Raw genomic sequence first — 111,491 nt, 5'->3', positions numbered from 1 at the left:
TTGCGCCTTGAAAGGTGGTCAGCCCCATAAAGTCTTTGCTGCTGTCGGCACGACTGTATATCAGTTCGGCTGCGGTTTGCCGGCTGGCGGCATAGTGCAGTTTGTTTTGAACGGCGGCAAAAAAGGTTTGGCTTTCGCTGCTTTTGGGGTTGTAGTCTTGGCTGGTGGCATATAAATCAAGCACTTGCCGGTATAGGGCTTTTTCGCTGCTGCGGATGTCGCGGATGCGGTTGAGCAGTTCTTTCCAATAGTCGCCGCCGCCTGTGCCTTTCAGGCGTTCGTCGTCTATGGCAAAGCCTTTGGTCAGATATTCGTCCAGCCGTTCGGTTGCCCATTGGCGGAATTGGGTGCCGCGCGCGGAACGGACGCGGTAGCCGACGGCAATAATCATGGGCAGGGAATAATGGGCGATTTTGCGGTTTACCTTGCGCCCGTTTTCATTTTGAACTGTCAACCGGAAGTTGACAGTTGCCTCCTCTTCCAATTCTTGCTCTGCAATAATGGTTTTAATGTGTTTGCTGATATTTTGTTTGGTGGTTTGGTACAGTTCTGCCATGTCCGCCTGCGTCAGCCAAAGCTGTCCGCCAAATTCCTGCAAGGCAAATTGGGCAGTGCCGTCGTTGGCGGTGTATAGGATGATGCTCATGCTTCAATCTCTGTAATCACTTCGTCAATTTCACGCCGCAGCCGTTCGATTTTGGCGACGGTTTCGCTGATTTCGGCGTTGAGCTGTTTGATGTCGACGGCCTCGCGGGTGTCTTCGGCTTCAACATAGCTGCTGACGGCTAGGTTGTAGCCGTTGTCTTTGACGGTTTGCTGGGCAGCGTTTTGGGCGATATGCGGCACATCGGCTTTATCGGCGAAGAGTTTGACGATTTCGGCAATGTGTTCTTCGGTTAAGACGTTGTTGTTGGTTTCTTTCTTAAAGAAGCCGCTTGCATCGATAAATTGGATGTCGGTATTGTCTTTGTGTTTGGACAAAACCAGGATATTGACGGCGATGCTGGTGCCGTAAAAGAGATTGGGCGCAAGGGCAATCACGGTTTCCACGTAGTTGCCCTCCACCAGATATTGGCGGATTTTCTGCTCTGCACCGCCGCGATAGAAAATGCCGGGGAATGAGACGATGGCGGCGCGGCCTCTGCCGGAAAGGTAGTTCAGTGCGTGCAGGATGAAGGCAAAATCGGCTTTGGATTTCGGGGCAAGTACACCTGCTGGGGCAAAGCGGTCGTCGTTGATTAAGGTGGGGTCGTCGCTGCCTATCCAGTTGATGGAATAAGGCGGATTGGAGACGATGGCATCAAAAGGTTTGCTGTCTTTGAGCTTGGGCTTGGTCAGCGTGTCGCCCAATTCGATGTGGAATTGGTTGTAATTGACGTTGTGCAGGAACATGTTCATGCGGGCGAGGTTGTAGGTGGTGTGGTTGATTTCCTGCCCGAAGAAGCCTTCTTCGATGATGTGCTCGTCAAACTGTTTTTTCGCCTGCAAGAGCAGGCTGCCCGAGCCGCAGGCGGGGTCGTAGATTTTGTTGACTTTCTCCTGTCCGTGCACCGCCAGCCGCGCAATCAGTTTGGATACGTTTTGCGGGGTGAAAAATTCGCCGCCGGATTTGCCTGCATTGGCGGCGTAGTTGGAAATCAGGTATTCGTAGGCATCGCCGAAAAGGTCGATGTGGTGGTCTTCAAAACTGCCGAAATCAAGCTCCGCCACCCCTTTGAGGACGGCGGCAAGGCGTTTGTTCTTGTCGGCAACTGTGCTGCCGAGCCGGCTGCTGGTGGTGTCGAAGTCGTCAAACAGGCCTTTGATGTCTTGTTCGGACGGATAGCCAGAGGCGGAGCTTTCAATCGCGGTAAAAATTTCTTTCAGCTTAGTGTTGAGCTCTTCGTTTTGATGGGCTTCGGCGGCAATATTGCAAAAAAGTTGGCTGGGGTAGATGAAATAGCCTTTGACTTTTACGGCATCGTCTTTGATTTCGGGCGTGATGATGCTGTCGGACATGGCAGCGTAATCAATACTGCTGTCGCCTGCCTGCATATAGTCGGTGAAGTTTTCGCTGATAAATCGGTAGAAAAGCGTGCCGAGAACGTATTGTTTAAAGTCCCATCCATCCACCGCGCCGCGTACTTCGTCGGCAATTTTCCAGATTTGACGGTGCAGTTGGGCGCGTTGTTGGGTGGCGGTCATGATACTCTCCTAATTTCCTTTATCCATAAAATTAAAACTTACCAATTAACACTTATAAACAAATACTCAATACGAAGCCGACACCATCTTACCGTTTCTAAAATTCTGCTGATACAGAATATTGCCGTTGATGGCATAAGTGGTGAGCACCCCGTTTTGCGGATGGGCGCGGAAATCATACAGGCTCTCGCGGGTGAGCAGCATGGCGTCGCTGCGCTTCTGCCCGCTCTCGTAAAAATCCTGCACCAAATAACTCCTGCCTTGGCGTCTCAACAGCTGGCGGTAGTAGCCGCCCTTCACTTCGTTTGGCACGGCCTTGCCCTGCGCATCGAAATACGTGACCACCTGCTCCTCGATAATGCGCAAACCGCCCAAATCCTGCACATTGCTGCCGTTATTCCGGCTGCCCACCGGAATACTCAAGCCCGTGCCCAAGCCAAGATGGCGGCCGGCAAAACCCAAGCCCAGCAGCACATTGCTGCCCGAACAGCCGGCCAACAGCGCAACACAGGCGGCAGCCGCAAAATTCCGTTTTTTCATCATCATTCCCCCTTAAACCCAATCAAAATCAATGCCCGATTATAACCCGTTTGAATAAACCGATATAATGCCCCTCTTCCCATTTTTCAGGTAGCCTCATCCCATGATCAGCAAGCTCACCGGCAAACTCATCGAAGCCATCCCCCCGCAAGTCGTTATCGACGTAAACGGCGTCGCCTACGAAGCCGACGTTTCCATGCAAACCTTCTACACCCTGCCCCCTGTGGGCGAAACCGTCTCGCTCTACACACAGCTCATCGTGCGCGAAGACGCCCACCTTCTCTTCGGCTTCGGCAGCCACAGCGAACGCAACACCTTCCGCCAGCTCATCAAAGTGAGCGGCATCGGCGCCAAAACCGCGCTCGGCATCCTCTCCGCCATGAATGCCGACGAGCTCGCCGCCGCCATTGCCGCCGAAGACATCAAACGCCTCTCCTCCGCCCCCGGCATCGGCAAGAAAACCGCCGAACGCATGGTGCTCGAACTGCGCGGCAAACTCACTACCTTTAACGGCGTCCAAACCCAGCTCGCTGCTCAAGCAGGCGACAGCAGCGAAGACATCGTCAGCACCCTGCTCGCCCTCGGCTACAACGAAAAAGAAGCCCGTGCCGCCACCAAAGGCATCCCAGCCGATACCGAAGTGGGCGAAGGCGTGCGCCTAGCCTTGAAAAACCTGCTGAAATAAACAGATAAAGGTTACCTGAAACTGAACCAACCATTTTCAGGTAGCCTCTTAATAGTTAACCAACACAGTCAATACAAAGCGGCAAGCCACAAACAATGCACACATGCAACAAGTGAGCCAACGCCGTAGCAAAAGTTTAACTTATTGCCATACCCACCCAAAGGCTACCTGAAAGCCCCAGCAAAGGAACCCCACCATGCCCCGCATCGGCCTCTTTGGCGGCACCTTCGACCCCATCCACAACGGCCACCTGCACATCGCCCGCAGCTTTGCCGACGAGCTGGATTTAGAAAGCGTCATCCTCCTGCCCGCCGGCGACCCCTACCACAAAATCACCCCCCGCACTCCCGCCCACCACCGCCTCGCCATGGCCGAAATCGCCGCCCAAGCAGACTCCCGCCTTGCAGTGAGCGACTGCGACATCGTCCGCCAAGGCGCCACCTACACCCACGACACTGTGCAAATCTTCCGCCAACACTTCCCTACCGCCGGGCTCTGGCTGCTCATCGGCATGGACAGCCTGTTGCAACTGCACACCTGGCACCGCTGGCAAAACCTCGTGCGCCAATGCCGCATCGCCGCCGCCCCCCGCCCCGGCAACAGCCTCGCCCAAGCCCCCGCCCCACTGCAAACCTGGCTGGCCGAAGCCCTGCCCCAAGGCCGTCTACACATCCTGCGAGCCGAGCCGCTGCCCATCAGCTCCAGCCAAATCCGCCAACAACTCACCACCGAACACACCAGCCCCGACATCCCCCCCGAAGTGCTCGGCTACATCCGGCAACACCAATTATATTGCCACACCGGCGCATAACTCTTCAGGTAGCCTCTTGCCAAAGCAAAGGCTACCTGAACTTTTTAAGTTTCAGGTAGCCTTTGGGGCAGTAGTTTTGGTAGTGGGTATGATGCGGTCAAGCCGCAATTATCATCTCATGCCGGATTGTTTGAGCTGTTCGTAGCCGCCACGGTTTTGTACGTTGGTGTAGCCCATGCTTTCCAACACTTGTTTGGCGGTTTCAGCACGGCGGCCGCTGCGGCAGTAGAGGTTGATGGGGGTGTTTTTATTGGGCACGTGGGCGGCAATCTGCTGGCCGATTTGGTCGTGCGGAATATTTTTGGCGTTTTCCAGATGGCCTGCGGCATATTCTTCGGGCGTGCGCACGTCGATCCAGACGGCTTCTTGGCGGGCGGGGGCCTGGCGCGGCTGGCTTTGCTGCTGGGCAGGCTTGCGGCTATGCTGGCCGTGGGCAGAAGCAGCAACTGGGAGGGCGGCCAAAAGGGCGATGGCGGCTAGAGAGAGGGTTTTCTTCATGGGGATCTTTCTCTTGATGGTGGAAAGGGGAATTTCAGGTAGCCTTTTATTCATTAAAGGCTACCTGAAAATCGGTTTAGGCTTCGCGGGCATCTTCTACGGCTTCGAGGGCACGCAGAGAGTAGGTGTAGGCGGCACCGGCGTTGAGGGAGATGGCGGTGGCGAGCGCACCGGCCACTTCGCTCTCGGTGGCACCGGCTTTCACAGCGGCTTGGGCGTGCACGGCAATGCAGCTTTCGCAGCGGGTGGTAACGGCCACGGCCAGGGCGATGAGTTCGCGGGTTTTGGCATCCAGCGCTTCGGCTGCGGCGGCGCTTTCAAGGGCGGCGTAGCCGGCCAACATTTTGGGGTGGCCTTTGCCGAGCTTGGCAAATGATTGTTTAACGTGGGTGGCGTGTTTTTTCCAATCTAAAAACATGGTGTTCTCCTGGCGAATAAACTCAAATAAAATTTGAACGGACGGCTTTTGCCGAAACCGTTTGATGGGGCGTATGATGGCATAAGTTTTAGTGTAGGGATTGACTGATCGTCTCATTCTTTTGACTGCGATAGCTGAAGCAATTATTTTTCCTGCTCAGCGGCAATACAAGCAACATGGCAAAGAGAGCCAACACCGTATAAAGTAAAGCGTTTTAGCGATATGTTCCCGCCACCGACCAATAAGGAGAAGAGAAATGGATGTGTTAGACAAATTAATTTATCTGGCGCGGCTGCGAGGTCGGATTGATGTGTGCTGCCGGCTGGGCGGCGGGTTTCATTTGGAACACAAAACCGAGCCGGAAACAGCGCGGCTGCATTGGGTGGTGTCGGGTAGCGGCTGGCTACGGGTGGGCAACGGGCAGACGGTGGCGTTGAGCACGGGCGATGCGGTGCTGCTGCCCTACGATACGGCGCACAGCATTGCCGACAGTTTGGAGGGCTTGGAGCAACCGGCGGGCAAGCCGCAGCTTCACGGAAACGGCGTGCTGGCAGTGAAAGACTGCGGCGGCAACCGCTTGCAATTATTGTGCGGGCAATACCGCTACACGCGCCATGCGGCGCTGTGGCTGGGCATGCCAGAATGCCTGCTGCTGCCGCTGCCGGAAATGCGGCAAACGGCATCGATGATGCTGGATGAGGCAGAAAGGCTGCGCTACGGCAGCGGCACGGTGGTGAATGCGCTTTCGCAGGTGATGCTGGTGGCGGTGTTGCGGCGCTACCGGCAGCAGAGCAGCGATCCTTCTTTTTTATCGCAGCTGGAAGACCCGCGCCTCAGCGGGCTGTTGCAGGCAGTGTTGCTCGCGCCGCAGGAGGATTGGTCGATTGCACGGATGGCGGAAATGGCCAAACTCTCGCGGGCACAGCTGATGCGCTTGTTTAAATCGGTAATCGGAGAGAGCCCGCACCGCTTTGTGCTGTCGATCCGCCTGCAACAGGCGGCGGTGCAGCTGGCGGCAAGTGCGGATACGATTTTGCGCATTGCGCTGGAAAACGGCTTTGTGTCGGAATCGCATTTCAACCGTGCGTTTAAGCAGTATTTCGGGCAAACGCCGAAACAATACCGCGTGCAGCAGCTGGAAGAGGCGGAGAAGGCCGTGGCTTGAGCATAGTGTTTTAATGGATGAAGGCTACCTGAAAATATGCGTTGTGTTCGCTATGCTTTCAGGTAGCCTTTTGCTGCCTATGGCGGTCTCTGGTTTTACCCATCCAAGATAGAAGGCTACCTGAAAAACTTAGTTTCGCAGAAACTTCACTGCGCTACGTTTTCAGGTAGCCTTTATTTACTCTCTAAGCTGCTCTTTATATTACTGCTTTTTGAAATCTTTCAACGTGCCATCCACATTAAAATCAGCAGAGTATTTGGCGCGCGGAGTTTCGATGGTGGAAGTAATCCAGCGGCGGGTTTGGTTCGGTACCCACAATTGGAAGCTGGCGAAATCCAGCTGGGTTTCAGTGGCTTCCACTTCCTTGGCTTTCTCGCTCCAAGTTTTGGCGATGGTGGCCACGGTGGCAAACTTGATGTCGTTCAACGGGGTCACGTTGTCTTTCATGTCGCCGCCGCCGGAAATTTGTACCGGTTGCGGTTCGCTCCACTTACCGTCTTCGTAGGTGTAGTGGTCGATATTATCCGGTTTTTCCGGGTCTTGGATGTCGATTTCAATGCGCGGACGGCTGCTGCCATAGAATTGAACGTTTTGGAATACATTCAATTCCTTGCCAGAGAACTGCGGCAAGGCTTTGAGAGAATCTTCTGCCGCCTGCAGAGCTTGGGCGTTGCTCAGGAAGTTGTCCATAGAAGCGGCTTCCTGTTGGCTGCTGCTTTCAGCCGGCTGGCTGGCTTCCTGGCTTTGTGAAGCTTGTTGCTGCGGCGCCGGAGCCTGTTCTTCACCACCTTTGCCGCCACAGGCGGAAAGGCCGAGTACGGCAGATACACACAGCAACCAAAGTGCTTGTTTAGATTTCATAAAGTCATTCCTTCTTTCAATATTGGTTGAATAAGGCAGCATTGCTGCTGGGCGGTATTGTAAAGAAAACTGCTGTGTTTTTCAAAATCGTAGCCGATAAGGCACGTTCTTCGCCCAACTTCTGGTTTCTCCAAACCGTATACAACTATTGATTTGTTGTTTCTCCACATCCTATCTCTAAACTAATACCTTTTTACTATTGAAAATAATTCTCAAATTAAATAATATAAGAACGTTCTTAACGTTTATTTTCATTATAGCTTTAAAAAATAAGGAATAAACCTTATTCGTCGTATATTTTGATTACTAATATTTACAGTATACTAACAAATGAAGCCACAAGTCTTTCGCCCCAGCGCATTGGTGTTGCTGCTGGCCGCCGCTTTTGCCCACATGCAGGCCGCCGCCGATACTTCTGCCGAGCTCGAAACCATCGAAATTAAAGCCCGCAGCCGCGACCAGCGAGGGGCAGACGACGTGTACCGCAAAAACGTTTCCAGCGTTTACGCCGGCCGCGAATACCTTGAACGCTACCGCACGGATGCCGCCGGCGACGTGTTTAAAGGCTTAAACGGCGTGTACAACATGAACACCCGCAACGCCGGTAGCGCGATTACACCCAATATCCGCGGCATCAGCGGCAAAGGCCGTATCCCCGTTACCATCGACGGCACGGAGCAAACCGTAGACGTGTGGATGAACAACTACGGCATCGCCGACCGCAACTACGTCGATCCCGCCCTGTTCCGCAGCATCACGGTGGAAAAAGGCCCGGCCATGACGCGCGGCGTGAAGTCCGGCGTGGGCGGCGCGGTGTCCATCCGCACCATCGAGCCTGCCGACATCATCCCCGAAGGCAAAAGCTGGGGCGTGGAAGTGAAAACCGAGTTTTCCAACAACACCGCCGAGCCGCTGCAAAATTTAAACGACTATTTGGGCAAAGACTACCGCACACTGCCCGGCAACCCCACGGCAGATGGTCCATCCGGCACGATAGGCGGCCAACTGCCTTTCACCGGCCTTACTTTTTACGGTACAGAAGCTGATAAACCACGTACCGGCAGCCGCTTTACCGAATTTAAAAACGATCGCAACCTGCTGTTTTCCGCCGCCTTCAAAACCGATATTACAGACGGACTGATTGCCTACAGTGACCGGCGCAAAGGCACTTATTTCAGCGGTAAACAAGGCTTTGAAGGCTATATGAACAACGCCATTTATGAAGATGATAACCCCCGTTCCGACAAAGTTGAAGCCCTGATTCCAGATATGGCCGAGCTCTACCGCCCGGGCGAACAGGTACCCAACAGCAACGTGGCCAGCCGCAGCCTGCTTGTAAAAAACAACTGGCATCTGCCGCACGGCCAGCAAATCAACCTGCACTACATGGACACTAAAATCCGCTTCGGCGAGGTAAACCCATTTATTAATGCACTGTTGCTCGGTTACAGCAGCCAATACAATATGTTTAGGAAGCATTACGTTATTGCCCCTGTGCAAGGATTAGACTCCAATATCCGAAGCCGCACCTACAAAATCGGCTACCAATGGCAGCCCGAAGGCAGCCGCTGGATAGACCTCAAAGCCGACATCTGGCGCGTGCACACTACCAGCACCCGCCACCAAAGCGGCGGCCCCGATTTGGCCGTGCTTTTCGGCGACGAAAAATACGATGCCTGGGCGCGCTGCTTCCGCCACAACCTCCAGCCCGATCCCGCACGCGGCATCGCCAGCTGCCAAGAGCTGATAGACCAAGGCTACGACCACAACACACCGCCCAACGATCCGCCAATGTTCGAAGGCTCGACCACTGTATTTGCGGGCTCGCAGCAAAACACCACCGCCACCCGTAACGGTTTCAATATCAGCAACCGCATGCGCCTGAACGACCAATTCAGCCTCATCCTTTCCGCCCGCCACCAATACGAAAAACTCGATGAACATAACGAAGTAGCAACCAACGATAAAGACATCTTCGGTATCATAGATGCCGTAACCGCACTAACCAAGCTTACCGGCCCGCGTGCCGGGCGGCGCAAGGAATGGGGGGCACAGCTTGTCTTCGATTGGCAGCCGACTTCGCGCCTGAAAATCGAAGCCGGTATCCGCTACGACCGCTTCTGGGCGTTTGACGATGTGCTCGCACGTGCCCGCACCCGCCGCGATCCGAATTATGCCGTTGCACAGGGTATCGATAATGTGCGCAGCGGGGTAGCCGTGCCATATTTGCAAATCATGACGCAGGAGGAAATCGATGCCTACAACCGCGCCCGCGCCGAAATTGCCAGACGCCCCGACGATGGGGAGGAAATCTACCGCGATTTCTACCGCCGCCACGGCTTCTTCCCCAGTGAATGGGATATTACGCGCCACAACCCCGACGGCAACACCGGTTTTGAAAACAGCAACGGCAACTATCAGGCTTTCGACGAAAGCCAAACCGCCATGTACCGACCGATGCCGGCCAGGATTGCACATTACTACAACCGCAAATTTAACGGCCCGCTCTTCCCCGACGGCTTTTTCGAAGAGCGCGTGGAAAACCCGCAGGGCAGGCAGGGCAGCTTCTATCGCTATTTGAAGCCTAGGGTTGGCGGTTATAGCTACTCTGATGTGCCTATTTTGGGCGTAACCCATGATTCCTATTCTTTTGCCCCCCTTTATATTGAAGGAGGAATGTCTGGTTTAGGCGACGGCGATTATCGCGACCGCAAAAGAAGTTACGAAAGAGCAGAGTTCCCGTTCACCGCCAGCTATATTTATACGCATATCGACCCGAATAGCGATGCCAACTATCCACCTGTCAAGCGCTTGAACGGCTCGGCCTGGTCGCCCATGATCGCCCTCAGCTACGACCTCACCGACAACGGCCGGCTGCACCTGCGCTGGGCGCAGATGACGCGCTTCCCCAGCATCTACGAGGCCACCAATATGTCTTCCGGCGCGGTATACAGATACCCCATGCTGGACACGATCGACCTCAAGCCCGAGCGCAGCACCAACTGGGAAGTCGGCTACACCTACAACTTCGCCCCACTGTGGAGCAGGTTGCGCGAAGGCGACGTGCGCCTCACCTATTTCTCCAACACCATCAAAAATGTGATCGACACCAACGAAAACAAAGATTTGATGCAGTACGACCGAAAAATCACCCAAGGCATCGAGCTGCAAAGCCGCCTCGATTTCGGCCGCTTCTTTATGTCGCTCGGCGGCACATACCGTTTAAAACAAGAAACCTGCGACGAAAACCTCTCTTTCGCCTACGACATGTACCACAACCGCGTACCCGCCTGCATCGAGGGAGGTATCGGCGTCACGCGGTTCTATCAATCCATCCAGCCCAAATACTCCATCAATTTGGATATGGGCGTGCGCCTCCTCGGCGAAAAACTCGAGCTCGGCATCCGCGGTATCCACCATAGCCGGCGCAGCAGCAAACAGCACGATGAGTTGGTGGATAAGGGCTTGAGCTTCCTGTTTAATTCCACCGGCCAAGCCTACCACTGGCGCGCCTCCACTATTTGGGATGCCTACGCCCGCTACCGCATCGGCAACAGGCTCAGCCTCAACCTCGGCGTGAACAACCTCACCAACCGCTACTACCTCGACCCGATGAGCAACGTCCCCACCCCAGGCCCGGGCCGCACCGTAACCCTCGGCATCAAAGCCCGGTTTTAACGCACAAAAGTCTACCTGAAAATAAGTTCCGCACGTTTATACAAAGCTATTGTTTCAGGTAGCCTTATGCTGCTAAGTGGCACACAAGGCAGCCCAATGCTTATCCACGTCCAAAGTGAATAAAGGCTACCTGAAATTGCCTGAACCGCTTAGGCATCACAGCAAATTCCATAGTCTATATGGCTTGCGGCTGGGTGTTGGGCAATTGCGGTATGTGTTACTGATTGACTATCAACAAAACCGCCAGCCTGAAATAATCAGGCTGGCGGTTGCTTTAATAATGTGCGCTATATTACTGCCCGTTTTTGGCTGCCCACTCGGCGGGAGTGGCGGCCACGGAGATGGAAAGGGCGTGCAGTTCGTTGCTGGCCAGCCGGTCGGCGAGGCCGTCTTTGATTAGGCGGTGGCGGGCGAGGCGGGGTTTGCCTTCAAAATCGGCGGAAACGATGGCAGCAAAAAAGTGATGGCCGTCGCCTTCCACTTGGATCATTTCGGCATTGATGACTTCGCCAATCATGGCTTGGACTTGTTCAGGGGTGAGCATGTGGGATTCCTTTTGATTTCTTAAGGGGTTTGTGTGAGGGGCGTATTCTACCGTAAACCGTTGTAGTGCGCTTTGTTTGTGTTGGGTAGTTTCAGGTAGCCTATATCGGGTAATGGGCTACCTGAAACTTTAATACGATTTGAAGAACAGCCTACTCTAGCAGCGATTTGGCTAATGCTGCACTCTATTGCGTTTTCACTTCGTTGAAGTTCAAGCTTCAGGCAGACTCTGCGGCCGGTTGCAAAATATACAGGCTCACGGTTTCCCGGCTACGGGCGGCGACGAGAGGGTTGGTTTGGTCGCGGCTTTTTGGGTGTTGCGGGCGGGTGTCGAGGCGTTGGCTGAAGGTAAGGCCGGCGGCAGCGATACGTTCGGCCAGTTCATTCGGTTGGCGCAGGCCGAGGTGTTCGGCAAGGTCCGACATGATAAGCCAGATTTGCCCGCCGGGATTGAGGTGGGCGGGGGCTTGCTGCAAAAAGGATTGCAACATGGCGCTGCCGGGGTCGTAGAGGGCGGTTTCGATGTCGGCCGCGGGTTTGGCGGGCAACCAAGGGGGATTGCAAACAATAAGGTCGGCGCAGCCTTCGGGGAAAAGATCGGTTTGCAGCAGCCGGATTGGGGGCAGGCCGAGGCGTTGGAAATTGGCGCGGGCGCAGGCAACGGCGCGAGGGCTGTTGTCGGTGGCGGTAACTGGTTGGAGGCCGCGCCGGGCAAGCAGGGCGGCAATCACGCCGCTGCCGGTGCCGATATCGAAGGCGCTCTGGGCGCGGGGCGGCAGGGGTGCGGCGGCGATGAGGCCGAGATACTCGCCGCGCAAAGGGGAGAATACACCGAACGGCACATGAATGCGCGCACCGAGGGCGGGGATTTCTACGCCTTTTTTGTGCCATTGGTGGGCACCGATGGAGCCAAGCAGCAGATTGAGCGGCAACAGGAATGGCTCGCTGTTCGGTTCGCCGAACACGTCGGCCAAGGCGGCAGCCACATCGGGAGCACGTCGCAAATTCAGCCGATAGCCGGCATCGATTTCCACCAACAGCATATTGGCCAAACGGCTGCGTTGCGCCTGCTGCATACGGTGGGTGTGGAAATCGGGCGAGGCGGCGGCGGGAAGCTGGCGTTTCACGGCGGAGAGCAGCTGCACGGCCTGATGATAATCGCCGCGCCAAAGCAGGGCTTGGCCTTGGCGGAAGCTCTTGAGCGCGGCTTTGGCAGAAAGGCCGGCCTCGGCCACGGCGATCGCGGCGGGCGGTTTCTGCTCGGCGGTATTGCGCCACGGGGCTTGGCGGGTTTGACCTTGTTCTTGCCAGGTGAGGGTATGGGGCATGGTGGGGTGTTTGGCTTGGGTTTGCTCTGTTTAAGATTTCAGGTAGCCTGATGGACGGAGGTGAAAAAGTACGGGCGGTTCAATCACAGCCTGCGCGGATGCCGTGCCGGGCGGCGAGGGCGTAGCAGAACAGCACACACAAAAACAGCGGCGGGTACAGGGTGGCGGCAAAACAGGAAAGCAGCAATGCGAGCAGCAGCAGCCGCACCCGGCCGCTGCCGAAACTGCCGCAGTATTCCATCCGTTTGATAAAGGCCACGGCAAATAATGCGGGGAAAAGGGCGTGGAATTTCAGGATAAACGGATAAGTGATGCCGCTGCGCACGAGCCACAAGACGAACAGCAGGTGCAGGCCGGGCAGGATAAGGGCGAGGGCGGTAAAACGGGTTTTGTTCATGGACTGGTTTTACTATTGAAGGCTACCTGAAAAACAGTTTGGCGGTTTCAGGTAGCCTTGGGTTTATGCGGCCTTAAGCAGGTTTATTGCCCAATCCACAAAGAGAGGATTTTACTGTTGGGACGGTAGCGGCTAGTGCTGCGGGGCGGGCTATCATCCGCAGGGCGGTAGCGACCAGCATCTTCTACTTGGATGGTCAACCAAGAGGGCTGGCGCTCAAAGGTGGCAAACTCGCGTGCTTCGATTTCACTTTGCATAATCTGCTTCACGCGGCCAAGTTTGCCGGCTGCAGCTTGCAGGGTCATGCCCGGGCGAACTCCGGAGGCGGTGCTGCAGGTCGGGCTGGAGGTTTGGAGCATGGTAATTTTGGCACGCTGGTTGATAGATGGGCTGCTGTCATCTTCCACACTTGCCTGATGGGCAATAATTTCCGTTCCGTTCGGCAGGGCAATGGCAATATAAGAGACGCCTTCGCCGTCGCTGGTGCGACGCAAGCGGGCGCGGGGGAATTGCTGTTTGACTTGGGCGGGAGTTTGGCCGAGTCGGATGCCGCCGATGCTATTGGCCTGAATCAGACATTCAGCGGCAGCAGGGGCAGACAGGGCTGCGATGAGGAGGACGGTGAGGATTGGTTTCATGGCTGGCTTTCGGTGAACGGTTAATTGATGGTTTGAATTTCAGGTAGCTTTCCCGCAGGGGGGAGGCTACCTGAAATTTTAAACGTAGTTTCAAACTTTTACCAGCCTCACACCTATTCTGCCAAGCCGTCCAGCAGCTTCTGATGAATCCCGCCGAAGCCGCCGTTGCTCATCACGAGGATGTGGTCGCCGCTCTTGGCGTTGCTCAGGATACTTTGCACGAAAGCGTCGAAATCGTTGCCGGTGTGCAGTTTGCTGCCGAGCGGGGCAAGGGCGGCGGCTACGTCCCATTCCACGCCGCCGCCGTAGCAGAACACTTGGTCGGCTTCGGCCAGGCTTTCGGGCAGGGCGGCTTTCATGCTGCCGAGCTTCATGGTGTTGGAGCGCGGTTCGAGCACGGCGATGATGCGCGCGCCGCCCACTTTCTGCCGCAGTCCGGCCACGGTGGTGGCGATGGCGGTGGGGTGGTGGGCGAAGTCGTCATACACGGTGATGCCGCGCACGCAGCCTTTTACTTCCATGCGCCGCTTCACGTTTTGGAATTGCGAAAGCGCTTCGCAGGCTACCTGAATACTCACGCCGGCATGGCGGGCAGCGGCGATTACGGCCAGCGCGTTCAGGCGGTTGTGTTCGCCCAACAGCTGCCAGCCGATGCGGCCGACGGTTTGCCCGTGGTGCAGCACATCGAATGCGCCGTTTCCGTCCGGCTCGCCGGCCTGCCAGCCTTCTGCGCCGCCGAAGTTTTCCACCGGCGTCCAGCAGCCTTGCGCCAACACGGTTTGCAGGCTCTCTTCGCGGCCGTTGCACACAATCAGGCCTTGGCCGGGAATGGTACGCACCAGATGGTGGAACTGGGTTTGGATGGCGGCGAGGTTGGGGAAAATGTCGGCGTGGTCGTATTCGAGGTTGTTCAGAATGGCGGTGCGCGGGCGGTAGTGCACGAACTTGCTGCGCTTGTCGAAGAAGGCGGTGTCGTATTCGTCGGCTTCGATCACGAAAAACGGCGAGCGGCTGGCCGGATCGGCTTTGGGCGCCTGCGGCAGGCGGGCGGAAATGCCGAAGTTTTGCGGGATGCCGCCGATGAGGAAGCCCGGGGCCAGGCCGGCGTATTCCAACACCCAGGCCAGCATGGAGGCAGTGGTGGTTTTGCCGTGCGTGCCAGCCACGCCGAGCACCCAGCGGCCATGCAGCACGTTTTCGGCCAGCCATTGCGGGCCGGACACATAAGGCAGGCCGCGATTCAAAATGGCCTCGATTACCGGCATGCCGCGCTTGGCCACGTTGCCAACCACATACACATCGGCGGGAAATTCGTTCAGCTGTTCGGCATCAAAACCTTCGTGCACGGCAATGCCCAAATCGGCCAGCTGCGTGCTCATCGGAGGATACATTTTGGCATCGCAGCCGCTCACCTTGAAGCCCGCTTCTTGAGCGATGGCGGCCAGCCCGCCCATGAATGTGCCGCCGATGCCGATAATGTGGACGTGTTGCATAGCCGAAAGCCTTATCTGGAAATGGAAAGGCAGAATTATAACGGATTGGTGCGGCGGTGGGCACGGGCTATTCCTGTTATGCCGCAGATTAGGCTTTTAGGTAGCCTTACCGTACAGCAGGCTACCTGAAAACTATGTTCTGGCGGAATCCAAAATGGTTTCAGGTAGCCTATTTCAGCCAAACAGCCGAATAAACCCGTTGATTTGACAATAAAACCACTAAAATTTAGAATCCCGCCGTTTTGAATTGGGAAGCCGGGATGACGATGAACAAACGTGTGTTGGTGGTGTCGTATTCGCAGAGCGGGCAGTTGGCGCGCCTGAAAGAGAGTTTTCTACGCGATATACGCGGCACGGCAGGGATTGAAGTGGACGATGTGGTGCTGCAGCCGGCGCAGCCGTTTGCTTTTCCCTGGCGCTTCCTGCCGTTTTTCGATGCCTTTCCCGAAACTGTACATTTACAACCCGCCCCCATTGAGCCGCCCGTTTTGGCACACGAGCGGTATGACTTGGTGGTGATTGCCTACAGCGTGTGGTTTTTGTCGCCTGCCCAGCCGATTACCGCGTTTCTGCAAAGCGCAGCCGCGCAGCGGGTGTTGCGTGATACGCCGGTGATTACATTAATCGGCTGCCGCAATATGTGGCTGATGGCGCAAGAAAAAATGAAACGCTTGCTAGCCGATGCGGGCGCGCGGCTGGTGGGCAATGTGGTGAAAATCGACCAATGCGGCAGCGCGGCCAGTTTCATCACCACGCCGCTGTGGATGTTTACCGGCAAGCGGCAAGCCGTGCATTGGCTGCCGCCTGCGGGCATCAGCGAAGCGGAAATCGCCGATGCGGCGCGTTTCGGGCAGCGCACCGCCGAAGCTTTGCAGCACGATGAAACATTAGACGAAACGCTGCTGCAACACATGGGTGCGGTGAAGATAAACGAAAAACTGATGGCCAGCGAGCGCGTGGGGCACCGCAGCTTTTTGGTGTGGGGCAAACTGGTGATGGCTGCCGGGCGCGTGTCGCCGCTCTTGAGGCGGCTGGTGTTGTGTGTGTATATCGTGTTTCTGCTGGGGATGATTCTCACCGTGGTACCGATCGGTGCGCTGCTCAAAACCCTGCTCGCTCCGCTGCGTCGCGAACAGATGCAGCGGGAACGGGAATATTATGCCGCACCGTCTGGGGAGTGAGTCGGCTTTGATATAGATATTGGGAAGAAGAAAGGCTACCTGAAAAGCAAAAACTTTTGGGGCTGTACTAGATTAGCAGATATGTTACCCTCGAAATATGAAGATAACACACTGCAAATTAAGGAAGAAAGTACAGAAAGAACTGCTCCGCTTTTTTGTACTCGAAGTTACCGCCCGTTCTGCCGCCGATATTTTGGGTATCCATCCCAATTCGGCAGCCCTGTTCTACCGCAAAATCCGTATGGTCATCAGCCATCATTTGGCCTTGGCTGCCGATGAGGTTTTCGAGGGGCCCGTCGAATTGGACGAAAGCTATTTCGGCGGACGGCGTAAAGGCAGACGTGGTCGCGGTGCTGCAGGAAAAGTGGTTGTCTTTGGCATTCTGAAACGCAACGGACGGGTCTATACTGTTGTGGTGGATAATGCCAAGTCTGAAACGTTACTTCCTGTTATCAAAAAGAAAATCATGCCGGACAGCATTGTTTATACCGATAGTCTGAGCAGCTACGACAAGTTGGACGTGAGCGGTTTCATCCATCACCGCATCAACCATTCCAAGGAATTTGCAGACCGCCAGAACCACATCAACGGCATTGAGAATTTTTGGAATCAGGCAAAACGCGTCTTACGTAAATATAACGGAATCGATCGCAAATCCTTCCCGCTGTTCTTGAAAGAATGCGAATTTCGATTTAACTTCGGCACACCATCCTGGCAGCTTAAAATCTTGCGGGAGTGGTGTGGAATTTAGGGCTAATCTAGTACAGCCCCAAACTTTTTTCAGGTAGCCTTATTTGCTATGTGCGACTCCGCCAAACTTACTCCTGCGGAATCTCCCAATCGCTCACCGCCACAAAATCCGGCTGGTGTAAATCCTGCTCAAACACCGAGCCGGTGGGGCTGTGCAGCAATTTGGCGATCGCCGGCTGGTAATTAGCCATGCGTTGCAGGCTGTAGAGGTGGAAGTTGTCGGCATTGTCTGCGTAGTCATCGTCTTCAAAGCCGGAAAACATCCGCCAGCCGCTGTCGGGAGAAAAGGCGGCATCAGGCTCTTCGCGATACAGAAAACGGATCGGCATGCCTTCTTTGGCAACCTGGTCGGACACGATGGCATAGCCCTGCGGCACGTCTTTTACCGGCAGCTCTTCTTCCGGCAGGCTGAAAATTTTCGGGTTCAACATAAGTATCCTCCTTAAAACGCCTCGCCCACTTTCACCCCGCCGGCCAAATCTTGCGGCGAGGAAAGGGCAGCGGTGAAGGCTTGGGCGGCTTGGAATTCGGGCTGCTGCATTACTGCGGCGTAATCCTCTGGTGTGCCGCGCCCGGCCATGTATTGCCAGCGCTCGGCCAGTTGCGGGTTTTCAGGTAGCCTGAAGCCTTCGAGCAGCTCGTCCACCCAATCGGGGCGGTTACACACCAACACGATATCGCAGCCGGCGGCAAAAGATTGCGCTGCCCGCTCGCGGATACCGCCGGCCATGCTGGCGCCTTCCATGGTGAGGTCGTCGGAAAAAATCACGCCGTTGAAGCCCAAATCCTGGCGCAAAATCTGCTTCAACCAGATGCTCGAAAAACCGGCAGGTTGTTTGTCTACCTGCGGGTACACCACATGCGCGGGCATCACGGCGGCCATGCCCTCGGCGGCCATGGCGCGAAAAGGCCGGATATCCGCCGCCATCAGTTCGGTCAGGCTGCGCCGGTCTTCGGGCAGAACGTGGTGGCTGTCGCCGGAAACAAAGCCGTGGCCGGGGAAGTGTTTGCCGCAGCTTTGCATACCGCCCTGATTGAGTCCGCGTTGCAGCGCCAGCGCCAGCGCGGTAACAGTATCGGCTTGGCAGTGAAAGCTGCGATTGCCGATTACGGCGCACTGCCCCCAATCCAAATCCAACACCGGCGTAAACGACAAATCCACCCCGCAGGCGCGCAATTCTGCCGCCAACACCCAGCCCACCTGCTCGGCCGCTGCTTCTGCCGCTACTTGGCCTTGTTTTTCCCAAATGCCGCCCAGTGTGCTCATGGCCGGCAGGCGGGTGAAGTCTTCGATAAAGCGCTGCACGCGCCCGCCCTCATGATCCACGGCAATCACCAACTCCGGCGTACGCAAAGCCTTGATTTCGGCACACAAAGCCTGAAGCTGGCTACGGTTTTGGTAATTGCGGCGAAACAGAATCACGCCGCCCACGGCTGGGTGTAGCAGGCGTTGTTTTTCTTCCTCGCTCAGGCGGTGGGCGGCAACATCGGCCATAATCGGGCCGCGCGGCAGGCAAACGGATGGCATAGCAAATCTTTCTGTGTGTTCGGTGCAAAGGCGGGATTTCATCACTTCCGCCGCGAAAAAACAAGCCGAGGCCTTTTAATTCAGGTAAAACCGATTGAAACGGCACGGCGGAAATGATGTAATGCCCGCTGTTGTTTCTTTTCATTCATATTAGGGAGTTTTATGCAAACCAACACATTCCGCACCGGCCTGCTGGCTGCCGCCGTGGTATTCGCCCTGGCCGCCTGTAACCAACAGCCCGCTTCCGGCGGCGCCTCTGCTCCGGCCGCATCTTCCCCTGCCGCAGCTTCAACCGCATCCGGCCCCGCTGCCGCTTCAGGCCCTGCCGCCGCCTCCGACGTATTGGCCGGCATGACTGAACAGCAAAAAGCCAGCTACCTCATCGGCTACCTGCAAGGCCAACAGCTGGGCGACGCCAATACTATCTTAGATTTCGACCAAGCCACCCTGATTAAAGGCCTGCAGGCCGGTATGGCCAGCCAGCCGCTGCCCGTGAGTGATGAAGAAGCCAACAACATCCTGCAGCAATACCACACTGCCCAGATGGGCAAACTGGCCACCCGCCAGCTGGAAGAAGGTAAAGCCTTCCTCGAAGCCAATAAAGCCAAAGAAGGCGTGAAAACCACGCCCTCCGGCCTGCAATACAGCGTGAAAACCGAAGGTACCGGCAAACAGCCTACTGCTAAGAGCACTGTAACCGTACACTACGAAGGCAGATTGCTCGACGGCACCGTGTTCGACAGCTCCATCAAACGCGGCGAACCCGCTACCTTCAAGCTCGACGGCGTGATCAAAGGCTGGACCGAAGGCCTGCAACTGATGAAAGAAGGCGGCGAATACACCCTATACATCCCCGCCGAACTCGCCTACGGTGACAAAGGCAACCCCAGCATTCCGCCCAACTCCGTGCTGGTATTCGATGTTAAACTGATTAAAGTTCAGTAATTCCATCAGCTAACTAAAAGGCTACCTGAAAAGCAAAACACTTTTCAGGTAGCCTTTAAACCATGCCATGCTCACACTTGATCCCGATTCCAACCGCCAATTCATCATCATCCGCAATCATCAAGACATTGCCGTCTGCACCACCGAGCTCAACGAACACGGCCAGCTCATCAGCCAAACCACCGCCGAATTCGACACCCAAAACCGCATACGCGGCTTCTTTTGCTACACAGCCGCTGCCGGCTGCATCACAGCCTGCCGGATTTATCACTACCACACCCCGCCCTTCGCACAAGAAGACGGTTTTGCCGACTACCGCGACACCGGCAACGGCCTCCAGCTTCTGTGCTACACCCACTCTTACCGCATCAGCGCACAAACCGCCCGCTGCGACTGGTTTGATGCCCAAGGCGAATTAACCTACTACGATTGGTTCGTACACGACCCCGATATCGACGAACACATCTACGCCGGCACCTATCTGCCGCACGAAACCGAACACCTGCCCGCAAACCGAATCCAGCCCTATTTGCCTGTTTACACCGACTAATTGGTTTTTCAGGTAGCCTTTGACCCATCCCACCAACACACCAAGGCTACCTGAAAAAGAAACCCCAATCCCCTACCCCAACTTTCCAACTAGCCCCTATAATCCCATATCCCATTTCCAGCAAACCATCCCGCCATGCAAAAAATATTCGTCCTCTACACCGGCGGCACCATCGGCATGAAGCCCAGCCCCGACGGCCTCGTTCCCGATGCCCAGCTCGCCGAACAAGCCCTGCAGCCCTATGCCGAACAAGCCGTGTTTCACTGGCACATCTGCCAGCCCCTGATCGACAGCTCCAACATCACCCCCCAACATTGGGCAGAATGGCTCGTCATCCTGCAAGCCGCCCTGCCCGAGCACGACGGCATCCTCGTCTTGCACGGCACCGACACCCTCGCCTACACCGCCAACTTCCTCGCCCTTGCGCTCGACAGCGGCGGTAAACCCATCGTCCTCACCGGCGCGCAAAAGCCCTACCACGCCGCCGATAGCGACGCCCCCGCCAACCTGCAAACCACCATCGCCGCCCTGCAAAACCCCCAACTGCACAGCACCGTTATCGCCTTCGGCGGCCGACTCTACCCCGCCGTCGGCAGCAGCAAATGCAGCACCGAGCTCGACCAAGGCTTCGACAACGCCCACTTCAACACCTGGCAGCCAAACACCCCGCCCCGCCGCCTCAGCGGCCTGCCCACCAGATTCAACCCAGCCGTCCGCGTGTGCAGCCATCTGCTCACCCCCGGCAGCAGCCCCGAGCAAATCGCCCACAGCCTGCGCCACTTCCCCCAAGAAGCCGCCATCCTGCTTTCCTACGGCCAAGGCCACGCCCCCGCCAGCCCCGAATTGCTCGCCGCCGTGCAACACTTCACCCAAAATGGCGGCCTGCTGCTCAACATCAGCCAAGCCCACCACGGCCGCACCGGCACCGCCTACGCCCAAGGCAACGCCCTGCGCCAGGCCGGCGCGGTGGGTGGTGGCAAATGCAATATCGAAACCGCCACCGCCCTCATGACCCTCGCCGCCGGCAACCACTGGACGGCCGACCAGCTGCAACAGGCTTTAGCGCAATTGGATTTACTCTGATACCTTCCTCCGCTACAAAAAGGCTACCTGAAACCGTATCAACCGTTTTCAGGTAGCCTTTATATTTTACAACAAGGATATAAGCAGCCTAACGCACCCAAAACCGCCCCTGCCACACCAAATACAGCGTTCCCGCCAGCAACAGCGCCACCCCGGCCGAGCCGCTTACCGCCAACGCCGCGCCCAGCCATACCATCTTGCCTGCGGCCAAGAGGTGCAGCCCGCAGCCGCACATGGCCGCCAAGCCGAACGAGAAACCCCACCAGCTCATGCTAAACCCGCCCTCGGCAAACCAACCCAGCAGGCGCAGCAAAAGCAGAAACTGCAAACAGCCGTAGCCCATCAAGGCCAGCGCAAACGTGTCGATTGCCCCGCCATTTACCGCAAAATACGCCCCGCAGCCCACAAAGGCCGGCGCAAGTTGGATGCCCACTATCCCGCGCACCTGCGGCGCAACTGCCACCTCCGTGCGCAGCCTGCCCAAAATCGCCGCCTCCAGGCTAAACCAAGACAGCATCCCCGCGCCGAAAAACAACACCGCATAATCATGCAGCCCGAGTACGCCCAGCGCCGTGGCACTCACAAAATTGGTGGCCACCGTAGGCAGATAAATCACCGGCGTGGTGGCGGCCAAGTTGTGCAGCCCGCGCCACAGCCCGGCAGCACGATACATGGCAAACGCCAGCTGCCCGGCAATACCGGCATACACCAACACGCGTGCCGCCCCAGCGGCATAAGGCAGCCCGGCAATGCCTGCCAAGATGGTGGTAATCGGAATGGCGCTGAGAAAGCAGCATTGCACCAAATCGGTTAAGTCGCCCAAAAACTCATCGCGATAAGCCAATATCTTGCACACATAAGCTACCACCAGCACCAGCCACACGGCAAACGCCGCCGCCAGCAACCCTTCGCCCGGCCAAGCCGGCATCAGGCCTGTCGCTGCGCCATAACGCCACGACAAACCCAACGCGAATAGGCCGATGGTGATGCTGAAATAGCTGAGCGGAATCGGAAATTTTCGGCGTGCGCCCATGATGTGTTCCTTTATTGCTGGGATAATTTAAAACAGGCGGCATCATACTGGCACTCTCCTGCTCCAAACTATCCGATTTTGCTCAATCTGCCGCCATTTTGTCTCGTACACTTACGGGATATAGGCTACCTGAAACATTCAACAAGCAGCAGCCTGGGCAAATCTAGCAAGAAAAATTGGCTTTCGATACAAAGCGGTGAGCCGCAGACAGTACAGGAGTACGGCAAGGCGAACCGACACGGTCACGAAAGTTGGTTTGCGATATTCGGTATAAAAAAGGCCACCTGATTGTTCAGGTAGCCTTTACATTCTGCCTTACAGCGAATAATACATTTCAAATTCCAGCGGGTGTGGCGCCATGCGGATGCGGCGCACGTCTTCTTCTTTGAAGGCAATGTAGCTGTTGATCCAGTCTTGGCTGAACACGCCGCCGCGCAGGAGGAATTCGTGGTCGGCTTTGAGGGCGGCCAGGGCTTCTTCCAAAGAGGCGCACACGGTCGGCACGAGTGCATCCTCTTCCGGCGGCAGGTCGTAGAGGTTTTTGTCGGCCGGATCACCGGGGTGGATTTTGTTTTGGATGCCGTCCAGCCCGGCCATCAGCAGCGCGGCAAACATCAAATAGGGGTTCGCGGTGGGGTCTGGGAAACGCACTTCAACGCGGCGGGCCTTCACACTGTGCACGGTGGGAATGCGGATTGAAGCGGAGCGGTTTTTGGCGGAATAGGCCAGTTTGGTGGGCGCTTCAAAATGCGGTACCAGGCGTTTGTAGGAGTTGGTGGAGGGGTTGGCGATGGCATTCAGCGCTTTGGCGTGCTTGATGATACCGCCGATGTAGTAGAGGGCGGTGTCGCTCAAGCCGGCATAGCCGTCGCCGGCAAACAGGTTTTGGCCGTTTTTCCAAATGGATTGGTGCACGTGCATACCGCTGCCGTTGTCGCCCATCAAGGGTTTGGGCATGAAGGTGGCGGTTTTGCCGAAGTTGTGCGCCACGTTGTGGATCACGTATTTCATGTCTTGGGTTTGGTCGGCACGGTGAACCAAGGTGCTGAACTTAGTACCGATTTCCATCTGGCTGCCGGTGCCGACTTCGCCGTGGTGCACTTCCACTTCAATGCCGATTTCCTGCAGGATATTTACCATGGCAGAGCGCAAGTCCTGCCCGGCATCCACCGGCGCAACCGGAGAGTAGCCGCCTTTCACCATCGGGCGGTGGCCGGTGTTTTGACCATCCAGATGCAGGCCGCTCGACCACGCAGCGCTTTCGGAGCTGATTTCGAAGCGGGCTTTGTGCATATGGGTTTCAAACTCAATGCCATCGAACACGAAAAATTCGGGCTCAGGGCCGAAATAGGCAGTGTCGCCCACGCCGCTGGCTTTCAAATAGGCTTCGGCTCGGCGGGCGATGGAGCGCGGGTCGCGGTCGTAGCCCTGGCCGCTGGCCGGGTCGATCACATCACAAGTGAGCACCACGGTGGCATCGTCGTAGAAGGGGTCGATGAAGGCAGTGGCCGGATCGGGGCGCAACAGCATATCGGAGGCCTGAACGCCCTTCCAGCCACCGATAGACGAACCGTCGAACGGATGGCCGTTTTCAAACCATTCTTCCGGGTCGTCCAGCACCACCGCGGCAGGCACGGTGAAATGGTGCTGTTTGCCTTTGGTATCGGTGAATCGCAAATCAACGAAACGGACATCGTTATCTTCAATCATGCGAACTACATTGCTGATGGACATGGTGGCACTCCTTAAATATGCGGAAATAAAATCAAGCGGGCATTTTGCCACAGCCGCCGCCCGAGCGTATATAGCAAAAATCAAAAAAGGCTACCTGAAAATACAGATAAACTGTACCCACTTTTCAGGTAGCCTTTATTGCCTGAAACTACCTGACAATCATATTTCAGCTAGCTTTCTTTCTCAACTTCTGACCCTAATCAACCCACCACATTCCTCTCTTGTGCCGTATATTCAAACAGCTGCCCGCTAAAGGCGAAGGCGGCGCACACCAGCAGCGCCAGTCCTGCCGCCACACTATAAGAAGCAGGATAGCCCCACCGTTCGGCCAGGCGCAGGCCGGCGAAGCCTGCGGCGTAGGTGCCGGCCAGCAGTACGGAGAATTGCAGGCTGCTATCCAGCGCGGCGGTGGCGGGCTCGGATTTGTCCATCATCAGCGCCAGCATCACGGGCAGCAGCAGAGTATAGCTCAGGCTCAGTGCCACGATTTGCAGCGGCGGCAGCCAATGGTGCAGCGCGGCGGCACGGTCTATCCAGGCAAACGAAGCCACCAGCGGCAGTTGCAGCGCGCACAGCGTGGTTACGATGCGCCGCCGCGACTGCTTGCGCGCCAGATAGCCCGCCAGCGGCGTAACCGTCATGCAGGCAAGCGGGATGGCCACGGCCAGAATCGTGCCGGTTTTCGCGGGGCTGAAGCCCAAATCGCCCAGTTTGGGCACGAAGGTGGCGGCAATCCAGGCGTAGGGCGTGGCGGCGGCGGCCAAAAGCAGCAGCCAGCGCAGGCCGCGCCCGGGCAGCCGCCAAAACAGCATCACCGAGGCCAGCGACAACGATAGTGCGCGGGTAGGCACCAATGTGGCCTATGCCGCCATCCACAACTTCGGCGGGCAAACCGCCGCGCACATGATTTACCCGCGCCACAAAAAGGCGCTGGCATGGGCCACCGGGGCGTATCCGGTAAAAAGTGTGAAGCACCCCGGCAGCCGCATCCCGGCACGCCCGTTTATGCAGCTCACACCGCAAGACGAGCACGAGCTGGTGGAGACGGTGAGCGACTATTTGGCCTCCGTCTGCGGCCTACCGAAAGGCAGTTAACGACACCCCGCCCAAAATCGCGCCAAACGGCGTTTAAACGGCTTGGGTATAGTTTGGTATATCCCCGCGCCCGACCCCCGCTAAAAAACGCGCTTTATAGCCTCTTTATAGCCATCACACCGCAGCCGCCCCGTCGGCTGTTTCATCCGCGCCAAAACCAAGTGAGGCGCTTCAAAGATTTTTTCCCTAATTCCGGCTGCACAATGCGGCCATGAACAAGCATACCCCTCCCCCGTTTTTACTGGCTGCCTGTTCCGTCCCGGTGGACGGCGCGGCGCAGCGCATCCAGCTGATTCCCGCCGGCGAGTTCCGCGCCAACGACGGCCGGCCGGCCGATGCGCCGTTTTGGCGTTTGGCCGCCAACCGCTTGGCGGTGATGATGCTCTCCGCTTCCGCCGGGCAGGCCAAGCCGCCGAAAAACAACAAAGGCCAAGGCGGCAAAGGCCGCCGCAGGGGCAGTCGCAAACGCCGCAGCGGCGGAGGGAAAGGCCGTCAGGCACGGGAATTACAGGTTATTTAAGGATGATAAATGGACGCTAAACAAGTGGACGGCCGCATCAAGCGGATGCTGGGCGGTATCCGGCAGGCATTCCGCGGCAAAATCGCCCGCACCGATGCCGGCAGCGGCGTGCAACGCGCACAGATTGAGGGGCTGGAAGGCGAGACGGTGCAGGCGCTGGAACATGCCGAGCAGTTCGGCTTCACGGGGCACCCGCCCGCAGGCAGTGACTGCATCGTAGTGCCGCTGGGTGGCCAGACCAGCCACGGCATCATTGTTAATACCTGCAACGGTGCCTACCGCATCACCAACCTGCAGGAGGGCGAGACTGCGGTGTACAACGCCGACGGTGCCAAAGTTGTGCTCAAAAAAGGCCGCATCATCGATATCGACTGCCAAGTGCTCAACATCAAAGCGCCGGGCGGGGTCAATGTTGAGGCGCCCAATGTCAATTGCAGCGAGCAAATCACCGCCGCCGGGCAAATCAACGGCAACGGCGGCATGGCCATAAAAGGCGGCGACGGCGCCAGCTTCGAGGGCGACGTGCGCCAAACCGGCGGCAGCTACACCACCGACGGCGACGTGGTGGCCTCCGGCAAATCAGTGGTAACGCACACCCACCCCGGCGACAGCGGCGGCACCACCGGCGCACCCCTCTGAAGCCACTCAAGCAGTTCCCCCGGCGTCCATAACCCATAATGCGGTTATGGACGCTTTACTTAACCCCGCCACCGGCGACTACCTGCTCAACCAATCCGCACAGGGCATCGAAAACGAAGTCTATGTGCGGCTGGTTACCCCGCTTGGCAGCTACTGGGCCGAACCTGCACTGGGCAGCCGCCTGCACGAATTGCGCCGACAGAAAGACCTGCCGCGCATCGCCGTGCTGGCCAAACAGTATGCCGAGCAGGCTTTGCAGCCGATTTTAGATGCCAACCGCGCCCGCCGCATCAATGTGGCCGCCTCTTTGGCACGGCGCGGCTGGCTGCGGCTGGATATTGACGGGGAAGACATGAGCGGCCGGAATCTATCCTTAATCCACGAGGTGAGGCTGGCATGAAAACCAAAAACTTTGAGCAACTGCGCAGCGACTACCTGCGCGATTTGAGCAACCAGCAGCCTGCCGCCCACACCCACCCCGGCAGCGACAATTTCGCCCGCGCCACCGCTTTGGCCGCACTGGCCGAGGGGCAATACCAGCATCAAGAGTGGATTTTGCGGCAGGTGTTTGCCGATACGGCGGACACCGCCTATTTGGAGCGCCATTGCGCCATGTACCGCATTTGGCGCAAAGCGGCTGCCGCAGCGGCGGGCAGCATCCGCATCAGCGGCGCGCCCAATACCGTGCTGCCTGCCGGGCTGGTCGCCCAAGTAGGCGACATCGCCTACCAGACTTCTGCCGCCGGCCAAACCGATGGCAGTGGGCAGGCTGTATTGGCTTGCCATTGCCTGAGCACTGGCGCGGCAGGAAACCAGCCTGACAACACCCCGGCCAAACTGCAAAGCCCGCCTGCCGGCATTGAGGCAGATGCCGTGCTCACCAGTATGGTGGGCGGCACCGATATCGAGAGCGATGCTGCGCTGTTGGACAGGCTGCTGTCGCGCCTGCGCCAGCCGCCCGCCGGCGGCAACGCCTACGACTATTACCGCTGGGCAATGGCCGTGCCGGGGGTGGAGGCGGCATTTGTGTATCCGTTGCGGCGCGGCTTGGGCACGGTGGATGTCGCCATCCTTACCGCTTCCGGCCTGCCCTCGCCCGATGTGGTGCGCGCCGTACAACAGTATATCGACGAGCGCCGCCCGGTTACCGCCAGAAACGTGCAGGTGATGGCACCGCAACGCGTACCGCTCAATGTATCGGTGCGCGTATCGCTGGCCGACGGCTACACCCTGCCTGCGGTTAAGGATGCCGCTGCCCGTGCTTTGTCGGCCTATTTCGCTGGTATCAAGCCGGGCGACACCGTCTATAAAAGCCATATCGAGGCGCTGATTAGCGATACCCCAGGCGTGCGCGACCGCGTGCTCGACAGCCCGGCCGCCAACCAAAACGCCACCATCACCCCGCACATTCAATGGCTGGCCTTGGGCACGTTTGAGATGACCCTGTTATGACCTACGCCGACCTGCTCCCCCTCTACTATCCGCCCGTCAGCTACGACGTGCGCGCCACCCGGCAGGCCGCCGAGCGGCAGGCGGAAGCCGCTATATTCGGCGGCGTGCAGACACAGTCGGCACAGGTACTGGCTGCCGCCTACGCCCCCACTGCCGGCGGCGACATCAGCCGTTGGGAGCGCCTGCTCGGCATCAATCCGCCGCAGCCCGACAACTACGCCCGCCGCGTGGCCGACGTGCTGGCCAAACTCAATGAGACCGGCGGCCTGAGCATCCCGTATTTCATCCGGCTGGCCGCCGCCGCAGGCTACACCATTACCATCAGCGAGCCGCAGCCTTTCCGTGCCGGCGTAAACCGCGCCGGCGACCGGCTCGCCCGCGAAGACATCATGTGGGTGTGGTGGGTGGACGTGGCCGCCCAATCACAAACCGTGTGGCGCTTCCGCGCCGGCTCCGGCACCGCCGGCAGCCGCTTGAGCCAATACAGCGACGCCGTGATCGAGAGCCTGTTCAACCGCCTCAAGCCCGCCCACACCGCCATCCGATTTACCTACCGCTAAAGGACGATTTATGCACCCCATCGAAACCCCCGATAAGACCTTCCACGACGGCGACGGCGTGAGCGAACTCGGCACCATCCTGCCCGCGTGGTGGCTCAACCAAGTGCAATCCGAGCTGCTGGCCGTGTTGACTGCGGCCGGTATCCAGCCGGATAAGGCCAAGCCAAACCAAGTGGTCGAGGCTTTGCGCAAAATCATCGACGAGCAGGCCGGCGGCAAAGGACTACCTGTAGGTGCGGTGGTGGGGTTTCCTCGAGCCATCAGCAGCCCAGAAGGCTACCTGAAAGCCGACGGTAGCACCTTTGCCCAGGCCACCTACCCCGACCTGTACCGCGTATTGGGTGGCAACAAGCTGCCCAACCTCACGCGCTCCGACGTAGGTATGACCGCCTATTTCCCGATTGAGGCCATCCCCGACGGCTGGATTAAGTACGATGAGGTTGCTACCAAGGTCACGCAGTCCGCCTACCCGGAGCTCTACCGCCTGTTGGTAGCGCAGTACGGCTCAATCGATGCCGTACCAAAAGCCGAAGACCGATTTATCCGCAACGCATCAGGCAGCCTCGCAGTGGGCACGCAGCAGGGCGATACCATCCGCAACATTACGGGTGGAATCGAAGCCTTATACAGCGGCTATCGGTACACGCTCTACACCAAGGCCGATGGGGCGTTTACTATGGACTTGGACGACGGAGCAAACTCGACATTTAGCAGCTCGAAAGGCGACAGCGACCACAATAACCGCAAAAAACGGGTGGTGTTTGATGCCAGCCGCTCAGTGCCGACCGCCGACGAGGTGCGCCCGAAAGCCTTGGCAATGGTGCTGTGCATCAAGGCGCAAAACAGCCTGGACGACGTGGTGATGTGGATTAAGGCGTTTGGCAAAGTAACCAATGCAGGCACGTTGGATGCAGCCACGCTGGCGGCAGATATACAGCGCAAGGCCAACCGCGATGAGGTAGCTCCAAAAGCCCACACCCACCGCGCCGCTGACATCACCGACTTTGCACAAGCAGTCGGTAACCTGTTTGCTGCTCAAAAAGCCGCAACGGGCTACCAGAAAATGGCGAACGGGCTGATTGTCGAGTGGGGCTCGCTGCAGGTGCCGGACGACGGCTTTTTGCCGGTGGTGTTTCCGGTGGCGTTTCCGAATGCCTGCCTCAATGTGCAAGCCACTGTGATTTTTGAGAGTGCAGTTACCTACTCATACATACTGGCCGCCCATGCCGGCAAAATTACCAAAACCGGCTGCCACGTCGGTATCTCTGAAAACGGTATAGTTGGCAGCAAAACTGTGCATTGGCTGGCTATTGGTTATTAACGGGAGCAAACATGACTATCTATTACTCAAAAACCAATCAGGCGTTTTACGACAGCAGCATCCACAGCAGGCTACCTGAAGACGCAGTAGAGATTAGCCACGAGCAGCACGCCGCACTGCTCGCCGGGCAATCACAAGGGCAAGTGATTATGCCCGGCAAAGACGGCAAGCCGGTGCTGGCTCCCCTTGCCCCCTGCCCATCCAGCACTTGGGACGGGGAGCAATGGCACATCGACCCCGAGTGCGCCGCCCGGCTCAAAGCCGAGCAACAGGATGAGATGTGGGAGCGCATCAAACAAAAACGCTACGACAACTTACGGCACGGGGTTTACATCAAATCCGTGGGCAAGTGGTTTCAAACCGACGACGCCACGCGCCTGCAATATCTGGCGCTGGCACTGGAAAGCGTAACGGGCGGCTTTAAAAAGCCCATCAACTGGAAAACGATGGATAACAGCTTTTTGATGCTCACCCCAGAGCTGCTGCGCAAAATTATGCAGACCATGCACGATGATGAGGAGGCGGATTTTATCAATGCCGAGAAGCATAAAGCAGCTATGCTCCAAGCCGAAAACCCGCTGGAATACGACTACAGCGGCGGCTGGACGGCAAACTTTGATGAGCAGCCCGCTGCCGAGCTTGAGGAGGCGCAATCATGAAACCGAGATACTACCTAGCCCTCTATAAAGGTTATCGCGACGGCTCCGGCTGGCGCGTGTGGTGTGCCCGAGCCACCGACTGGCTGACCCGCATTCTCACCCGCGGCCAGTACAGCCACGCCGAGATTGCCTACGGCCCAGCCGAAGGCGGCGGGTACGACTGCATTTCTTCTTCCGTGCGCGACGGCGGCGTGCGCGCCAAAACCATGCCGCTGTCCGCCGATAAGTGGGATCTCATCCCGCTGCCCGACAGCATCAATGAGCACGGGCAGCTTGACCGCCTATACCGCAATACCGTCAGCCAGCCCTACGACTGGTTTGGCGCCGTCGGCGTGGTATTCAAAACCCGCCAGAGGGGCGACAAGTGGTTTTGCTCCGAGTGGTGTGCCGCCGCATTGGGGCTGCCCGACGGCTGGCGTTGGTCGCCCAACGACCTCGCCGCCATCGTGCCCGCTCTAAAAAGGCAGGCATGAAAAACCCCGCCACACGGGCGGGGAGGAAAGAACCAAGACGGCGACACGGCGGGTGCGGACACACCCGCCGCGACAGCCAAGCAGAACCAGCCTGCATTGACCCAAGGCCGCCACCCTCGAGGGCGCGCGGATTGTATCACGCAATGTAGGAAAAATAATGCAATACCGATGCAAAAGCTGCGGCAAATTACTGGCCGTTGGCAGCGGCACCGTGCAAATCAAGTGCCAACGCTGCAAAACAGTAAACCAATTCAGTTTTTTAACAACCCAGAGCGCCCAGAGTGCCGAAACTGCGAACCCCACGCAGAAAGGCACTTATGTACCGCAAAGCCCCGCTACCGTTTACCGGCCAAAAACGTAACTTTTTAAAGCTGTTTAAACAGGTATTAAATGAGCATATCCCCGGCGATGGGGAGGATTGGACAATCTTAGACGCCTTCGGCGGCAGCGGCCTCTTATCGCATGCCGCCAAACAATGCAAGCCCGCCGCCCGCGTTATTTATAATGATTACGACGGCTACAGCGAGCGCCTGCAACACATTCCCGACATCAACCGCTTGCGCCGCCTGCTTGCCGGTATCTTGGAGCCCGTGCCGCGCAGTAAACTGGTGCCACCGGCAATTAAGGCCGCCATTGTGGCCGCCATCCGCAGCTTCGGCGGCTATGTCGACCTCGACTGCTTGGTTTCATGGTTGCTATTCAGCGGCAACACCGCCGCGAACCTTGACGAGCTCTGCCGTAAAACCATGTACAACTGCATCAGCCTCAGCGACTACCCCGAGGCACAAGACTACCTGCAAGGCGTGGAGATAGTCAGCCAATCCTACCGTGAGCTGCTACCGCAGCATATTAGCAACCCGTGCACGTTATTGGTACTCGACCCGCCCTACGTATGTACCCAGCAGGGCAACTACCGTAAGGCAGCCTACTTCGGCATGGTCGAGTTCCTGCGCCTGATGGCAATGGTAAGGCCGCCCTTCATATTCTTTTCGAGCACGCGTAGCGAGCTGCCCGCCTATCTCGACCTTGTAGCCGAGCTGCGCCTGCCCGGTTGGGAGCGTTTTGCAGGTAGCCAAACCCTGACAGTGAGTAGCACCATCAACCGCAATTCGGGCTACGATGACCACTTGATTTATAAGTTCTGATGGCGAGCACCACGGCTCTTTTAAAGTGCATAAGATAATCCCCGTTTAACAGTCCATTAAACGGGGATAAATTTGTGCAAAAGCTGATACAATTTTCTACGCGGCGGCGGTGCAAAAGCTGCTGCCGATTCGGGCAAAAGCTGCCGCCGCCTTACAGGTGGATGCGGTCGTTGTCGTAACGGGCGTACACCAGCTTGTTTTCGAGCTTGAAGCTGTCGTTAATCTGCCAGGAAACATCCCAAATGCCGGATCGGGAGCCGGTTTCAAACACGGGCTTCTGCGGCAGGAAGCGGGCGCTGGCGGTGTTGCCCATGATTTCGTTTTGTGGGGCGCGCGATTTGATGTAGTTGAAGGTGAGGCGGCTGAGGAAGTTGGGATAGGATTCAGGCGTGAAGAGCAGCTTGAAACGGATATTGGTGTTTTCCACGCGGCGCGGGTTGCCGGCGGGGTCGTAATGCACGAAGGGCTCGTAGCTTTCGCGCTGCTGGCGCTCGGCACTCAGTCGGAAGGCGAGGTTGTTTTTCACAATCGGGCCGGATACCATCAGCGCGCCGTTGCGGGTTTTCTGGTTACCCGCGCCCAAGCGCACCGCGCCTTCCCATTCCTGAGTCGGGTCGTTGGAGCGCATCACGATGGCGCCGGCCACAGCGTTCTGCCCGCGTACCAGGCTCTGCGGCCCGCGCAAGACTTCCACCTGCCGCATATCCCACAGCGATTGCGTGCCGAAGGCGTATTCGTTATAAGTGGCGGAGCGGCCGTCTATCGACAAATTCAAACGCGGCCGCGTGCCGGCAAAGAATGCCACCGCACCCACCGCCGGGCCGGAACCGTCCACGCCGCGCACAGTGGGCAAATCGTTGCCGCTGCCCAAATCCACGGTGTTGACGGTTTGCTTGAGCAGGTCGGTGGCGGAAAGCTTGTGGCCGCTGCGGTCGATATCCGGCGCGGTGAACACATTGTGCGAAGTGCCGGTTTGTAACATGGTACGGCTGCCACGTTCACCTGTAACCACAATATCAGGCAGCTGCGCGGCGGCATCGGTTTCTTCGGCGTGGGCGAAATATGGGGCGGCAGCCAGCAGGGCAAGCAGGCAGGCATTGAGTTTCACTGCGGTTTTCTCCTTTGTTGGTTCGGCTCGGCGAGTACAATAAAGATTTACAGATTTACATTAAACATACATATACTGTAAATTATAGAAAGCAACAAAAGATAATGCAAGCGATTATCGAATGCTTGCCAAAAGAAAGGTATTCCCACATGCCCCACAGCAAAAAACGGCAGGCACTGCGCGAAGCAGCGAAAAACCTGTTTTATACACAAGGCTTTGCCGCCGTTTCCGTAGAAGCCATTTGCTCCGCCGCCCATACCAGCCGCGTAACCTTCTACAAATACTACTCCGGCAAAAACGCGCTGGTGCAGGAGCTGTTTGCCGAACAGAAAGAACAAGTACGCAACCGACTCGAATGCCTGCTGGCACAGCAATGCAGCCTGGAAGAAGCCGCTGCCGCCCTATTCGCCATCCAACGCGAATCCATGACCGAACTCTATTCCGCGCCCGTACTCGACGACATCGCCAACGTGGCCGATTTGGAGCTGGAACGCTTCTTCCGCAGCATGGAAGAAGAGAAATATCAATTTATGCGCAGCTTTTTCCACACCCTGCAACAGCGCAAACTCATCCACCACAGCCTGCCACCCGAACTCATCGACCTCTTCATCCGCCAAATGGACAGCCTCATGCGACAACCCTGTCTCGCCGAACTCTACGCTCCCACCCCGCAACGACTGCCACAGGATATATTGCAACTCCTGCTCTACGGCCTCACCAGCCGGGAAGCAGAATAAGGCAGCCCGGCTAAACAAAAGGCTACCTGAAAGCATCAGCTTCTAACGAAGTTAAAACAAGCTCTGCGAGTTTCTGCGGCGCTGAAATCCCAGGTAGCCTTTTCTCATTCTCACCCCAAGCCCGGCCCGCGTTATAATCCACCCTCATCAATCACATCGAAACCACCGCCATGACCCCTACCCTAGAGCTCGACCTCACCGGCCTTAAATGCCCCCTGCCCATTCTCCGCGCCAAAAAAGCGCTGGCCACCTTAGAAACCGGGCAGATACTTTCCGTGCGCGCCACCGATCCCGGCGCTCCCGACGACTTTGCCGCCTTCTGCCGCCAAACCGGCCACCGGCTGCTCGCTTCTGGCACGGATAACGGCGTGTTCGTTTTGGTGATCCAACACAAATAACCCGGCTTCACCGCAATATCGTTTTAACCAACCTTGCAACACAGTTTCAGGCAGCCTTATCCGCCCGGCATCCAAAGGCTACCTGAAAATATAACGCTCCAAATCACGAAAGCCCCCACCATGCAAACCCTCACCCTCCTCCGCCCCGACGACATGCACCTGCACCTGCGCGACGGCGACACCCTGCGCCACGTTTTGCCGCACACCGCCCGCCAGATGGGCCGTGCCGTAATCATGCCCAACCTCAAGCCCCCGGTGATTAGCGTGGCCGATGCCTTGGCCTACCGCGAACGCATCCTCGCCTCCCTGCCCGCCGGCAGCCGCTTCCAACCGCTGATGACGCTCTATCTCACCGACCACGCCACCCCCGCCCTGGTGCAGGAAGCCAAAGCCGCCGGCATCGTTGCCTTCAAACTCTACCCCGCCGGCGCCACCACCAATTCCGACAGCGGCGTGACCGATCTGTTCAAACTCCTGCCCGTGCTCGAAGAAATCGCCGCCCAAGATATGCGCTTCCTGGTGCACGGCGAAGTAACCGACCCTGCCATCGACATCTTCGACCGCGAAGCCGCATTCATCGAACGCATCCTCCTACCCGTGCTGAATAAAGTGCCCGGCCTCAAAACCGTGTTCGAGCACATCACCACCGCCGAAGCCGCCCGCCTCGTGTGCCAAAGCGGCGAAAACCTCGCCGCCAGCGTTACCCCGCAGCACCTGCTGCTCAACCGCAACGACCTCTTGGTGGGCGGCGTGCACCCGCACCACTACTGCCTGCCCGTGCTCAAACGCGAAAGCCACCGCCAAGCCCTGCTCGAAGCCGTATCCGGTGCGCAAGCGCACAAATTCTTCCTCGGCACCGACTCCGCGCCGCACCCGCAACACGCCAAAGAAAATGCCTGCGGCTGCGCAGGCATGTTCAGTGCCGCCACCGCCATCGAGCTCTACGCTGAAGCCTTCGAGCAAATCGGCGCGCTCGACAAACTCGAAGCCTTCGCCTCGAAAAACGGCGCCCGCTTCTACGGCCTGCCCGAAAACACCGACACCATCACCCTGGTGAAACAAGCGCAAACCGTGCCCAACAGCTTCCCCATCGGCAGCGGCGGCAACCTCGTCCCCATGCGCGCCGGCGGCAGCGTGGCTTGGACGATGCAAGCGTAAGCCCTGCCCACTCTGATTTTGATGCAAAAAGGCTACCTGAAATTTTTCAGGTAGCCTTTTTTATTGCGGCAACGATGTGCTATTCAAACTCCGCCCACACCGGCGCATGGTCGCTGGGGCGTTCCAGCGCGCGCGGGGCGGTGTCTACGCCGGCGGCGGCAAGGCGCGGCAGCAGGGCTTGGCTGGCGAGGATGTGGTCGATGCGCAAGCCGAGTTTGCGGCGGAACATATTCATGCGGTAGTCCCACCAGGTGTAGAGCGGTTCGGCGGGGTGCAGGCGGCGCAGACTGTCGGTGAGGCCGAGGTCGAGCAGGGTTTGAAACCAGGCGCGCTCTTCAGCGGAGCAGAGGATTTTGCCCTGCCATTTTTCGGGGTCGTACACATCCAAATCGGCGGGGGCGATGTTGAAATCACCGAGCAGCACCAATTCCGGGTATTGCGCCAATTCGCTGCGGATAAATTCGGCCAGCGCGGCAAACCATTGCTGCTTATAGGCAAATTTCTCGCTGCCCACGGCTTCGCCGTTCACGCAATATACATCCACCACGCGCACGCCGCCGATGGTGGCGGCAATCACGCGCCGCTGCGGGTCGTTGGGCAGGGCGGGCAGGCCGGTGTGCACGTTTTGCACTTCTTCTTTGCTGAGGATGGCCACGCCGTTGTAGGTTTTCTGCCCGCTCCACACGGCGCGGTAGCCGAGCATTTCGAAGGCGGAAAGCGGGAACTGGTCTTGATCCAGCTTGAGTTCTTGCAGGCAGAGTACGTCGGGCTGATGCTGAATCAGCCAGTCGCTCACGTGCGGCAGGCGCACTTTGAGGGAGTTTACGTTCCAAGTGGCGATTTTCATGGCGTTTGCTTTCGGAATGAATTTTTCAGGTAGCCTGCATCGATAGTGAGGCTACCTGAAAATATGCGCTTCAACGGAATTGAAACATTGGCTGGCGGTTTACTCGGCTTCGTCTATCCAAGCCTGTTGCACGGCTTCGAGAATGCGCTCGCCGCAACGCTGCGGGTCGTCATCAAACTCGGGCAAATCGAGGATGAGCTGGCGCAGCTGGGTGAAGCGGACGGTTTTCGGGTCGATGTCGGGATGGCGGTCGAAGAGTTCTTCGGCAATGCGTTGGGTGTCGGTCCATTTCATGATGAGGCTACCTGAAACTAGATGTGTACGGCCGGCGGCTGGGGAGCGCCAAGCTTAATGATGTTCGCGGGCGTGGTTGATGGTGTATTTGGGAATTTCCACCACGAGGTCTTCGCCGGCCACTTTGGCCTGGCAGCTCAAGCGCGATTCGGCTTCCAAGCCCCAGGCTTGGTCGAGCAGGTCTTCTTCGATTTCGCTGGGTTCTTCCAGGCTGTCGAAGCCTTGGCGCACGATCACGTGGCAGGTAGTGCAGGCGCAGGATTGTTCGCAGGCATGCTCGATTTCGATGCCGTTATCGAGCAGCAGGCTGCAAATGCTTTCGCCTTCGGGTGCGTTTTCGATGATTTTACCTTCGGGGCACAATTCGCTGTGCGGCAAGACGGTTACTTTGGGCATGGTGTGTGCTTTCTTAGCTGAATTTTTGAGTAGCGTATTGTAACGGAAAAGGCTACCTGAAAACAGTTGATTGCTTTTCAGGTAGCCTCTATTGCAACGGGGCTTACAGCTTGCCGCCGCCCACGCCGTTGGCAATTTCGCGCACCGCGCTCACATACAGGCGGCTGTGGTTGTATTGCCAAACGGCGAAGAAATTGTTGAGGCCGATATAGTAATCATACTGGCCTGGCGCGGTTTCCAGGCGGAACAGCACGGCTTTTTCGTGGTCGGCCACTTCCTCCAGCGGCGTTACCCCCATCCGACGCAGCTCGCCCACGGTTTTATTCAGCGCGGTTTTTTCATCAATCAGCGCCAGCAATTCCGGCGTGGGCACCATCGACACCGGCACCATTACCTTGCCGCCGCGCTGCCAGCCGTGCGCTTTCAGATAGTTGGCCACCGAAGCCGCCACATCCGGCACGCTGCCCCAAATGTTGCGCTGGCCGTCGCCATCGTAATCCACCGCCCATTTGCGGTAGCTCGACGGCATAAACTGCGGCATCCCCATCGCCCCGGCATAGCTGCCGGTGAAGCTGAACGGATCGCGTCCTTCTTCTTTGGCCATTAGCAGGAATTCATGCAGCTCCTGCTGGAAAAACTCGCCGCGGCGCGGGTAGCCGAACGCCAGCGTGGGCAGAGAATCGGCCAGGCGGAAGCTGCCCATATTGCTGCCGTAGTTCGTTTCGATGCCCACAATCGCCACCAACACTTCCGCCGGCACGCCGTATTCGCGCGCCACTTGGTCGAGCACTTGGCGGTATTGCTGGTAGAAGCGGCGGCCGCCGTTGATTTTGCCCGCACCGGCATTGCCGCTGCGGAATTCATACCACGGGCGCGATGTGCCTGGGCGGTTCATGATGTTGACAATATTACCCTTATACACCGACTGCGCGAAAAACTGCTGCAACTGGCCTTCGCCCATCACACCCAATCCGGCCTGCTGCCGGATAAAGCGCTGTACCTCGGCATTTTGGCTGAACCCAGTTTCCGATACCGGCAAGGCCGATGCGTCCGGCACCACCTTCTGCGCCTCCGGCACAGGCGGAATCGGCTGTTCGCTACTGCATGCGGCCAACACAAACAAAACGGCTAAAGCGGGGGCAAATTTCAATTTCATCATGATTTCCAAGCAAACAAACAATGTATGAAGTGTAGCACAGGCATCCAACCCGGCGCGAATGCAAAGGCTACCTGAAAACTTTCAGGTAGCCTTTAACGCTTGCCGGTCAAGCAGCTAACGTCTTGCCACCGCGGCCGTGGCCAGATATTGCTGTGCCCCGGCGGCAATGGCGCGGGCGGCTTTTTGGCGGAACTGGCTGCTGGCCAGCATCCGCTCTTCGGTGGGGTTGGAAATGAAGGCAGTTTCCACCAAGATCGACGGAATATCCGGCGCTTTGAGCACGGCGAAGCCGGCCTGATCCACATGGCCTTTGTGCAGGCGGTTGATTTTGCCCATTTCGTCGAGCACCGATTTACCCAGGCGCAGGCTGTCGTTGATGGTGGCGGTTTGCACCAGGTCAAACAGCGTGTGGTCCACCTGCCGGTTGCCGCTCACGCGGATGCCGCCAATTTGGTCAGAGGCATTTTGCGATTGCGCCAGCCAACGGGCGGCGGCGCTAGTGGCTCTGCCCCGGCTTAAGGCATACACGCCGGTGCCGCGCGGCTGCGGCGTGGTGAAGGCATCGGCATGAATCGAAATGAAAATATCGGCTTTGCGGCTGCGCGCCTTGGCCACGCGCACACCCAGCGGAATAAACACGTCTTCGTTGCGCGTCATGTACACCTGATAGCCGAGCCGCTCCATTTCGCGTTTGGCTTCGCGCGCAATCGAAAGCACCACGTCTTTTTCGCGCAGGCCGCTTGGGCCGACCGCGCCGGAATCTTCGCCGCCGTGGCCGGGATCGAGCATCACCACCAACTTGCGGTTGCCGCGCCTGTTGCCGCCGGCATGGTTTTGCACCGGCGGCACGCTGGTGGTTTGCGCCTGCGCGGTGGCGGTACCGTCTTGGCGAATACGGCCGTTGGTGTAGTCTTGCAGAAGCGCCATCAGCGGGTCGTTGGCTTCCTGTGCCAGCGCCACAGCCTGGGTGGGATAAAGGTCGATCACCAAGCGGTGTTTGAAATTGGCCACCGGCGTGAGTGCGAACACTTGCGGGTTCACGGCGGTTTTCAAATCCATCACCACGCGGATGGTGTCGGGGTTGAACTGCCCCACGCGGATGCCGGCCACATAAGGATCGCTGCGGCTGAGCTTCTGCGGCAGGCTCTGCACCACGCTGTCTAGGCTCGCGCCCTGAATGTCCACCACCAGGCGGCGCGGGTTATCCAGCAGGAAATATTTATGCTGCAGGGGACGGGTGGATTCGAGCGTGGCGCGGGTGTAGGAAGAGGCCGGCCAAATGCGCACGGCCACAAACTGCGGCGTGCCGTGTGCTTCGCCCGTGGGCACAATGCTCAGGAGCAGCAGGCCGGCGCCGCTGCTTAGGAAAGTTCGGCGGGTAAGTTTTGCCATAATTTGATAAGTTGCTTGCCGTTTTCAGAATCGGCGGAAAGAGTACAGACACGGCCGCTGCCGCTGTTTTGCAGGGCGATGCGCAAATCGGCTGCGGGCGCAAAGCCCTCGGCACGTTGCGGCCATTCGATGAAATGGAGGGTGGGCTCGACAAACAGTTCGCCCAGCCCGGCATCTTCCCACTCTTCCGGTGCGGCAAAGCGGTATAAATCGAAATGGTTTACCGCCAGGCCGTTTGGCCGGTAGCTTTCCACAATGGCATAAGTGGGGCTTTTCACTGCGCCCGCATGCCCAAGCCGGCGCAAAATAGCGCGCACCAGCGTGGTTTTGCCCGCACCCAAATCGCCTTCCAGCCACACCACCAGCGGTGCGGCCAAATCGGGCGCGATTCGATTGCCGAAGGCTTCGGTAGCGGCTTCGCCGTTGAGAAAGAGAGAGAGAGAGTTTTGCATGCGGCGGATTATAACCTGAAATACTGTTGGGAAAGTTTAAGCCATGCGGCCTTCAGCCAGCTTGTTGCTGCTGTTTTGGCAGCTTTTCAGGTAGCCATAACTGAGGCTACCTGAAAAGCTGATTTCATTCTTTTGTGAGATACCGCTGCAATATTGTATACAGCGCCGCTTCACCCTATAGGAAATTCATTGCTGCAACTAAAACCAATCGGTTTCCGGCTGCTTCATGTTTCAGGTAGCCTCTTCTCCGCTTTCGGCAACCTGTTCGCTCTCCGGCAGGGCATGCTCCGCCTCCCATTGCGCAAACCATGCAGCCACCACGGCATCCACTTCCTCCATACCCTGTTTTTTCAGGCTGGAAAACAGTTGCACACCTACCGCTTGCCGCTCGGCAAAAGGCTGGAGGGCGCGGCGCACGGCAGCGAGGGTTTTAATCTGCTCGTTTTTGGAAAGTTTGTCGGCTTTCGACAACAAAATATGCACAGGTTTGCCGGTGCTGGCAAAAAATTCCAGCATTTGCTTGTCAAGCTCCTTGAGCGGATGGCGCGCGTCCATCACCAACACCAACCCGATAAGCTGGGCACGGGTTTGCAGGTAACCGCCAAGCAGCTGTACCCAATGCGCGCGCACGGCTTCGGGCACTTGGGCATAGCCGTAGCCGGGCAAATCCACCATATAGTGCCCATTAGCCAAGCTGAAGAAGTTGATATGCTGGGTGCGGCCTGGAGTTTTGGAAACATAAGCCAGGCGGGTGTGGGCGGTGAGCGTATTGATAGCGCTGGATTTGCCGGCATTACTGCGCCCCACGAAGGCGATTTCAGCAGGGGTATCGGGCAGGTCTTTTAAGTGATTAACGGTGGTATAAAATTTAGCGTTTTTAAAAAGCGGCATGGCTGGAACAAAAAGTAAAATTTAGTATAGAATACCACGTTTATAAAAACAGAGTATTGGGCGGCGGCCTCCTGCCCCGCCGATTTGGAGCATATACATGAAACACACTACCTTAGCCGGCCTGCTGCTGGCCGTTTCCGGCTTCACCTTGGCTGCACCGCCCGCCGCCGACATGAACAACGGCAAGCGGGTGGTTGATACGGTGTGCGCTGCCTGTCACGGTGCAGACGGCAACACCAATATCGCCACCTATCCGCGCCTGTCGGCCCAACATCCCGCCTACATCATCCAGCAAACCCTAGCCATCAAAAACGGCGACCGCAACACCGGCGCAGCCGTTACCATGCGCCCGCTGGTACAAAACCTGAGCGACAAAGACATCTCCGATGCTGCCGCCTACCTCACCCGCCAAATCCCGAAATCCGGCGAAAGCAATCCCAAAGAAAATCCTGAACTGGGTGCGCGCATTTTCCGCGGTGGCTTGCCGGCCAAAGGTTTGCCGGCCTGCATGTCGTGCCACGGCCCTGGCGGCGCAGGCATTCCGGGCAATCAAACCCTAAAAGACGGCGCAGTAGCCTACCCGCGCCTGGCCGGCCAACACAAATCTTATGTGGTGGATCAACTGCGCTCCTATCAAAGTGGCCAACGCACCAACTCCATCATGGGCGACATTGCCAAACGCATGAGCAACGAAGAAATGGATGCCGTAGGCAACTTTATTCAAGGTTTGCAATAAGCCGTACCATTCCGTCCGGCCGTATTCCGCAATGGATACGGCCGGATTGTTTTACGGCGGATGGAATTGAAACCCATGTGGCGGTGGCTCGCCTTGTCCTGATTTAAAGTTCATCATAGCCAGCCTTTTGCCGGTTGGCATAATTTACATTTTTTCACGCAGCCCTAATTTTCCGCTAAGCTTGCCTGCCTATAATGCAAGCCATCAACTCAGGCAACACCGGTTGTCGCTTTTACCTCCCCCCAATCTTGAATAAAGGAAAAAACCATGAAAAACGCTCTGCTCCTCACCGCCCTATTGGCCGTATCCGCCACCGCTTCTGCCGGCTTCTCCGAAAATGGCCAAGCACCTGGCTACCAAAACAGCGTAACCCGCGTTTCTGCACTGCGCAGCGTGCCGGACGACAGCTACGTTACATTGGAAGGCTACATCGAACGCCAAGTGCGCCACGAACACTACATCTTCCGCGACACCAGCGGCCGCATCGAAGTGGAAATCGATAACGATGTATGGCGCGGCTTGAACGTTACCCCACGCGACAAAGTGCGCCTTGAAGCCGAAATCGACCAAGACTGGCATGGCACCGAAGTGGACGTAAAAGCTGTTACCCGTATCCAGTAAGCAATGAGGCTACCTGAAAGCGAAGCTTCAACGCAGTTAAAATGAACGAAGTGAGTTTCTGCGAAGCTAACGCGCAAGCTTCAAGTTTAAACAAACACATTGAGTTTCGCTTAAACTGCCGCTATATTTTTCAGGTAGCCTGTTTCGTTTTCTCCAATCTCTTAAACTGTGAAAGGAAAGCCAATGTCCGCACGCAAATCCTCCCTCCTGTTGCTGGCAGCCACCATCATGGCCGTTTCCCTGCCCGCCCTGGCCGACCACGACGATTACGATGATGACGACTACCATCACCATCGCTACTCACAAGAGCATCGGGCACGCCGCAGCCATCAGCCCAGCCGCTATCGGCAGGCCGGCTATATTTCGAGCACCCGCGCCGCCAACATCGCCGCCCGCCACACCCGTGCCCGCGTAACCGACGTGGACCTCACCTCCTGGCGCGGCCGCCGCGTGTATGAAGTGGATTTAGACGGCCGACGTGGCGATTATGAAGTGATTGTGGATGCCCGCAGCGGCCGCATCCTCTCTTCCAAATTCGATCCCGACGATTAAACCGCTTGCCTATCCGACGTATAAAGGCTACCTGAAAACGAGCAACACAAGTTTTCAGGTAGCCTTTATTTCCACCCAAGCAAGGGCAAGAGCGCACTTACTCAATCCGATAGTGCAACATGCGGCTGCTTTCGCGGATAACGCGCACCAGGCGCATAATCAGGCTGGAAACGAAACCGATTCGTTTCCATTCGGCAGGGAAATCGCCCACGATGTAGCGGTTGGAAATGAAGTGCAGATTGTCTGCCCATTGCTCCGGCTTGCGTTCGTTGTCGCAAAAGGATTCAAAGCGGGCGCTAACGTGCTTCATGGCATCGTGGCGGGCAGAGTTTTTCACTGTCCAACTGTTACACATATCGAAGGCGATTTCACTGCCGTGGAAACGGGCGGCCAGGTCTTGGAATAAGGTGCGTACCATTTCATTGGAAAAATACATCAGCACGCCTTCAATCACGAACAGGAATTGGGCATCGGGGTGGCGGGCATGCAACTCGTCCATCCATGCGGTGTCGAAGGCGGAGGCAGCAATCAGGGTTTCGTTGCTTTGCGGCGGCAGGATGGCACGCCGCCATTGAATCACGTCTTCCAAATCGAGCTGATAAAACGGCACGCCGTCTGCTGCGCTGCCGATACGTTCGCGGCGGCTGTCGAGCCCGCAGCCGAGGATAACGACCACCGGACGGCTTTGGCGGCGGATGAAATCGGCAGTGAGCTGGTCGAAATAGCGGGCACGGATGGCGGTGCCGATGAGGGTGGGCTTGGCGCGGTCGAACTTGGCAAAATCATATTCGATCTGCGGCACCAGCCGGCAAGCAGCGGGATCGATAAGGATGGGGTTGGCCTGCTGGGAGGCACGGTATTTCATATAGAGCGGAATCAGCAGGGTTTCGCTGATGGCGTTTTCGATTTTAATCATAGCGTTCTCCTGGGTATTACACCAAATAAAAGGCTACCTGAAAGAATTTCTGCAAAGTTACAACGAGGCTGCCGCAAAATAAAAACAGAGGCTACCTGAAAATAATTATCAGGTAGCCTCATTATACGCCTATCGCCAATGCCCTGGCTTTCCCTATGGCACAAGCTCACTTTGTATGAAAAAACAATTATTTCAGCGAAATATATTCAACACGCATCAGCCATAGCGCTTCTGAAATTCACGCATAAATTCAATCAGCGCTTCTACCCCTTGCAAGGGCATGGCGTTGTAGATGCTGGCACGCATGCCGCCCATGCTCTTATAGCCGCCCAGCAGGCGCAGGCCGCGGGTGGTGGACTCTTGAACGAAGAGTTCGTCCAATTCCTTGTTGCCGGTGGTGAAGATCACGTTCATTTTAGAACGGGCAGCAGGCGCAACGCGGTTGCGGTAGAAGCCGCCGCTGTTGTCGATGGCGGCATACAAGGTTTTGGCTTTGAGGGTATTGATGGTTTCCATCTGCCCTACCCCGCCCTGCGACTGCAACCAGCGGAACACCAGGCCGGAAATATAGATGGGATAGGTGGCGGGGGTGTTATACATACCTTGGCGCTCGATGTGCGAACGATAGTTCCACACATCGGGCACGCGGCTGGAACAACGCTCAAGCAGGTCTTCGCGGATGATGACGATGGTGGTGCCGGAAGGGCCGATATTTTTTTGCGCACCGGCATAAATCACGCCGAAGTCAGCCACATTGACGCGGCGGGAAAGAATTTCGCTCGACATATCGCACACCAAGGGCGGCATGTCCGTACCCAGTTTGGGCACTTCATGATATTGCAGGCCGTGCACGGTTTCGTTAATCACGAAATGCACGAAGGCGGAGCTCGGGTCGATATCCCAAGACTCAACCGGCGGCAGGTCGGTGTAATCAAACTGCTCGCCGCCATGCGCGGCCAGATGGATGTTTACATCCGACAATTTGCCCATTTCATGATGGGCGATGCGGCTCCAGTTACCGCTCACCACGGAATCGACGCGCTTGAAGCCGTTGCTCAAGTTCATTACGGTCATGTTGAACTGTGCGCTGGCGCCGCCTTGCAAAAACAAAACTTTATAGTTATCGGGAATATTCAAGAGCTGGCGCAAATCCTGCTCGGCATGATAGAGGATGCTCATGAACACATCAGAACGGTGGCTCATGGTCATCACGGAAAAGCCCGTGCCGTTGTAGTCGAACATTTCGCTTTGCGCAGTGCGCAATACGGATTCGGGCAGCACGGCCGGGCCGGCGGAGAAGTTGTAAATCGGGGTATCCACAGTAAAAACTCGATTGAAATTGCGGCAGGATGCCTTAATGGGTGGGGATTCTATCGTTTGCAAACCTGTTGCAGCAAGGATTTTCGCCATTTCCCACCAAACAGCATGGCAGTGAAAAACTATTCATTAACTACAATTTCAAGCTTATAAAAGTGATTTCCTCTATTTATTCAGTCTAAACAGAATTTATCGCCAGCAATTCAATAGCAGTAAGTGAAGCCCACCCTGTCGTTATTTTGGTCTTCAGTATGCGTTGCAGTGGCGAGTTTCAGGTAGCCTGTGCAGCAAAAGGCTACCTGAAAACCCATTTGCGCTTTCAAACAGCCTTTCATATAGTGGATTAACAAAAATCAGGACAAGGCGGCGAGCCGCAGACAGTACACACGTTACGGCAAGGCGAACCAACGCCGTACTGGTTTTTGTTAATTCACTATAAATATTTTCAGGTAGCCTGCTTGGTATACAGGCTACCTGAAAATTCACAGCGGGCTTTAAACCAGACAAACAAACATCAAATCTTCAAAATCCGCTCACCACGACCGATGCCGGCGGCGCCGGTGCGCACGGTTTCCAGAATCAAGCCTTTGGGCACGGTTTCGAGGAAGCTGTCGAGCTTGTCGCTGGTACCGGTGATTTCAATCACATAGCTTTTATCGGTTACGTCCACCACCTGGCCGCGGTAAATATCGGTGAGGCGCAGGAGCTCGTCGCGGTCTTTGCCCAAGGCGCGCACTTTTACCAACATCAGCTCGCGCTCCACATGGCGGCAATTGTTGAAGTCGATTACTTTCACCACTTCCACCAGCTTGTTGAGCTGTTTGGTAATTTGCTCAACCACTTGGTCGTTGCCGCGGGTAACGATGGTCATGCGAGACAGGGTTGGGTCTTCGGTGGGGGCTACGGAAAGTGCGTCGATATTGTAACCGCGCGCGGAAAACAGCCCCACTACACGGCTCATGGCGCCGGATTCGTTCTCCATCAGAATGGATAAAATGTGTCGCATCATGGCACGCTCCTTGTGTCGTAGTGGCGGTCGGTTACTTCGTTTACATCGGAATCGGCTTTGCGCTCGCGCATATGCGGCGGCAATACCATTTCATCCAAACCTTTGCCGTTGCCCACCATGGGGAAGACATTTTGTTTGCGATCCACCACGAAATCCATAAACACCAGCCTGTCTTTCAGCGCGAGGGCTTCGCGCAGCGCGCCTTCCACGTCGGCCGGTTTTTCAATGCGCATGCCCACATGACCGTAGGCTTCGGCCAGTTTCACGAAATCGGGCAGCGTGTCGAAATAGGTTTCGGCTTCGCGGTTGCTGTAATACAGCTCCTGCCATTGGCGCACCATGCCGAGGTAGCCGTTGTTCAGGCAAATAACCTTCACCGGCAGATTGTATTGTTTGCAGGTAGCCAGCTCTTGGATGTTCATCTGAATCGAGCCTTCACCGGTAATGCAGCAAATATCGCGGTCCGGCGCGGCTAGATACGCGCCCATGGCATAGGGCAGACCCACGCCCATGGTGCCCAGGCCGCCGGAATTGAGCCACTGACGCGGCTGGGAGAAGGGGTAATACTGCGCGGCAAACATTTGGTGCTGCCCCACGTCGGCAGTGATGATGGCGTTGCCCCGGGTTACTTCGGCCAGGGTGCGCACCACCTGCTGCGGCAGGATAATGTCTTCATGCGGCTCGATGGCGAGGCAGTCGCGGCTGCGCCAGGCTTCGATGCGCTGCCACCATTTTTCCAAATTGGCCGGATTAAACTGCAACTCCTGCTTGCGCCACAGCCCGATCATTTCCTCCAACACGTTTTTCACGTCGCCCACAATCGGCACGTCGGCCTTCACGCGCTTGGCGATGCTGGAAGGATCGATATCGATGTGGATGATTTTCCTCGGCTGTTCCAGGAATTTGGCCGGCACGGAAATCACGCGGTCGTCAAAACGCGCGCCCACGGCCAAAATCACATCGGCATTGTGCATGGCCAGGTTGGCCTCGTATGTGCCGTGCATGCCGAGCATGCCGAGGAAGCGGCGGTCGGAAGCGGGATAGCCGCCCAAACCCATCAGCGTGCCGGTACAGGGAATGTTCAAAAGCTGCACCAATTCGGTGAGCTGTTTGGCCGCATTACCCAAAATCACGCCGCCGCCGAAATACACCAGCGGGCGTTTGGCCGCCGCCAGCATCTGCACCGCCTTTTTAATCTGGCCGATATGGCCGTGCGTAACCGGCTGGTAGGAACGGATAAAAATATCTTCCTGCGGATAGCTGAACTTAGAAAGCGCCTGCGTAGCATCTTTGGTGATGTCCACCACCACCGGGCCGGGGCGGCCACTCTGCGCGATTTGAAACGCCTTTTTGATGGTGGGCGCGATTTCGTCCACCTCGGTAACCAAGAAATTGTGCTTCACGCACGGGCGGGAAATACCCACCATATCAATTTCCTGAAACGCATCCGAGCCCACCGCGGGCGAAGGCACCTGGCCTGAAATCACCACCAGCGGAATGGAGTCGCTATAGGCCGTGGCAATGCCGGTGATGGCGTTGGTGGCGCCCGGGCCGGAAGTAACCAGCGCCACGCCCACCTCGCCGCTCACGCGCGCATAGGCATCGGCGGCATGCACCGCAGCCTGCTCGTGGCGCACCAGGATATGCTCGAATTTGTGGAGTTGGTAGATAGCGTCGTAGATTTCCAAAACCGCGCCGCCAGGATAACCGAACACGTATTCCACGTTTTCGGCCTTAAGACTTTGCACCAATATTTGTGCGCCTGATAATTGCATCAAACCTCTCCTTTTATGCACATCAGCCGACAGTCGGCGGCAGCTTTACCTCGGCATGGTAATGCGCTGGCTGAAGCCGGGCGGATTTAAGGTACGCAAAACGGCAACAACCGGTAACAGTCTGCTCGCCGCACCCATCGGAAGAGATGCGGGGTTTATGTAAAAAAAGGAAAATCAAGATACCGCAGCACGGCATAAAAAACAAGGGTGGGCGGGAAAAATACTGCACCATAGGCATGATTAACTAGCTAACGCACAGCAATCACTAAGAAAATGCCACTTCACTTAAAAAAGCGGAAATAAGCTATCGAATAATATCGGCAGGCAGCTATGCTGCGAAAACAAAGGCTACCTGAAACTGTAGCTCCGCAGAAACTCGTCTTCCTGCGGAAACCTCGTTTTCAGGTAGCCTTTGCCTGTTCACACGCCCAAATAGCCTTCGCGGCTGGCCAGCCAGCGTTCCAGGTGTTTTTCTACAATATCGGGGTGGCGGGCGATGAGTTCGGGGGCGATCCGGCGGGCAGCTTCCAAGAGGGGCAAGTCTTGCTCCAGATCGGCGAAACGCAGCAGGGGCAGGCCGCTTTGGCGGGCGCCGAGAAATTCGCCGGGGCCGCGGATGTTGAGGTCTTGGCGGGCGATTTCAAAGCCGTCGGTGTTTTCGTAGATCACTTTGAGGCGGGCTTTGGCGGTGTCGCCCAAGGGCTCGGCAAACAGCAGCACACAGCTGGATACCGCGGCGCCGCGCCCTACCCGGCCGCGTAATTGGTGCAGCTGGGAAAGCCCCATGCGCTCGGCGTGTTCGATCACCATCAGGGCGGCATTGGGCACGTCCACCCCCACTTCGATCACGGTGGTGGCCACCAGCACATGGATGCGGCCGGCGGCAAATTCAGCCATCACGGTGGCTTTCTCCGCGCTCTTCATGCGACCGTGCACCAGGCCGATGGTGAGCTCGGGCAGGGCGGCCTGCAGCTCGGCGAGCGTATCGGTGGCGGTTTGCAGCTGCAGCGCTTCGCTCTCTTCAATCAGCGGGCACACCCAATAGGCCTGCTGCCCTTTTTTACAGGTAGCCAGCACAAAGCCTTCCACTTCGTGGCGGCGGATATTGTTGACCAAACGGGTTTTAATCGGCGTGCGGCCGGGCGGCAACTCATCGATGATGGAAACATCGAGGTCGGCAAAGAAGCTCATGGCCAGCGTGCGCGGGATGGGGGTGGCGGACATCATCAGCTGGTGTACGTCGCAGCCTTTGTTTTTCAGGGCGAGGCGCTGCGCCACGCCGAAGCGGTGCTGCTCATCCACAATCACCAAGCCGAGGTTTTGGAAAGATACATCGTCTTGAAACAGGGCGTGCGTGCCCACGGCCAAACGGATGCGGCCATCGGCCAGCGCGGCTTTGGCTTGGTCTTTTTCTTTCTTTTTGAGGCTACCTGAAAGCCAGGCCACGCTGATGCCCAGCGGCTCGAGCCATTGGCGGAATTTGATGTGGTGCTGCTCGGCAAGGATTTCGGTGGGTGCCATCACGGCTACTTGTGCGCCTGCTTCGATGGCGGCCAGCGCAGAGAGCGCGGCCACGATGGTTTTGCCGCTGCCCACATCCCCCTGCAGCAGGCGGTGCATCGGGTGCGGCTGCGCCAAATCTTGGCGGATTTCGGCCAGCACGCGATCTTGAGCAGCGGTAAGGGCGAAGGGCAGGCTCTGCACCAGCGTCTTGGCGAGACTGCCGTCGCCCACCAGCGGCATGGCCTGCCCACTGAGTCGATGCGCACGAGCCAGGCGCATGGAAAGCTGCTGGGCGAGCAGTTCGTCAAATTTCAGCCGCTGCCAGGCAGGCAGGCTGCCGTCCGACAATTGACCGATGCTGTATTCGGGCGGCGGTGCGTGCAGAAGATGCAGACTTTCGGCCAGCGGCGGCAGCTTGAGCTGGGCAAGCAGGCTTTCAGGTAGCGTGTCGGCCAAATCGGTTTGCTCGAGGGCTTGGCGGATAATGCGGCGCAGCGTGGGCTGGCTGAGGCCGGACACGGTGGGATACACGGGAGTGAGGCTCTCGGCCAGGCTTTGGCTTGCCGCATCGCGGATTTTGGGGTGCACCATTTCGTCGCCGAAAAAGCCGTGGCGGATTTCGCCGATGGCGCGGATGCGTTTGCCCTTGGCGAGCTGCTTTTGCTGGCTGGGGTAGAAATGGATAAAGCGCAGGTGCAGCACGCTGCCGGATTGGTCGTGGATTTGGGCAATCAGCTGGCGGCGCGGGCGGAACTGGATTTCCTGATGCGCCACTTCGCCTTCCACTTGGCAGGATACGCCCACGGGCGCGTCTTTGATGGGGGTCAGGTGGGTTTCGTCTTCGTAGCGCAGGGGCAGGTGCAGCACGGCATCCCACAGGCTGCGGATATGCAGCTTGGCGAGCTTGCCTGCGGTGGCGTCGGTGAGCTTGAGTTGTTGTTTGAAATCGGCGCTCATGGGGAAGGCTACCTGAAAACGAACGGAGTGAGTTTCTGCGAGCTAAAGCGTGAGCTTCAACGAAGTTAAAACGAACGAAGTGGTTTTCTGCGAAGCTAAAGCGTGGGCTTGTGCAGCGCAGAAAGATGGCGGGATTGTACTGGAGCAGATGTTTTTCAGGTAGCCTTCATCAGGCTACCTGAAAATATTGGCCGCGCTTGAATGCCCTATTCCGCAGCCTTTTCTTCCGCCATTTCTTCTTCTGCCGTTGCCCCGTGAACACCCAGCTCAGGCAACACCAACTCGCCCAGTTCGGCCAGGGGCGGCAGGGATTCGAGGGTGTCGATTTGCAAATCGGTGAGAAAGGTTTTGGTGGTGGCCCACAGGCTGGGGCGGCCGATGGTGTCGCGCTTGCCCACGCTTTCTATCCAGCCGCGTTCTTGCAGGGTTTGCATCACGTTTTGCGACACCGCCACGCCGCGGATGGCTTCGATGTCACCGCGCGTGACCGGCTGGCGGTAGGCGATGATGGCCAAGGTTTCCATCACGGCGCGGGAATATCGCGGCGTGCGCTGCTCTTCCAGGCTGCCGAGCCGCTCGAAGGCGGCAGGGGCTACCTGAAAGCGCCAGCCCTCGTGGGTGCGCACCAGTTGCAGCGCCCTGCCCTGCCAGCGCTGTTGCAGTGCTTCGAGCACGTCTTCGAGCTTATCGGCAGAAAGCGGCGGTTCGCACAAGTCGCGCAGGCGGCGTTCGGGCAGCGGTTCGGGCTGGGTGAGCAACGCGGCTTCGATCAGGCTTTCGGGGGAAAGGGTATGCGGCATGGGTGGTTTGATGTGTATTGGGCGGGTTTGGCAAAACGTCGGGGATGTATGCCGGGCTGCTTTTTTCAGGTAGCCTGCTTCCATTCTTCACGGATTGCATTGATGGCTTTATCGTCAAATCTCCAGAGGAAAATATCTTCGGCTTTGTCTTTGGGCTGATCCTGGCGCAGAAGGTATTCGGCAGCTTCGCGCACGGCTTTGGCTTTGTCATGGAGCAGCGGCTTAACTTTTTCCACATCAAATTCATACAGGAATAACAATCCGTACAGCGCCGCGTAACGGAATGCGGCTTTTTTGTGCGTCAGGGCTTGGTAGAAGGCTTCGCGGCAACGCAAATCGGGCAAGTGCCAGTCGCAAACAGATCTAAGGGCATAAAGTATTTCCAAATGCAGCTTTTCGCCGGGCTGATGCGCCAGTACGTCCAGCAACAGGCTGATAAGGTGCGGGTGGGCAAGATAGCTGTCGGCACGACGGCGGGTTTGGCTGCGGGCTTCGGATTCGATGCGTTTGACGGCACGGATTTTTTCTTCTTCCGTGCCATTCTCCAGCGCGGCTATATAGCCTGCATGGACAGGCGACAGGGCGGGAAACGGTACGTTATCGAGAAATTCCTGCTGTTTGGCTGGGTCGAGGCGCAGGATGAAGCCGCGCAGCAGCAGATTATCGGTACGTTCGACGGAGATTTTGGGCTTGGCAGCGGCAGGGGCGGTGTGCTGGCTTTCTTCTCCGCTGATTTCGCGCAGGGCTTGGCACAGACGCAGCAGACTTTCGCGGTTGGCGGAATAGGCGCAAAACATACCAGCTTCGGAATCGAAGTGCAGCTCTTTAATTTGATGCTGCTTGGCAAGTTTTTTGGCGAGCTGTTGCAGGCCATAGCCTGCGCAACCTTTATCACCGAAATAGCTGTCAAAATAGTGGAAATCAGAGGTAATAACAGTGTCGTAGTCGGTTTGCTGCTCTTCGCGGTTGATGAAGATGCAGGGGAAGAAAGGGTTGCTCATATTTCAGGTAGCCTTAAGCCATTGCTCAATCTTGATACACATAATGGGCCCGCTTGATATGGCACAGCAGCTCGTAGGAAATCGTCCCAGCAGATTGGGCCACGGTGGCTACGGAAACGGCGTCGCCCCACAGCTCCACCTCGCTGCCCACGCCTTGGTGGTGGTCGAGCTCGACGGCGAGCATATCCATGCTCACGCGGCCGATGAGGCGGCTGGGCTGGCCGTTTACGGTGAGCGGGCAGCCGTTTTGTGCGGTGCGGGGGTAGCCGTCGGCATAACCGCAGGCAGCAATGCCGATGCGGGTGGAGCGTTCGGTGATGAAGGATGCGCCGTAGCCGACCGGCTCGCCGGGCTGGAGGGTACGTTCTGCAAAGATGCGGCTGGTGAGGCGCATCACGGGTTTGAGCTCGGGGCAGGCGCCGGGGAAGGGTTCGATGCCGTAGAGGGCGATGCCGGCGCGCCCCCAGTCGCGTCGGGCGGCGGGGTGGGCGATGATGGCGGCGGAGTTGGCGAGGCTCTGTGCGCCGGACAAGCCGGCCACGGCGGTGTCGAAGGCGGCCAGCTGGGCGGTGGTCATCGCTTGTTCCGGCTCGTCGGCGCGGGCGAAGTGGGTCATGTTCACAATATGCGCCACCTGCGGGCTTTGGCGCAGGGCTTGGTGGGCGGGGGCGAAGTTTTGCGGGAAGAAGCCCACGCGGTGCATGCCGGAATCCATTTTCAGCCAAACGGTTACCGGCTCGCGCCAGCGGTGTGCCAGCAGGCTTTCGAGCTGCCATTGGTTTTGTACGCCCGGCCACAGGCGGTATTCGTCTACCGCGGCGTATTCGGCGGGCTCAAACACGCCTTCGAGCATCACGATGGGCGCGCTGACGCCGGCTTGGCGCAGTTCGATGCCCTCATCCAGCGTGGCCACGGCGAAACCGTCGGCCAAATCGGCCAGCGCACGGGCGCAGCGCACGGCGCCGTGGCCGTAGGCATCGGCTTTCACCACGGCGAGCATTTTGTTGCCGTGCAGGCGTTTGAGCAGTTGGTAGTTGTGGCGCAGGTGGCTGAGGCGGATGGTGGCGGTGAGCGGGCGCATGATGATTCTCTTCTATATTAGCTTTTGTTACTTGGGTTTACGGGTTTCAGGTAGCCTTGAAGGCTACCTGAAAATAAGAGTGGCGTTGGCAAATGCACGCCAATTTGTAGCAGCAAGCTTTAGCCAAACCTGATGCTACCTGAAACTTTCAGGTAGCCTGTAAATTGGCCGCAAAGGATAGGCCAATCATCCCCTACGGCCAATCCGCCTACTGCATCCGAATGGAAATAAAGCTGTTTTGATGCAGCTGCTGGAGCAGGCTCTGCATGGCGGCTTGGGTTTTTTGGGCAGCGATGGCATCGTGTACGCCGGCGCGGATGCGGGCATCGGGCGTGTTCGGCGTGCGGGCTTCCACCAGGCGGATCACGTGCCAGCCGAACTGGGTGTGTACCGGTGCGCTCACCTGACCGGGTTTCAAACCGCGCATGGCACGTTCGAACTCGGGCACGGTTTCGCCTTCGGAGAGCCAGCCCAAATCACCGCCATTGGCAGCACTGCCGTCTTGCGAATACTGACGCGCCAGGGCGGAAAAATCGGCGCCGCGTTGGGCATTTTGCGCCAGGCGTTGCGCCAGCCGCTGGGCACGCTCGCCTTGGCTGGCAATCAAAATATGCTGGGCATGGTATTGGGTTTTGGGTGTGGCCTGCGGCAGGGTAATGCCTTGGGCACGGGCTCGGGCGATGGCGGCATTGATTTCGTCTTCGCTCACTTTGGCCTCGCCGGCAGTCTGCCCCTGCTGCACGCGTTGAGCAATCATGCTGTCGCGCACTTGGCGGCGCAGGGCGGTTTTGTCGATACCGAAGCGGGCTTGGGCAGCTTCAAACTGAGCCAGGCTTTGGCGGCGGGAAGCGGCGATACGGGCAATTTCGGCTTCCACTTCGGCATCCGGCACTTGGATATTGTTGCGCCGGCCGGCCTGCACCAAAAGTGATTGGTTCACCAGCTGCATCAGAGTTTGCCGCTGCAATTCCTGCTCGGATACTTGCGTGCCGCGCGGCATTTGGCTGCGAGTGTGGGCCACGGCCTGATCAAGCTCGCGCTGGGTGATGACTTCGTTCTCCACCACGGCCACGATGTTGTCTACCGACCGCACGGTGTTGGCCGAGGCTACCTGAAAAGCCAGGCTCATGCCCAGCGCCAAAACCAAAGTTTTCATTTTCATTTACGCATTACCTCATCAATGTTGGTGTAGCCAGGAATAGACTGGCGGATTTGTTCAAAAGGATTGTTGCCCAAGCTGCTCAAGTCGCGCAGGCGCAGCTGGAGGAAGAAGGCATTTTTGCTGGAATTCACGCCGTTCACATAATGCTGGCCGACGGCGCTCAGGCTCCAGCAGCCGCAGCCGCTGATGTACTCCATGCCCAAAAGGTGTTCCACCGGCTTATGTTCGCTGAAGGAATAGCTGTGGCGGCCCACCAGATAAAGATTGCGGCTCACCGGCCATTGGAAATACACGTCGGCCCGGCGTACTTTGCCGTACATGTCATCGTAAATTTCGCCATGGCGGCGATATTGATAGCGCGCACCCACGGTTTTGCCGGGCTCAGGGCTGTAGCGCAGGCCGAAATGATATTTGGCCGCGGCATTTTGGCTGGTGTCGTAGTGCACTTCGCTGTTCAGCCAGATATTGTCGTTTACCCGGCCGTCGGCAAAGGCCAGCAAATCGGAATGGCCGCTGCGCCGCTGCACACGGCTGCCATCAAGCAATACGTCGTCACGAGTGAAATACAGGCGCTGGCCAAGGCCGGCGGAGAAACGCTCTGCGCCATTCCGGGCATCATACAGGCGGGTTTGCACCGCCATGGTGAGGAAGTTGGCAGCGTTGATGCGGTCGTGGCCGGAGAAACGGTTCTCGCGGAATAGTTGGCTGTAATTGAAACTGTTTTCGGCAGTATCGAACAGCGGAATATCGTTTTGCTGCTTGGTGGGGATGTAGGTGTAGAACAGGCGCGGCTCTAAGGTTTGCACATAATCACGCCCCTGCCAGCTGGCTGGCCGCTCAAACACCATGCCGCTATCCACACTGAAGGTGGGCAATATACGGCTGAAATTGTGTGCCTGCGCGCCGTTATGGCTGTCTAGGTTGTAATAAGTGGCGTGCAAGCCAAGCTTGGGTCGGACATAGCCCCAGCTGCGGTTGAATTCCGCGCTTACACTGGGGTTAAGCACCAAACGGCTGCCTTCCTGTTTGCTATCGTGGCGGAAGTTGCTGTATTGGCCAAACATTTGGAAGTTGACGATACCGAAACGCTTCTGCCATTGGCTGCTTAGGCGCGGCAACAGGGAATAAGGTTGGTCGCCTTTGTAGCCGTCGGCATTGGCCAGGGTTTGGTATTTCTGCACGGTGGCATAGCTGTCGAAGCGGCCGGTCCACAATTCGGTTTGGTGGCGCAGCCACAGCTGTCGGTTGAGGTTGACATTGGCGGCGATGTCGGTGCGGTTGTAGAAATCGCGGTAGTAGTCGTCATCGGATACTTGGTGGAAATCCACACCACCGCTGAGGGTGCGGCTGAATTGGTGTTGGTGGTCCCAATCGATTTTGCTGCGGGTGTCGTGTTGGCTGAGTTGGTCTGCGGGCAGCACGGCCAAGCTGATGTCGCCCTGGTATTTGGGCTGCAGATAGCGGAACTGACCGGCCAGCTGCAGGCCACGCCGGCTATAGAGCTTGGGGGTGAGCGTGAAGTCGTAGCTTGGAGCTAAGTTGAAATAATAGGGGGTAGTGATTTCCACACCATCGGAGCCGGCTTTAAAGGTGGGCACTAAAAAGCCGCTTTTGCGGTTGCCGTTGAGCGGAAAATCAATCCACGGCGTGTAAAACAGCGGCACACCACCCACCACCAGCGAGGCATTGCGCGCCACGCCGACATTGCGCTCGTAGTCCGCTTCAATGCTTTTGGCACGGATATACCAGCTCTCATCGCCCGGATTACACGTGTTGAAGCGGCCGTTTTCCAGTCGATAACGGTTTTCGCCGTCCATACGCAGGGTTTGGCTGGTACCCTGCAGGCGGCGGCCGCTGCTGCTTTCGGCTTCAAAGCGGGCATTGGTGGCCTCACCCTGGCGGGTGTCCATCTTATAACGCAGGCTCTCGCCGCTCACGCGCCCGCCGCTCTGCTCCAAGGTGAAGCGGTCGCCAGCCTGCACGGTATCTTGCGGCTGATTGTAGTCAATCCATTGCGCATTAAGCACCTGGTTGCCACGCTCCACCACCACATCGCCCTCGGCACGTACGCGCACATCGCTCTGACCGATCACACGGTCGGCATTCACGCGGGTGGCACCTTCGGCCAATGCGCCTTCGCCGCTGGTTTTCACCGGCGCAATCATCTGTTTGGGCGCGTCCGGCCGGTGGCAGGCCGCACCGCCCTCTGCCGCCAGCGACAACGGCTCGGCCTGCAGCAGAGCCGGCAGGCTCAAACCGGCCAACACAGCGGCCGCCATCGGGCTCAATCGGAAAAAGCAAGACAAAGAATCACCCCAATTTTTCACAGCGGGTTTAAAATGGCGCATATTTTAACCCGAAAAACATCATGGAACGAGAAAAAGAATTGCAAAACTGGCTGCAGAAACGTTATCCGCAGCGGAGTTTCACCCTTTCCTTCGCCGCAGCGGATGCCGATTTCCGCCGCTATTTCCGCGCCGTATTCGAAAACGGCGAGAGCGTGGTCTGCATGGACGCACCACCCGACAAAATGAGCATCGAGCCTTATTTGCGCGTGCGCGAGATTTTTGCCGCCGTGCACGTGCCGCAAGTGTTCCATCACGATATCGAACACGGTTTCGCCGCCTTGGAAGACTTCGGCAAAGTGCCCTACTTGGCCGCACTGGAACACGACACCCGCCCCGAAGTGCAACGCGCCCTGCTTTTGGATGCGCTCGACACGCTGATTGAACTGCAAAAATCCAGCCGCCCCGGCGTACTACCTGAATACGACGAAGCCGTGATGCGCCGGGAAATGCAGCTGTTCCCCGATTGGTTTATGGCCAAAGAGCTGGGCAAAAGCTTGAACTTCAAACAGCAACAGCTGTGGCAGCAAACGCTCGACACCCTCCTGCCCGTGCTTACCGCCCAGCCGCAAGTGTATGTGCATCGCGATTTCATCGTACGCAACCTGATGCTCACCCCGGGCCGCCCCGGCGTGCTGGATTTCCAAGACGCGCTCTACGGCCCGATTACTTACGATCTGGTCTCCCTCCTGCGTGACGCATTTATCGAATGGGAAGAAGAGTTTGTAATCGACCTGGCCGTGCGCTACTGGGAAAAAGCCCGTGCCGCCGGCCTGCCCGTACCTGCCGATTTCGACCGTTTCTACCGCGATTTCGAATGGATGGGCGTGCAGCGGCACTTGAAAGTGGCCGGCATTTTCGCCCGCCTGTGGCACCGCGACGGCAAAGGCAAATACCGCCCCGAAATCCCCCGCTTCCTCAACTATTTGCGCCGTACCGCCCGCCGCTACCGCGAACTCGCCCCGCTCTATGCGCTCTTGCTCGAGTTGGTAGGCGACGAAGAGCTGCAAACCGGCTATACGTTTTAAATGCAGAACGGTTTTTAATCTGGTTGAGGCTGGCCTTTCAGGTAGCCTTCCTCCGCTTGAGCATTTCGCCCTCTTGCCTAATCGATCCCGATATCCAAACACACAATCTCGCCGCACCACTGCTGTGCGGCGGGACCGGCGTGGGCGGGTTTGAGCGCAGCGAAGGCGTAGGTGAGGTTGGCGCGGAAGGTGTCGGCGGCGGCTTCTCCGGTGTCGCCATTGAGGCCGGTGGGGATATCGAGCGCCACTTTGCAGCCGGCAGCGCGGTTGAGCAGACGACAGCTTTCGGCGGCCTCGGGAGGCAGGCTACCTGAAAAACCGGTACCGAAAATGCCGTCGATAATCAGGCCGTAGCCTTGCTCCAGCGCGGCAGGCAGTGCCTCAACCGGCAGGAAGCGGATACCATCCACCCCCTGAAGTCGTTGGCGGTTGGCTTCGGCCAAATCCGACAGTACCGTACCCAAGAGCAGCACAATATCGGCCTGCCAGCCGTGCTGCTGCAACACGCGGGCAATCACCAGCGCATCGCCGCCGTTATTGCCTTTGCCGCACACCAAGAGGGCGCGGCCGGGTATGGGAAACCGGCGCAGCAAATCGGCAGCGGCGGCCTGCCCGGCATTTTCCATCAGCTGCAAAAAGCTGGTGCCGGCCGCCACAGCAGCCTGTTCGCGCTCGCGCATCTGGGCGGCGGTGTAGATTTTCGGGGGACTCTGCGGCATGGTGTTCTCCTGTGTTGGGGTGGGCAAAATTCTATGCCCTTCTCGGCAAACAGGCTACCTGAAGATTTTCAGGTAGCCTGTTTGGCATGTAATCCCAATGCAATTTTAATGCCGATGCTGCTTAGGCATGCGCTGCAAATGGCTTGGATACACCGCGTGCGTTTCCACCCTGCCCTGTTCCACCGCATTGAGGATGGCCCGGCCTTTTTGGTCTTGCGGGAAGTTGCGCACATATTCGCGCAGCAGCGGCAGGGCTTCGCTGCGTTTATTTTGCGTTAAAAGAGCAGTGGCCAAATCCCGGCCGCTTTCTTGATGACCGGCTTGGTAGGCGGCGTGCAGCATGGGGATGGCGCGTTCCATGCGGGCGCTGGAAGCGAGGAAATTACCGAATTCGCCCTGCACGGCGGGTTTGGCGGCGGCCGGAGCGAGGGCAAGCAGGCGGGCGTAGTCGGCTTCGGCGCGTTCGGCATAGCCTGCCTGGTCGAGGTTGTGCCCCATCCAGTTGAGGCGGGCGCGCATTTGCAGGAGCACCAAGTACCCTTGGCTGGGCGCGGCACCGGCACGCGGCGTGTTGTTTTGCACGAGGCTGTCGAGCAGCACGCCCAAAGGCTGCAAATCGGCGATGGCGCGGCGGCGGTCGGCATCGTTGTCGAACTGCACGGGGTATTCCGCCGCGTGTGCGGCCAAATTATCGAACGCACGCTGCACGGCAGGCATATTCACATTAATCGGCGGATGCTCGGGGCTGCCACTCACCAAGCTTTGCAAGTTCAGCGGCTGATAAGGCGCGGCCAAGGTGGCGGGGGCAGCCAGCGCCAGCAGGATGACGAGCAGGTGTTTTTTCATGATGTTCCTTGTCATGGATTGAACACAATCTGGCAGCAAAGGCTACCTGAAAATATTTCAAATAACACAACGGCAATATACCGAAACTCACATTTGCGACAAAGGGCGCATTTTAGCTTGCTTGAAGCAGGGCTTTCAGGTAGCCACGCCTAACGTGTTATTTCCACCCCCACGCCCACTTTGCCATAAGGCGTCACACTGCTATTGCCGTTGCCCAAATCCACCGAGCCGCGCGCACCCACGTGGCCGTTACCGCCACTCACTCCCACCCCGACGCCACAAGCCGACAACAGGACAGCCAACACCGCCGCAGCGGCCAAACGATATGTTGCTTTCATGACTTTTCCTTTCATCCAATTGAATACAAACAAATATTTTAAACAATAGCACAATGATTTTCAGGTAGCCTCTACGGCACAGCAGGCTACCTGAAAGCCATACTTCCGCAAAATGAAAATGAAGCGGCCGAAGAAGACAAGTTACTGTGAAGCTAACATCAGCTGCCCGCCTTATGCCCCTCTGCCACCCGCACATAATGCGCCGCCGAATACGGCAGAAACGCCAGCTCCTCCGCCGTAAGCTGCCGCACTTGTTTCACCGGCGAACCCACATACAAATAGCCGCTTTCCAGCCGTTTGCGCGGCGGCACCAAGCTACCCGCCCCAATCATCACATCATCTTCAATCACCGCATCATCCAACACAATACTGCCCATTCCCACCAACACGCGGTTGCCAACGGTGCAGCCGTGCAGCGTAACATGATGGCCGATGGTGCAATCCTCGCCGATGATCAGCGGCGAACCCTCCGGCTTGCTGTCCGTTTTGTGGCTCACATGCAGCATCACATGATCTTGAATATTGCTGCCCCGCCCCACACGGATGCTGTTCACATCCCCGCGCAATACGGCAAACGGCCATACCGACACCTCCTCGGCCAACACCACATCCCCCGCCACCAAGCACAGCGGATCGAGATAACAACTGCCATGCACCTGCGGCACGGTATCCAAATAAGGGCGGATATTGCTCATGGGAAACTCCTTGTTTGTATCCAGCCGCAAAGGCTACCTGAAAATCGGATGCTAGCAAAGCCGGGCTGCGGTTTTAGCTGTGTAGGAACTGAGCCGGCAGCATAACAATACCGCCCTACCCCGTTGCCGCCCTACCCTGCCACAAAAGGCTACCTGAAACTTCCCCAGCCACCCAGCAGCAAGCACACGCATTAGCGTTATAATTCCACCTTTGCCCGCGCTTTTTTCAGGTAGCCTCATGGACATCATCCAATACCCCAATTCCCCATTCAAACTCCACCAACCCTTCCCGCCCGCAGGCGACCAGCCGACCGCCATTGCCGGCCTGCTCGAAGGGCTTTCAGACGGCCTTGCCTATCAAACCCTGCTCGGCGTAACCGGTTCGGGCAAAACCTACACCATGGCGAACGTCATCGCCCAAAGCGGCCGCCCCGCCATTATCATGGCGCACAACAAAACCCTTGCCGCCCAGCTCTACGCCGAAATGCGCGAGTTTTTCCCTGAAAACGCGGTGGAATATTTCGTCTCCTACTACGACTATTACCAGCCCGAAGCCTATGTGCCCAGCCGCGATTTGTTCATCGAAAAGGACAGCGCGATCAACGAACACATCGAGCAGATGCGCCTTTCCGCCACCAAAAATCTGATGACGCGCGACGACGTGATTATCGTCGCCACCGTGTCCGCCATTTACGGTATCGGCGACCCGACCGAGTATCAACAAATGGTATTGTCCGTCAAAGAAGGCGACACCATCGAGCAGCGCGACATCATCGCCACGCTCGTTTCCATGCAGTACGAACGCGGGGATTTGGATTTCAAACGCGGCAGCTTCCGCGTGCGAGGCGACGTGATTGACGTGTACCCCGCCGAAAGCTCCGAAAACGCCCTGCGCATCAGCCTGTTTGATGACGAAATCGACCGCCTCGATATGTTCGACCCGCTTTCAGGCAGCCTGCACCAACGCGTCGGCCGCTACACCGTCTTCCCGTCCAGCCACTACGTTACCCCGCGCGACACCGTAGTGCGCGCCTGCGAGTCCATCAAAGAAGAATTGCGCGAACGCATCGAATTTTTCGCCCGCGAACAACGCCCTGTCGAACAGCAACGCATCGAACAGCGCACCCGCTTTGACCTCGAAATGCTCTACGAAATGGGCTTCTGCAAAGGCATCGAAAACTACTCCCGCCACTTCTCCGGCAAAAAAGAAGGCGAACCGCCGCCCACGCTGATGGACTACCTGCCAAGCAACGCCATCATGTTCATCGACGAAAGCCACGTTACCGTTACCCAAATCGGCGGCATGTACAAAGGCGACGCATCGCGCAAACAAAACCTCGTGGACTACGGCTTCCGCCTGCCTTCCGCCCGCGACAACCGCCCGCTCAAATTCCACGAATTTGAAAAAGTCATGCCGCAAACCGTCTTCGTCTCCGCCACCCCCGCCAAATACGAAGAAGAACACGCCGGACAAGTGGTCGAACAAGTCGTCCGCCCCACCGGGCTGGTCGACCCCCAAATCATCATCCGCCCCGTCGCCACCCAAGTCGACGACTTAATGAGCGAAATCAACGACCGCATCCAAAAAGGCGAACGCGTACTCGTTACCACCCTCACCAAACGCATGGCGGAGCAACTCACCGACTATTACAGCGAACTCGGCATCAAAGTGCGCTACCTGCATAGCGACATCGACACCGTCGAACGCGTTGAAATCATTAGAGATTTGCGGCTCGGACTGTTTGACGTACTCGTCGGCATCAACCTGTTGCGCGAAGGCCTCGACATCCCCGAAGTCTCCCTCGTCGCCATCCTCGACGCCGACAAAGAAGGCTTCCTGCGCTCCCACCGCAGCCTGATTCAAACCATAGGCCGCGCCGCGCGCAACGTGAACGGCGTCGCCATCCTGTACGCCGACAAAATCACCGACTCCATGAAAGCCGCCATCGACGAAACCGAACGCCGACGCGAAAAACAGATTAAATTCAACGAAGAACACGGCATTGTGCCGCAGCAGATTAAAAAACAGGTCAAAGACATCATCGACGGCGTGTACCACGAAGAAGACGGCGGCAAAGGCCGTCTGAAAGGCAAAAACAAAGTTAAAGTCAGCGAAATCCACAACGAGGAAGACGCGATTAAAGAAATCGCTAAACTGGAAAAGGCCATGCAGCAGGCGGCTCGAGATTTGCAGTTTGAAGAGGCGGCGGTGTTGCGGGATAGAATACGGGGAATTAAAGAGAATTTGTTGTTTGGGGCGGAGTGAGTTAGTTTAACCTTTTAAGAATTGGATTAGAAAAATGCAAAAAGTGAATAATGATGAAAAATGTTATTTTTGTAATGAGAAAAAAGCCGTAAAGTCTCATGCAATTGCAAAAATAAAATTGAATAGGGGCTTAGGAAGCAAAATCACTCAATATAGTGATAAGCTTCTGAAATGAATTTAAAAAACAAGTACCAAAAGTTCAGTAAAATTACCGAGCCCAAATTTCGCCAGCTCCTGCGGCTGTTTGCTTTGGATTTGACTGCCTCCGATACCGAAAAACTGACGGGTGTCAGCATCAGAAGTGTCAATAACCTGTACCTGAAATTGCGCCGGCGTTTGGCTGACGAATGCGGGAGGCAGGCACCTTTATACGGCATTGTAGAATTGGACGAATCCTATTTTGGTGCCAAACGCATCAGAGGCAAACGCGGGCGCGGTGCGGGTGGGAAAACCATCGTTTTCGGCATTTTGAAACGCGGGGACAAGGTTTATACCGAGATTGTTCCCGATGCCTCCAAGGCAACGCTGCAAAAGGTCATTAGAGGTCGTGTCGGTATCGAGAGTGTCATCAATACCGACGGTTGGCGCGGTTATCAGGGATTGGTTGACATGGGTTTTGCCAAACATTTCAGGGTACATCATGGTGACAATGAGTTTGTCCGTGGTACGCGGCATATTAACGGTATTGAATCTTTTTGGAGTTACGCCAAGCATCGCTTGGTGCAATTTAACGGGGTGCCGAAACATACGTTTTACCTGCATTTAAAAGAAACCGAGTTCCGCTTCAATCACAGGCATGATGATTTATATAAAATACTGCTGAGAATGTTGCGGGAAAATCCTTTAAAATAAATTTTGCTTCCTAAGCCCCTTCTGTATTGTTTTTAAGCTTCACCGTAACTGGTGTCAGTCTAGGAACCGACATTCAACATGATGGATAAGACGAAATCAGCGGCTTAGCGCAAACAAATTTGCCGTTTCCACTCCATACGTTGCTACCGCTCCATGCCGCTCAACACCGAAAAGGCTACCTGAAACCGCAGTTGGATTTTCAGGTAGCCTTTGCCTATAGCTGAACATTCTTTAAAACCAATCCTGCCTGTATTTTGCGCATACCCTATCCTCCATGGAGTCGCGCAAGCCTCGGGGCAATACTGCTATAATGCGGCGTTTTGTATCGTTATTCCGGCGGCCTGCCCTATTCGGCTTTCCCCAGCCGAGGTTTTCAGGTAGCCCCATCGTTAATATGAGCAATAAACCTTCCCGCAAAGCAAGCAAATCGAGCAAACCTGCCAAACCGAAGCCAAACCGGCACAATCCGCCTGCCAAGGCTTCGCGCCGGGCGGCCGTGCCTTCCGCTGCTGCTGCGGCTTCGCAATCCATTTCGCTTTTGGCAGATATGCTGTGGCTCTTGGTGCTGCTGTTTTCCGTGTGCCTGGCTTTGGCGTTGGCGAGCTTCACCATGGACGACCCGGCCTGGTCGCGCAGCATCCCCACCGGCAACGAGCCGCACAATCTGGCCGGGCTCGTGGGCGCATACACGGCGGATGTGGCCTATTATCTGTTCGGGCTGTCGGTGTGGTGGCTGCTGCTGGCGGCAGCGGTGTGGCTCTACCGCAATTTCCGCAGCGTGAAACAGAGCAGCGAGAAACCGTATCACTTGGGCATGGGCTTGGGCGGAGCGGCATTGCTCTTGTTTGGCAGCCCGCTTTTGGAAGCGGCAGCCTGGTCGGCCGAGTTGCACGACAGCCTGCCGATGGGCGCGGGCGGCTTAATCGGCCAATCGCTCGGTAGCGGCTTTACGCGGCTGTTGGGGGTTTCAGGTAGCCTTTTGGTGCAGGTGGTGCTGATTGTGGCGGGGCTCTCGCTGCTGTTGCAGGTGTCGTGGCTCACGCTGCTGGAAAAAGCGGGGGCACAGCTGGAATGGCTGTGGTATCGGCTGATCCGACAGCCGCACCAATTTGTGCGCGACATACCGAACGCGAAGTTTGCCCGTCGGATGGTACGCACGGCAAAAACCATCACCGCCGAAGAAGTGGCAACGGTGGAAGGTGCCAGCAGCAACCGCAAACCGGTGGCGGTGCAGATTAACCAGCCCGCCGGCCAAGGGCTACCTGAAAAACAAAAACCCGCGCCCGAGCGGCAGAAAGATTTGTTCGCCCCCAAACGGCAAGCCGAAGATGGCGAATATCTGCTGCCGGAATTGGATTTGCTCACGCGCCCGCAGGAACACACGCCGGAAATCAACCCCGAAGCCCTGCAGCACATGGCCGAGCGCATCGAGGCCAAGCTGGCCGAGTTCGGCATTCAGGTAACCGTGGTGAGCGCCACTGCCGGGCCGGTGATTACGCGTTTTGAAATCGAGCCGGCGCAAGGCGTGAAAGGCAGCCAGATTACCAATCTGGCCAAAGATTTGGCGCGTTCGCTTTCCATGCAGTCGGTGCGTGTGGTGGAAACTATTTCGGGCAAGAGCACCATGGGCATCGAAGTGCCAAACGAGAAGCGGCAGGAAGTGCTGCTGCGCGAAATTCTGTCCTCGCCGGTGTTTGCCGCCGCGCCGTCCAAGCTCACCGTGGCTTTGGGCAAAGATATTGCCGGGCAGCCGGTGGTGGCCGATTTGGGCAAAATGCCGCACCTTCTGGTGGGCGGCATGACCGGTTCGGGCAAATCGGTGGGCGTGAATGCCATGATTATGTCGATGCTGTATAAGGCCGCGCCGGATGAAGTGCGCTTTATCATGATCGACCCGAAAATGCTGGAGCTTTCCGTGTATGAAGGCATTCCGCACCTGCTCTGCCCGGTGGTAACCGATATGCGCGAGGCCGGGCAGGCGCTGAATTGGTGCGTGGCCGAAATGGAAAAACGCTACCGCCTGCTCGCCCATGCCGGCGTGCGCAACCTGGCCGGCTTCAACCAAAAAGTGGCCGAAGCCGCCGCTTCCGGCAAACCCTTGCCCAACCCTTTCAGCCCCAATCCCGACGAGCCCGAGCCGCTACAAAAGCTGCCCTATATCGTGATTGTGATTGATGAATTGGCCGACTTGATGATGACCGAGAAAAAGGCGGTGGAAACGCAAATCGCCCGCCTAGCGCAAAAAGCCCGCGCCGCCGGTATGCACCTGATTGTGGCCACCCAGCGCCCCAGCGTGGACGTGGTAACCGGCCTGATTAAGGCCAACATCCCCACCCGCATGGCCTTCACCGTGCAAAGCCGCATCGACAGCCGCACCATCCTCGATCAAATGGGCGCGGAAGACCTGCTCAAATACGGTGATCTCCTCTTCCTCCAGCCCGGCAGCGCCGAGCCCGTGCGTCTGCAAGGCGCGTTTGTGAGCGACCACGAAGTGCACGAAGTGGCCTCCTTTGCCAAACGCCAGCAGGGCGTCAACTACATCGAAGGCCTGCTCTCCGGCGAAGCCGCGCAGGAAACCGTAAACGCCGTCAACCCCAATGCCGGCAGCGACGAATTGTTCGACCAGGCCGTGGCCTTTATTCTGGAAAGCCGCAAAACCTCCATCTCCTCGCTGCAACGCCAACTGCGTATCGGCTACAACCGCGCCGCCAACCTGATGCAGGCCTTGGAAGACGCTGGCATCGTCTCTCCTGCCGACGTGAGCGGGGCGCGTAAGATATTGGCCAGGAAGGATGATTTGTAGACGATATTTTTCAGGTAGCCTTCTATACAAACAAATATAAAGCTACCTGAAACCCTATTCAGCTTTTTCAGGTAGCCCCAATAAAAACACACCCAAGGAACCCCCATGCCCCACTTCCAACCCGAGCCGCCACACGGCGCTCAGCAGCAAGCCAGAGTCGGTATTCTGCTCATCAACCTCGGCACGCCGGCCGCGCCCACGCCCGAAGCCGTGCGCCCCTATCTGCGCGAATTTTTGTCCGACCAGCGCGTAGTCGAGCTGCCACGCCTGTTGTGGCAGCCCTTGCTGCGCGGCATCATCCTGCCCTTCCGCGCTAAAAAAAGCGCACACGGCTACCGCCAAATCTGGCAACACGAAGGCTCACCGCTGGCCGTGATTACAGCCAAACAGGCTGCCGCCCTGCAAGCCGAGCTGCCGCAAGTGCTGGTGGGGCACGCCATGTCCTACGGCGAGCCGGCCGTGGCCAACGCCATCGCCGCCATGAAAGCCCAAGGCGTAGACCGCCTGCTCGCCATCCCCCTCTATCCGCAATACGCCGCCAGCAGCAGCGGCGCCGCGCTGGATAAGGTGTTGAACGAACTGCTCAAACAGCGCAACCAAATCAGCCTGCGCACCATCAGCCGTTTCTACAATCATCCCGACTACATCCAAGCCATGGCCGCACATATCCGCGCCTACTGGCAGCAGCATGGCCGCGGCCAGCGCATCCTGTTCAGCTTCCACGGCATCCCCGAAGCCGCCGTGCAGCAGGGCGACCCCTACGAAATCGAATGCAGAGCCAGCGCCCAACTGCTGGCCGAAGCCCTGCAACTCTCCGCCCAAGAGTGGTATATCAGCTTCCAAAGCCGCTTCGGCCGCGCCCGCTGGATAGGCCCGGCCACATCCGACCTGCTCACCGAACTGCCCGCCAAACAGCAAATCCGCGAGCTCGACGTATTCTGCCCCGGCTTCGTGAGCGACTGCCTGGAAACCTTGGAAGAGATCGCCATCCAAGGCCGCGAACAATTCCACGAAGCCGGCGGCCAAACCTTCCGCTTCATCCCCTGCCTCAACGACAACCCAGCCTTCATCGCCGCCCTGGCAGATATCGCACAGGAAAACCTGGGCAGCTGGGTGTAGCGTGAGGCTACCTGAAGTATATAGCGGTTTAACAAAGGACGGAGGAAGGCAGCGAATCGTAGACAGGACAGCTAGTACGGTAAGGCGAGCCAACACAGCAGCTTTTTTGCTAATCCGCTATGACTAAAGGCTACCTGAAACACTTTCAGGTAGCCTTTATCTTTATTTTCCAGCACTCAAGCTTTCAGGTAGCCATACACCGTAAAGCAAAACTCACCTTCCACATACGGAATAGCAAACCGCTCCAATATCGCGCGAATGCCCTCGCTATTATCCACGACTTCCCGCGCGATCAAACGCCCGCGAAACACCGAGCGCAATTTCCGAATTTTCACCCATTCGATATCAAACATCGGATAAAAATGCTCATGACCCCAATCGCCGATTGCCACCGTCGTTTCAGCTATGGCTTGCTCCACTTCTGCTTCCGATTTTTCATCAAACAAATACTTGATTTCATAGGCAGGCGCGTTTCCCCACTCATCCATTGCCTCACGTAGCTCCCGCCACTTGGTGTTATTCATCGCGCCCACCAGTCTGTTTTGCTGAACAAATTCGCGCACACGGCGGTGGTAGCGTTCTTGTTTGCTGTTGAATTCTGTCTATGCATCTGTTGGCATGATTTTTTCCTTACTTCACACAGGCTCCCTGAAGCTCTCCATTCAAATATCCATTTCCTACATCAAAAATCATCCGTGCCACACTGATATTTCTCCGCCAATTCCTCAAATCTTTTATTGCTTGCCTTGTTTTCAGACATAAAATAGAAATGCTCCAGCTTTAATGCCGAGAATATATTATCCAAATCTTCAGGTGTAATCTTAGCAAATGTAATTGCAAGACGTTTTAACGTGCTCAAACGATACAACAGATGGATATTTTCCAGTTTTTTGCAGTTGAGTAGCCACAAGGTATGTAATTTAGCAAATTGGATATCTGGTATTGCTGTTAAGCCTGGCACACTGTTGATATATAGATCATATAAATTCAAACAATTAGAAATAAATGAGAAATCTAATAACTTTTTGCAATTCGTCAAACTCAATTTACGGATATTAGGAAATTTTGATGCCATATCTTCCGCATTAGAAAGTTCATTGAGTATTTCCAATTTTTGTAAGTTTAGATTCTTATCCAGACTGGATAGTTGTAACTTTCTCAATGATAATTCAGTAATATTTTTATTATTTATGATACCGTAATATTTTTCATCTAGAATAGTGTTATCAATAGATAAGGCAGATAAATTATTAAATTTCTGCAATACAGAAAAATCTACCTTCTTACCTAAATTACCAGCTATACCAAACAACTTAATATCATTAAGATAAGCTAAATCTTCAATATTATTTAGCGGCTTACAACGAAATGACAATATCTGAATATTTTTTATATTTGGGAGAAACTTCAAAATCTCAAAATCTAAAATGGTATTTTCATCAGCATAAAAATCATCTTCTAGAACCAACAATAAATTCAAACCGTCTATATCGGAAACAATACTTGCCAGCTTTGCCATAATATTCTTTGGCACACCGTTGCAGATAGAAATTCTTTTATTCTGCCGAATAGAGGAAATATGGCTTACCGATAATTCTTTTGTTTTAATATTTAATCGGATTGGCGTGCTAGACATTTACTTTCCTTCCAAATCAAGTACAGATTAAGCCAGCTATATAGCTGGCTCAAATTTTCAGGCAGCCTTTCCCCATTCTCACTCAAACAACATCCCGGCCAAGCCCAATGCGTTGTTTACCATGTGAATCAAAATCGGGTATTTCAAATCTTTGGTGTGCAGATAGGCCGCGCCGAGCACCAGGCCCATGGCGAAATACAGCAGGAAATCGTAATGCACCGGCAGGCCGTGCAGGCTGCCGAAAACAAAGGCAGACAGCACCAGCAGCAGCCAGCGTTTGCCACGGTTTTCTATGCTGCCGAAGCTTTGGAAAAAAATGCCGCGCAGCAGCAGCTCTTCCAAAACCGGCGCAAACAGCAGGATATAGGCCGACATCGTCAGCGGGGCGCGTTGCAGCATTTCCATAACCATGCGCTGGTTTTGCAGGTTGTCCACGCTGCTTTCTACGCCCAGCGCGGCCATCAGCATTTCGTAGAGCGGGTTGATGGCCAGCATCAGCGCAATATAGCCCGCCGCCCACAGCAGTTTTTTGCCGGAAAACCGGCTTTTCCAATTATGGAAATAACCGTCTGCCTGCTTAAGGTAGAGCTGCAGGTATAGCCCGCACATGGCCACGGCGGCAACCGTAAACAGCAGTGCGGCCACAACTTGGGCAGCCATGCTCCTACCCAGGCCGCCGAGCAGCCAGGCCAATATCGGCAGCACCTGCGTCAGCATCAGCAGGGGAATAAACTGTAAGAGTGAAATGAATTTATCCCGCACCGCAGCCTCCGGTTTTCGGCTTGCTGCCCAAAATATTAATCACTTTGCGTGCGGGTTTTTCAGGTAGCCCTTCGTCTTCGTCGTCGCGCGGGGCGTTAAAGGAAACGGTTTCGCTGTCGAAGGCCAAATCGCCGCCGTGTTTCAGGGTCTGACCGCGTTGCAAACCGGCAAAATCAAACAGTTCGGTATCGGCCAAATGCGAGGGCACCACGTTTTGCAGTGCGGAAAACATGCTTTCGATGCGGCCGGGGAAACGTTTGTCCCAGTCTTTCAGCATTTCGCCCACCACCTGCCGCTGCAGATTGGGCTGCGAGCCGCACAGGTTGCAGGGAATGATGGGGAATTGCTTGATTTCGGCGTATTTGATCAAATCCTTTTCTTTCACATAGGCCAGCGGGCGAATCACGATGTGTTCGCCGTTGTCGCTCACCAGCTTGGGCGGCATGGCTTTGAGCTTGCCGCCGTAGAACATGTTTAAAAAAAGGGTGGCGAGAATGTCGTCACGGTGGTGGCCGAGTGCGATTTTGGTGCAGCCCAGCTCTTTTGCCGTGCGGTACAAAATTCCGCGCCGCAGGCGGCTGCACAGCGAGCAGGTGGTTTTGCCTTCATCGAGCACGCGTTTCACGGTGGAATAGGTGTCTTCTTCCACAATTTTGAACGGCACTCCGATAGAAGTTAGATACTCCGGCAACACGTGCTCGGGAAAGCCGGGCTGTTTTTGGTCGAGGTTCACCGCCACCAGCTCGAAATTGATCGGCGCGGAGGCTTGCAAGTGGCGCAGGATGTCCAAAAGGGCGTAGCTGTCTTTGCCGCCGGAGAGGCAGACCATGATTTTGTCGCCCTCTTCAATCATATTGAAATCGTTAATCGCTTGGCCCACGGCGTGGCGCAGGCGTTTGTGCAGTTTGTTGGCTTCGTGTTCGTGTTTGGGCTTATTAGACATAATGGTGTGTTGGCAACGTAAAGTGCGGGATTGTAACGCAATGTAGGCTGATTTTATAGCAGGTAAAGTATCGACCCGGCAGCTGAAAGTATGCAAAGAATACGGTACACTGCGTTTCGTTTTAAACAAAAAGCAGAGGAAGGAAACGAATGTTTGCAAATCGAGTGTTGGCCCTGTTGGCTGCCGTGTGGTTTGGCGCATATCTTTTGGCCGGCTACGGCGTGGCGCCGCTATTGTTTCAATCTCTGCCCAAAGAGCAGGCCGGCAACCTGGCCGGTGCGCTGTTCAGCGCGGTGAACTACATCGGGCTGTTTGTGTGGGCCATCCTTTATTTGGCCGGCCTCTCGGCGCAGCAGCGCAGCTACGGCCAACGCAGCAAACTCAGCTCGCGCATCGTCGCCCTCACCTGGCTGCTGCTGGCCGTCTCGCAATTTGCGCTGGTGCCGCTTATCCGCGCCCTGCGCGGCGGGCAGACGTATTGGCTCTCCAACCTCCTCGGCGGCGAGCTCTCTTTCTGGCACAGCATGTCCAGCAGCCTGTATGTGCTCGTCAGCCTGCTCGGCCTGTTTTTAATCATGCGCCTGCTGCGTTTCGAGTGGCAATAAATCGGGCTGGGAAGGCTACCTGAAATTTTTCAGGTAGCCTTTTACCGCTTGCCGCCCTATTCCCGCACTTATACAATGCGCCCATCCCAACCCTTCAAAAATAAAGGAAACCCCATGTTGGCCAAACAAATCCTCGACGAACTCGCCGGAAAAATCGGCAACGCCATTGCCGAAAGCCCGGTGAAAGACGTGGAAAAAAACGTGAAAACCCTGCTCGGCAGCACATTCGGCAAGCTCGATTTGGTAACACGCGAAGAATTCGACATCCAACAGCAGGTGCTCATCAAAACCCGCGAAAAACTGGCCGCCTTAGAAGCTCGCCTGGCCAAGCTGGAAGCCGCCGCTCCGGCCGCCCTGCCCAACCCTTCCGAACAGCAATAGGAAGCGCGGCATGAGTTTGGCGGTGGTATACAGCCGGGCGCTCAGCGGCATGGCCGCGCCCTTGGTGGAAGTGGAAGCCCACTTGGCCAACGGCCTGCCCGTGTTCAATATCGTCGGCCTGCCCGACACCGAAGTGAAAGAAAGCCGCGACCGCGTGCGTGCCGCCATCATCCAAAGCGGCTTCGATTTCCCCGCCAAAAAAATCACTGTAAACCTCGCCCCGGCGGATTTGCCCAAAGAATCCGGCCGTTTCGACCTGCCGATTGCCGTTGGCATCCTCGCCGCTTCCGGCCAAATCGCCATTTCGCCCGAAGAATTGGCCAAATACGAGCTGGCTGGCGAATTGGCCTTGTCCGGCCTGCTGCGCCCGGTGCGCGGTGCGCTGGCCATGGTGTGGCAGAGCACGCAGGCGCGGCGTCGTTTTATTTTGCCGCAAGAGAGCGCCGAGCAGGCCGCGCTGATTGAACGCGCCGAAGTATTGGCTGCCGAAAGCTTGGTGGCCGTTGTTGAATATACAAATTATTGTCAAACGATACAAATAACTGTCGCACTGTAAAGTAAATCATTTATAATCCACTAAACCTATTTGAACAATTGAAAGGAAAGTGGATTATGTCATATTTCAACGAGAATAACTTGGAAAGAATTTACTGGTATTGCTCACTTAATTTAGAAAAGTATTTTGAAGATAAACTGCTCCGTGGCTTTTACAATAAAGAACACGAGTACGTTGCTACTTGGTATGAAAACCGTTTATCGCTAGATAAATCTAAAACACTCGTTGAAGTCACTTTCATTAATTTAACCAAACCTACCTATATCAATAAGGATACTGGCAAAGAATATCAAAGCTTCTTTGTTATTACTCTACCTATCAACTACCTACATAAAGTACCATTCGGAAGTATTTGGAAAAATGGCGAATCGAAATACAAATTCAAGCTGAAAGAGTTCAAAGTTTCCTTTTCAAAGGGTAAAGGATTGACTTATAAGTCACTTTGTTCAGATAAAAAATCTCACCCATTTGAAGCAAGCAAATATGTTCATTCTTCTTTCTTGAATGGTTTTAATGGTGATGGAAATCAGTTGCTGATTATTCATTCCAAAGATGAAGATAAGTACTACATCTTGCATCCGCTACACTTCTTCATGGCTCACTACGGTTATTCGAGCGAGTTAAAACGCATCTTAGTTACAGATAACTGGAATGAAGTTGAGAAGAAGCTACGCCTTAATGAATCCTTTGAAGGGAAAGGCGTGTTCGTACCGAACAATCTTTCCACGAAAGATGCAGTGTTTCTTTATCACTTGAAATATGACGCTTATACGAAGAAGGTGGTGAAAAGCGTAATGGCTAACGTTATTCTCTCCAAAGGTCAAGAAAAACCATACTACCGAATTTCTTGTTGGCATGACCAACCTATCACACTTTCTTTCTACGGTATTGAATTAGGAAATTCAGTGCTTTGCTGCCAAATTACAGGAATTAGCCAACCGCAGGGCGAGCCAATTAATCTTTATTACCGTTCTGCAATAAAAGCAAGTGAAGATGGTAAAGGACAACAAGACCGCGAACCCCAATACAGAACGAGAAAGCAAGAACGAGAACACGAACTTGAAAAACTCGATATTGCATTAGATAATGTAAACAACCTTGTGACAGCTGATGTGATTGAACATTTAAAATTACTTGGCGAAGCACGAGTAATTGACCGTATTCCGCTTGCCCGAGAAACCGAAAAAGGCGGTAAGGTTAAATTATTAAACTACGATGAACCAGAAAATTACGGTGTAGGTGAGAAACAAGGAAAAACAGGTCTTACAGGCATTGCTAACTGTTTCTATGATATTCTAAACACAAATGAAATCGAAGGGAAATCACGTCTTGATACCGTTTGGGAACACGCTAAACGCCTATGTTACGAACAAGACGCTGAAGTCTATTGGTACACACCTAAACTTGGGCTTAACAAAAGTGATAATTTTACGTTAGTCTCATTAGAAAAAATCCTTGATTCTTTAATGCTGCACTATCCAATCGCTGCATTAATATTGAACGTATATGTTCAACAAAGAAAATTCTTTGTACTAAGCTTTCCAGCTCGAAATAAAAAGGATAGGTCTGGCTTTAGTAGCATAGTTTACGAACCAAAAAACATTCAACAATTCTTATTAGGCGAATGTGATGTTTATAGTCGAGATGAGAATCTATTTAAGCTGTTGATTGAGATTATATCAAGTGAAGGCGTAAGTAGTGATTACGTTGATTCCAAAAACGGAAGAATGTCGTTGTTTAGACATGTAGAAGCTAAAAAGACGAATAATAACTGGATTTGGAATGGAATTAAAAAATTACTCTAATAAATAACTAAGATGTAGAAGCCACTAGCACTGTTTACCATTTACCCGCCCTATCTGCCGGCTAAGACCAACTGTCGACAGAAGGCTTCCCAGTCGGCAAGGTGCACAACGTACGTGCCATCCGCCAGCAGGTACACATCGGAGGCACCGGTTTCGCGCCAATAGGCGTAAAACGGCAGCTTGGCGATGTCGGCTTCCGCCACGGTGGATGCATTGCCCAACTCTGCTACGCGAACAACGGGCAGACCGAAATAGCTGTATTGCCCGTCTGCCGCTTGTTTACTGTTGTTGTCGGTTTGATGGCGGTGTTTACCGGTACGGACAAACAGGCGGCAGAACGCGTTCCAATCGTGCAGGAAAACGGCGGTTTGGCCGTCTATCAGGCTTTGTGCTGAACCGATGCTGCTGTCCCGCCAAAACGGGTAGAACGGCAAGGCGGCGATGTGGCGTTCCATAACCACCGGACAATCGCTCTGCCCCGCCGGCCGGATGACCGGCACGCCGAAGTACGCGGTTTCGGGTAGGGTGGGTGCAGGCTGCTTTAAGGCGTTGTGCAGGATGGCGGCTGCTTCGGCAGGGTCGACACCCAAACTGTCTATGGTAGGCTGCACGGTCGCGGGCAGATCGCAAAAGCAGCCTGCACCTTCCGGCAGGAAATACACCGAGTTGTGCGTATGCGCCAACAGCGATTCCCATTGGCTAACGGGCGAGGTGCGGATTCGGCTGCCGGTGGTAAAACGCCCCGAGAAGTCTTGGGCGACCGTGCCGTACACCACGGCGTATTCGGGCTGGTCGGGCGTGTGGTAGCGCGTAAATGTCCAATCGGCGAGCATGCAGAGGAAAACGGTGTAGTCGTGGGAATGGGCGGATCGGATGGGGTTGTCGGTGGGTTTGGACATGGCGTATTTCTTGAAGGGTGGTTTTTAGCTTCGCAGAAACTCAGCCTTGGCTGCGCCAAGACATCGGTCCACTCATTGAAGCTTCTGCGAAGCTCAATTCCCCAAGCCAAGGCTACACCTCAATCAGATACCCGTACCGATAACCGTTGCGCCCGATTTCGTTGGGATAGCCCAAGGGGTTGATGACCACGCGGCAGCCTTGAATATTGGCATCCATCGCTGTGTGCGTGTGTCCGGCAAACCAGTAGGCAAAGCCGGTCAAATCCACATCGTTGATGAAATAGGGATTGAGCGGCGATTCGGCAAACTGCGGGGCGGTGCAGGCTGCATTGGGCGGGAAGTGGGTCAGGACGATGGTGCTGGCCGCACCGCGAAACCGCTGTATCCACGCCCATTCTTCGTTGTACAGGCGGACATAGTCCTCGGGCGTGATGCGCCTCTCGTTTTGGCTGTCGGGTAGGTAATCAAAAATATAGGCGAAATCGGCCACGGAAACCTGCGCCAAATTACAGTTTTGCTCAAACTGTTCGGCGCTGACCTGGTGCTGCCTGAAATTGCTGAACAACGTGCCGCCGACAAAGGTCCGACCGTTGATTTGCACGGTTTTACCCGCGCGCAGATAAGGTTCGTCGCGCAATTGCAGGCGCACATCGCTCATGTTTTCATGATAATAATCGTGGTTGCCCAACACAAAGACATAGGGCTTGCCTGCCTCGTTGCAGGCTGCCTGGAACTGCCGCATGGCGGCCAAGCCGTTGCCGAAATCGCCGGCGTGGGCAATCACATCGGCTTCGGGATGAAGGGCATAGGGGCTGCCGTGAGTGTCGGAAAGGAGCTGGATTTTCATGGAGATGCGGTTTCAGGTAGCCTGTAATGGGAGATGGGAAACTATTTGTTTATATTGTATCATTCCCGTCCCCAACCATTCAGACGAATTACTGCCCGTTTTGACATTAATTATTCACAATATCAGAAAGCCCTCTTATGCCGACACGCACAGTCCAACTCAATTACATCTCCGATATCCACTTGGAATGGCTGTTCGACAAACGCGGGCTGCTGCAAACCGATGTGTTAGACGAAATCTACCGCCCACTGTTCCGCTGCAATAGGCAGCCTGCAACGCAACACAACATCCTGATGATTGCCGGCGATTTGACCGAGGCCAGGAAGTTCCACTATTTCGTGCCGTTTCTGGAAAGCGTGATTGCCGACAACGGCTTTGACCGAGTGCTTTACGTGATGGGCAACCACGAATATTACGGCGACGCGCTGCATAAGGTGGTCGGACGGATTCAGGCGGCTCTGGACGGCAGCCCGATACTGAAGGCGCACATGAGCATCCTGCACAACCAGTGCGCCACGCTCGACAACGGGCGCGTGCAGATTATCGGCGCACCGTTTTGGTATCAGGTGGCGCATGGGGACGAATATGCGGTGGCGCAAAGATTGAGCGACTACCGCTACATCAAGGTCAAACGCGGCAACCGTTACGCCAAACTGTTGTACCGCGATGTGTTGGCGGCACATCATCAAAGCGTATGCTTTATCGAAGACACACTGCGTGCCAGCCCGTCCGGCGTGCAAAACATATTGTTCACCCACCACCCGACCAGCCGCCTGTTCGGTGATGCCGACTTGGGCTACGGTACGGTACTGCCTGCACGGTGGGCAGAGGATGCGGAAATCGGGCTACCTGAAAAGCTTGCGGCCTGCATCCACGGCCATGCCCACCAACACCTGCCCGTGCGTTATACCAACGAATACGGCATTCCGACGGTGAGCAACACCATCGGTTATTATCAGGAAGAGTTTAAGCCCGACAGCCCGGCGGGACAGCAGCAAATCAAAGACGGGCTGCCGTTTTTGATGGTGTGAACCAAGAGACAGATGAGGGGCTAGAAATAAAGATGATTGCCATCCACGTATTCGCATCTCAAGCACAACAATTTCCGAAGTAGAAAGGCCAGTATGTAATAGCGCATAGCTTTCCCACTAAAAATACATAAGTTACACTTCAGGATTTAAGACGAAAATATCTCATCTGACATCATAATATACCAATCTATCAGCTAAATTACCCACTATTCTTAACAAAACCACCGCCAGCCACACAAACAAAATGACTCAGCCAATCCAGCGTATACTGTGGACAATACGCACAATGCCAAAGCAGACAGCGCATAGTGTGCAAGCTTATAAGTAAACACTATACATAGTGTTACTGTATTGTGCATACATTAACTGCTCGAGAATGAATTCCAATATAGTTAGAATTCGAGGGATTCCACGCCCTTCTAATTCGAATATGCATCTATTTTGTTACCGATAGTTTCCAATCTATAAATTAGGAGATCAGCATGAATAAAACAAAATATATTCTTAACATTGCTTGGGACGGGAAACTAGGTGATGCCATCCTTTCTTCACACTTTATTCAACATATCTCTCAAATTCTTTATACGGCATTGTAGAATTGGACGAATCCTATTTCGGTGCCAAACGCATCAGGGGCAAACGCGGGCGCGGTGCGGGTGGGGAAACCATCGTTTTCGGCATTTTGAAACGCGGGGACAAGGTTTATACCGAGATTGTTCCCGATGTTTCCAAAGCAACGCTGCAAAAGGTCATTAGAGGCCGTGTCGGTATCGAGGGTGTCATCAATACCGACGGTTGGCGCGGTTATCAGGGATTGGTTGATATGGGTTTTGCCAAACATTTCAGGGTACATCATGGTGACAATGAGTTTGTTCGCGGTACGCGGCATATTAACGGTATTGAATCTTTTTGGAGCTGCGCCAAGCATCGCTTGGTGCAATTTAACGGGGTGCCGAAACATACGTTTTACCTGCATTTAAAAGAAACCGAGTTCCGCTTCAATCACAGGCATGATGATTTATATAAAATACTGCTGAGAATGTTGCGGGAAAATCCTTTAAAATAAATTTTGCTTCCTAAGCCCCATTATTATTAATGGTCAACAAGAGCCTTTTACTCGCCTTTCACGGGATATAAATGTTAAGAGCAACCCACCTGCTAGGTTAGACCTAAGAGGAAGGACTGTTGGTAAAAGTGCATCTCAAAACCAAATCATGCAGAATGATGTAACCTATTTGCGTTTGATGAATGCAGAAGATATTAGAATCAACCAGCAGCAAGTGAACAGCCAATCGTGCCGGGTGGGGATCTGTCGCCCGGATGTTCAGGGCACTTTACCAGACTCCAAGAGGCGTATTTATGTCGAATACGACCGTACCAGCTCGAACCGTGGAGCCGGACATGCATCAAGGTTGTTAAGCAATGATCCAGATGCTATTGTAATTTTAAAAACCTCGGACTAAGTTATGAATATAAACAAAGATATTTTTCTTGCAAAAGACGGCCACCCAAGCCTAAAACAGTTTTATTTTATTGGAGCGCCATTTGAAAAAGCATTAGAGTTTTATTTGAAAAGACGTATAGATTTAAGCGATTTTTATCAGAACTTAAGACCAAAGTTATCGTATCTTAATGAGGAATATTCCCTTAGTCAGAAATTAGATTTATTGAGCCCACTTGAGATTACTGGATCCTCTAAATATTTACTATTAGAAACTAAGTCTAATTGGTCATTGCTAATAGGTAACAATAAGGAAGGTACAGACTTTTCCTGTGTAGAATACGAAGCAATGTTATGGAAAGTGAAAGCCTTAACTATATATTTGAAACCATATTTTAAGAAAGATGAATTTGGTATAGTTTCATTTTGCTTGTATGATGGAAGTAAGCCGATTTCTCGTCACGAGTGCGAAGCTAGAATCATACAACTTTATAAAGAAACTAGCCGCATTGAATTTTCCGAATATGGTACGCCATTGCCTTTTGAGCAAACAGAAAAATACAACGAAAGATTGAAAAAAAACCGGCTTACGGTAGAAATGGTAGAGGAATACTGCAAACATCTAGGTATTGCATTGTTCGATTTGGACTTCTATCAATCTAAAGCCGCCTTGATTGAAATATTGAGGAATAAATAGTTTATTATTTATAGATATTGATGTTTATTTTTCTGTTTCATACAACTATTGATATGGTGAGTACAGTATAGAAATAGAAGAGGCTACCTGAAAGATTTTCAGGTAGCCCCCTTTCTTTCCCCCTCCCTCTACCACCTCCTCCCCTCCCCAATTACTCCTGTCTCCCGCAACCACGCCATCTGCCTCGCCTTCACCGGGTCTTTCGCTCATACCTTTCTCTTTCTCCCACTCCCGTCTTTAATCGGAATCTGCCCCGTCGTCAGGCAGCGTAGTCTTTTGGCGTAGTGCTGTTTCGCCGTCAGATGGTCGGGTTGCTCTTTGGCCAAGTAATAGGCCGACTGCCTCAGCTTCCAGATCATCTCGGCATCCCGGTGGTCGATTACCTCACCGGCACCTGCTACATCAGCTCGGTTAGCGACGGCATCCTCAACATTGGCGGGCGCACCACCACCACCCAAGAAATCGGCATCCACAGCGACGCCGCCACCGCCCATCAGCAAGCCCAGGCACTGCCCGACCTTGAAGCCGTATTGCAGCGGCAGCAGATCGTCTTCAAAGCCACCGCCGACATCGGCAGCGGCGTGCAAACATTCAGAAGCAGAATGGTCGCAGATGCCGCCAAAGAGCGGCAGGAGCACCGCAAACGCTACGAAGCCGACCTACAAGCCCAAAATGACGACAGCTACGAAGCCTATCTCCAGCTATGCCAACCACAGCGATCCCCTGCTGGGCGGCGGCAGTGCCGTTGCCGCCGAGAAGAGCGCCCAATAGATGGCAGACCCAATGGATGGCAGAACAGTATAACGACGGCGTCAGCTACAATGATCCCGTTACCGGGGAGTTTGATCCCAACAGGCTACCTGAAAACATCAAAGAAGAGATTTGCAGCATCGGCAGCGCCGTAGCTTCCGTGGTGGGTGCGAGCGGAGGAAACGGGTCGTCGTTCAATGCGCAGGTGGCCGGGGTGATTGGGCAGAATGCGGTGGAGAATAATTCACTGCTCGGTGATGATATTCAAAAGTATATTGCCGAAAGAGCTCAAAGAGCCGCACAAGCTGCACGTGAACGATGGCCTAATAAGCCGGCAATCAGCGGCTTCTTTTTAGGGCTTGGGAATGCACTTAATGGAGCCGTCGGGCTTGGTGATGCCTCACTTGAAACTTTAGCAGTAGTTATTCATTGCACGGCTCGTTCGAATTATTGCCAGACAGGCATGGCTAACAACCAAGCTAAAGGTCAAGCCCTGTTAGATATGGCAGACCGGGTGAGAGACGGCAGATTAAGAGCCTCCTTACGGCAATGGGGACACGATTTGCAGTACGACACACCAGAGCAACAGCGCCGAGCAATCGAACAATTGGCAGAAGCATCCACAACATTAGGGCTTGGTGCCGCTTTCGGTCCTAAAGGAGGAGGTTCTGGTGCTAAGGCTGCCGCAGGCCGAACGGCAACAACGGCAGTAAGAACAGCAGCTAGCGAAACTGAAGCAGCAGCGGGTATTGCTAGTAGAAGGGCTATACTTGGGAGAACTGCTGTCGGGGAGCAGAAATTTGCTGCCAGTGGCTCTACTATGGTGTCTAGAAATGCTGCCCGAGGGGCAGAGAGAGCAGCCATTAACCAAAGCAAGACTGCGGCTGCCAATGGCGGTAGCCGTATGCCGGCACATAGCCCTGCATGATTTCCAAGTCCACCCGTATCGGCAGCACCTTGGCATAGTTGGCAAACAGGATGTCGAGAAACGAATTGATGGTGGTGAGATGGTCGCGGTTGAAGCAGTAGGGCTGGGTGAAGAAGCAATTATTGGCAGTATTGGGTTGCCTGGCAGACAACAATACACCTGCAGACCAAGCACCTGAAAAACATTTGCAACCTCTTGCCATAACAGAATAGTTGGGGTAATCTTCACACACCGTGTAGAGTTTATTTACGGTATTCTCAAAAATTTCAATCTGCTTGTTCCTTGGGGGCAAGTGTCAATCTGAACTTACAGAAACTACGGTTTTATGCGCTGATAGATGTCGTGTGGTAGGAAATAATCCTTATCTCCGCTACGGTAGTAGGCTACACCATCAAGCAGTAAAATGCTGTCTTGTTTTGGTTGTTTCACCTCTATACTGTGTAGGCTGTATAGCACTACATAAACCAGTTCCATTTGTTCGTTGTCGGTAAGTTCAAACTTTTTATAGAGTTCGACTAGCCGCTGAAAACAATGCTTTTTAAGCTGTTTAGTCTTAATTTTCTGAATCAGTTTACGGTCAATTTCAAGCTCTCGGTGGTACTTCGATTTTAAATGGTTGATAAAGCCTGTTATAGCTGCTGTTTGACCTGATTTTTCCACAAGATACTGGTTTAGTTGGTCTTGTGTTGGGTAGTCCGTAATCTCGTTAGTACTGATTAAGTCTATCGCAGGCTGCAAGGCTAATCGTACTGATTTAAGTGAAGTTTTACCCTCATCACATTGCCGTTGTAATTTCTGATAATAGCTTGCGATACAAGGTATAGATTCTTTAAGTTTGTTAAAAAGAGCCTGTATGCGTTCTAATTCCACTAAATCGTCCTTTAACGCTTCATCAATGACAACTTGATTCGTATCAAGCAACCAGCGTAATACAGTTAAATTGGCACGTAATCCATTCGGTTTAAAGTGTGTTACCAATTCCGCATAATTAGGAATTTTCTGCCAAATATCATCACAATCAATGAAGAAGAGCATAAAATCCGAGCCTTTATGCAAAGCAACGCCGATACCACATTTTCGCATATACCAGAAAATGAACTTCTTGTAGACGGTTTTAACTGCTTTATTACGCAAGATATGTCCATTCAGGCGAATCATATTGAACAATAAACTTCGTCTTGCACAATCAGGGCAAACATTACCGTAGCCCGATGGCATTTCACCTTTGCATTTCGGGCAAGTTGAAAGTAACTGTTCGTCACATTTCTTGCATAATTGTTTCTCTTGGTTATGAACCTTACGATAACGGCGACAATTCTTACAAGTTGCAAAAGTATATCGGCGATAGCACTGCAAACAGACAGATTCGTTCGTTACTGGTGAACGGTATCTATCGCGTGTCATTTTACCACACTCTGAACATTCTATTTCCTCTCGGAAATAACGAGTGCAAGAACTACATACTGCACCGTAATGACTTATCATACCGATTTCAAACGTACCTGAGGTTTTACCACAGCGCACACAATCCGTTAATTTTTCGCACTCAAGGCAAAGTTCGCCGTCACGGTGAATACGCTTGAGTTGTCCGCATTGCTTACAAGTCTTTTTCTTAAACCATTGAGAATAGCAATTCGCACAATAATATTCCTCTTGGAACTTGCGTGTAACTTGAGCTTTGCCACAAATAGAGCAACTATTTCTCTTTTGAGAGCAAATTTTAGTGATTTTCATGCTGCGATTTTTAACTGTCGTTTTAAGCGTTCCCATTGACGATTTAGACTTAAAACAGAATTGGTCTTAGGTTTATTGGTTACTGTTTTACGGCTTACAGTTTTGCCTTCTGGTGCATATTTAAAGAGTGTATCAAGCTTCGTAGGATACTTTTCAAAGTCGAACGCCTTTTGTGTTATACCGCTTTGTTGAATAGCCTGAATGAAATCCTTACTTGATAAATTTATGATTTTAATCGAGTTTACCAGTAAATTTTTACGTTCTTCAACAGGAAGTTGTTCAAACGCAAGGGCGGTTTTGGTTTGGCATATTTCTGCTTGAGAAATGCCACATTCTTCCACAAATCTTGCAAAAGCGTGAGTGGATTTTGCGAGTGCTACACACCGAACAAAATTGATGAAGTAACGCAATATAGCAAAGTATATTTGTGCATCCACACGTTTTCCAAAACATTCACCTGAATTAGTCATAAACACGTTATCAAGCGTTTCCATTGTTGCGATTTCTATTTCATTAAGTGCTGTTGTAACAACCTGTAATTTCTCACCACATTGATGACAGTAATTTAAGTGTCGTTTTTCTGCGGAAAGCAAATGAGGTTGATACAGTTCGCCACAACAAGGGCATTTAGATTCAAGTAAAACTTGATGTTTCGAACAACCAAAATGCCACGCAAAACGCCATTCATTACGCAAATAAGGTGTTTCCTCTAAGCAACAAGGACAATAAGATTGACCGACACGAAAAGTGCGATTACGCGAACCTCTTGAAATCACCCACTTCGCTTGACCTTTAATAAGGGTGCTTTCGCCATTAATCGGTCTCAATACGGAATAAAGCGAATGGTTGACTAAGTTTACCTGCTGATTCAACGATAACGCCCTAATATCTTCATAAATCTGCGGTGCAATCGGTTCAAACCCTCTATCTAAATCATATATCCATAGTCGCCACTTATCCCAATAAAATCCAGTAAATGTAATCGGCTCAGTACCACAATCTAAGGCGGCACGAATGAGCCACGAACTGATGCTTTCATTGAGGTAAATCGGTGTTCGAATAATCCCTGATTTTATCCGATAATTTTTCGTAAGCCATGCGTTGGTTGTACCCATGAATTATGCTCGATAATATCTAATGTAATTTGCTCTGTTCCTGTCGTAATCGCTTCAACGGCACACGCGGTTAATAAACGATGTACATTCCCTAAATTACCACCTGAAATCGTATGAATTTTTGTCGCTAACTCTGGCGATTGCAGATTAGAGTATTTTTTCAATGGCAAAATACCTTGAAATTGGAAGAGTAATTTTTGAAAATCCTTATCCAATTTCCACGTTGGCAACTCCGCTACATCAAAACGACTAGCGTGCTGCGGATCGGTGTGTAAAACACGGATTGCATCTTTTGTACCTACGCCTACAATCGGAATCTGCAACTCATTACATAGCATCTTAATCGCATTCATCACTTGGCGTTGTAAACGCGGTGTCCCTACAAGCAATGAATGAAATTCGTCAATAATCAGCATTTTCACCTTGTACTCACGGAATAAGTGAATCGTCTGATAACGCAATTTAGCTACGCTATCCGTTGGTCGATATGGAACATAAAAACGCTCCAGTAACGAGATATAAAGCTCTTTTTCATTTGCACTCGGTGGTGCTTCTGCCAAAATAATGGGGCGTATACCGTCCGGCTGGCTGTCCACGAAATGTATGCCGTACAAATCATAAAAGTGTCGAATAAGCGTAGTTTTCCCATTGTTAGAATCACCGACTACCAACAAATTGAACATGCGAGGGCGTTTCGGCTTATTCATTAAGGAAACCAAATTATCAATGATCTTATTTGCAACGGCATAACCTACCCAACGTGGTTCATCTAAAAACTCAATCCGTTCCTGATTGCTTGCAGTCACTAAATGACGGAATTTTTCGTGAACATACTCATATTGTTTTTCCATTATTCAATATCTCCAAACGTGAACTCATTATCTAAAAGCAAGTTAGAAGCAGGTGTTTTGACTGTTTCTGTTGGTTTGCTTTCGGGTAAAGTTGTTGGAATAACTACCTTACTTTTTGCGTGGACTTTCTGCCGTTGAGCTTGTCGTCGTGCTTTTTTCGTGCGTTGTGCCGATTGTTCAACCAAATCACGCATTTCAGTTAACGCATCGTGAATTTGCTGCGAGTGAATCAGTTTTTCATCTTTATCTTTCAAAAACTGGCGAACTTGCTTGTATTCCCAAATACTCATATCGGGTAAAGATTGGTCTGCAAACGGAATAGGGAAATAACGCTTCAACTTCGGATCATAGAACCAAATTTTTCCGATATTACGAGGATCTCGACGGAATAAAAATTCCTTACTTTTACCGTTTTCATCTGAATCGTTGATGTACATATTAAGTGCTACATCGTAATAACGTAAACCATCAATCGTTACACCATTGTGCTGAATAGTCCGTTTTTCACTTGGTAAGAAATCAAGTAATAAGGTCTGTTCATCAACAGGCATTTGCGGATAACCACAACCAACGTGATCTTTATCACCGAAAATACCCAATCGCCATTTTTGAACAGGCGACATACCTAATGCAGAATGAGTCCGTTTGTGATATACATTGACAATATAGTTAATCAACCACGTTTCAAATTCATCTAAAGTCATTACCGCTTCGGCTTCCGATTGATAGGTATCTTTCTCTTTCGTGTTAGAGAATGTTGTCCCACTCAAACCATGAACTTCTTTCATAAACGTACCGATTACACGTTCAATATGTCCGCCAAATTCAGGACGACCAACAGGGCGGAACTCAAGCGCAATGCCGTGTGCCTCACAAGATTTTGATAAATCAAGCGAGCGAAAATCTGCTCCATTATCAACGTGGATTTTATTCGGATAACCAAACACCGCCCATTCACCTTTTACGTTATGATCTAGTAATAGTCGCTCTTTCGGCAAAATGCTGCGAGCAATACACATTGCAACCGATGTTACCGATGGGGCATCAAGAGAAAGATAATACCCGGTAATCATTCGGCTATATACATCCATTGCCAATGTTAAGTAAGGTCTGCCAATCGGCTTGCGATACTGATTATCCACAATAATTAAATCAACAGGCGTATGGTCGATTTGAATGACACTTAAAGGAAAATCTACGTTAGGAAAACTATTCGGCTTCGGAATAAATTTATTTTTCGCTTTTTCTTTCTGCCCACGCTTACGCAATCTTTCTTCTTCTGAAATACGCAAAATACGTTGTCGGATCGTGCGGCGACTTGGGCTATCAAGTCCCTTTTGACTAGCAATACGCTGTATTTCACGGATCGTCTGCTCAATCGTTGGGCGTTGTTTATGCAAGTAAAATTTATTGATGACTGCCGTTATCAACTCATCTTGTTCTTTACTCAAACGAGAGTTGCCTTTAGCCCAACCACGCTTACGATCGACTAAACCAGCTATTGAGCCGAGTGAGTTATATGCTTGAATCCAACGATATAAACTTCGATCACTTACACCTACTTCTTTGGCACGTTCTTTTACTGAGGCAGGACAATGCTGCTCGCAATTCAGTAACGGTTTAATCATTTCATATTTTTCTAACGCTTTTTCCCAGTATTCGTCGCTGATGGCACTTAAATCAACAGAAACATCTTCGCGTTCACTCACTTTCAAATTCTCAAGCTGATGAATACTGGCAATCTTACTTTGGCGAGTATGAAGATTCCGGATCATCACTTGTGCATCTTCATCTAAATACTCAATCAGTTCATATTGTTCACCATCTTCACGATTTACATAAATGTTGCCTTTTTGTAAAATGAGACGGCCGCGCTCTAATCGACCGTGATAGCGAGGATGAATAAATCCTTTAGTCATTTGAATACCCCCAAACTTCGGTAAATTCAGATAATGGTTCAAACCAGTTGCATGTCAGTTGCTTGGTTGCTAATAAGTGATAGATAATTTGTAACCCTTTGGTTCGATAGAGTGAGCCTGTAAAAAGACGAGAAAGCAGAAAATCTATCGTGGTACCACCGTGTAATTTAACTTGAGTAAGTATCGCTCCAATATCTTCAGGATCGCACTGTAATCGTTTGTAACGCTGAACCGCGTTAATGTTAAATAATGCAAGGTGACGAATTCTATCCTCATCATAAACATGAAAAATACATTCGTTCTTTTTGCTGAATGCGATTGCTGCCTTCCATTTTTCTTTCCAATCACGCCAATGTTCCTGCCATTTTGATTTCGGTTTTACTTCAATCAAAAGCGATGGTCGTCCATCATTGAAACGAATAAAGAAATCAGGCGTGTAAGGATAAGTCATTCCATTTTTCACAAATAGAATGCGAACAGGTTGAGAAATGATTTCCTCTACCGCAGGCATATAAGTAAAATAGAGCAAGAGATCACGCTCAAGTGTAGATTCGTAAGGAATGCTTATCCCTTCTTTAAAAGGGAGTAAACCTGATACGCTAAAACGTGTCGGTTTAATCTTACGAACCTGTTGAAAGGTTGGTTCTATTTTCATAAATAATTCGACCTTTATTGGTATCTTCTAATATATCTTGACAGTTATTTGTGGTTTTGTCGCCATTAAATAGTACCTTTTAAGGGTATAAAGATGGGCTAAAGCCTTATTCTACTATTTTGGTCTTTGTCTATTATGACACCTATTTGTAACTTTGACAGCGGTTCCGACCCCAAACCCGGCGAAATTTCCCTAGCGCACAACGGTGTATTGTTTCTCGACGAATTGCCCGAATTCGACCGCAAGGTGCTGGAAATGCTGCGCGAACCGCTGGAGAACGGCCTTATCCACATTTCCCGCGCCAGCCGCCAAGCCACCTATCCCGCCCGCTTCCAGCTGGTCGCCGCCATGAACCCCTGCCCCTGCGGCTACCTCGGCCACCCCGCCAAACCCTGCCGCTGCACGCCCGAAAGTATTGCTCGTTATCGTGGCAAAATTTCCGGCCCGCTCTTAGACAGGATTGATTTGATTATTGAAGTGCCCGCCCTCTCCGCCGCCGAGCTTACCCAAGCCACACCCGGCGAGCCCAGCGCCGCCGTGCGGGAACGCGTGCTGGCCGCTCGCGAACGCCAACAACGGCGGCAAGGCAAAAGCAATGCCTTGCTCAACGTAACCGAGCTGGACGAGCTGGCCGCCATCGAGCCCGAAGCCAAAGCCGCCCTCTCTGCCATGCTGGAAAAACTTTCGCTTTCCGCCCGCAGCTACCACCGCATCCTGCGCATCGCCCGCACCCTGGCCGACTTGGCCGGCAGCGACACCGTAAATCAACGCCACGTCATGCAGGCTGTGAGCTTCCGCCGCACCCCGTCTTAATAAAGACGGCAAACCGTAAGTACACAGCCAGGCGAAGCAACGCAGCATTATTCCCCGTTTAAATTCATTATTTAAAGGAACGGATTTTCAGGTAGCCTTCCCCCATGTCTTACCCAGGCTACCTGAAACCGCCCGTCCGCCTGAAAGAACATGTAAAAAGCTTCCGCCGCAGCAAACGGTTTTGATAAAATGCGGCACCTTTTTAGCAATTCATTTTCCCCATGCAAAACAAACCCTACGGTAAAGGCCTTTCCGGCTTTATATTCGGCCTCCTGCTTGCCACCCTCATCATCGGCGTGGTTTTGTACTTCCTTAACAACACGCCCTCCGGCATCAAACAGCCCGAAGCGCCGAAAACCGAAATCCAGCCCGAAATCCTCACTCCGCGCCAAGAGCGCCAGCCCGAACAGCGACCGAACGATACCACCACCGCCGGTTCCGACAGCGGCCACTATACCCTGCCGCCCGGCGACATCACCGACAAACCTCCTGTAGCCGCCTCCGTGCCGCAGCAGGCCAGCACGCCTGCACAGCGCCAGGAAGAGAAACCCGCGCAGGAAGATAAGCCCGTACAAACCAAACCGCGCGAACCGCAGCGCAAACCCGAACCGGAAGCCAAGCCCACGCCCGAGCAGATTTTGGAAAGCGGCAATGTGGAGCGTGCCCGTGAGCAAGCCCGCCGCCAGCGGCGTGAAGCCGAAGCCAAAGCAGCTCGCGAAGCCGAGGCTAAAGCTGCCGAGCAGCGTGCCCAACGCAATGCCGAAGCGCACAGCGGCGGCAACGGCCGCTATATCGTGCAGATGGGTTCCTACAACAACCCGGAAGCTGCCGACACCCAACGTGCCAAACTCGCCATGCTCGGTGTAAACGCCCGTGTAGCCAGCAGCAAACGCAGCGATGGCCAAACCGTTTACCGTATCCAAAGCGGCCGCCTCAGCCGTGCCGAAGCCCAAGCCCTCAGCGACAAATTGCGCGGCAACGGCATCGACACCCTGACCCGCCAAGCCGATTAACCCGCACGTCATCAAACCTCATATAACGAAAGACCAACATGAAACTGAAAGCCCTACTTCTCTCCGCCCTCACCGTCTTCGCCGTTACCGCCGCCCAAGCCAAAGCTGTGGAAGGCACCGACTACATTGTACGCAGCAATGTGATCAAACCCGTACAACCCAACAAAATCGAAGTAACCGAATTCTTCGGCTATTTCTGCATCCACTGCCAACACCTGGAGCCGACTATCGAACAGCAAAGCAAACGCTTCGCCTCCGACACCGTATTGCGCCAAGAGCACGTGGTGTGGCAGCCTGCCCACCAAACCCTCGCCCGCCTGGCCGCCGCCGTGAAATCCACCGGCCTCTCCCGCCAGGCCAACCAGGCCATCTTCAAAGCCCTGGCGGACGGCGTCGTAACCGACGAAGCCGGCCTGAAAGCCTGGATTCAGCAGCAGCCCTACGGCAGCCGCCTGCTTGCCGCCTATAATAGTCCGCAAGCCGCCGCCGCTGCCCAAACCATGCAGCAAAACACCGTTACCTACAACATCACCAAAACCCCGGTTATCGTAGTGGGCGGCAAATACGAGCTCACTAACTCCCAAAACATGGCCGTGATGCAAGAGCTGATTGAAAAAGTACGCGCCGAACGAGGTATGCCCGCCCCCGCCCCGCGCACCGTAGTGCGCAGCCGCGGTGCAGCCATCGCCGGCCAAGCCAACCGCTAAAGCGGCGCATCAATTTTCAGGTAGCCCGTACTCGGATACAGGCTACCTGAAAAACATTTACCCCACGTTTTAAGAGTTTAACCAATGAACCTGCTCCTCGCCTTCAAAGCCCTCTTCCTCGGCATCATCGAAGGCCTCACCGAATTTCTGCCCATTTCCAGCACCGGCCATCTGATTGTGGCCGGCAGCCTCATCGGCTTCGATGCCGAAAGCCATGCCGTATTCAACATCGCCATCCAACTCGGCGCCATCCTCGCCGTGGTGTACGAATACCGCGCCCGCTTTACCCATGTGATCACCCATATCGGCAAAGACCGGCTGGCCAACCGCTTCGTGCTCAACCTGGCCATCGCCTTCATCCCTGCCGCCGCCATCGGCCTGCTGCTCAACGACTTCATCGAAAAAGTGCTGTTCAACCCCGTGAGCGTGGCTGCGGCGCTGGTGGTGGGCGGCTTTTTGATTTTGTGGATTGAAAAACGGCAAAGCCGCGTGCCGCCGAAAGTGCGCAGCGTGGACGATATGCGCCCGCGCGATGCGCTGGCCGTGGGCCTGTTTCAAATTTTAGCGCTGATCCCCGGCACTTCCCGCTCCGGCAGCACCATCATGGGCAGCATGGTATGGGGGCTCGACCGCAAAACCGCCACCGAATTCTCCTTCTTCCTCGCCGTGCCGATTATGGTAGCCGCCTCCGGCTACAGCATTTTAAAAAACCTCAGCGCCTTTTCCTCGCAAGAGCTCGGCCTCATCGCCATCGGCTTTGCCGCCGCTTTTGCCTCCGGTCTCATCGCCGTAAAAGCCCTGCTGCGTTTTGTGTCCAGCAAAAATTTCGTGCCCTTCGCCTACTACCGCATCATCTTCGGCGGCATCATCCTGCTCACTTGGCTGTGCGGCTGGGTAAATTGGTAGAACACCCAATCAGGCAAGGCTGGCTGAAACAGACTCATTTATCTTTTTCAGGTAGCCTCAGCCCAGCAACAATCAAGGCTACCTGAAAAAAAAACGCAAGTTAAAGCAACGCTAAAACGGCAACGCTATTTTTCAGGTAGCCTCACCCTCAAAAGGCTGCCGCCCACACTAACCATGAAATACAAATCCATTCTCTTCGGCCTAGCCGCCCTCCTCGCCATCCTGTTCGGCCTGTCCTCCTGCGCCAAACAAGCCTTTTACTATCCCGACCATGCCGACTACGGCTCCCCCGCCCAATCCGGCCTACCCTACGAAAACGTCTCCTTCCAAAGCGCCGACGGCACACGCCTGCACGGCTGGTTTGTGCCCGCACGCGGTGTGGTCGATGCCAAGCAAGCCCGCGCCACCATCATCCACTTCCACGGCAACGCGCAAAACCTCACCGCCCACTGGCAGGCCGTGAAATGGCTGCCCGAACACGGCTACAACGTTTTCCTGTTCGACTATCGCGGCTACGGCCAATCCGCAGGCGAGCCCAACCCCGAAGGCCTGTTTGCCGACGGCAACGCCGCGTTGGATTATGTGCGCAGCCGCCCCGATGTAAACCCAGAGCGCCTGCTCGTGTTCGGTCAGAGCTTAGGCGGCACCAACGCCATTGCCGTGGTGGGCGCAGGCAACAAAGCCGGCGTGCGCGCCGTGGCCATCGAATCCACCTTCTCTTCTTATTCCAGCATCGCCAACGACAAACTCCCCGGCGCCGGCATCCTGGTAGGCAACCGCTACAGCGCCCGCCGCTTCGTGGCGCAAATCAGCCCCATCCCCCTGCTGCTGATGCACGGCACCGCCGACCAAGTCATCCCCGCCAAACACTCGCAAATCCTATTCGAGCTCGCCCAAGAGCCCAAACAGCTGATCCTCATCCCTAACGGCACCCACCTCGGCCTCTCCGGCCTGGGTGGCTACGAAACGCAGCTGCTGGATTTCTTCAACCGGCACAGCGAATAAAGCCGGAAAACGCGTATAGCGGCACTCCTGTGATTGCAGCCGGGGAGTGCCGCTATTTTTCTTTTTCAACATTCCGTTTTTTCAGGTAGCCCTTACCGCCGAAATCAGCGTAAAATTGCCCCGGCATTACCCTTTCCGTTTAATTGTTCCACCCGATAAAAAAGGAAGACACCCATGTTTCGGCACGTTGAGTTCTACCCCGGCGACCCCATCCTCGGCCTGATGGAAAAATACAACCAAGACCCGCGCAGCGAGAAAGTAAACCTCGGTGTGGGCGTTTATTACGACGGCGAAGGCCGCCTGCCCGTGCTCGAGTGCGTGAAAACCGTTGAACGCGCCCTTGCCGAGAGCCCGCGCCCGCGCGGCTACCTGCCCATGGAAGGCCTGGCCGCCTACCGCAGCGCCTGCCAAAACCTGCTGTTCGGTGCCAACCATCCCGCCGTGAAAGAAGGCCGCATCGCCACCATCCAATCGCTCGGCGGCTCCGGCGCGCTGCGCGTGGGTGCCGATTTTATCCACGCCTGGTTTCCGCAGGCCAAGTGCTACGTGAGCGACCCAACCTGGGGCAACCACATCGGCATTTTTGAAGGCGCCGGCTTCGAAGTGGGCAAATACCCCTACTATGACCCCGCCACCATCGGCGTGAAATTCGAAGAAATGAAAGCCTTCTTCCGCACGCTCAAGCAACACGACGTAGTGGTGCTGCACCCCTGCTGCCACAACCCCACCGGTGTGGATTTGAGCCGCAGCCAATGGGACGAAATCCTGCAAATCGTGAAAGAAGTCGGCCTCATCCCCTTTATGGACATCGCCTACCAAGGCTTCGCCGAAGACATGGAAAGCGACGTGTACGCCATCCGCCGCGCCGTCGAGCTCGGCCTGTCCGTCTTCATCAGCAACTCCTTCTCCAAAAACCTCTCGCTCTATGGCGAACGCGTGGGCGGCCTCTCCGTGGTGTGCCCCAGCGCCGAAGAAGCCAAGCTCGTGCTCGGCCAGCTCAAATTCACCGTGCGCCGCATCTATTCCAGTCCCCCTACCCACGGCGGCTTTGTGGTAGACGGCGTAATGAACAACGCCACCCTGTTCAAACAATGGGAAGGCGAAGTATACGAAATGCGCGACCGCATCCGCGCCATGCGCCAAAAGCTGCAGGAAGTGCTCAGCGCCAAAGTGCCCGGCCGCGATTTCAGCTATTTCACCAAACAACGCGGCATGTTCAGCTTCACCGGTCTCTCGCCCGAACAGGTAGAACGCCTGCAAAAAGAGTTTGCCGTTTATATGGTGAGCAACGGCCGCATGTGCGTAGCCGGCCTGAACGAGCAGAATATCGACTACGTGGCCAATGCCTTCGCCGAAGTATTGAAATAAACGCAGGCAGGCTTGAATAAGAAGGCTACCTGAAAACGGTGTAGACCGATTTTCAGGTAGCCTTTTCCATCGCAGCCATGTAGGGGGCGTGCGGAACACACGCATGAGGCTTCAGATTATTTGGTAACCGTGTGCGTGAGCTTGCTCACGCACCCTAACCTATGCTAGAACTGGAGAAATCTGGCAAATTCAACCACAAAGATTAAATAAAAGGTGATATTGCTATCATGATAATGATGAAAGAATTAGCAGAAAGAGCTTCTGAGTTTTATTACACCAAACAGCAAATTGACATGCTATTACGAGCATGTCAGGCCAAAATTACAGAGCTAATTCATTCGTTAAAACAGGTTAATATTAACGAATCAAACCATATTTTTGAAGAATTATTTGAGATACAAATAATATTATCAGAGATTAAAAATAAATATTTGTTTGAATTTAATTTCAATGATTTCCTAAATGATTTTATCTATTTTTTTGATAGGCAAGATGAATATAATGTGCATTATTTATATGCCCATTTCCAACAATCTGATGAATTTCCATCTTAGTGAGTAGGTAGGGTTAGCCGCAGGCGTAACCAAACAATAAAGTATGGCATGTTGGGTTTCCCAACCCAACTTACGCGCTGGGTTTTGTAACCCAGTCTACCCGCTACTTTTCAGGTAGCCATAATACCCAAAAAGAGGCTACCTGAAAACGGCACAACGGTTCCCCTCTCCCCAACGCAGCCCAAATCTCACACAAACTCAAAGCGCACATTCTCATACAGCGCGAAATGCAGCGGGTTCAGCACCACCATCGACACCACTTCCGCCTCTCGCTGCAAACTGCCCCAATCTTCTGCCCACACTGCGGCCAGCTGCACGCGCCATCCCTGCCGCACCAGATGCCGGATCACTTCTTGCAAATGCAGGGTTTCCCGCATGGGCGAATGTTCCAACATCTCCGGCGATGTCATTTCCGGCTCGCGAAAACCGTATTCGGTAAACGCGCCGTCACCATAAAAGGAAAAACAGCAGCCGCAACCGCCGTGGCTGTAGCCCGAACCGTCGCCCACCACGTCGTAGTTATGGGCATAGGGCATGGCGGCTGCCCGTACGCCCTGATCGTCAGCCGGCTGGAAGCAGATGCCGCTGCCGTTTTGGGCAAACAAATCGTCCGGGCAATCCGTGCTGAGTAAGACGGTAAAGCACATAGCCAACCTTTCTGATGAAAAATGGGCGTATGATAGCCGAAATTGTAAATACCAACTGCTTTCAGGTAGCCTCAAGCTGCCCAAAGGCTACCTGAAAAAGAAACTTCAAAGAAGTTAAAAATATCGCAACGCTTTTCAAACAACAATCCGCCCCGAAAGCCCTGCCATGCCAGCCATCCGACGCATCTACGGCTACACGCCCTCTGCCGTCCCCGCCATTTTCTGCGACCGCCTCTACCCGCGCGGCATCCGCAAAGAAACCTTCGCCGCCGTGCAGTGGCTCAAAGACATTGCGCCTTCCACCGAGCTGCGCCGCTGGTATCACGCCGCACCGCAAGAGCGTTTCCCCGAATTTGCCGCGCGCTACACCGAAGAGCTGCAAAGCGGCAGCGCCCATGCCACGCTGCTGGCTCTGAAAAAGCAGCTTACTGCCGCGCCGGATACCGTGTTGCTCACCGCCGTGCGCTGCCCGCAGCAGAGCCATCTTTCGGTGTTGGCCGAGGTGTTGGGCTGGGAAAAGGTGGATTGGGGCGAGGGCGCTTGAGGCATTTGAACGGTTTTAACTGCGTTGAAGCTCACACTTTCAGGTAGCCTCAAACACCGCATTCTCGGTAAAATAGAGCTTTCATCCCATTCACACACGCACAGCATGAATATTTTCGACACCGCCCTGCCCGATGTGAAAATCATCGAGCCCGAAGTCCACGGCGACGAGCGCGGCTTCTTTATGGAAACCTTCCGCGACAACTGGTTTCGCGAGCACATCGGCCACCACACTTTCATGCAGGAAAACCACTCCCGCTCCGAGCATGGCGTGCTGCGCGGCCTGCACTATCAAACCGTTTGCCCGCAAGGCAAGCTGGTGCGCGTGGTGGCGGGCAGCGTGTTCGACGTGGCCGTGGATTTGCGCCGCTCCTCGCCCACTTTCGGCCATTGGGTGGGCGCGGTGCTTTCTGCCGAAAACCGCTACCAAATGTGGATTCCGCCCGGCTTCGCCCACGGTTTCTACACCACCGACAGCCACGCCGACATCGTGTATAAATGCACCAATTACTACCAGCCCGACCACGAACACACCCTGTTCTGGCACGACCCCGCCGTGGGCATCGACTGGCCGCTGGCCGCCCCGCCACTGCTTTCCGGCAAAGATGCCGCCGGCAGCCTGCTGGCACAGGCCGTATTGTTCGATTAAAGGCTACCTGAAACCATGAAACTCATCATCCTCGACCGCGACGGCGTGCTCAACCAAGACCGCGACGACTTCGTCAAATCCGAAGACGAATGGATTCCCCTGCCCGGCAGCATGGATGCCGTGGCGCTGTTCAAGCAGGCCGACTACACCGTCGTCATCGCCACCAACCAATCCGGCATCGGCCGCCGCTATTTTTCCATGCAAGACCTCAACGAAATGCACGAAAAAATGCACCGCCTGGCCAACGAAGCCGGCGGCAGCATCGACGGCATCTGGTTTTGCCCGCACACCGACGCCGACCGCTGCTCCTGCCGCAAGCCCAAGCCCGGCATGGTGGAAGACATCCTCAACCGCTTCAACACCGACGCACGCGGCGTGTATCTCGTGGGCGACAGCCTGCGCGATTTGCAAGCCATCGACGCCGTGGGCGGCCTGCCCGTGCTCGTGCTCACCGGCAAAGGCAAGAAAACCCTCGCCGCCGGTGGGCTACCTGAAAACACCCAAGTGTTTGACGATCTGCTTGCCTTCGCCCACCACCTCATCCAAACCGGCGACGAACAGGAGGCCTAATGTTCTCACTCTGGATACGCAACCTCACCTACTGGCTGCTGATGGCCATCATCACGCCGCCCCTGTTCCTCTTGATGCTGCTCACCGCCCCCATCCCAGGTGCCCTCCACACCCTCGCCACCCGCTGGGCGCTGATGCTGATGTGGCTCCTGGAAAACATCGTCGGCCTCAAATACCGCGTGGAAGGCGCAGAAAACATCCCTGCAGGCCCCGCCATTATCTGCTGCAAACACCAATCCGGCTGGGAAACGCTGGCCACGCAGAAAATCTTCCCGCCCCAGGTATTCGTAGCCAAGCGCGAGCTGTTCCGCATTCCCTTCTTCGGCTGGGGGCTCAAGCTCGCCGGCACCATCGGCATCGACCGGCGCAACCCCGGCAAAGCCTCCGCCCAAATCATCGAGCAAGGCAGCAAACGCAAAGCGCAAGGCTATTGGATCACCATTTTCCCCGAAGGCACGCGCATGCCGCCCGGCAGCAAAGGCCGCTACAAAAGCGGTGCCGCCCGTACTGCCCAGCTGCTGGAAATGGACATCGTGCCCGTTGCCCTCAACAGCGGCGAATTTTGGCCAAAAAACTCTTTCCTCAAACATCCCGGTGAAATCAGCGTCATCATTTGCCCGCCGATTAAACACGATTCCGGCAGCATCACCGAGCTCACCGCCGCCATCGAAGAAACCATCGAAAGCCAAATGCCCCGCATCACTGGCCGCGGCCCCTGCTACGGCGGCGCCAAACTGAGCAGCGAACAGCAAGGCAGCGCAGTATGAAGCCGAAGATGGATGGCGATACCATCGGGGCCATCGTCTTCGCCCTGGCCTCCCTTCTCTTCGTGTGGCGTTATCTTGCCGCCGATTTGCGACATAGCGAAATCCGCCCCATTTGGCGGCAGATCCTCATCGGTAGCGGCATTGCCGTCATCATTGCCAGCCTGCTGTATTATTTGGGCATCTTCGGCTAAAACCGCCCTTGGATAAGTTTTCAGGTAGCCTTGAAGGCTACCTGAAAATATTTCTGTGTACTCTGCAGCATGTTATATCTTGTTCTCATCAGCAGCAAAGGTCTATAGAAAGCCGAATTGACTTTTAATACAAGGCAGTGAGCCGCAGACAATACAGAAGTATGGCAAGGTGAACCAACGCAATAGCGAAAGTTAAGTTGGTTCGCTACACCTGAAACCCGCCTGCTGCGTTTTTTAACTGCGCTTTAGCTTCGCAGAAACTCACTTCGTTCGCTTTAACTGCGTTGAAGCTCACGCTTTCAGGTAGCCTATCCCATGCCTGCCGATTACAATAGCCTTTTCCCCTGACAACAAAACACCAGCCCGCCATGAACCCACACCTATCCCAACTCCAGCCCTACCCCTTCGCCCGCCTGCGCGAAGCGATGCAAGGCGTGAGCGCGCCCGAGGGCGTTGTGCCCGTGCCGCTGCAAATCGGCGAGCCCAAACACCCCGCCCCCGCTGTGATTACCGACGCGCTCACCGCCGCCCTGCCGCGCCTCGATGCCTATCCGCAAACCGCAGGCCTGCCCGAACTGCGCCAGGCCTGCGCCGGCTTCCTGCAACACCGCTATGGCCTCGCGCTCGATCCAGATAGCGAAATCCTGCCCGTGCTGGGCAGCCGCGAAGCCCTGTTTTCCTTCGTACAGGCGGCGCTGGGCGGCAACGAGCAGGAAAAGCCCGTGGTGGTGTGCCCCAATCCGTTTTATCAGATTTACGAAGGCGCCGCGCTCCTGGCCGGTGCGGAAACTGCGTTTGCCAACTGCCGCGCCCCACACTTCAAGCCCGATTGGGGCAGCATTCCTGAGACCGTGTGGCAGCGCGTGAAACTGGTATTCGTTTGTTCGCCGCACAACCCCTGCGGCAGTGTGATGCAAAAAGCCGACTGGGCAGAACTCTTTGAATTGCAAAGCCGCTACGGCTTCATCATCGCCGCCGACGAATGCTATTCCGAAATTTATTTCGAAGGCGAGCCGCCCATCGGCTGCCTGCAGGCCGCTGCCGAATTGGGGCGCGATTTCAGCAAGCTGGTGATGTTCACCAGCCTCTCCAAACGCTCCAACGTGCCCGGCCTGCGCTCCGGCTTTGTGGCCGGCGATGCCGCGCTGCTCAAAGATTTCCTGCTCTACCGCACCTACCACGGCAGCGCCATGGGCATTCCCGTGCAGATGGCCAGTATCGCCGCCTGGAACGATGAAACGCATGTGTTGGAAAACCGCCGCCTGTATCAGGAAAAATTCGCCCGCGTGCTGCCGATTCTGGCGCAGGGCTTTGAGGTAACGCGGCCGGACGCCTCGTTCTATATTTGGCTGCAAGCGCCGGATGGCAACGATTTGACCTTCGCCCGCACCCTGTGGCGCGAAGCCGCTATCCAAGTGCTGCCTGGCCGTTTTCTGGCACGCGACACCGCGCAAGGCAACCCCGGCGCTGGCTATGTGCGCATCGCGCTGGTCGCCCCCGTGGCCGACTGCGTGGCGGCAGCAGAGAAGATCGTGGCAATCCGCCGGCGTTGCTACCCATAGCATCAATAGGCTACCTGAAAGCGTGAGCTTCAACGCAGTTAAAACGAGCGAAGTGAGTTTCTGCGAAGCTAAAACGCCGCTTCAACGCAGTTCAAACCGTTTCTGCCTTTTCGCCCGTATCAATAAAGGCTACCTGAAAAACCACAATCTGGTTTCAGGTAGCCTTATCGCACCCATTAAGCCACGCTATCTCCTTATGCCAGCATAGCGGGCTAGCAACACTCAAAACCAGGCGGCACGCCGCAGACAGCACACACACAGCCAGCGAGCCAGCTCCGCAGTATCCTTATTTTAATTCACGATATAAGCCAAGCAGCCGCGGCAAATCAGTTATAATCCCGCTGTTTTAATCCCACGTTTCCGCTCCGGATTTTCGGTTATGAGTACACCCGATCCCGCCAAAACCCCGCTGTTGCGGCGGCCTTGGTTTGCCTTTTTCAGCTCCATGCGCTTTGCCGTGGCGCTGCTCTCGCTGCTCGCGCTCGCTTCGGTGATCGGCACGGTGTTGCAGCAAAATCAGGCTGAGGTGGCTTATGTGGTGGAATTCGGGCCGTTCTGGCATCAGATTTTCCGCTTCCTCGGCTTGTATGATGTGTATTCCGCGCCGTGGTTTGTGGCTATTTTGGCATTTTTGATGCTCTCCACCGGCCTGTGCCTGTGGCGCAACATCCCGCCTTTCCTGCGCGAAATGAAAAGCTTCCGCCTGAGCGCCTCTGCCCGCTCGCTGGCCGCCATGAAACACAGCACCCTGCTCGCTGCCGCACCCGCCCCCGAAATTGCCGAACGCTACCTGAAAGTTTCCGGCTTCGCCGTGCAAAGCCGGCAGCGCGAAGACGGCAGCTTCATCATTGCGGCAAAAAAAGGCAGCCTCAACAAATGGGGCTACATCTTCGCCCACGCCGCCATCATCGTGATTTGCCTGGGCGGCCTCATCGACAGCAATCTGCCGATTAAGCTAGCCATGTTTTCAGGTAGCCTCCAGCCCAATAAAACTGCCCAGTTCTCCAACGATTTCGGCAAAGAAAGCCGCTTGGGCAGCAATACCTTATCGTTTCGCGGCAATGTAAACATCCGTGAAGGGCAAACCGTGCAGGAAGTGTTCCTCGACACGGGCGACGGGCTCTTGGTGCAGGAATTGCCGTTTAACGTAACCCTCAAGCAATTTCATGTGGATTACTACGAAAACGGCATGCCGAAAAACTTTGCCAGCGATTTAATCGTTACCGACCGGCAAAGCGGCCAAACCTACACCCCCACCGTGAAAGTGAATCATCCCTTCACCCTGCACGGCATCTCGCTCTATCAGGCCAGCTTCGGCGACGGCGGCTCCAGTCTCACCTTCCGCGCCTGGAACTTGGGCACGCCCTCCGCCGCCAGCACAGAACTCAAAGCCGCCTCGCTCAGCGCTTTCCCGCTGCACCTGGGCCAAAATCAAACTCAACAATACACGCTCGAATTCACCGAACTGCGCCCGCTGAACGTGGAAGACGAAGAGCAAACCGATAACGCCGCCTCGCAGCCGGCCAATCTGCGCCACCGCCTCAACGAGGCGCGCAGCGTGCAGCAGTCCGATGCCCTGCGCAATGTCGGCCCCACCATCACCTTCCGCCTGCGCGACCAGGCCGGCCAGGCGCGCGAATATGTCAACTACATGCTGCCCCTGCGGCGCGGCGGTGATTTCTACTTCGCCACCGGCGAGCGCAGCAGCAACAGCGAAGACTACCGCTGGCTGATGATTCCCGCCGATAAAAACGGCAAGCCCGACACCTTCATGCACCTGCGCACCGTGCTGCTCCAGCCCGAGCTGCGCGAAGCTGTGCTCGACCGCGCCGTGGCCGATATGCCCGAGCCCTCCAAAGCCCGCTTCCGCGAGGCCTTAGGCAATATTCTGGAGTTGTTCGCCCGCGAAGGCTATGTGGGCATCAACCAATTCGTGGAAAATAAAATCCCCGCTGCCGAACAAGATCGGATGCGTGAATTGTTCTACCAAATGCTGTTCGGCGCGGGCAATATCGCCCTCGAACAAGCGCTGTCCGAACAAGGGCTGGACTGGCCGCAGAGCGAAGAGCGCAACCGTTTCCTCATCAACAGCTTCGATGCCTACACCGGCCTCACCCGCTTCAGCTCACCGGTGTTGCTGCAATTAAACGGCTACAACGAAGTGAAATCCTCCGGCCTGCAGATGACCCGCTCGCCCGGCCAAGGCCTGGTGTATCTCGGCTCTGTACTGCTGATTTTAGGCACGGCGCTTATGTTTTACCTACGCGAACAACGCGCCTGGCTGCTGTATGACCACGGCCAAGCCCGCTTCGCCATGAGCTCTGCCCGCCTCAAACGGCAGCTGGAACCGATTTTCGCCACACACACACAACACCTCACGCGCCTGGCGCAGGAACTGAACCATGACCAACCCTAACACGCCCGATGCCCTGTCGCAAAAACAGGCAGCCAGTGCCCCACACCGGCTGCCGCAGCACGAGCTTTTGCAGGAGCAGCGTTTCTGGAAGCTGCTTTCTGTAGCCGACTGGCTGTTTGCCGCCCTGATGATGGCCATTGCCGCTGCGGTGCAGATTCTGCTGCCGCACCGCATGGACATATATGAAGTGTGCATTTTATGGCTCAGCGCCGCCGCCGCCGTGTGGCTGGGCTGGTTTTACAAACCGCTGCGCCTGCTGATTCCGTTGTGCATCGCCCTGGCCTATGCCGCCACCGTGCTCTATGCCGGGCAGATGGCCAACGGCGAACGCTTCCTGCTGCGCTATTTCTTGGCCAGCCAATCGGCTATCGGCTGGCTGTGCGCCCTAGTGCCGATGGCCTGGCTGTGCTACGCGCTCGGTTTGCTCGTCGGTAACAAACAGACGGAAACAAACAGCACGCACGCCATGCCCATGCTGCTGCGCATCGCCCGCTACCTGGCTTGGGCGGGCGCTGCCATTGGGCTCACCGGCATGCTGGTGCGTTGGCATGAGAGCTATCTGCTCACCCCCGGCAACGGCCATATCCCGCTGTCGAACCTGTATGAAGTGTTCATCCTATTTATTGTCATCACGGCCTTGATGTTTCTGTATTACGAAGGCAAGTTCCGCCTACATCGGCTGGGGGTGTTTGTGTACACCCTGCAGCTGATTTTAGTCGGCTTCGTGCTGTGGTATACCTTCAGCTACAACGCCCAGCAAATCCGGCCGCTGATTCCCGCCCTGCAATCGTGGTGGATGAAGCTGCATGTGCCGGCCAATTTCATCGGCTACGGTGCATTTTGCTTGGCCGCCTTCCTCGGTGTGGCCGAATTGATGAAACTGCGCCGCCCCTCGTTGCGGCTACCTGAAGCCGAAGTGATTGAAGAAGCCATGTATCAAGCCATCGCCATCGGTTTCCTCTTCTTCACCGTAGCCACCGTGCTCGGCGCGCTGTGGGCAGCCGATGCCTGGGGGCGTTATTGGAGCTGGGATCCGAAAGAAAACTGGGCGCTGGTGGTGTGGCTCAACTACGCAGCCTGGCTGCATATCCGCCTGGTGCGCGGCTGGGGTGGCAAGCCCTTAGCGTGGTGGGCGATTATCGGCTTCTTCATCACTGCTTTTGCCTTCGTCGGCGTAAATATGTTTTTGGGCGGGCTGCATTCTTATGGCGGGCTGTAAACCGCAAAAAGGCTACCTGAAAGCGCAGCTTCAGGTAGCCTGAATATATAGAGGGATTCATAAAGGGGCTGACGTAGATTAGCCCTAAATTCCACACCACTCCCGCAGGATTTTAAGCTGCTGGGACGGTGTGCCGAAGTTAAATCGAAATTCGCATTCTTTCAAGAACAGCGGGAAGGATTTGCGATCGATTCCGTTATATTTACGTAAGATGCGTTTTGCCTGATTCCAAAAATTCTCAATGCCGTTAATGTGGTTCTGGCGGTCTGCAAATTCCTTGGAATGGTTGATGCGGTGATGGATGAAACCGCTCACGTCCAACTTGTCGTAGCTGCTCAGACTATCGGTATAAACAATGCTGTCCGGCATGATTTTCTTTTTGATGACAGGGAGTAACGTTTCAGACTTGGCATTATCCACCACAACAGTATAGACCCGTCCGTTGCGTTTCAGAATGCCAAAGACAACCACTTTTCCTGCAGCACCGCGACCACGTCTGCCTTTACGCCGTCCGCCGAAATAGCTTTCGTCTAACTCGACGGGGCCCTCGAAAACCTCATCGGTAGCCAAGGCCAAATGATGGCTGATGACCATACGGATTTTGCGGTAGAACAGAATGGCGGAGTTGGGCTGAATGTCTAAAATATCGGCAGCGGAACGGGCGGTAACTTGGAGTACAAAAAATTCAAGTAGTTTCTTTTGAACTCTCTTGCTTAATTTACAATTGGTTATCTGCATTTTTGTAGACTAGCATGACTGCTAATCTACGTCAGCCCCTTCATAAAACCACTGTGGAACACCCAGTAGCATCAAGAATCCCTCCATGAGAACTAAGTACATCTTTATTCATGCACAGCTATGAGCCACAAGCAATACATAAGTGTGGCAAGACACACCAATATTGAAAGAATCGAAGTGCTTTAGCCATAAAAAAAGCCCCGCTTTTGCGGGGCTTTTGCTTGGTCTCAAACCGCCAAATTATTTGGCAGCGCTGGCAGCAGCTTCAACAGCAGCAGTAGCTTGAGAAGCAGCACCTTCAACGGCAGCAGTAGCCTCAGAAGCAGCAGTAGTAGCCATTGCTGCAGCATCAGAAGTCATAGCTGCAGCATCAGAAGCCATAGCTGCAGCATCAGAAGCCATTGCAGCAGCTTCAGAAGCAGCGGAAGCGGCAGAAGCATCAGAAGCGGCAGGAGCCGGAGCAGAACCACCACAAGCAGCCAAGAACAAAGACATCAGGGCAGCGGCCAATAAAGATTTTTTCATGTCGAATTACCTCTAACAAAGTTCAAGTTATAACTTAAAAAATTCCCTATCTGCAGACCTCTAGCCGTCTCACAGATAAATTCCAATCAAGAATTGCCGCGTATTATCCGCTGTTTGGTGGCAGCTGGCAATTAAACTGCCTACTCTACTTACCGCACGCAAGCATCTGCCGCCAAAATCGTTCTTATCTAATGCTCTGGGCAAACAATACTATTAATTAACGAATGCCGCCCCGATAAGAATAGTGTTCTACCCCAATCAGAAAAAATAATATATTTTTCATACCAATACTGGCTAAAACCAACTCTCTCCCGCCTCATTACCATACCTTCCCCCTATCTGCAAATTACACACAATTAACCAAAATTAACCTGTGCGAAAAAACAACAAGGTCTATCCCCGCCTGCATTAGCCGACATTTTCCCGCAATATTTCATCTGAGGTGTATGTCAATCCGCCCATACGCATGAAACCCGCACTCTACCCAAGCACATACCACCATTTACTGCCCTAGCAAGCCAATGCCATAGCGAAAGCCAATTTGATTTGCGATAAAATACAGCCTTTGATTTTTCAGGTAGCCTTCTATCATGCTCGTTCTCGGCATCGAATCCTCCTGCGACGAAACCGGCGTGGCGCTCTACAGCACCGAACACGGCCTCATCGGTAACCAGCTGCATACCCAAATGGCCATGCATGCCGAATACGGCGGCGTGGTGCCCGAGCTGGCCAGCCGCGACCACATCCGCCGCCTCGTGCCGCTCACCCAAGCCTGCCTGCACGAAGCCGGCAAAAACTACGCCGACATCGATGCCGTCGCCTACACCCAAGGCCCCGGCCTTGGCGGCGCACTTCTGGCCGGCAGCGCCTATGCCAACGCGCTCGCCTTTTCGCTGGGCAAACCCGTGATCCCCGTACACCACCTCGAAGGCCACCTGCTCTCCCCTCTGTTAGCCGAAGAGAAGCCCGACTTTCCCTTCGTTGCCCTGCTCGTATCCGGCGGCCACACCCAATTCATGGCCGTGCGCGGCATCGGCGACTACGAACTGCTCGGCGAAAGCGTGGACGACGCCGCCGGCGAAGCCTTCGATAAAACCGCCAAACTGCTCGGCCTGCCCTACCCCGGCGGCGCAAAACTTTCCGAATTGGCCAAGCTCGGCCGTCCCGATGCCTTTACCTTTCCCCGCCCCATGCTGCATTCGCGCGATTTGCAGATGAGCTTCTCCGGCCTCAAAACCGCCGTTCTCACTGCTGTGCAAAACGTGCGTGCCGAACATGGCGGCAGCCTGCCGGACACCATCCGCAACGATATCTGCCGCGCGTTCCAAGACGCCGTGGTGGATGTACTGCTGGCCAAATCCCGCCAAGCCCTGCTGCACACCGGCTACCGTATCCTTGTGGTGGCCGGCGGCGTGGGTGCCAACTGGAAACTGCGTGCCGAACTCGCCACGCTGCAAGTACGCCCCAACCCCAAAGCCAAGCCCGAAGCCGTATGCACTTATTTCCCGCCGCTGCCGCTGTGTACCGACAATGGCGCCATGATTGCCTTCGCCGGCGCCATGCACCTGCAACAGGCGCAGCCCGCCACCGGCTTCAATGTGCGCCCGCGCTGGCCGCTAGCGGAAATCGTGCGGTAAAACTTCGCATACCTATTTTCAGGTAGCCTTGATGCAATCCGGCAAAGACTACCTGAAAAACATTTAAGGGCTGCTCCAAGCCTTTGGAACAGCCCTTTATGTACCGCCATCCGGCACAGCCGCTAATCGAAATCCCATTTCTTATCCAACACCACTTTTCCATAAACCATTCAAAACTATCGGCCACCAGCTCCGTGTACATTTCGCCGTATATCAGCCAAATACTGTGACTTTCCGAATGGGAAAACAACGTGCCACTATCACAGTAGCCGAAAAGGAATGTTGTGCGCAGCACCTCAATCAGTAGCAGTTTGTTCACGCTCACCCATCCAACTCCGCCAAATAACATCTTTAAGTTAAGTTGATTTGCTATAGAGGCAGCGCCGGACGATGGCATGCAGCCTTTACACTTTTCAGGTAGCCCGCCCCTTGTCCCGCAACCCTGCTTTCTTGTATCCTTCGCCCTTCCTGTTAAAAATTGCAAAAAACCATCATGACAGCTTTACAAAGATTCAGCCGCTTCATCGGCAACACTTTTGCCCTGTGGGCAGCACTATTTGCCATGGCCGGCTTCTTGGCGCCTTCCCTCTTCACCAGCTTTATCGCTCCCTACATCCCTTGGCTTTTGGGCATCATCATGTTCGGCATGGGGCTCACCCTTGCCCCCTCCGACTTCAAAATCCTCGGCCAACACCCCAAAGCCGTGCTCATCGGCGTGGTGGCGCAGTTTGTGATTATGCCTACCACTGCCTACCTGCTCTCGCTCGCCCTTAATCTGCCGCCCGAAGTGGCCATCGGCGTGGTGTTGGTGGGCGCCTGCCCCGGCGGCACCGCCTCCAACGTGATGACCTTTCTTGCACGCGGCAATGTGGCGCTCTCGGTGGCCGTTACCTCCATCAGCACCCTGCTCGCGCCCCTGCTCACCCCGGCGGTATTCTTCCTGTTTGCCAACCAATGGATCGACGTTTCCGCCACCACAATGCTGGTATCCATTTTGCAAATGGTGCTGCTGCCCATCGTGCTGGGCGTGGTGGCGCACACCCTGTTCCGTAAGCAAACCGCCGCCGCCATCGATGTGCTGCCGCTGATTTCCGTGCTTGCCATCGTGCTGATTATCGGCGCCGTGGTGGCCGGCAGCCGCGCGCAGATTATCGAAACCGGCCTATTGATTTTCGGCGTAGTGGTGCTGCACAACGCCATCGGCTATGCCTTAGGCTTCCTCGCCGCCAAACTCTTCGGCCTGCCCTACGACGCGCAAAAAACCCTCGCCATCGAAGTGGGCATGCAAAACTCCGGCCTCGGCGCGGCACTGGCCAAAGCCCACTTCGCCATGATGCCGCTAGTGGCCGTGCCCAGCGCCATCTTCAGCGTGTGGCACAACATTTCCGGCTCCCTCCTTGCCTCCTATTGGGCCACCAAGGCCGAAAAACAGGCACAGGCCGCGCAAAAAGAAAATACCGCTGCCAAGTAAGCCACTCCGGCTGATTACAGCAAAAGGCTACCTGAAATTTTCAGGTAGCCTTTTGGCTCTCCACATCTAACTCACTCCCTCGTTATCAATCAGGCTTCTTAACAACTTATATGCAAACGGTTGGGTCTATCCCCCTCTGCTGGCACAGCCGAACTGAGCACAGTTTTTCGGGGAACAAGGGCTTGCATGCCCGAAGCGGCGTAGCCGCAAGTTGCGAGCCCGCCCGAAAAACTGTGCAGAGTGAGGGAAGTTTAGCGAAGCTAAACCTGTGCCCGCAGTCGCCTTTCTTTTGCTTCCTTTTCTTTGGCGAAGCAAAGAAAAGGAAGTGCCTGCACCGGCATAAAGCGCAAAGGCGAACAGGACATAAATGGAAAAGGCTACCTGAAATTTGGTAAGCCGCAAGAAACACTGCTTATACCATATGAACACAAAGCATTATGCGATTAAGGTTTTGAGAGAAGCCTTTTTGTAGAGCGCCCAAGCACACCGCCGAATCTGATACAATCCGCACTTTTCCCGCCAACTGCCGCCCGGCTCACCGCTATGACCCAACACACCGCCCGCAAACGCTTCGGGCAGAACTTTCTGCAAGATTCCCGCATCATTGCCGATATCGTCCAGGCCGTGCGGCCGCAGCCCGCCGATACCGTAGTGGAAATCGGCCCCGGCCTCGGCGCGATTACCGAGCCCCTGGCCGCCAAGCTCGATTGCCTGCATGTGTGCGAAATCGACCGCGACATCATAGGCTACCTGAAAACCCGGCCCTATGCCGGTAAACTCGTTATCCACGAAGGCGATGTATTGCAATTCGATTTCTCCAGCGTGCCCGGGCGCAAAAAAATCGTCGGCAACCTGCCCTACAACATCTCCACCCCGCTGCTGTTCCACCTCAGCCGCTATGCCGACGAAGTGGAAGACATGCACTTCATGCTGCAAAAAGAAGTGGTGGAACGCATGGTGGCCGAGCCCGGCAGCAACGATTTCGGCCGCTTGAGCGTGATGCTGCAATACTTCTTTGAAATGGAAAAACTGCTCGACGTACCGCCCGAGGCCTTTTCCCCCGCACCCAAAGTCGATTCCGCCGTGGTGCGGCTGATTCCGGCCAAATACCGCATCGGGCAGGCGCAGGATTTCGAGCAATTCGCCGCCCTGGTGAAACAAGCCTTCCACCAGCGCCGCAAAACCATCCGCAACAACCTCAAAGGTCTGGCCGACGACAATGATTTGCAGGCTGCCGGCATCAGCCCGCAAGAACGCGCCGAACATATCGCACCCGAAAAATATGTAGCCTTGGCCAACCTGTTAGCCCAAAAGGCCAGCTAAAACACAATCCCGCCCCGCGCCGATTGTTCCAACCGACAACCCAGCCGTTCCGGAAATAGAAAATGATTAAATTTAAAAACGTAAACAAATGGTTTAAAGAACTGCACGTTCTGAGCGACATCAACCTCGAAGTGAAAAAAGGCGAAGTAGTGGTGGTGTGCGGCCCCTCCGGCAGCGGCAAATCCACCCTCATCCGCACCGTAAACCAGCTCGAGCAAATCCAAAGCGGCGAAATTTGGGTGGACGGCGTAGACGTGGCCAGCCCCGCCACCGACCTGAACAAAATCCGTGCCGAAGTGGGCTTCGTGTTCCAGCATTTCAACCTTTATCCGCATTTGAGCGTGCTGGAAAACATCGTGCTCTCGCCGATAAAAGTGAAAAAACAAAGCCGTGCCCAGGCCGAAGAAAAAGCGCTGCAACTCTTGGAGCGCGTGGGCCTGGCGCACAAAAAAGACGCCATGCCCGGCGAGCTTTCCGGCGGCCAGCAGCAGCGCGTGGCCATCGCCCGCGGCCTGGCCATGGAGCCGCAAGTGATGCTGTTTGACGAGCCCACCTCCGCGCTCGATCCGGAAATGGTAGGCGAAGTGCTCAAAGTGATGAAAGACTTGGCCGAAAGCGGCATGACCATGATGTGCGTGACCCACGAAATGGGCTTCGCCCGCGAAGTGGCCGACCGGATTATCTTTGTGGATCAGGGCAAAATCGTGGAAGTGGACACGCCGGAAGTGTTCTTCACCAACCCGAGCAGCGAGCGGGCGAAGCAGTTTTTGAAACAGGTGATGAAGGCTTAATTACCTAATTTGAAAAGTTATAGTGAATTAAATTTAAACCAGTACAGCGTTGCCTCGCCTTGCCGTACTATTTGTACTGTCTGCGGCTCGTCGCCTTGTCCTGATTTTTGTTAATTCACTATAAAAAGGCTACCTGAAAACCGCTGGGCGGATTTTCAGGTAGCCTTTTTTGCGTTGGGCTACACGCTGAAATATTGGAATATAAAGGCCGGCTCTTGGCCGTTTAAATAATATTCGCCCACGATATAGCCGATGTGTTGCGCCTCGCCCTCTTCATACAGATTGGCTTCCACGCCCACGGATTCTTCTTCGCTTTCCGGCTCCGCTTCCTTATCCTCTTCCTCCTCTTCATCATCGCTCAAATCGCCGAAGATGCTCAGGCCGGTGCTGCCGCATTCAAACTTATCCATCTCCTCCAGGGGAAAAAGACGTAGCTTGGTTTTGTCTTCAATGAAATCCAGCATTTCATCAATTTCTTCCAAAAACCCGCCGTGAATATCAAATTGCTCGGCCAAGGTTTGGGTGTCTTGCCGCTTGTAGGCATCTAAAAATGCTGCAATGGCTTGGTAAATTTCGGTTTTCAGTTTTAACGGATACATAGCTGCTACTCCACCGATGGAAGATGGATGCCGCTGCGGGCGTGAGGCTACCTGAAGCTCCCGGCTGGGTGGAAACTTCGCGGTGCTGCGTTTTAGCGAAACTTCCTTCGCTCGTTTTAGCTTCGCAGAAACTCACTTCGTTCGTTTTAACTGCGTTGAAGCTCACGCTTTCAGGTAGCCTTTTCTGTATTCAAACGGCAACGGGAAACGTGCTACTTTAAGCCCACGGCTCTTGGTTCACCTGTGTTTCGTAATCTGCCGGTTCTTCGGCTTCGGGTACGGCGGCGAAGCCTTCGGCGGTTTGGCGGTACACGGCGGCGCGGTAGGGGAAGCGCTCGATGATGGCGGCAATCGCGGCATCGAGCTCGGCTTTGGTTTCCCACACTTGGCCGCAGTCGTCGCACATAAACAGCGAGCCGTCTTCGTGGTCGAGCTGGGTTACCCAGCCGGTGCAATGCGGCAGCGGGCAGCGGATTTTGAAGGCTTGGTTCATGATTGGGTTTCCTTGTGTTGTTAGTTAGCGGTTTTCAGGTAGCCTTATGGGCGGCTACCGGATTGTTTATAAAAGATATGGCTTGCTGCAGTTTTCAGGTAGCCTGCGGCGGGAACAGTTTGCCGGGATTAAACAGGTTATGCGGGTCGAGCTGTTTCTTAATGGCACGCATCAGCTCGATTTCCACGGGGCTGCGCACACTGGGCAGCCAGTGGTTTTTCACTTGGCCGATGCCGTGTTCGGCGGCAATCGTGCCCTGGCAGGCCAGGGTGTGTTGGTAGACGATGCGGTTGATGCCGTCTTCGTATTCGTAGGCCTGGTTACTTCGGATATGCGGCAGGAAGGTGTTGAAATGCAGGCTGCCGTCGCCAAGGTGGCCGAATACGATGATTTCGATGCCCTCATAGGCCTGCTTGAGCGCGGCGGAGGCGTTGGCCACCAATTCGGCCACGCGGGCAATGGGTACGGCGATGTCGTGTTTGATGCTGGCACCGAGCGCTTTTTGCGCGGCGGAGATGTCTTCGCGCAGCCGCCACAATTCGGCGCGTTCGCCCTCCGACTGCGCCAGCACGGCGTTTTCCCAGCCGTGTTCAAACAAGAATCCGGCCAAATCGTCGGCCAATTCGGGGCGTGGCAGGCTGTCGTTCAATTCGAGCAAGATGTGCCACTCGGCATCAATCGGCGGGCTGAGATGGCTGTAGGCGGCGGAGAGGGCAAGCGCGGGGCGGCTCACCAGCTCGAAGCTGCACAGCCGCTCGGCAAAACGGCCTTGGATGTGGGTAAGCAGGCGCACGGCTTCTTCAATGCTGTCTAAGCCAACCCAGGCGGTAGCGGTGGTTTGCGGCGGGGAGAAGAGCTTAAGCGTGGCGGCGGTGATGATGCCGAGCGTGCCTTCGCTGCCGATAAAGAGCTGGCGGATGTCGTAGCCGGTGGTGTTTTTGTGCAGCGGGGCGAGATGGGAGAGCAGGCTGCCGTCGGGCAGCACCACTTCCAGCCCGAGCACCAAATCACGCGTGGTGCCGTAACGCACCACGTTCAGCCCGCCGGCGTTGCAGGCGATGTTGCCGCCGATTTGGCAGGAGCCTTCGCTGGCCAGGCTGAGCGGAAACAACCGCCCGGCTTGGGCCGCGGCTTCTTGCACGTTTTGCAGAATTGCGCCAGCTTCTACGGTGATGGCGTTGTCGGCCAGGCTGAGGCTGCGGATGCGGTTGAGCCGCGAGAGATTGAGCAAAATGCCGCCGTTTGGCACGGCCGCGCCGCACAGGCCGGTGTTGCCGCCCTGCGGGGTAATCGGCACGCGGTGTTCGGCACACCAGCGCACCAACTTCTGCACGTTTTCCACGCTGTCGGGCATCACGGCGGCTGCCGCCTGGCCAATGTAGCGGCCGCGCCGGTCGGCGAGCAGCGGGGCGGGGTCGGCAATGATTTCGCGTTCGCTGAGCAAGGCGCGCAGGGCTTGCGGAATATGGGCGGGGTTCATTTGAGGCTACCTGAAAGATTGGAATGGACGGTATTGTAGCGGCAAGACGGGGGTTTCAGGTAGCCTTCAGCCGCCGGCAGGCTACCTGAAAACCGAATATCGAATATTGCTTAAAAGTAATTTTTCATCCCCCCAATCTAACTTTACTTTTCCAACCAAGCGCCGTATAGTTGCCCGAGTTTACTACCCACACCACTAGGAATCGCTATATGAACAATACCCTGCAAAATCCCGTAAGCTGGTTTGCCCTCAATGCGCAAGACTTAGCACGTGCCGCCCGCTTCTACGAAACCGTGTTCGGCCTGCCTCTGCAAGAAGTGCCCGGCAAAGATCCGCAACGCCAAATGTATCTGTTCACCCCCGCCTGGGAACAATATGGCATCGGCGGCATGCTCTGGCACGACCCCGCTGCACAACCCTCCGGCCACGGCGGCATCACCGTGTTTTTCAACTGCGCCGACTGCACCGAAACAGCCCGTGCCGCCGAAGCGGCCGGCGGCAAACTACTCACCGCCAAATTTCCCATTGCCAACGGTTTTGCCGCCTTTATCGAAGACAGCGAAGGCAACCGCATCGGCCTGCATTCGCCCGCTTAAAATTTCAGGTAGCCCATGCCCAGCCCCATCAATATTACCGAACTGCGCCGCCGCAACCTGCGCGAATGGATTAACCGCCTGCACCAAGGCCGGCAGATTGATTTCGTCTCTGCCACCGGCATCAACCAGGGCGAACTCTCCGCCCTGTTGAAAAACAAGCCTTTCGGCGAGCG

At 55.1% G+C, this 111,491-nt stretch carries 113 protein-coding genes and 4 pseudogenes (2 of these 117 only partly in view); 60 read left to right on the top strand and 57 right to left on the bottom strand.

Translation table 11 applies throughout. From position 1 onward, the window contains the following. From CKV94_RS08780 to CKV94_RS08770, 3 genes are all read right to left on the bottom strand, one after another. Positions 1-646, bottom strand: partial view of a virulence RhuM family protein gene (locus CKV94_RS08780; protein WP_003821988.1) — the 5' portion only. The gene continues 365 nt to the left of window position 1, outside the view; the window shows 646 of its 1,011 coding nt (coding positions 1-646); it begins with the start codon at positions 644-646; the stop codon falls past the left edge of the window. After that, complete coding sequence (locus CKV94_RS08775; RefSeq protein ID WP_003821989.1) at positions 643-2,184, bottom strand: type I restriction-modification system subunit M; 1,542 nt, start codon at positions 2,182-2,184, stop codon at positions 643-645. The genes CKV94_RS08780 and CKV94_RS08775 overlap by 4 nt, the downstream gene beginning before the upstream one ends. 66 nt (positions 2,185-2,250) lie before the next feature. Next, entirely contained in the window at positions 2,251-2,730 is a 480-nt protein-coding gene (locus tag CKV94_RS08770; RefSeq protein WP_003821990.1) for a hypothetical protein, read from the bottom strand. Between the two features lie 97 nt (positions 2,731-2,827). Between CKV94_RS08770 and ruvA the strand changes: the two genes are divergently transcribed. Together ruvA and nadD are read left to right on the top strand one after the other, a co-directional pair. Continuing rightward, positions 2,828-3,409: a Holliday junction branch migration protein RuvA gene (gene ruvA, locus CKV94_RS08765; RefSeq protein WP_003821991.1), complete on the top strand. Its 582-nt coding sequence runs from the start codon at positions 2,828-2,830 to the stop codon at positions 3,407-3,409. Positions 3,410-3,605: 196 nt separating this feature from the next. Beyond that, positions 3,606-4,220 (top strand): nicotinate (nicotinamide) nucleotide adenylyltransferase, encoded by a 615-nt coding sequence (gene nadD / locus CKV94_RS08760; protein ID WP_003821992.1) that lies wholly within the window; start codon positions 3,606-3,608, stop codon positions 4,218-4,220. A gap of 111 nt (positions 4,221-4,331) precedes the next feature. On the opposite strand, the gene CKV94_RS08755 is transcribed toward nadD, so the two are convergent. Together CKV94_RS08755 and CKV94_RS08750 are read right to left on the bottom strand one after the other, a co-directional pair. After that, on the bottom strand, positions 4,332-4,718 hold the full coding sequence (locus CKV94_RS08755) for a rhodanese-like domain-containing protein (protein WP_035573289.1): 387 nt from the start codon (positions 4,716-4,718) through the stop codon (positions 4,332-4,334). A 76-nt stretch (positions 4,719-4,794) separates the two neighbouring features. Continuing rightward, positions 4,795-5,136, bottom strand: a complete 342-nt coding sequence (locus CKV94_RS08750; RefSeq protein ID WP_003821994.1) for a carboxymuconolactone decarboxylase family protein — start codon at positions 5,134-5,136, stop codon at positions 4,795-4,797. Between the two features lie 256 nt (positions 5,137-5,392). Between CKV94_RS08750 and CKV94_RS08745 the strand changes: the two genes are divergently transcribed. Continuing rightward, the gene (locus tag CKV94_RS08745) at positions 5,393-6,301 is read left to right on the top strand and encodes an AraC family transcriptional regulator (RefSeq protein ID WP_003821995.1); all 909 of its coding nucleotides are present in this window, start codon (positions 5,393-5,395) and stop codon (positions 6,299-6,301) included. Between the two features lie 201 nt (positions 6,302-6,502). On the opposite strand, the gene CKV94_RS08740 is transcribed toward CKV94_RS08745, so the two are convergent. Beyond that, complete coding sequence (locus tag CKV94_RS08740) at positions 6,503-7,162, bottom strand: hypothetical protein (protein ID WP_035579750.1); 660 nt, start codon at positions 7,160-7,162, stop codon at positions 6,503-6,505. Between the two features lie 330 nt (positions 7,163-7,492). Here CKV94_RS08740 and CKV94_RS08735 point away from each other — a divergent pair, with 330 nt between their 5' ends. Beyond that, the gene (locus CKV94_RS08735; protein WP_003822000.1) at positions 7,493-10,840 is read left to right on the top strand and encodes a TonB-dependent receptor domain-containing protein; all 3,348 of its coding nucleotides are present in this window, start codon (positions 7,493-7,495) and stop codon (positions 10,838-10,840) included. Positions 10,841-11,132: 292 nt separating this feature from the next. Here the strand turns inward: CKV94_RS08735 and CKV94_RS08730 are convergent, their stop codons facing one another. From CKV94_RS08730 to mpl, 5 genes are all read right to left on the bottom strand, one after another. Beyond that, positions 11,133-11,384 (bottom strand): BolA family protein, encoded by a 252-nt coding sequence (locus tag CKV94_RS08730; protein WP_003822001.1) that lies wholly within the window; start codon positions 11,382-11,384, stop codon positions 11,133-11,135. A gap of 217 nt (positions 11,385-11,601) precedes the next feature. Continuing rightward, positions 11,602-12,711: a methyltransferase gene (locus CKV94_RS08725; RefSeq protein WP_003822002.1), complete on the bottom strand. Its 1,110-nt coding sequence runs from the start codon at positions 12,709-12,711 to the stop codon at positions 11,602-11,604. 79 nt (positions 12,712-12,790) lie between these two features. Then, a complete protein-coding gene (locus CKV94_RS08720) occupies positions 12,791-13,108 on the bottom strand; it encodes a hypothetical protein (RefSeq protein WP_003822003.1) in 318 nt (105 codons plus the stop codon). A gap of 83 nt (positions 13,109-13,191) precedes the next feature. Further along, positions 13,192-13,746 (bottom strand): hypothetical protein, encoded by a 555-nt coding sequence (locus CKV94_RS08715; protein ID WP_050754426.1) that lies wholly within the window; start codon positions 13,744-13,746, stop codon positions 13,192-13,194. A 113-nt stretch (positions 13,747-13,859) separates the two neighbouring features. Then, positions 13,860-15,239, bottom strand: a complete 1,380-nt coding sequence (mpl, locus tag CKV94_RS08710; RefSeq protein ID WP_003822006.1) for a UDP-N-acetylmuramate:L-alanyl-gamma-D-glutamyl-meso-diaminopimelate ligase — start codon at positions 15,237-15,239, stop codon at positions 13,860-13,862. Between the two features lie 260 nt (positions 15,240-15,499). On the opposite strand from mpl, the gene CKV94_RS08705 reads away from it, so the two are divergent. Continuing rightward, positions 15,500-16,420: a hypothetical protein gene (locus CKV94_RS08705; protein WP_003822009.1), complete on the top strand. Its 921-nt coding sequence runs from the start codon at positions 15,500-15,502 to the stop codon at positions 16,418-16,420. Positions 16,421-16,517: 97 nt separating this feature from the next. Further along, positions 16,518-17,171: an IS1595 family transposase gene (locus CKV94_RS08700; RefSeq protein WP_157727256.1), complete on the top strand. Its 654-nt coding sequence runs from the start codon at positions 16,518-16,520 to the stop codon at positions 17,169-17,171. Positions 17,172-17,238: 67 nt separating this feature from the next. On the opposite strand, the gene CKV94_RS08695 is transcribed toward CKV94_RS08700, so the two are convergent. Then, complete coding sequence (locus CKV94_RS08695; RefSeq protein ID WP_003822010.1) at positions 17,239-17,601, bottom strand: DUF2185 domain-containing protein; 363 nt, start codon at positions 17,599-17,601, stop codon at positions 17,239-17,241. A gap of 11 nt (positions 17,602-17,612) precedes the next feature. Further along, entirely contained in the window at positions 17,613-18,698 is a 1,086-nt protein-coding gene (nagZ, locus tag CKV94_RS08690; protein WP_035579753.1) for a beta-N-acetylhexosaminidase, read from the bottom strand. 162 nt (positions 18,699-18,860) lie between these two features. Here nagZ and CKV94_RS08685 point away from each other — a divergent pair, with 162 nt between their 5' ends. From CKV94_RS08685 to CKV94_RS08675, 3 genes are all read left to right on the top strand, one after another. Beyond that, positions 18,861-19,643, top strand: coding sequence for an FKBP-type peptidyl-prolyl cis-trans isomerase (locus tag CKV94_RS08685; protein ID WP_035579756.1), 783 nt, complete (start codon positions 18,861-18,863; stop codon positions 19,641-19,643). A 67-nt stretch (positions 19,644-19,710) separates the two neighbouring features. Then, a complete protein-coding gene (locus CKV94_RS08680; protein ID WP_003822015.1) occupies positions 19,711-20,193 on the top strand; it encodes a hypothetical protein in 483 nt (160 codons plus the stop codon). Positions 20,194-20,328: 135 nt separating this feature from the next. Further along, positions 20,329-21,276, top strand: coding sequence for an asparaginase (locus CKV94_RS08675; RefSeq protein WP_035579759.1), 948 nt, complete (start codon positions 20,329-20,331; stop codon positions 21,274-21,276). Between the two features lie 88 nt (positions 21,277-21,364). Here CKV94_RS08675 and tehA read toward each other — a convergent pair whose 3' ends face one another. The 3 genes from tehA to CKV94_RS08660 all read right to left on the bottom strand — a co-directional run bounded on the left by tehA (position 21,365) and on the right by CKV94_RS08660 (position 24,894). Further along, a complete protein-coding gene (gene tehA / locus CKV94_RS08670) occupies positions 21,365-22,309 on the bottom strand; it encodes a dicarboxylate transporter/tellurite-resistance protein TehA (protein ID WP_003822018.1) in 945 nt (314 codons plus the stop codon). A gap of 315 nt (positions 22,310-22,624) precedes the next feature. Beyond that, entirely contained in the window at positions 22,625-24,043 is a 1,419-nt protein-coding gene (glnA, locus tag CKV94_RS08665; RefSeq protein ID WP_003822020.1) for a type I glutamate--ammonia ligase, read from the bottom strand. 200 nt (positions 24,044-24,243) lie between these two features. After that, the gene (locus CKV94_RS08660; RefSeq protein ID WP_169303229.1) at positions 24,244-24,894 is read right to left on the bottom strand and encodes an MFS transporter; all 651 of its coding nucleotides are present in this window, start codon (positions 24,892-24,894) and stop codon (positions 24,244-24,246) included. Here CKV94_RS08660 and CKV94_RS08655 point away from each other — a divergent pair. The 11 genes from CKV94_RS08655 to CKV94_RS08605 all read left to right on the top strand — a co-directional run bounded on the left by CKV94_RS08655 (position 24,791) and on the right by CKV94_RS08605 (position 31,907). Continuing rightward, entirely contained in the window at positions 24,791-25,138 is a 348-nt protein-coding gene (locus CKV94_RS08655; protein WP_080543222.1) for a phage virion morphogenesis protein, read from the top strand. The two genes, CKV94_RS08660 and CKV94_RS08655, sit on opposite strands and share 104 nt — an antisense overlap. A gap of 211 nt (positions 25,139-25,349) precedes the next feature. Further along, positions 25,350-25,658: a hypothetical protein gene (locus tag CKV94_RS11390; protein ID WP_003822026.1), complete on the top strand. Its 309-nt coding sequence runs from the start codon at positions 25,350-25,352 to the stop codon at positions 25,656-25,658. A gap of 9 nt (positions 25,659-25,667) precedes the next feature. Next, a complete protein-coding gene (locus tag CKV94_RS08645; RefSeq protein WP_003822028.1) occupies positions 25,668-26,297 on the top strand; it encodes a phage baseplate assembly protein V in 630 nt (209 codons plus the stop codon). A gap of 46 nt (positions 26,298-26,343) precedes the next feature. Further along, positions 26,344-26,697: a phage GP46 family protein gene (locus CKV94_RS08640; RefSeq protein ID WP_003822029.1), complete on the top strand. Its 354-nt coding sequence runs from the start codon at positions 26,344-26,346 to the stop codon at positions 26,695-26,697. Beyond that, positions 26,694-27,749 carry a baseplate J/gp47 family protein gene (locus tag CKV94_RS08635; RefSeq protein WP_003822030.1) on the top strand — a complete coding sequence of 352 codons (1,056 nt, stop codon included), beginning with the start codon at positions 26,694-26,696 and terminating at the stop codon, positions 27,747-27,749. The genes CKV94_RS08640 and CKV94_RS08635 overlap by 4 nt, the downstream gene beginning before the upstream one ends. Then, positions 27,746-28,309 carry a YmfQ family protein gene (locus tag CKV94_RS08630; RefSeq protein ID WP_003822031.1) on the top strand — a complete coding sequence of 188 codons (564 nt, stop codon included), beginning with the start codon at positions 27,746-27,748 and terminating at the stop codon, positions 28,307-28,309. The genes CKV94_RS08635 and CKV94_RS08630 overlap by 4 nt, the downstream gene beginning before the upstream one ends. A 10-nt stretch (positions 28,310-28,319) precedes the next feature. Next, a complete protein-coding gene (locus CKV94_RS08625) occupies positions 28,320-29,630 on the top strand; it encodes a phage tail protein (protein ID WP_003822032.1) in 1,311 nt (436 codons plus the stop codon). Positions 29,631-29,641: 11 nt separating this feature from the next. After that, complete coding sequence (locus CKV94_RS08620) at positions 29,642-30,289, top strand: DUF4376 domain-containing protein (protein ID WP_003822034.1); 648 nt, start codon at positions 29,642-29,644, stop codon at positions 30,287-30,289. Further along, positions 30,286-30,762, top strand: coding sequence for a hypothetical protein (locus CKV94_RS08615; RefSeq protein ID WP_003822036.1), 477 nt, complete (start codon positions 30,286-30,288; stop codon positions 30,760-30,762). The genes CKV94_RS08620 and CKV94_RS08615 overlap by 4 nt, the downstream gene beginning before the upstream one ends. 157 nt (positions 30,763-30,919) lie before the next feature. Continuing rightward, entirely contained in the window at positions 30,920-31,123 is a 204-nt protein-coding gene (locus CKV94_RS08610) for a zinc finger domain-containing protein (RefSeq protein ID WP_035579766.1), read from the top strand. Further along, positions 31,080-31,907, top strand: a complete 828-nt coding sequence (locus CKV94_RS08605; protein ID WP_003822039.1) for a hypothetical protein — start codon at positions 31,080-31,082, stop codon at positions 31,905-31,907. Before CKV94_RS08610 ends, CKV94_RS08605 begins: the two co-directional genes overlap by 44 nt. A gap of 154 nt (positions 31,908-32,061) precedes the next feature. Here CKV94_RS08605 and CKV94_RS08600 read toward each other — a convergent pair. Continuing rightward, positions 32,062-32,985: pseudogene (locus CKV94_RS08600) on the bottom strand (TonB-dependent receptor plug domain-containing protein); the annotation flags it as partial. Positions 32,986-33,164: 179 nt separating this feature from the next. On the opposite strand from CKV94_RS08600, the gene CKV94_RS08595 reads away from it, so the two are divergent. The 3 genes from CKV94_RS08595 to pyrC all read left to right on the top strand — a co-directional run bounded on the left by CKV94_RS08595 (position 33,165) and on the right by pyrC (position 35,308). Further along, positions 33,165-33,752 (top strand): TetR/AcrR family transcriptional regulator, encoded by a 588-nt coding sequence (locus tag CKV94_RS08595; protein WP_141744178.1) that lies wholly within the window; start codon positions 33,165-33,167, stop codon positions 33,750-33,752. A 170-nt stretch (positions 33,753-33,922) separates the two neighbouring features. Then, positions 33,923-34,150, top strand: coding sequence for a sulfurtransferase TusA family protein (locus CKV94_RS08590; protein ID WP_003822045.1), 228 nt, complete (start codon positions 33,923-33,925; stop codon positions 34,148-34,150). A 120-nt stretch (positions 34,151-34,270) separates the two neighbouring features. Continuing rightward, entirely contained in the window at positions 34,271-35,308 is a 1,038-nt protein-coding gene (gene pyrC, locus CKV94_RS08585) for a dihydroorotase (RefSeq protein WP_003822046.1), read from the top strand. Positions 35,309-35,387: 79 nt separating this feature from the next. Here pyrC and xth read toward each other — a convergent pair whose 3' ends face one another. The 7 genes from xth to yihA all read right to left on the bottom strand — a co-directional run bounded on the left by xth (position 35,388) and on the right by yihA (position 40,739). Then, on the bottom strand, positions 35,388-36,155 hold the full coding sequence (xth, locus tag CKV94_RS08580) for an exodeoxyribonuclease III (RefSeq protein WP_003822047.1): 768 nt from the start codon (positions 36,153-36,155) through the stop codon (positions 35,388-35,390). 99 nt (positions 36,156-36,254) lie between these two features. Continuing rightward, positions 36,255-36,449, bottom strand: a complete 195-nt coding sequence (gene iscX, locus CKV94_RS08575; RefSeq protein WP_003822048.1) for a Fe-S cluster assembly protein IscX — start codon at positions 36,447-36,449, stop codon at positions 36,255-36,257. A gap of 54 nt (positions 36,450-36,503) precedes the next feature. Then, positions 36,504-36,845 carry an ISC system 2Fe-2S type ferredoxin gene (fdx, locus tag CKV94_RS08570; RefSeq protein WP_003822051.1) on the bottom strand — a complete coding sequence of 114 codons (342 nt, stop codon included), beginning with the start codon at positions 36,843-36,845 and terminating at the stop codon, positions 36,504-36,506. A 103-nt stretch (positions 36,846-36,948) separates the two neighbouring features. Continuing rightward, positions 36,949-38,004 (bottom strand): lytic murein transglycosylase B, encoded by a 1,056-nt coding sequence (gene mltB / locus CKV94_RS08565; protein WP_003822052.1) that lies wholly within the window; start codon positions 38,002-38,004, stop codon positions 36,949-36,951. 114 nt (positions 38,005-38,118) lie between these two features. Beyond that, positions 38,119-39,396, bottom strand: coding sequence for an N-acetylmuramoyl-L-alanine amidase (locus CKV94_RS08560; RefSeq protein WP_003822053.1), 1,278 nt, complete (start codon positions 39,394-39,396; stop codon positions 38,119-38,121). Then, positions 39,366-39,848 (bottom strand): tRNA (adenosine(37)-N6)-threonylcarbamoyltransferase complex ATPase subunit type 1 TsaE, encoded by a 483-nt coding sequence (gene tsaE / locus CKV94_RS08555; protein WP_003822055.1) that lies wholly within the window; start codon positions 39,846-39,848, stop codon positions 39,366-39,368. Before tsaE ends, CKV94_RS08560 begins: the two co-directional genes overlap by 31 nt. 231 nt (positions 39,849-40,079) lie before the next feature. Beyond that, positions 40,080-40,739 (bottom strand): ribosome biogenesis GTP-binding protein YihA/YsxC, encoded by a 660-nt coding sequence (yihA, locus tag CKV94_RS08550; RefSeq protein ID WP_003822057.1) that lies wholly within the window; start codon positions 40,737-40,739, stop codon positions 40,080-40,082. A gap of 97 nt (positions 40,740-40,836) precedes the next feature. On the opposite strand from yihA, the gene CKV94_RS08545 reads away from it, so the two are divergent. The 3 genes from CKV94_RS08545 (at position 40,837) to CKV94_RS08535 (ending at position 42,648) form a co-directional block, all read left to right on the top strand. Further along, positions 40,837-41,475, top strand: a complete 639-nt coding sequence (locus CKV94_RS08545; RefSeq protein WP_003822060.1) for a c-type cytochrome — start codon at positions 40,837-40,839, stop codon at positions 41,473-41,475. 267 nt (positions 41,476-41,742) lie between these two features. Then, the gene (locus tag CKV94_RS08540; RefSeq protein WP_003822061.1) at positions 41,743-42,096 is read left to right on the top strand and encodes a YgiW/YdeI family stress tolerance OB fold protein; all 354 of its coding nucleotides are present in this window, start codon (positions 41,743-41,745) and stop codon (positions 42,094-42,096) included. 183 nt (positions 42,097-42,279) lie between these two features. Next, a complete protein-coding gene (locus CKV94_RS08535; protein ID WP_003822062.1) occupies positions 42,280-42,648 on the top strand; it encodes a PepSY domain-containing protein in 369 nt (122 codons plus the stop codon). Positions 42,649-42,745: 97 nt separating this feature from the next. On the opposite strand, the gene CKV94_RS08530 is transcribed toward CKV94_RS08535, so the two are convergent. The 10 genes from CKV94_RS08530 to CKV94_RS08485 form a co-directional block, all read right to left on the bottom strand. Further along, on the bottom strand, positions 42,746-43,564 hold the full coding sequence (locus tag CKV94_RS08530) for a class I SAM-dependent methyltransferase (protein ID WP_003822063.1): 819 nt from the start codon (positions 43,562-43,564) through the stop codon (positions 42,746-42,748). Between the two features lie 216 nt (positions 43,565-43,780). After that, positions 43,781-44,884 (bottom strand): 3-phosphoserine/phosphohydroxythreonine transaminase, encoded by a 1,104-nt coding sequence (serC, locus tag CKV94_RS08525; protein ID WP_035579778.1) that lies wholly within the window; start codon positions 44,882-44,884, stop codon positions 43,781-43,783. Between the two features lie 511 nt (positions 44,885-45,395). Then, a complete protein-coding gene (ilvN, locus tag CKV94_RS08520; protein ID WP_035579885.1) occupies positions 45,396-45,887 on the bottom strand; it encodes an acetolactate synthase small subunit in 492 nt (163 codons plus the stop codon). Next, entirely contained in the window at positions 45,887-47,665 is a 1,779-nt protein-coding gene (ilvB, locus tag CKV94_RS08515; RefSeq protein WP_003822071.1) for a biosynthetic-type acetolactate synthase large subunit, read from the bottom strand. The genes ilvN and ilvB overlap by 1 nt, the downstream gene beginning before the upstream one ends. A 420-nt stretch (positions 47,666-48,085) precedes the next feature. After that, positions 48,086-50,125, bottom strand: coding sequence for an ATP-dependent DNA helicase RecG (recG, locus tag CKV94_RS08510; RefSeq protein ID WP_035579781.1), 2,040 nt, complete (start codon positions 50,123-50,125; stop codon positions 48,086-48,088). Between the two features lie 206 nt (positions 50,126-50,331). Further along, positions 50,332-50,925, bottom strand: a complete 594-nt coding sequence (gene scpB, locus CKV94_RS08505; RefSeq protein ID WP_003822075.1) for an SMC-Scp complex subunit ScpB — start codon at positions 50,923-50,925, stop codon at positions 50,332-50,334. 65 nt (positions 50,926-50,990) lie between these two features. After that, positions 50,991-51,926 (bottom strand): Imm51 family immunity protein, encoded by a 936-nt coding sequence (locus CKV94_RS08500; protein WP_003822076.1) that lies wholly within the window; start codon positions 51,924-51,926, stop codon positions 50,991-50,993. A 25-nt stretch (positions 51,927-51,951) separates the two neighbouring features. Further along, entirely contained in the window at positions 51,952-53,007 is a 1,056-nt protein-coding gene (gene alr, locus CKV94_RS08495) for an alanine racemase (protein ID WP_003822077.1), read from the bottom strand. Between the two features lie 208 nt (positions 53,008-53,215). Further along, entirely contained in the window at positions 53,216-54,169 is a 954-nt protein-coding gene (locus CKV94_RS08490; RefSeq protein ID WP_003822080.1) for a peptidylprolyl isomerase, read from the bottom strand. Next, positions 54,166-56,517, bottom strand: a complete 2,352-nt coding sequence (locus CKV94_RS08485) for an LPS-assembly protein LptD (RefSeq protein WP_223417307.1) — start codon at positions 56,515-56,517, stop codon at positions 54,166-54,168. The genes CKV94_RS08490 and CKV94_RS08485 overlap by 4 nt, the downstream gene beginning before the upstream one ends. 20 nt (positions 56,518-56,537) lie before the next feature. Between CKV94_RS08485 and amgK the strand changes: the two genes are divergently transcribed. Then, the gene (gene amgK / locus CKV94_RS08480) at positions 56,538-57,542 is read left to right on the top strand and encodes an N-acetylmuramate/N-acetylglucosamine kinase AmgK (protein WP_003822085.1); all 1,005 of its coding nucleotides are present in this window, start codon (positions 56,538-56,540) and stop codon (positions 57,540-57,542) included. Positions 57,543-57,619: 77 nt separating this feature from the next. Here the strand turns inward: amgK and CKV94_RS08475 are convergent, their stop codons facing one another. From CKV94_RS08475 to CKV94_RS08460, 4 genes are all read right to left on the bottom strand, one after another. Then, on the bottom strand, positions 57,620-58,261 hold the full coding sequence (locus CKV94_RS08475) for an NAD(P)H-hydrate epimerase (RefSeq protein WP_003822086.1): 642 nt from the start codon (positions 58,259-58,261) through the stop codon (positions 57,620-57,622). Between the two features lie 105 nt (positions 58,262-58,366). After that, positions 58,367-59,107, bottom strand: a complete 741-nt coding sequence (locus tag CKV94_RS08470; protein ID WP_050754428.1) for a hypothetical protein — start codon at positions 59,105-59,107, stop codon at positions 58,367-58,369. 149 nt (positions 59,108-59,256) lie between these two features. Beyond that, positions 59,257-59,445, bottom strand: a complete 189-nt coding sequence (locus tag CKV94_RS08465) for a hypothetical protein (RefSeq protein WP_035579784.1) — start codon at positions 59,443-59,445, stop codon at positions 59,257-59,259. Between the two features lie 158 nt (positions 59,446-59,603). Then, positions 59,604-60,140 carry a gamma carbonic anhydrase family protein gene (locus tag CKV94_RS08460; RefSeq protein ID WP_003822090.1) on the bottom strand — a complete coding sequence of 179 codons (537 nt, stop codon included), beginning with the start codon at positions 60,138-60,140 and terminating at the stop codon, positions 59,604-59,606. A 238-nt stretch (positions 60,141-60,378) separates the two neighbouring features. On the opposite strand from CKV94_RS08460, the gene uvrB reads away from it, so the two are divergent. The 4 genes from uvrB (at position 60,379) to hemH (ending at position 67,180) form a co-directional block, all read left to right on the top strand. Next, positions 60,379-62,406, top strand: coding sequence for an excinuclease ABC subunit UvrB (uvrB, locus tag CKV94_RS08455; RefSeq protein WP_003822092.1), 2,028 nt, complete (start codon positions 60,379-60,381; stop codon positions 62,404-62,406). A gap of 171 nt (positions 62,407-62,577) precedes the next feature. Beyond that, positions 62,578-63,258 carry an IS1595 family transposase gene (locus CKV94_RS08450; protein ID WP_095114610.1) on the top strand — a complete coding sequence of 227 codons (681 nt, stop codon included), beginning with the start codon at positions 62,578-62,580 and terminating at the stop codon, positions 63,256-63,258. Between the two features lie 394 nt (positions 63,259-63,652). Continuing rightward, positions 63,653-66,061, top strand: a complete 2,409-nt coding sequence (locus CKV94_RS08445; protein WP_035579787.1) for a DNA translocase FtsK — start codon at positions 63,653-63,655, stop codon at positions 66,059-66,061. 105 nt (positions 66,062-66,166) lie between these two features. Next, the gene (gene hemH, locus CKV94_RS08440) at positions 66,167-67,180 is read left to right on the top strand and encodes a ferrochelatase (RefSeq protein WP_003822100.1); all 1,014 of its coding nucleotides are present in this window, start codon (positions 66,167-66,169) and stop codon (positions 67,178-67,180) included. A 176-nt stretch (positions 67,181-67,356) separates the two neighbouring features. Here hemH and CKV94_RS08435 read toward each other — a convergent pair whose 3' ends face one another. The 4 genes from CKV94_RS08435 to ttcA form a co-directional block, all read right to left on the bottom strand. Continuing rightward, entirely contained in the window at positions 67,357-67,743 is a 387-nt protein-coding gene (locus CKV94_RS08435; RefSeq protein ID WP_003822101.1) for a DUF6678 family protein, read from the bottom strand. 119 nt (positions 67,744-67,862) lie between these two features. After that, positions 67,863-68,816: a leucine-rich repeat domain-containing protein gene (locus tag CKV94_RS08430; protein ID WP_035579793.1), complete on the bottom strand. Its 954-nt coding sequence runs from the start codon at positions 68,814-68,816 to the stop codon at positions 67,863-67,865. Positions 68,817-68,894: 78 nt separating this feature from the next. Then, positions 68,895-69,578 carry a CPBP family intramembrane glutamic endopeptidase gene (locus CKV94_RS08425; protein ID WP_003822103.1) on the bottom strand — a complete coding sequence of 228 codons (684 nt, stop codon included), beginning with the start codon at positions 69,576-69,578 and terminating at the stop codon, positions 68,895-68,897. After that, positions 69,568-70,521 carry a tRNA 2-thiocytidine(32) synthetase TtcA gene (gene ttcA, locus CKV94_RS08420; RefSeq protein WP_003822104.1) on the bottom strand — a complete coding sequence of 318 codons (954 nt, stop codon included), beginning with the start codon at positions 70,519-70,521 and terminating at the stop codon, positions 69,568-69,570. Before ttcA ends, CKV94_RS08425 begins: the two co-directional genes overlap by 11 nt. A 149-nt stretch (positions 70,522-70,670) precedes the next feature. Between ttcA and CKV94_RS08415 the strand changes: the two genes are divergently transcribed. From CKV94_RS08415 to CKV94_RS08400, 4 genes and pseudogenes are all read left to right on the top strand, one after another. Further along, positions 70,671-71,126, top strand: coding sequence for a DUF4149 domain-containing protein (locus tag CKV94_RS08415; RefSeq protein WP_003822105.1), 456 nt, complete (start codon positions 70,671-70,673; stop codon positions 71,124-71,126). Between the two features lie 114 nt (positions 71,127-71,240). Next, a complete protein-coding gene (locus CKV94_RS08410) occupies positions 71,241-71,507 on the top strand; it encodes an accessory factor UbiK family protein (RefSeq protein WP_003822106.1) in 267 nt (88 codons plus the stop codon). A 10-nt stretch (positions 71,508-71,517) separates the two neighbouring features. Further along, positions 71,518-72,027: pseudogene (locus CKV94_RS08405) on the top strand (magnesium chelatase domain-containing protein); the annotation flags it as partial. A 92-nt stretch (positions 72,028-72,119) separates the two neighbouring features. Next, positions 72,120-73,868 carry a hypothetical protein gene (locus tag CKV94_RS08400; RefSeq protein ID WP_003822109.1) on the top strand — a complete coding sequence of 583 codons (1,749 nt, stop codon included), beginning with the start codon at positions 72,120-72,122 and terminating at the stop codon, positions 73,866-73,868. Between the two features lie 50 nt (positions 73,869-73,918). Here the strand turns inward: CKV94_RS08400 and CKV94_RS08395 are convergent, their stop codons facing one another. After that, a complete protein-coding gene (locus tag CKV94_RS08395; RefSeq protein WP_035579891.1) occupies positions 73,919-74,701 on the bottom strand; it encodes a hypothetical protein in 783 nt (260 codons plus the stop codon). A 178-nt stretch (positions 74,702-74,879) separates the two neighbouring features. Continuing rightward, positions 74,880-75,614: a metallophosphoesterase gene (locus CKV94_RS08390; RefSeq protein ID WP_003822112.1), complete on the bottom strand. Its 735-nt coding sequence runs from the start codon at positions 75,612-75,614 to the stop codon at positions 74,880-74,882. 137 nt (positions 75,615-75,751) lie between these two features. Between CKV94_RS08390 and CKV94_RS08385 the strand changes: the two genes are divergently transcribed. From CKV94_RS08385 to CKV94_RS08375, 3 genes and pseudogenes are all read left to right on the top strand, one after another. After that, complete coding sequence (locus CKV94_RS08385) at positions 75,752-76,645, top strand: metallophosphoesterase (protein WP_003822113.1); 894 nt, start codon at positions 75,752-75,754, stop codon at positions 76,643-76,645. A gap of 571 nt (positions 76,646-77,216) precedes the next feature. Then, positions 77,217-77,711, top strand: a pseudogene (locus tag CKV94_RS08380) (IS1595 family transposase); the annotation flags it as partial. Between the two features lie 400 nt (positions 77,712-78,111). Beyond that, complete coding sequence (locus tag CKV94_RS08375) at positions 78,112-78,783, top strand: hypothetical protein (RefSeq protein WP_003822115.1); 672 nt, start codon at positions 78,112-78,114, stop codon at positions 78,781-78,783. Positions 78,784-78,989: 206 nt separating this feature from the next. Here CKV94_RS08375 and CKV94_RS08370 read toward each other — a convergent pair whose 3' ends face one another. Next, on the bottom strand, positions 78,990-79,421 hold the full coding sequence (locus CKV94_RS08370) for a hypothetical protein (protein WP_080543223.1): 432 nt from the start codon (positions 79,419-79,421) through the stop codon (positions 78,990-78,992). A 149-nt stretch (positions 79,422-79,570) separates the two neighbouring features. Here CKV94_RS08370 and CKV94_RS08365 point away from each other — a divergent pair, with 149 nt between their 5' ends. Next, on the top strand, positions 79,571-80,461 hold the full coding sequence (locus tag CKV94_RS08365) for a VENN motif pre-toxin domain-containing protein (protein ID WP_003822119.1): 891 nt from the start codon (positions 79,571-79,573) through the stop codon (positions 80,459-80,461). On the opposite strand, the gene CKV94_RS11205 is transcribed toward CKV94_RS08365, so the two are convergent. The 6 genes from CKV94_RS11205 to CKV94_RS08340 form a co-directional block, all read right to left on the bottom strand. After that, positions 80,397-80,612, bottom strand: coding sequence for a hypothetical protein (locus tag CKV94_RS11205; protein WP_035579802.1), 216 nt, complete (start codon positions 80,610-80,612; stop codon positions 80,397-80,399). The genes CKV94_RS08365 and CKV94_RS11205 overlap by 65 nt on opposite strands. A gap of 164 nt (positions 80,613-80,776) precedes the next feature. Next, the gene (locus CKV94_RS08360; protein WP_197696256.1) at positions 80,777-82,195 is read right to left on the bottom strand and encodes a hypothetical protein; all 1,419 of its coding nucleotides are present in this window, start codon (positions 82,193-82,195) and stop codon (positions 80,777-80,779) included. Then, a complete protein-coding gene (locus tag CKV94_RS08355) occupies positions 82,192-83,310 on the bottom strand; it encodes a TniQ family protein (protein WP_035579808.1) in 1,119 nt (372 codons plus the stop codon). Before CKV94_RS08355 ends, CKV94_RS08360 begins: the two co-directional genes overlap by 4 nt. Next, positions 83,268-84,161, bottom strand: coding sequence for a TniB family NTP-binding protein (locus CKV94_RS08350; protein WP_003822125.1), 894 nt, complete (start codon positions 84,159-84,161; stop codon positions 83,268-83,270). Before CKV94_RS08350 ends, CKV94_RS08355 begins: the two co-directional genes overlap by 43 nt. After that, complete coding sequence (locus tag CKV94_RS08345) at positions 84,161-86,080, bottom strand: Mu transposase C-terminal domain-containing protein (RefSeq protein ID WP_003822127.1); 1,920 nt, start codon at positions 86,078-86,080, stop codon at positions 84,161-84,163. The genes CKV94_RS08350 and CKV94_RS08345 overlap by 1 nt, the downstream gene beginning before the upstream one ends. Continuing rightward, positions 86,073-86,735: a heteromeric transposase endonuclease subunit TnsA gene (locus tag CKV94_RS08340; RefSeq protein WP_003822128.1), complete on the bottom strand. Its 663-nt coding sequence runs from the start codon at positions 86,733-86,735 to the stop codon at positions 86,073-86,075. Before CKV94_RS08340 ends, CKV94_RS08345 begins: the two co-directional genes overlap by 8 nt. A 162-nt stretch (positions 86,736-86,897) precedes the next feature. Here CKV94_RS08340 and CKV94_RS08335 point away from each other — a divergent pair. From CKV94_RS08335 to CKV94_RS08305, 7 genes and pseudogenes are all read left to right on the top strand, one after another. Next, positions 86,898-87,548: pseudogene (locus tag CKV94_RS08335) on the top strand (ATP-binding protein); the annotation flags it as partial. A 221-nt stretch (positions 87,549-87,769) separates the two neighbouring features. Next, entirely contained in the window at positions 87,770-88,561 is a 792-nt protein-coding gene (locus CKV94_RS08330) for an SPOR domain-containing protein (protein WP_003822130.1), read from the top strand. A gap of 38 nt (positions 88,562-88,599) precedes the next feature. Then, on the top strand, positions 88,600-89,268 hold the full coding sequence (locus tag CKV94_RS08325; protein ID WP_003822131.1) for a thiol:disulfide interchange protein DsbA/DsbL: 669 nt from the start codon (positions 88,600-88,602) through the stop codon (positions 89,266-89,268). 84 nt (positions 89,269-89,352) lie between these two features. Continuing rightward, complete coding sequence (locus CKV94_RS08320) at positions 89,353-90,174, top strand: undecaprenyl-diphosphate phosphatase (protein ID WP_003822132.1); 822 nt, start codon at positions 89,353-89,355, stop codon at positions 90,172-90,174. A 174-nt stretch (positions 90,175-90,348) separates the two neighbouring features. Then, on the top strand, positions 90,349-91,179 hold the full coding sequence (locus CKV94_RS08315) for an alpha/beta hydrolase (protein ID WP_003822133.1): 831 nt from the start codon (positions 90,349-90,351) through the stop codon (positions 91,177-91,179). 174 nt (positions 91,180-91,353) lie between these two features. Continuing rightward, on the top strand, positions 91,354-92,547 hold the full coding sequence (locus CKV94_RS08310; RefSeq protein ID WP_003822134.1) for an amino acid aminotransferase: 1,194 nt from the start codon (positions 91,354-91,356) through the stop codon (positions 92,545-92,547). A gap of 227 nt (positions 92,548-92,774) precedes the next feature. After that, the gene (locus CKV94_RS08305; protein WP_003822136.1) at positions 92,775-93,101 is read left to right on the top strand and encodes a hypothetical protein; all 327 of its coding nucleotides are present in this window, start codon (positions 92,775-92,777) and stop codon (positions 93,099-93,101) included. Between the two features lie 188 nt (positions 93,102-93,289). On the opposite strand, the gene CKV94_RS08300 is transcribed toward CKV94_RS08305, so the two are convergent. Next, positions 93,290-93,748, bottom strand: coding sequence for a hypothetical protein (locus tag CKV94_RS08300; RefSeq protein ID WP_003822138.1), 459 nt, complete (start codon positions 93,746-93,748; stop codon positions 93,290-93,292). 166 nt (positions 93,749-93,914) lie between these two features. On the opposite strand from CKV94_RS08300, the gene CKV94_RS08295 reads away from it, so the two are divergent. The 8 genes from CKV94_RS08295 to ccsB all read left to right on the top strand — a co-directional run bounded on the left by CKV94_RS08295 (position 93,915) and on the right by ccsB (position 101,665). Continuing rightward, positions 93,915-94,292 carry a DUF488 domain-containing protein gene (locus CKV94_RS08295; RefSeq protein WP_003822141.1) on the top strand — a complete coding sequence of 126 codons (378 nt, stop codon included), beginning with the start codon at positions 93,915-93,917 and terminating at the stop codon, positions 94,290-94,292. Positions 94,293-94,397: 105 nt separating this feature from the next. Further along, positions 94,398-94,940 carry a dTDP-4-dehydrorhamnose 3,5-epimerase gene (rfbC, locus tag CKV94_RS08290; protein WP_003822144.1) on the top strand — a complete coding sequence of 181 codons (543 nt, stop codon included), beginning with the start codon at positions 94,398-94,400 and terminating at the stop codon, positions 94,938-94,940. 15 nt (positions 94,941-94,955) lie between these two features. After that, entirely contained in the window at positions 94,956-95,510 is a 555-nt protein-coding gene (gene gmhB / locus CKV94_RS08285; RefSeq protein WP_003822145.1) for a D-glycero-beta-D-manno-heptose 1,7-bisphosphate 7-phosphatase, read from the top strand. Beyond that, positions 95,510-96,277, top strand: coding sequence for a lysophospholipid acyltransferase family protein (locus CKV94_RS08280; RefSeq protein ID WP_003822146.1), 768 nt, complete (start codon positions 95,510-95,512; stop codon positions 96,275-96,277). The genes gmhB and CKV94_RS08280 overlap by 1 nt, the downstream gene beginning before the upstream one ends. Beyond that, a complete protein-coding gene (locus CKV94_RS08275; RefSeq protein WP_003822147.1) occupies positions 96,274-96,468 on the top strand; it encodes a hypothetical protein in 195 nt (64 codons plus the stop codon). Before CKV94_RS08280 ends, CKV94_RS08275 begins: the two co-directional genes overlap by 4 nt. 368 nt (positions 96,469-96,836) lie before the next feature. Beyond that, entirely contained in the window at positions 96,837-98,030 is a 1,194-nt protein-coding gene (gene dapC / locus CKV94_RS08270; RefSeq protein WP_035579813.1) for a succinyldiaminopimelate transaminase, read from the top strand. 379 nt (positions 98,031-98,409) lie between these two features. Then, on the top strand, positions 98,410-100,446 hold the full coding sequence (locus CKV94_RS08265) for a cytochrome c biogenesis protein ResB (RefSeq protein ID WP_003822157.1): 2,037 nt from the start codon (positions 98,410-98,412) through the stop codon (positions 100,444-100,446). Beyond that, positions 100,433-101,665 (top strand): c-type cytochrome biogenesis protein CcsB, encoded by a 1,233-nt coding sequence (ccsB, locus tag CKV94_RS08260; protein ID WP_003822158.1) that lies wholly within the window; start codon positions 100,433-100,435, stop codon positions 101,663-101,665. The genes CKV94_RS08265 and ccsB overlap by 14 nt, the downstream gene beginning before the upstream one ends. An 84-nt stretch (positions 101,666-101,749) precedes the next feature. Here the strand turns inward: ccsB and CKV94_RS08255 are convergent, their stop codons facing one another. Together CKV94_RS08255 and CKV94_RS11200 are read right to left on the bottom strand one after the other, a co-directional pair. Next, complete coding sequence (locus CKV94_RS08255) at positions 101,750-102,403, bottom strand: IS1595 family transposase (RefSeq protein ID WP_095114612.1); 654 nt, start codon at positions 102,401-102,403, stop codon at positions 101,750-101,752. Between the two features lie 240 nt (positions 102,404-102,643). Continuing rightward, positions 102,644-102,928 (bottom strand): hypothetical protein, encoded by a 285-nt coding sequence (locus CKV94_RS11200; protein ID WP_003822159.1) that lies wholly within the window; start codon positions 102,926-102,928, stop codon positions 102,644-102,646. Between the two features lie 590 nt (positions 102,929-103,518). On the opposite strand from CKV94_RS11200, the gene tsaD reads away from it, so the two are divergent. The 4 genes from tsaD to CKV94_RS08230 all read left to right on the top strand — a co-directional run bounded on the left by tsaD (position 103,519) and on the right by CKV94_RS08230 (position 108,150). Next, positions 103,519-104,565: a tRNA (adenosine(37)-N6)-threonylcarbamoyltransferase complex transferase subunit TsaD gene (gene tsaD, locus CKV94_RS08250; RefSeq protein ID WP_035579816.1), complete on the top strand. Its 1,047-nt coding sequence runs from the start codon at positions 103,519-103,521 to the stop codon at positions 104,563-104,565. 493 nt (positions 104,566-105,058) lie between these two features. Further along, the gene (locus CKV94_RS08240) at positions 105,059-106,036 is read left to right on the top strand and encodes a bile acid:sodium symporter family protein (protein WP_003822162.1); all 978 of its coding nucleotides are present in this window, start codon (positions 105,059-105,061) and stop codon (positions 106,034-106,036) included. Positions 106,037-106,579: 543 nt separating this feature from the next. Further along, positions 106,580-107,359 (top strand): 16S rRNA (adenine(1518)-N(6)/adenine(1519)-N(6))-dimethyltransferase RsmA, encoded by a 780-nt coding sequence (rsmA, locus tag CKV94_RS08235; protein WP_035579819.1) that lies wholly within the window; start codon positions 106,580-106,582, stop codon positions 107,357-107,359. Positions 107,360-107,421: 62 nt separating this feature from the next. Beyond that, positions 107,422-108,150 (top strand): amino acid ABC transporter ATP-binding protein, encoded by a 729-nt coding sequence (locus tag CKV94_RS08230; RefSeq protein WP_003822169.1) that lies wholly within the window; start codon positions 107,422-107,424, stop codon positions 108,148-108,150. A gap of 179 nt (positions 108,151-108,329) precedes the next feature. On the opposite strand, the gene CKV94_RS08225 is transcribed toward CKV94_RS08230, so the two are convergent. The 3 genes from CKV94_RS08225 to CKV94_RS08215 form a co-directional block, all read right to left on the bottom strand. Further along, positions 108,330-108,749 carry a hypothetical protein gene (locus CKV94_RS08225; RefSeq protein WP_003822170.1) on the bottom strand — a complete coding sequence of 140 codons (420 nt, stop codon included), beginning with the start codon at positions 108,747-108,749 and terminating at the stop codon, positions 108,330-108,332. A 217-nt stretch (positions 108,750-108,966) separates the two neighbouring features. Continuing rightward, entirely contained in the window at positions 108,967-109,242 is a 276-nt protein-coding gene (locus CKV94_RS08220; RefSeq protein WP_003822172.1) for a hypothetical protein, read from the bottom strand. A gap of 94 nt (positions 109,243-109,336) precedes the next feature. Next, a complete protein-coding gene (locus CKV94_RS08215; protein ID WP_003822173.1) occupies positions 109,337-110,722 on the bottom strand; it encodes an FAD-binding oxidoreductase in 1,386 nt (461 codons plus the stop codon). Positions 110,723-110,931: 209 nt separating this feature from the next. Here CKV94_RS08215 and CKV94_RS08210 point away from each other — a divergent pair, with 209 nt between their 5' ends. Then, the gene (locus tag CKV94_RS08210) at positions 110,932-111,318 is read left to right on the top strand and encodes a VOC family protein (protein ID WP_003822174.1); all 387 of its coding nucleotides are present in this window, start codon (positions 110,932-110,934) and stop codon (positions 111,316-111,318) included. Between the two features lie 15 nt (positions 111,319-111,333). After that, positions 111,334-111,491, top strand: partial view of a bifunctional 3,4-dihydroxy-2-butanone-4-phosphate synthase/GTP cyclohydrolase II gene (gene ribBA / locus CKV94_RS08205; protein ID WP_003822176.1) — the 5' portion only. The gene runs 1,201 nt beyond the window's last position; the window shows 158 of its 1,359 coding nt (coding positions 1-158); it begins with the start codon at positions 111,334-111,336; its stop codon lies off the right edge, out of view.

It is taken from the genome of Eikenella corrodens (assembly GCF_900187105.1).
In the GTDB taxonomy this organism is placed as follows: domain Bacteria; phylum Pseudomonadota; class Gammaproteobacteria; order Burkholderiales; family Neisseriaceae; genus Eikenella; species Eikenella corrodens.
The sequence above is the reverse complement of the archived record's forward strand: the minus strand, read 5'-3'. Positions and strand labels throughout refer to the sequence as shown.

Bases quoted from the DNA above. Each gene is read 5' to 3' on its own strand.
- scpB (WP_003822075.1), bottom strand. From the start codon at position 50,925: ATGCCGCATACCCTTTCCCCCGAAAGCCTGATCGAAGCCGCGTTGCTC.
- xth (WP_003822047.1), bottom strand. From the start codon at position 36,155: ATGAAAATCGCCACTTGGAACGTAAACTCCCTCAAAGTGCGCCTGCCG.
- CKV94_RS08215 (WP_003822173.1), bottom strand. From the start codon at position 110,722: ATGAACCCCGCCCATATTCCGCAAGCCCTGCGCGCCTTGCTCAGCGAA.
- CKV94_RS08295 (WP_003822141.1), top strand. From the start codon at position 93,915: ATGCCAGCCATCCGACGCATCTACGGCTACACGCCCTCTGCCGTCCCC.
- nadD (WP_003821992.1), top strand. From the start codon at position 3,606: ATGCCCCGCATCGGCCTCTTTGGCGGCACCTTCGACCCCATCCACAAC.
- CKV94_RS11390 (WP_003822026.1), top strand. From the start codon at position 25,350: ATGAACAAGCATACCCCTCCCCCGTTTTTACTGGCTGCCTGTTCCGTC.
- CKV94_RS08395 (WP_035579891.1), bottom strand. From the start codon at position 74,701: ATGCTCGCCGATTGGACATTTACGCGCTACCACACGCCCGACCAGCCC.
- CKV94_RS08365 (WP_003822119.1), top strand. From the start codon at position 79,571: ATGGCAGAACAGTATAACGACGGCGTCAGCTACAATGATCCCGTTACC.
- CKV94_RS08375 (WP_003822115.1), top strand. From the start codon at position 78,112: ATGAATATAAACAAAGATATTTTTCTTGCAAAAGACGGCCACCCAAGC.
- CKV94_RS08225 (WP_003822170.1), bottom strand. From the start codon at position 108,749: ATGTATCCGTTAAAACTGAAAACCGAAATTTACCAAGCCATTGCAGCA.
- CKV94_RS08310 (WP_003822134.1), top strand. From the start codon at position 91,354: ATGTTTCGGCACGTTGAGTTCTACCCCGGCGACCCCATCCTCGGCCTG.
- CKV94_RS08450 (WP_095114610.1), top strand. From the start codon at position 62,578: ATGAATTTAAAAAACAAGTACCAAAAGTTCAGTAAAATTACCGAGCCC.
- alr (WP_003822077.1), bottom strand. From the start codon at position 53,007: ATGCGCCCGCTCACCGCCACCATCCGCCTCAGCCACCTGCGCCACAAC.
- CKV94_RS08360 (WP_197696256.1), bottom strand. From the start codon at position 82,195: ATGAAAATCACTAAAATTTGCTCTCAAAAGAGAAATAGTTGCTCTATT.
- gmhB (WP_003822145.1), top strand. From the start codon at position 94,956: ATGAAACTCATCATCCTCGACCGCGACGGCGTGCTCAACCAAGACCGC.
- mltB (WP_003822052.1), bottom strand. From the start codon at position 38,004: ATGATGAAATTGAAATTTGCCCCCGCTTTAGCCGTTTTGTTTGTGTTG.
- CKV94_RS08685 (WP_035579756.1), top strand. From the start codon at position 18,861: ATGCAAACCAACACATTCCGCACCGGCCTGCTGGCTGCCGCCGTGGTA.
- CKV94_RS08240 (WP_003822162.1), top strand. From the start codon at position 105,059: ATGACAGCTTTACAAAGATTCAGCCGCTTCATCGGCAACACTTTTGCC.
- CKV94_RS08230 (WP_003822169.1), top strand. From the start codon at position 107,422: ATGATTAAATTTAAAAACGTAAACAAATGGTTTAAAGAACTGCACGTT.
- CKV94_RS08330 (WP_003822130.1), top strand. From the start codon at position 87,770: ATGCAAAACAAACCCTACGGTAAAGGCCTTTCCGGCTTTATATTCGGC.
- CKV94_RS08610 (WP_035579766.1), top strand. From the start codon at position 30,920: ATGCAATACCGATGCAAAAGCTGCGGCAAATTACTGGCCGTTGGCAGC.
- CKV94_RS08715 (WP_050754426.1), bottom strand. From the start codon at position 13,746: ATGAAACCAATCCTCACCGTCCTCCTCATCGCAGCCCTGTCTGCCCCT.
- CKV94_RS08620 (WP_003822034.1), top strand. From the start codon at position 29,642: ATGACTATCTATTACTCAAAAACCAATCAGGCGTTTTACGACAGCAGC.
- rfbC (WP_003822144.1), top strand. From the start codon at position 94,398: ATGAATATTTTCGACACCGCCCTGCCCGATGTGAAAATCATCGAGCCC.
- CKV94_RS08220 (WP_003822172.1), bottom strand. From the start codon at position 109,242: ATGAACCAAGCCTTCAAAATCCGCTGCCCGCTGCCGCATTGCACCGGC.
- CKV94_RS08535 (WP_003822062.1), top strand. From the start codon at position 42,280: ATGTCCGCACGCAAATCCTCCCTCCTGTTGCTGGCAGCCACCATCATG.
- CKV94_RS08315 (WP_003822133.1), top strand. From the start codon at position 90,349: ATGAAATACAAATCCATTCTCTTCGGCCTAGCCGCCCTCCTCGCCATC.
- CKV94_RS08735 (WP_003822000.1), top strand. From the start codon at position 7,493: ATGAAGCCACAAGTCTTTCGCCCCAGCGCATTGGTGTTGCTGCTGGCC.
- tsaE (WP_003822055.1), bottom strand. From the start codon at position 39,848: ATGCAAAACTCTCTCTCTCTCTTTCTCAACGGCGAAGCCGCTACCGAA.
- tsaD (WP_035579816.1), top strand. From the start codon at position 103,519: ATGCTCGTTCTCGGCATCGAATCCTCCTGCGACGAAACCGGCGTGGCG.
- fdx (WP_003822051.1), bottom strand. From the start codon at position 36,845: ATGCCCAAAGTAACCGTCTTGCCGCACAGCGAATTGTGCCCCGAAGGT.
- CKV94_RS08705 (WP_003822009.1), top strand. From the start codon at position 15,500: ATGACGATGAACAAACGTGTGTTGGTGGTGTCGTATTCGCAGAGCGGG.
- CKV94_RS08635 (WP_003822030.1), top strand. From the start codon at position 26,694: ATGAAAACCAAAAACTTTGAGCAACTGCGCAGCGACTACCTGCGCGAT.
- uvrB (WP_003822092.1), top strand. From the start codon at position 60,379: ATGGACATCATCCAATACCCCAATTCCCCATTCAAACTCCACCAACCC.
- CKV94_RS08680 (WP_003822015.1), top strand. From the start codon at position 19,711: ATGCTCACACTTGATCCCGATTCCAACCGCCAATTCATCATCATCCGC.
- pyrC (WP_003822046.1), top strand. From the start codon at position 34,271: ATGCAAACCCTCACCCTCCTCCGCCCCGACGACATGCACCTGCACCTG.
- CKV94_RS08300 (WP_003822138.1), bottom strand. From the start codon at position 93,748: ATGTGCTTTACCGTCTTACTCAGCACGGATTGCCCGGACGATTTGTTT.
- nagZ (WP_035579753.1), bottom strand. From the start codon at position 18,698: ATGCCATCCGTTTGCCTGCCGCGCGGCCCGATTATGGCCGATGTTGCC.
- CKV94_RS08590 (WP_003822045.1), top strand. From the start codon at position 33,923: ATGACCCCTACCCTAGAGCTCGACCTCACCGGCCTTAAATGCCCCCTG.
- CKV94_RS08355 (WP_035579808.1), bottom strand. From the start codon at position 83,310: ATGGGTACAACCAACGCATGGCTTACGAAAAATTATCGGATAAAATCA.
- CKV94_RS08445 (WP_035579787.1), top strand. From the start codon at position 63,653: ATGAGCAATAAACCTTCCCGCAAAGCAAGCAAATCGAGCAAACCTGCC.
- amgK (WP_003822085.1), top strand. From the start codon at position 56,538: ATGGAACGAGAAAAAGAATTGCAAAACTGGCTGCAGAAACGTTATCCG.
- CKV94_RS08500 (WP_003822076.1), bottom strand. From the start codon at position 51,926: ATGAGCAACCCTTTCTTCCCCTGCATCTTCATCAACCGCGAAGAGCAG.
- CKV94_RS08775 (WP_003821989.1), bottom strand. From the start codon at position 2,184: ATGACCGCCACCCAACAACGCGCCCAACTGCACCGTCAAATCTGGAAA.
- CKV94_RS08720 (WP_003822003.1), bottom strand. From the start codon at position 13,108: ATGAACAAAACCCGTTTTACCGCCCTCGCCCTTATCCTGCCCGGCCTG.
- CKV94_RS08485 (WP_223417307.1), bottom strand. From the start codon at position 56,517: ATGCGCCATTTTAAACCCGCTGTGAAAAATTGGGGTGATTCTTTGTCT.
- CKV94_RS08745 (WP_003821995.1), top strand. From the start codon at position 5,393: ATGGATGTGTTAGACAAATTAATTTATCTGGCGCGGCTGCGAGGTCGG.
- CKV94_RS08265 (WP_003822157.1), top strand. From the start codon at position 98,410: ATGAGTACACCCGATCCCGCCAAAACCCCGCTGTTGCGGCGGCCTTGG.
- CKV94_RS08700 (WP_157727256.1), top strand. From the start codon at position 16,518: ATGAAGATAACACACTGCAAATTAAGGAAGAAAGTACAGAAAGAACTG.
- CKV94_RS08410 (WP_003822106.1), top strand. From the start codon at position 71,241: ATGTTGGCCAAACAAATCCTCGACGAACTCGCCGGAAAAATCGGCAAC.
- CKV94_RS08400 (WP_003822109.1), top strand. From the start codon at position 72,120: ATGTCATATTTCAACGAGAATAACTTGGAAAGAATTTACTGGTATTGC.
- CKV94_RS08675 (WP_035579759.1), top strand. From the start codon at position 20,329: ATGCAAAAAATATTCGTCCTCTACACCGGCGGCACCATCGGCATGAAG.
- CKV94_RS08465 (WP_035579784.1), bottom strand. From the start codon at position 59,445: ATGAAAGCAACATATCGTTTGGCCGCTGCGGCGGTGTTGGCTGTCCTG.
- CKV94_RS08615 (WP_003822036.1), top strand. From the start codon at position 30,286: ATGAAACCGAGATACTACCTAGCCCTCTATAAAGGTTATCGCGACGGC.
- recG (WP_035579781.1), bottom strand. From the start codon at position 50,125: ATGAGCGCCGATTTCAAACAACAACTCAAGCTCACCGACGCCACCGCA.
- CKV94_RS08470 (WP_050754428.1), bottom strand. From the start codon at position 59,107: ATGAAAAAACACCTGCTCGTCATCCTGCTGGCGCTGGCTGCCCCCGCC.
- glnA (WP_003822020.1), bottom strand. From the start codon at position 24,043: ATGTCCATCAGCAATGTAGTTCGCATGATTGAAGATAACGATGTCCGT.
- CKV94_RS08280 (WP_003822146.1), top strand. From the start codon at position 95,510: ATGTTCTCACTCTGGATACGCAACCTCACCTACTGGCTGCTGATGGCC.
- CKV94_RS08625 (WP_003822032.1), top strand. From the start codon at position 28,320: ATGCACCCCATCGAAACCCCCGATAAGACCTTCCACGACGGCGACGGC.
- CKV94_RS08595 (WP_141744178.1), top strand. From the start codon at position 33,165: ATGCCCCACAGCAAAAAACGGCAGGCACTGCGCGAAGCAGCGAAAAAC.
- CKV94_RS08770 (WP_003821990.1), bottom strand. From the start codon at position 2,730: ATGATGATGAAAAAACGGAATTTTGCGGCTGCCGCCTGTGTTGCGCTG.
- CKV94_RS08210 (WP_003822174.1), top strand. From the start codon at position 110,932: ATGAACAATACCCTGCAAAATCCCGTAAGCTGGTTTGCCCTCAATGCG.
- ilvB (WP_003822071.1), bottom strand. From the start codon at position 47,665: ATGCAATTATCAGGCGCACAAATATTGGTGCAAAGTCTTAAGGCCGAA.
- CKV94_RS08490 (WP_003822080.1), bottom strand. From the start codon at position 54,169: ATGAAAATGAAAACTTTGGTTTTGGCGCTGGGCATGAGCCTGGCTTTT.
- CKV94_RS08345 (WP_003822127.1), bottom strand. From the start codon at position 86,080: ATGACTAAAGGATTTATTCATCCTCGCTATCACGGTCGATTAGAGCGC.
- CKV94_RS08415 (WP_003822105.1), top strand. From the start codon at position 70,671: ATGTTTGCAAATCGAGTGTTGGCCCTGTTGGCTGCCGTGTGGTTTGGC.
- CKV94_RS08460 (WP_003822090.1), bottom strand. From the start codon at position 60,140: ATGAGCAATATCCGCCCTTATTTGGATACCGTGCCGCAGGTGCATGGC.
- dapC (WP_035579813.1), top strand. From the start codon at position 96,837: ATGAACCCACACCTATCCCAACTCCAGCCCTACCCCTTCGCCCGCCTG.
- CKV94_RS08545 (WP_003822060.1), top strand. From the start codon at position 40,837: ATGAAACACACTACCTTAGCCGGCCTGCTGCTGGCCGTTTCCGGCTTC.
- CKV94_RS08350 (WP_003822125.1), bottom strand. From the start codon at position 84,161: ATGGAAAAACAATATGAGTATGTTCACGAAAAATTCCGTCATTTAGTG.
- ilvN (WP_035579885.1), bottom strand. From the start codon at position 45,887: ATGCGACACATTTTATCCATTCTGATGGAGAACGAATCCGGCGCCATG.
- ttcA (WP_003822104.1), bottom strand. From the start codon at position 70,521: ATGTCTAATAAGCCCAAACACGAACACGAAGCCAACAAACTGCACAAA.
- CKV94_RS08325 (WP_003822131.1), top strand. From the start codon at position 88,600: ATGAAACTGAAAGCCCTACTTCTCTCCGCCCTCACCGTCTTCGCCGTT.
- CKV94_RS08725 (WP_003822002.1), bottom strand. From the start codon at position 12,711: ATGCCCCATACCCTCACCTGGCAAGAACAAGGTCAAACCCGCCAAGCC.
- CKV94_RS08740 (WP_035579750.1), bottom strand. From the start codon at position 7,162: ATGAAATCTAAACAAGCACTTTGGTTGCTGTGTGTATCTGCCGTACTC.
- CKV94_RS08430 (WP_035579793.1), bottom strand. From the start codon at position 68,816: ATGTCTAGCACGCCAATCCGATTAAATATTAAAACAAAAGAATTATCG.
- tehA (WP_003822018.1), bottom strand. From the start codon at position 22,309: ATGGGCGCACGCCGAAAATTTCCGATTCCGCTCAGCTATTTCAGCATC.
- rsmA (WP_035579819.1), top strand. From the start codon at position 106,580: ATGACCCAACACACCGCCCGCAAACGCTTCGGGCAGAACTTTCTGCAA.
- CKV94_RS08755 (WP_035573289.1), bottom strand. From the start codon at position 4,718: ATGAAGAAAACCCTCTCTCTAGCCGCCATCGCCCTTTTGGCCGCCCTC.
- CKV94_RS08750 (WP_003821994.1), bottom strand. From the start codon at position 5,136: ATGTTTTTAGATTGGAAAAAACACGCCACCCACGTTAAACAATCATTT.
- CKV94_RS08475 (WP_003822086.1), bottom strand. From the start codon at position 58,261: ATGCCGCAGAGTCCCCCGAAAATCTACACCGCCGCCCAGATGCGCGAG.
- CKV94_RS08695 (WP_003822010.1), bottom strand. From the start codon at position 17,601: ATGTTGAACCCGAAAATTTTCAGCCTGCCGGAAGAAGAGCTGCCGGTA.
- CKV94_RS08730 (WP_003822001.1), bottom strand. From the start codon at position 11,384: ATGCTCACCCCTGAACAAGTCCAAGCCATGATTGGCGAAGTCATCAAT.
- CKV94_RS08340 (WP_003822128.1), bottom strand. From the start codon at position 86,735: ATGAAAATAGAACCAACCTTTCAACAGGTTCGTAAGATTAAACCGACA.
- CKV94_RS08560 (WP_003822053.1), bottom strand. From the start codon at position 39,396: ATGGCAAAACTTACCCGCCGAACTTTCCTAAGCAGCGGCGCCGGCCTG.
- CKV94_RS08645 (WP_003822028.1), top strand. From the start codon at position 25,668: ATGGACGCTAAACAAGTGGACGGCCGCATCAAGCGGATGCTGGGCGGT.
- CKV94_RS11200 (WP_003822159.1), bottom strand. From the start codon at position 102,928: ATGAAAAAATCTTTATTGGCCGCTGCCCTGATGTCTTTGTTCTTGGCT.
- mpl (WP_003822006.1), bottom strand. From the start codon at position 15,239: ATGCAACACGTCCACATTATCGGCATCGGCGGCACATTCATGGGCGGG.
- hemH (WP_003822100.1), top strand. From the start codon at position 66,167: ATGCCCCACTTCCAACCCGAGCCGCCACACGGCGCTCAGCAGCAAGCC.
- CKV94_RS08640 (WP_003822029.1), top strand. From the start codon at position 26,344: ATGGACGCTTTACTTAACCCCGCCACCGGCGACTACCTGCTCAACCAA.
- CKV94_RS08305 (WP_003822136.1), top strand. From the start codon at position 92,775: ATGATAATGATGAAAGAATTAGCAGAAAGAGCTTCTGAGTTTTATTAC.
- iscX (WP_003822048.1), bottom strand. From the start codon at position 36,449: ATGAAATGGACCGACACCCAACGCATTGCCGAAGAACTCTTCGACCGC.
- CKV94_RS08390 (WP_003822112.1), bottom strand. From the start codon at position 75,614: ATGAAAATCCAGCTCCTTTCCGACACTCACGGCAGCCCCTATGCCCTT.
- CKV94_RS08605 (WP_003822039.1), top strand. From the start codon at position 31,080: ATGTACCGCAAAGCCCCGCTACCGTTTACCGGCCAAAAACGTAACTTT.
- CKV94_RS08385 (WP_003822113.1), top strand. From the start codon at position 75,752: ATGCCGACACGCACAGTCCAACTCAATTACATCTCCGATATCCACTTG.
- CKV94_RS08320 (WP_003822132.1), top strand. From the start codon at position 89,353: ATGAACCTGCTCCTCGCCTTCAAAGCCCTCTTCCTCGGCATCATCGAA.
- CKV94_RS08275 (WP_003822147.1), top strand. From the start codon at position 96,274: ATGAAGCCGAAGATGGATGGCGATACCATCGGGGCCATCGTCTTCGCC.
- CKV94_RS08530 (WP_003822063.1), bottom strand. From the start codon at position 43,564: ATGATTAAAATCGAAAACGCCATCAGCGAAACCCTGCTGATTCCGCTC.
- CKV94_RS08630 (WP_003822031.1), top strand. From the start codon at position 27,746: ATGACCTACGCCGACCTGCTCCCCCTCTACTATCCGCCCGTCAGCTAC.
- ruvA (WP_003821991.1), top strand. From the start codon at position 2,828: ATGATCAGCAAGCTCACCGGCAAACTCATCGAAGCCATCCCCCCGCAA.
- CKV94_RS08540 (WP_003822061.1), top strand. From the start codon at position 41,743: ATGAAAAACGCTCTGCTCCTCACCGCCCTATTGGCCGTATCCGCCACC.
- ccsB (WP_003822158.1), top strand. From the start codon at position 100,433: ATGACCAACCCTAACACGCCCGATGCCCTGTCGCAAAAACAGGCAGCC.
- yihA (WP_003822057.1), bottom strand. From the start codon at position 40,739: ATGCCGCTTTTTAAAAACGCTAAATTTTATACCACCGTTAATCACTTA.
- CKV94_RS08255 (WP_095114612.1), bottom strand. From the start codon at position 102,403: ATGCAGATAACCAATTGTAAATTAAGCAAGAGAGTTCAAAAGAAACTA.